At 62.4% G+C, this 110066-nt stretch carries 120 protein-coding genes, 3 tRNA genes and 1 pseudogene (2 of these 124 only partly in view); 88 read left to right on the top strand and 36 right to left on the bottom strand.

Going from position 1 to position 110066, the window contains the following annotated elements:
* A protein-coding gene (locus tag V1277_RS01905; RefSeq protein ID WP_334414793.1) for a ribonuclease Z crosses the window boundary here: on the top strand, positions 1–493 show its final stretch. 524 nt of this gene lie to the left of the window's left edge; only the last 493 of its 1017 coding nucleotides appear in the window; its start codon lies beyond the left edge, outside the window; its stop codon occupies positions 491–493.
* An 11-nt stretch (positions 494–504) separates the two neighbouring features.
* Complete coding sequence (locus V1277_RS01900) at positions 505–1653, top strand: CapA family protein (protein ID WP_334414792.1); 1149 nt, start codon at positions 505–507, stop codon at positions 1651–1653.
* A gap of 352 nt (positions 1654–2005) precedes the next feature.
* On the opposite strand, the gene V1277_RS01895 is transcribed toward V1277_RS01900, so the two are convergent.
* Positions 2006–3079 (bottom strand): class I SAM-dependent methyltransferase, encoded by a 1074-nt coding sequence (locus V1277_RS01895; RefSeq protein ID WP_334414791.1) that lies wholly within the window; start codon positions 3077–3079, stop codon positions 2006–2008.
* Between the two features lie 151 nt (positions 3080–3230).
* On the opposite strand from V1277_RS01895, the gene V1277_RS01890 reads away from it, so the two are divergent.
* From V1277_RS01890 to V1277_RS01875, 4 genes are all read left to right on the top strand, one after another.
* Complete coding sequence (locus tag V1277_RS01890) at positions 3231–4208, top strand: AraC family transcriptional regulator (protein ID WP_334414790.1); 978 nt, start codon at positions 3231–3233, stop codon at positions 4206–4208.
* Between the two features lie 341 nt (positions 4209–4549).
* Entirely contained in the window at positions 4550–5062 is a 513-nt protein-coding gene (locus V1277_RS01885; protein ID WP_334414789.1) for an Mpo1 family 2-hydroxy fatty acid dioxygenase, read from the top strand.
* Positions 5063–5095: 33 nt separating this feature from the next.
* Positions 5096–6148 carry an NAD-dependent epimerase/dehydratase family protein gene (locus V1277_RS01880; protein WP_334414788.1) on the top strand — a complete coding sequence of 351 codons (1053 nt, stop codon included), beginning with the start codon at positions 5096–5098 and terminating at the stop codon, positions 6146–6148.
* A 13-nt stretch (positions 6149–6161) separates the two neighbouring features.
* Positions 6162–6788: a methyltransferase family protein gene (locus V1277_RS01875; protein WP_334414787.1), complete on the top strand. Its 627-nt coding sequence runs from the start codon at positions 6162–6164 to the stop codon at positions 6786–6788.
* Positions 6789–6801: 13 nt separating this feature from the next.
* Here the strand turns inward: V1277_RS01875 and V1277_RS01870 are convergent, their stop codons facing one another.
* Both V1277_RS01870 and V1277_RS01865 read right to left on the bottom strand, forming a co-directional pair.
* Positions 6802–7734, bottom strand: a complete 933-nt coding sequence (locus V1277_RS01870; RefSeq protein ID WP_334414786.1) for an alpha/beta fold hydrolase — start codon at positions 7732–7734, stop codon at positions 6802–6804.
* A gap of 147 nt (positions 7735–7881) precedes the next feature.
* The gene (locus V1277_RS01865) at positions 7882–8631 is read right to left on the bottom strand and encodes a hypothetical protein (protein WP_334414785.1); all 750 of its coding nucleotides are present in this window, start codon (positions 8629–8631) and stop codon (positions 7882–7884) included.
* Between the two features lie 277 nt (positions 8632–8908).
* Here V1277_RS01865 and V1277_RS01860 point away from each other — a divergent pair, with 277 nt between their 5' ends.
* Entirely contained in the window at positions 8909–9133 is a 225-nt protein-coding gene (locus V1277_RS01860; protein ID WP_334414784.1) for a hypothetical protein, read from the top strand.
* Between the two features lie 62 nt (positions 9134–9195).
* Here V1277_RS01860 and V1277_RS01855 read toward each other — a convergent pair whose 3' ends face one another.
* Together V1277_RS01855 and V1277_RS01850 are read right to left on the bottom strand one after the other, a co-directional pair.
* Positions 9196–9471, bottom strand: a complete 276-nt coding sequence (locus tag V1277_RS01855) for a hypothetical protein (RefSeq protein ID WP_334414783.1) — start codon at positions 9469–9471, stop codon at positions 9196–9198.
* Between the two features lie 155 nt (positions 9472–9626).
* Positions 9627–11264 carry an alkaline phosphatase family protein gene (locus tag V1277_RS01850; protein WP_334414782.1) on the bottom strand — a complete coding sequence of 546 codons (1638 nt, stop codon included), beginning with the start codon at positions 11262–11264 and terminating at the stop codon, positions 9627–9629.
* Between the two features lie 258 nt (positions 11265–11522).
* On the opposite strand from V1277_RS01850, the gene V1277_RS01845 reads away from it, so the two are divergent.
* Positions 11523–11969: a hypothetical protein gene (locus V1277_RS01845; RefSeq protein WP_334414781.1), complete on the top strand. Its 447-nt coding sequence runs from the start codon at positions 11523–11525 to the stop codon at positions 11967–11969.
* A gap of 32 nt (positions 11970–12001) precedes the next feature.
* A complete protein-coding gene (locus V1277_RS01840) occupies positions 12002–12379 on the top strand; it encodes a hypothetical protein (RefSeq protein ID WP_334414780.1) in 378 nt (125 codons plus the stop codon).
* A 55-nt stretch (positions 12380–12434) separates the two neighbouring features.
* Here V1277_RS01840 and rlmB read toward each other — a convergent pair whose 3' ends face one another.
* Complete coding sequence (gene rlmB / locus V1277_RS01835) at positions 12435–13262, bottom strand: 23S rRNA (guanosine(2251)-2'-O)-methyltransferase RlmB (RefSeq protein ID WP_334414779.1); 828 nt, start codon at positions 13260–13262, stop codon at positions 12435–12437.
* Positions 13263–13468: 206 nt separating this feature from the next.
* Here rlmB and V1277_RS01830 point away from each other — a divergent pair.
* Positions 13469–13554, top strand: a tRNA-Tyr gene (locus V1277_RS01830).
* Between the two features lie 95 nt (positions 13555–13649).
* Positions 13650–13844 (top strand): GIY-YIG nuclease family protein, encoded by a 195-nt coding sequence (locus V1277_RS01825; RefSeq protein ID WP_442894437.1) that lies wholly within the window; start codon positions 13650–13652, stop codon positions 13842–13844.
* Positions 13845–13927: 83 nt separating this feature from the next.
* Here the strand turns inward: V1277_RS01825 and V1277_RS01820 are convergent, their stop codons facing one another.
* Entirely contained in the window at positions 13928–14662 is a 735-nt protein-coding gene (locus tag V1277_RS01820; protein ID WP_334414778.1) for a Crp/Fnr family transcriptional regulator, read from the bottom strand.
* 332 nt (positions 14663–14994) lie between these two features.
* The gene (locus V1277_RS01815) at positions 14995–15384 is read right to left on the bottom strand and encodes a YciI family protein (protein WP_334414777.1); all 390 of its coding nucleotides are present in this window, start codon (positions 15382–15384) and stop codon (positions 14995–14997) included.
* Positions 15385–15575: 191 nt separating this feature from the next.
* Here V1277_RS01815 and V1277_RS01810 point away from each other — a divergent pair, with 191 nt between their 5' ends.
* From V1277_RS01810 to V1277_RS01795, 4 genes are all read left to right on the top strand, one after another.
* Complete coding sequence (locus V1277_RS01810; RefSeq protein ID WP_334414776.1) at positions 15576–15773, top strand: hypothetical protein; 198 nt, start codon at positions 15576–15578, stop codon at positions 15771–15773.
* A 317-nt stretch (positions 15774–16090) separates the two neighbouring features.
* Positions 16091–16164, top strand: a tRNA-Gly gene (locus V1277_RS01805).
* Positions 16165–16313: 149 nt separating this feature from the next.
* Positions 16314–16688: a YbaN family protein gene (locus V1277_RS01800; protein WP_334414775.1), complete on the top strand. Its 375-nt coding sequence runs from the start codon at positions 16314–16316 to the stop codon at positions 16686–16688.
* Between the two features lie 298 nt (positions 16689–16986).
* Positions 16987–19359 (top strand): ABC transporter substrate-binding protein, encoded by a 2373-nt coding sequence (locus tag V1277_RS01795; protein ID WP_334374563.1) that lies wholly within the window; start codon positions 16987–16989, stop codon positions 19357–19359.
* Positions 19360–19470: 111 nt separating this feature from the next.
* On the opposite strand, the gene V1277_RS01790 is transcribed toward V1277_RS01795, so the two are convergent.
* On the bottom strand, positions 19471–19854 hold the full coding sequence (locus tag V1277_RS01790) for a type II toxin-antitoxin system VapC family toxin (protein WP_334414774.1): 384 nt from the start codon (positions 19852–19854) through the stop codon (positions 19471–19473).
* Entirely contained in the window at positions 19851–20108 is a 258-nt protein-coding gene (locus V1277_RS01785) for a type II toxin-antitoxin system Phd/YefM family antitoxin (protein ID WP_334374565.1), read from the bottom strand. Before V1277_RS01785 ends, V1277_RS01790 begins: the two co-directional genes overlap by 4 nt.
* A 234-nt stretch (positions 20109–20342) precedes the next feature.
* Here V1277_RS01785 and V1277_RS01780 point away from each other — a divergent pair, with 234 nt between their 5' ends.
* The gene (locus V1277_RS01780) at positions 20343–21569 is read left to right on the top strand and encodes a CaiB/BaiF CoA transferase family protein (RefSeq protein ID WP_334414773.1); all 1227 of its coding nucleotides are present in this window, start codon (positions 20343–20345) and stop codon (positions 21567–21569) included.
* A 141-nt stretch (positions 21570–21710) separates the two neighbouring features.
* On the opposite strand, the gene V1277_RS01775 is transcribed toward V1277_RS01780, so the two are convergent.
* Positions 21711–22037 carry a hypothetical protein gene (locus V1277_RS01775; RefSeq protein WP_334414772.1) on the bottom strand — a complete coding sequence of 109 codons (327 nt, stop codon included), beginning with the start codon at positions 22035–22037 and terminating at the stop codon, positions 21711–21713.
* A gap of 505 nt (positions 22038–22542) precedes the next feature.
* Between V1277_RS01775 and V1277_RS01770 the strand changes: the two genes are divergently transcribed.
* Positions 22543–23853, top strand: coding sequence for a CAP domain-containing protein (locus tag V1277_RS01770; RefSeq protein WP_334414771.1), 1311 nt, complete (start codon positions 22543–22545; stop codon positions 23851–23853).
* 1000 nt (positions 23854–24853) lie between these two features.
* Here the strand turns inward: V1277_RS01770 and V1277_RS01765 are convergent.
* Complete coding sequence (locus tag V1277_RS01765) at positions 24854–25546, bottom strand: TetR/AcrR family transcriptional regulator (RefSeq protein ID WP_334414770.1); 693 nt, start codon at positions 25544–25546, stop codon at positions 24854–24856.
* Positions 25547–25873: 327 nt separating this feature from the next.
* Here V1277_RS01765 and V1277_RS01760 point away from each other — a divergent pair, with 327 nt between their 5' ends.
* From V1277_RS01760 to V1277_RS01750, 3 genes are read left to right on the top strand one after another with little or no spacing between them, the layout of a single operon-like run.
* On the top strand, positions 25874–27106 hold the full coding sequence (locus tag V1277_RS01760) for an acyl-CoA dehydrogenase family protein (RefSeq protein WP_334414769.1): 1233 nt from the start codon (positions 25874–25876) through the stop codon (positions 27104–27106).
* Between the two features lie 57 nt (positions 27107–27163).
* A complete protein-coding gene (locus tag V1277_RS01755; RefSeq protein ID WP_334414768.1) occupies positions 27164–28222 on the top strand; it encodes a phosphotransferase family protein in 1059 nt (352 codons plus the stop codon).
* Positions 28223–28240: 18 nt separating this feature from the next.
* Positions 28241–29152, top strand: coding sequence for a DMT family transporter (locus V1277_RS01750; protein WP_334414767.1), 912 nt, complete (start codon positions 28241–28243; stop codon positions 29150–29152).
* 219 nt (positions 29153–29371) lie between these two features.
* Here the strand turns inward: V1277_RS01750 and V1277_RS01745 are convergent, their stop codons facing one another.
* The gene (locus V1277_RS01745; protein ID WP_334414766.1) at positions 29372–30157 is read right to left on the bottom strand and encodes an SDR family NAD(P)-dependent oxidoreductase; all 786 of its coding nucleotides are present in this window, start codon (positions 30155–30157) and stop codon (positions 29372–29374) included.
* Between the two features lie 138 nt (positions 30158–30295).
* Between V1277_RS01745 and V1277_RS01740 the strand changes: the two genes are divergently transcribed.
* Positions 30296–31006 (top strand): histidine phosphatase family protein, encoded by a 711-nt coding sequence (locus V1277_RS01740; protein WP_334414765.1) that lies wholly within the window; start codon positions 30296–30298, stop codon positions 31004–31006.
* Positions 31007–31095: 89 nt separating this feature from the next.
* On the top strand, positions 31096–31863 hold the full coding sequence (locus tag V1277_RS01735; RefSeq protein WP_028349077.1) for an SDR family NAD(P)-dependent oxidoreductase: 768 nt from the start codon (positions 31096–31098) through the stop codon (positions 31861–31863).
* A 65-nt stretch (positions 31864–31928) separates the two neighbouring features.
* On the opposite strand, the gene V1277_RS01730 is transcribed toward V1277_RS01735, so the two are convergent.
* Positions 31929–33152: a serine hydrolase domain-containing protein gene (locus tag V1277_RS01730; protein WP_334414764.1), complete on the bottom strand. Its 1224-nt coding sequence runs from the start codon at positions 33150–33152 to the stop codon at positions 31929–31931.
* 148 nt (positions 33153–33300) lie between these two features.
* Here V1277_RS01730 and V1277_RS01725 point away from each other — a divergent pair.
* A tRNA-Trp gene (locus tag V1277_RS01725) sits at positions 33301–33376 on the top strand.
* An 85-nt stretch (positions 33377–33461) separates the two neighbouring features.
* Here V1277_RS01725 and V1277_RS01720 read toward each other — a convergent pair.
* Entirely contained in the window at positions 33462–34676 is a 1215-nt protein-coding gene (locus V1277_RS01720) for an OpgC domain-containing protein (RefSeq protein ID WP_334414763.1), read from the bottom strand.
* A 286-nt stretch (positions 34677–34962) separates the two neighbouring features.
* Entirely contained in the window at positions 34963–35148 is a 186-nt protein-coding gene (locus tag V1277_RS01715; protein WP_334374580.1) for a hypothetical protein, read from the bottom strand.
* Between the two features lie 367 nt (positions 35149–35515).
* Here V1277_RS01715 and secE point away from each other — a divergent pair, with 367 nt between their 5' ends.
* The 5 genes from secE (at position 35516) to V1277_RS01690 (ending at position 38587) form a co-directional block, all read left to right on the top strand.
* A complete protein-coding gene (gene secE, locus V1277_RS01710) occupies positions 35516–35707 on the top strand; it encodes a preprotein translocase subunit SecE (protein ID WP_028349074.1) in 192 nt (63 codons plus the stop codon).
* 20 nt (positions 35708–35727) lie between these two features.
* Positions 35728–36258: a transcription termination/antitermination protein NusG gene (gene nusG, locus V1277_RS01705; protein ID WP_057849226.1), complete on the top strand. Its 531-nt coding sequence runs from the start codon at positions 35728–35730 to the stop codon at positions 36256–36258.
* 130 nt (positions 36259–36388) lie between these two features.
* Entirely contained in the window at positions 36389–36817 is a 429-nt protein-coding gene (gene rplK / locus V1277_RS01700; RefSeq protein ID WP_334374581.1) for a 50S ribosomal protein L11, read from the top strand.
* Between the two features lie 6 nt (positions 36818–36823).
* Complete coding sequence (gene rplA / locus V1277_RS01695) at positions 36824–37516, top strand: 50S ribosomal protein L1 (protein ID WP_057843562.1); 693 nt, start codon at positions 36824–36826, stop codon at positions 37514–37516.
* 117 nt (positions 37517–37633) lie between these two features.
* Positions 37634–38587 carry a 2-hydroxyacid dehydrogenase gene (locus V1277_RS01690; protein WP_334414762.1) on the top strand — a complete coding sequence of 318 codons (954 nt, stop codon included), beginning with the start codon at positions 37634–37636 and terminating at the stop codon, positions 38585–38587.
* Positions 38588–38592: 5 nt separating this feature from the next.
* Here the strand turns inward: V1277_RS01690 and V1277_RS01685 are convergent, their stop codons facing one another.
* The 4 genes from V1277_RS01685 to V1277_RS01670 are packed head-to-tail and all read right to left on the bottom strand — an operon-like array spanning position 38593 to position 40373.
* Positions 38593–39480, bottom strand: a complete 888-nt coding sequence (locus tag V1277_RS01685; protein ID WP_334414761.1) for a sigma-70 family RNA polymerase sigma factor — start codon at positions 39478–39480, stop codon at positions 38593–38595.
* Positions 39458–39592, bottom strand: coding sequence for a hypothetical protein (locus tag V1277_RS01680; RefSeq protein WP_334414760.1), 135 nt, complete (start codon positions 39590–39592; stop codon positions 39458–39460). Before V1277_RS01680 ends, V1277_RS01685 begins: the two co-directional genes overlap by 23 nt.
* A 6-nt stretch (positions 39593–39598) precedes the next feature.
* A complete protein-coding gene (locus V1277_RS01675; RefSeq protein WP_334414759.1) occupies positions 39599–40003 on the bottom strand; it encodes a hypothetical protein in 405 nt (134 codons plus the stop codon).
* A complete protein-coding gene (locus V1277_RS01670; protein WP_334414758.1) occupies positions 39996–40373 on the bottom strand; it encodes a hypothetical protein in 378 nt (125 codons plus the stop codon). The genes V1277_RS01675 and V1277_RS01670 overlap by 8 nt, the downstream gene beginning before the upstream one ends.
* Positions 40374–41005: 632 nt before the next feature.
* Here V1277_RS01670 and rplJ point away from each other — a divergent pair.
* The 8 genes from rplJ to V1277_RS01630 all read left to right on the top strand — a co-directional run bounded on the left by rplJ (position 41006) and on the right by V1277_RS01630 (position 57486).
* Positions 41006–41524 (top strand): 50S ribosomal protein L10, encoded by a 519-nt coding sequence (gene rplJ / locus V1277_RS01665; protein ID WP_334374586.1) that lies wholly within the window; start codon positions 41006–41008, stop codon positions 41522–41524.
* 54 nt (positions 41525–41578) lie between these two features.
* Positions 41579–41956 carry a 50S ribosomal protein L7/L12 gene (rplL, locus tag V1277_RS01660; protein ID WP_334374587.1) on the top strand — a complete coding sequence of 126 codons (378 nt, stop codon included), beginning with the start codon at positions 41579–41581 and terminating at the stop codon, positions 41954–41956.
* Positions 41957–42439: 483 nt separating this feature from the next.
* Positions 42440–46558 (top strand): DNA-directed RNA polymerase subunit beta, encoded by a 4119-nt coding sequence (gene rpoB, locus V1277_RS01655; RefSeq protein WP_334374588.1) that lies wholly within the window; start codon positions 42440–42442, stop codon positions 46556–46558.
* A 152-nt stretch (positions 46559–46710) separates the two neighbouring features.
* The gene (gene rpoC, locus V1277_RS01650) at positions 46711–50910 is read left to right on the top strand and encodes a DNA-directed RNA polymerase subunit beta' (protein WP_334374589.1); all 4200 of its coding nucleotides are present in this window, start codon (positions 46711–46713) and stop codon (positions 50908–50910) included.
* A gap of 159 nt (positions 50911–51069) precedes the next feature.
* Positions 51070–52164, top strand: a complete 1095-nt coding sequence (locus tag V1277_RS01645) for a helix-turn-helix transcriptional regulator (RefSeq protein WP_334414757.1) — start codon at positions 51070–51072, stop codon at positions 52162–52164.
* 248 nt (positions 52165–52412) lie between these two features.
* On the top strand, positions 52413–54467 hold the full coding sequence (locus V1277_RS01640; RefSeq protein ID WP_334414756.1) for an FAD-dependent oxidoreductase: 2055 nt from the start codon (positions 52413–52415) through the stop codon (positions 54465–54467).
* A 161-nt stretch (positions 54468–54628) separates the two neighbouring features.
* Entirely contained in the window at positions 54629–56653 is a 2025-nt protein-coding gene (locus tag V1277_RS01635) for an ABC transporter ATP-binding protein (protein ID WP_334414755.1), read from the top strand.
* Positions 56654–56694: 41 nt separating this feature from the next.
* Positions 56695–57486: an MOSC domain-containing protein gene (locus tag V1277_RS01630; protein WP_334414754.1), complete on the top strand. Its 792-nt coding sequence runs from the start codon at positions 56695–56697 to the stop codon at positions 57484–57486.
* 6 nt (positions 57487–57492) lie between these two features.
* On the opposite strand, the pseudogene V1277_RS01625 reads toward V1277_RS01630, so the two are convergent.
* A pseudogene (locus V1277_RS01625) lies at positions 57493–57789 on the bottom strand (FAD-dependent oxidoreductase); the annotation flags it as partial.
* Positions 57790–58471: 682 nt separating this feature from the next.
* On the opposite strand from V1277_RS01625, the gene rpsL reads away from it, so the two are divergent.
* The 34 genes from rpsL to V1277_RS01455 all read left to right on the top strand — a co-directional run bounded on the left by rpsL (position 58472) and on the right by V1277_RS01455 (position 78849).
* Entirely contained in the window at positions 58472–58843 is a 372-nt protein-coding gene (gene rpsL, locus V1277_RS01620; RefSeq protein ID WP_027536823.1) for a 30S ribosomal protein S12, read from the top strand.
* Positions 58844–58858: 15 nt separating this feature from the next.
* On the top strand, positions 58859–59329 hold the full coding sequence (rpsG, locus tag V1277_RS01615) for a 30S ribosomal protein S7 (RefSeq protein WP_028349061.1): 471 nt from the start codon (positions 58859–58861) through the stop codon (positions 59327–59329).
* Positions 59330–59358: 29 nt separating this feature from the next.
* The gene (fusA, locus tag V1277_RS01610; RefSeq protein ID WP_028349060.1) at positions 59359–61431 is read left to right on the top strand and encodes an elongation factor G; all 2073 of its coding nucleotides are present in this window, start codon (positions 59359–59361) and stop codon (positions 61429–61431) included.
* A 40-nt stretch (positions 61432–61471) separates the two neighbouring features.
* Positions 61472–62662 (top strand): elongation factor Tu, encoded by a 1191-nt coding sequence (gene tuf / locus V1277_RS01605; protein WP_065748163.1) that lies wholly within the window; start codon positions 61472–61474, stop codon positions 62660–62662.
* A 93-nt stretch (positions 62663–62755) separates the two neighbouring features.
* Positions 62756–63064, top strand: coding sequence for a 30S ribosomal protein S10 (gene rpsJ, locus V1277_RS01600; RefSeq protein ID WP_002712302.1), 309 nt, complete (start codon positions 62756–62758; stop codon positions 63062–63064).
* Positions 63065–63116: 52 nt separating this feature from the next.
* On the top strand, positions 63117–63839 hold the full coding sequence (gene rplC, locus V1277_RS01595) for a 50S ribosomal protein L3 (RefSeq protein ID WP_334414753.1): 723 nt from the start codon (positions 63117–63119) through the stop codon (positions 63837–63839).
* A gap of 1 nt (position 63840) precedes the next feature.
* Positions 63841–64461: a 50S ribosomal protein L4 gene (gene rplD, locus V1277_RS01590; RefSeq protein WP_213286279.1), complete on the top strand. Its 621-nt coding sequence runs from the start codon at positions 63841–63843 to the stop codon at positions 64459–64461.
* A complete protein-coding gene (locus V1277_RS01585; protein ID WP_028349056.1) occupies positions 64458–64757 on the top strand; it encodes a 50S ribosomal protein L23 in 300 nt (99 codons plus the stop codon). The genes rplD and V1277_RS01585 overlap by 4 nt, the downstream gene beginning before the upstream one ends.
* 12 nt (positions 64758–64769) lie before the next feature.
* Positions 64770–65603, top strand: a complete 834-nt coding sequence (rplB, locus tag V1277_RS01580; RefSeq protein WP_334374595.1) for a 50S ribosomal protein L2 — start codon at positions 64770–64772, stop codon at positions 65601–65603.
* 12 nt (positions 65604–65615) lie between these two features.
* Positions 65616–65894: a 30S ribosomal protein S19 gene (gene rpsS, locus V1277_RS01575; RefSeq protein WP_025588653.1), complete on the top strand. Its 279-nt coding sequence runs from the start codon at positions 65616–65618 to the stop codon at positions 65892–65894.
* A 10-nt stretch (positions 65895–65904) separates the two neighbouring features.
* A complete protein-coding gene (gene rplV, locus V1277_RS01570; RefSeq protein WP_028349054.1) occupies positions 65905–66291 on the top strand; it encodes a 50S ribosomal protein L22 in 387 nt (128 codons plus the stop codon).
* Between the two features lie 19 nt (positions 66292–66310).
* The gene (gene rpsC / locus V1277_RS01565) at positions 66311–67015 is read left to right on the top strand and encodes a 30S ribosomal protein S3 (protein ID WP_334414752.1); all 705 of its coding nucleotides are present in this window, start codon (positions 66311–66313) and stop codon (positions 67013–67015) included.
* Between the two features lie 30 nt (positions 67016–67045).
* A complete protein-coding gene (rplP, locus tag V1277_RS01560; protein WP_057843582.1) occupies positions 67046–67459 on the top strand; it encodes a 50S ribosomal protein L16 in 414 nt (137 codons plus the stop codon).
* Positions 67460–67464: 5 nt separating this feature from the next.
* The gene (gene rpmC, locus V1277_RS01555) at positions 67465–67671 is read left to right on the top strand and encodes a 50S ribosomal protein L29 (protein ID WP_028349051.1); all 207 of its coding nucleotides are present in this window, start codon (positions 67465–67467) and stop codon (positions 67669–67671) included.
* An 11-nt stretch (positions 67672–67682) separates the two neighbouring features.
* The gene (gene rpsQ, locus V1277_RS01550) at positions 67683–67931 is read left to right on the top strand and encodes a 30S ribosomal protein S17 (RefSeq protein WP_028349050.1); all 249 of its coding nucleotides are present in this window, start codon (positions 67683–67685) and stop codon (positions 67929–67931) included.
* An 84-nt stretch (positions 67932–68015) separates the two neighbouring features.
* Positions 68016–68384 carry a 50S ribosomal protein L14 gene (gene rplN / locus V1277_RS01545; protein WP_011473865.1) on the top strand — a complete coding sequence of 123 codons (369 nt, stop codon included), beginning with the start codon at positions 68016–68018 and terminating at the stop codon, positions 68382–68384.
* Entirely contained in the window at positions 68384–68698 is a 315-nt protein-coding gene (rplX, locus tag V1277_RS01540) for a 50S ribosomal protein L24 (RefSeq protein ID WP_334374597.1), read from the top strand. Before rplN ends, rplX begins: the two co-directional genes overlap by 1 nt.
* Positions 68691–69248, top strand: coding sequence for a 50S ribosomal protein L5 (gene rplE / locus V1277_RS01535; RefSeq protein ID WP_057843585.1), 558 nt, complete (start codon positions 68691–68693; stop codon positions 69246–69248). The genes rplX and rplE overlap by 8 nt, the downstream gene beginning before the upstream one ends.
* A gap of 43 nt (positions 69249–69291) precedes the next feature.
* Positions 69292–69597 carry a 30S ribosomal protein S14 gene (gene rpsN / locus V1277_RS01530; RefSeq protein WP_028349047.1) on the top strand — a complete coding sequence of 102 codons (306 nt, stop codon included), beginning with the start codon at positions 69292–69294 and terminating at the stop codon, positions 69595–69597.
* Between the two features lie 14 nt (positions 69598–69611).
* Entirely contained in the window at positions 69612–70010 is a 399-nt protein-coding gene (gene rpsH / locus V1277_RS01525; protein ID WP_028349046.1) for a 30S ribosomal protein S8, read from the top strand.
* A 16-nt stretch (positions 70011–70026) separates the two neighbouring features.
* Positions 70027–70560 (top strand): 50S ribosomal protein L6, encoded by a 534-nt coding sequence (gene rplF, locus V1277_RS01520; protein WP_028349045.1) that lies wholly within the window; start codon positions 70027–70029, stop codon positions 70558–70560.
* Positions 70561–70571: 11 nt separating this feature from the next.
* Positions 70572–70931, top strand: a complete 360-nt coding sequence (rplR, locus tag V1277_RS01515; protein ID WP_065728824.1) for a 50S ribosomal protein L18 — start codon at positions 70572–70574, stop codon at positions 70929–70931.
* A gap of 62 nt (positions 70932–70993) precedes the next feature.
* Positions 70994–71569 (top strand): 30S ribosomal protein S5, encoded by a 576-nt coding sequence (gene rpsE / locus V1277_RS01510; RefSeq protein ID WP_028349043.1) that lies wholly within the window; start codon positions 70994–70996, stop codon positions 71567–71569.
* A 37-nt stretch (positions 71570–71606) separates the two neighbouring features.
* Positions 71607–71801, top strand: a complete 195-nt coding sequence (rpmD, locus tag V1277_RS01505; RefSeq protein ID WP_028349042.1) for a 50S ribosomal protein L30 — start codon at positions 71607–71609, stop codon at positions 71799–71801.
* A 16-nt stretch (positions 71802–71817) separates the two neighbouring features.
* On the top strand, positions 71818–72303 hold the full coding sequence (gene rplO / locus V1277_RS01500) for a 50S ribosomal protein L15 (protein WP_057843590.1): 486 nt from the start codon (positions 71818–71820) through the stop codon (positions 72301–72303).
* A 135-nt stretch (positions 72304–72438) separates the two neighbouring features.
* Positions 72439–73770, top strand: a complete 1332-nt coding sequence (secY, locus tag V1277_RS01495; RefSeq protein WP_213286284.1) for a preprotein translocase subunit SecY — start codon at positions 72439–72441, stop codon at positions 73768–73770.
* Between the two features lie 71 nt (positions 73771–73841).
* Positions 73842–74702, top strand: coding sequence for an adenylate kinase (locus V1277_RS01490; protein ID WP_334414751.1), 861 nt, complete (start codon positions 73842–73844; stop codon positions 74700–74702).
* A gap of 183 nt (positions 74703–74885) precedes the next feature.
* Entirely contained in the window at positions 74886–75254 is a 369-nt protein-coding gene (gene rpsM, locus V1277_RS01485) for a 30S ribosomal protein S13 (protein WP_028349038.1), read from the top strand.
* Between the two features lie 131 nt (positions 75255–75385).
* A complete protein-coding gene (gene rpsK, locus V1277_RS01480; RefSeq protein WP_006021048.1) occupies positions 75386–75775 on the top strand; it encodes a 30S ribosomal protein S11 in 390 nt (129 codons plus the stop codon).
* Between the two features lie 110 nt (positions 75776–75885).
* Positions 75886–76926: a DNA-directed RNA polymerase subunit alpha gene (locus V1277_RS01475; RefSeq protein WP_176722005.1), complete on the top strand. Its 1041-nt coding sequence runs from the start codon at positions 75886–75888 to the stop codon at positions 76924–76926.
* A gap of 148 nt (positions 76927–77074) precedes the next feature.
* Entirely contained in the window at positions 77075–77491 is a 417-nt protein-coding gene (rplQ, locus tag V1277_RS01470; protein ID WP_028349036.1) for a 50S ribosomal protein L17, read from the top strand.
* Between the two features lie 124 nt (positions 77492–77615).
* The gene (gene greA / locus V1277_RS01465) at positions 77616–78074 is read left to right on the top strand and encodes a transcription elongation factor GreA (protein WP_334414750.1); all 459 of its coding nucleotides are present in this window, start codon (positions 77616–77618) and stop codon (positions 78072–78074) included.
* A gap of 28 nt (positions 78075–78102) precedes the next feature.
* Positions 78103–78402 (top strand): DUF1330 domain-containing protein, encoded by a 300-nt coding sequence (locus V1277_RS01460; protein ID WP_334374601.1) that lies wholly within the window; start codon positions 78103–78105, stop codon positions 78400–78402.
* 96 nt (positions 78403–78498) lie between these two features.
* Positions 78499–78849, top strand: coding sequence for a DUF1236 domain-containing protein (locus V1277_RS01455; protein WP_334414749.1), 351 nt, complete (start codon positions 78499–78501; stop codon positions 78847–78849).
* Positions 78850–78915: 66 nt separating this feature from the next.
* Here the strand turns inward: V1277_RS01455 and V1277_RS01450 are convergent, their stop codons facing one another.
* The 4 genes from V1277_RS01450 to V1277_RS01435 all read right to left on the bottom strand — a co-directional run bounded on the left by V1277_RS01450 (position 78916) and on the right by V1277_RS01435 (position 83102).
* Positions 78916–79290: a hypothetical protein gene (locus V1277_RS01450; protein WP_334414748.1), complete on the bottom strand. Its 375-nt coding sequence runs from the start codon at positions 79288–79290 to the stop codon at positions 78916–78918.
* Positions 79291–79481: 191 nt separating this feature from the next.
* Positions 79482–80975, bottom strand: coding sequence for an amidase (locus V1277_RS01445; RefSeq protein WP_334414747.1), 1494 nt, complete (start codon positions 80973–80975; stop codon positions 79482–79484).
* A 7-nt stretch (positions 80976–80982) separates the two neighbouring features.
* Complete coding sequence (locus V1277_RS01440) at positions 80983–81960, bottom strand: Bug family tripartite tricarboxylate transporter substrate binding protein (protein ID WP_334374605.1); 978 nt, start codon at positions 81958–81960, stop codon at positions 80983–80985.
* A 128-nt stretch (positions 81961–82088) separates the two neighbouring features.
* Positions 82089–83102 carry a zinc-binding alcohol dehydrogenase family protein gene (locus V1277_RS01435; RefSeq protein ID WP_334414746.1) on the bottom strand — a complete coding sequence of 338 codons (1014 nt, stop codon included), beginning with the start codon at positions 83100–83102 and terminating at the stop codon, positions 82089–82091.
* A gap of 129 nt (positions 83103–83231) precedes the next feature.
* Between V1277_RS01435 and V1277_RS01430 the strand changes: the two genes are divergently transcribed.
* The 4 genes from V1277_RS01430 (at position 83232) to V1277_RS01415 (ending at position 87133) form a co-directional block, all read left to right on the top strand.
* Positions 83232–83609 carry a winged helix-turn-helix transcriptional regulator gene (locus V1277_RS01430; RefSeq protein WP_334414745.1) on the top strand — a complete coding sequence of 126 codons (378 nt, stop codon included), beginning with the start codon at positions 83232–83234 and terminating at the stop codon, positions 83607–83609.
* Between the two features lie 82 nt (positions 83610–83691).
* Positions 83692–85089, top strand: a complete 1398-nt coding sequence (locus tag V1277_RS01425) for a DegQ family serine endoprotease (RefSeq protein ID WP_334414744.1) — start codon at positions 83692–83694, stop codon at positions 85087–85089.
* The gene (locus V1277_RS01420) at positions 85086–86423 is read left to right on the top strand and encodes a replication-associated recombination protein A (protein ID WP_334414743.1); all 1338 of its coding nucleotides are present in this window, start codon (positions 85086–85088) and stop codon (positions 86421–86423) included. The genes V1277_RS01425 and V1277_RS01420 overlap by 4 nt, the downstream gene beginning before the upstream one ends.
* A 95-nt stretch (positions 86424–86518) precedes the next feature.
* Positions 86519–87133, top strand: a complete 615-nt coding sequence (locus V1277_RS01415) for a tetratricopeptide repeat protein (protein ID WP_334414742.1) — start codon at positions 86519–86521, stop codon at positions 87131–87133.
* Positions 87134–87151: 18 nt separating this feature from the next.
* On the opposite strand, the gene V1277_RS01410 is transcribed toward V1277_RS01415, so the two are convergent.
* The 5 genes from V1277_RS01410 to V1277_RS01390 form a co-directional block, all read right to left on the bottom strand.
* On the bottom strand, positions 87152–87439 hold the full coding sequence (locus tag V1277_RS01410; RefSeq protein WP_334414741.1) for a hypothetical protein: 288 nt from the start codon (positions 87437–87439) through the stop codon (positions 87152–87154).
* Positions 87436–87831 (bottom strand): TfoX/Sxy family protein, encoded by a 396-nt coding sequence (locus V1277_RS01405; RefSeq protein WP_334414740.1) that lies wholly within the window; start codon positions 87829–87831, stop codon positions 87436–87438. The genes V1277_RS01410 and V1277_RS01405 overlap by 4 nt, the downstream gene beginning before the upstream one ends.
* A 12-nt stretch (positions 87832–87843) precedes the next feature.
* Positions 87844–88524 carry a winged helix-turn-helix transcriptional regulator gene (locus tag V1277_RS01400; protein ID WP_334414739.1) on the bottom strand — a complete coding sequence of 227 codons (681 nt, stop codon included), beginning with the start codon at positions 88522–88524 and terminating at the stop codon, positions 87844–87846.
* The gene (locus V1277_RS01395) at positions 88521–88982 is read right to left on the bottom strand and encodes a hypothetical protein (protein WP_334414738.1); all 462 of its coding nucleotides are present in this window, start codon (positions 88980–88982) and stop codon (positions 88521–88523) included. The genes V1277_RS01400 and V1277_RS01395 overlap by 4 nt, the downstream gene beginning before the upstream one ends.
* Positions 88983–89067: 85 nt before the next feature.
* Entirely contained in the window at positions 89068–90012 is a 945-nt protein-coding gene (locus tag V1277_RS01390; protein WP_334414737.1) for an alpha/beta hydrolase, read from the bottom strand.
* A 129-nt stretch (positions 90013–90141) separates the two neighbouring features.
* Here V1277_RS01390 and V1277_RS01385 point away from each other — a divergent pair, with 129 nt between their 5' ends.
* From V1277_RS01385 to V1277_RS01355, 7 genes are all read left to right on the top strand, one after another.
* A complete protein-coding gene (locus V1277_RS01385; protein ID WP_334414736.1) occupies positions 90142–91347 on the top strand; it encodes an RluA family pseudouridine synthase in 1206 nt (401 codons plus the stop codon).
* A gap of 116 nt (positions 91348–91463) precedes the next feature.
* Entirely contained in the window at positions 91464–92690 is a 1227-nt protein-coding gene (locus tag V1277_RS01380) for an amidohydrolase family protein (RefSeq protein WP_334414735.1), read from the top strand.
* Between the two features lie 309 nt (positions 92691–92999).
* On the top strand, positions 93000–93773 hold the full coding sequence (locus tag V1277_RS01375; protein WP_334414734.1) for an ATP12 family chaperone protein: 774 nt from the start codon (positions 93000–93002) through the stop codon (positions 93771–93773).
* A 72-nt stretch (positions 93774–93845) separates the two neighbouring features.
* On the top strand, positions 93846–95432 hold the full coding sequence (fliK, locus tag V1277_RS01370) for a flagellar hook-length control protein FliK (RefSeq protein ID WP_334414733.1): 1587 nt from the start codon (positions 93846–93848) through the stop codon (positions 95430–95432).
* Positions 95429–95695 carry an EscU/YscU/HrcU family type III secretion system export apparatus switch protein gene (locus V1277_RS01365; RefSeq protein ID WP_028349018.1) on the top strand — a complete coding sequence of 89 codons (267 nt, stop codon included), beginning with the start codon at positions 95429–95431 and terminating at the stop codon, positions 95693–95695. The genes fliK and V1277_RS01365 overlap by 4 nt, the downstream gene beginning before the upstream one ends.
* Before the next feature lie 78 nt (positions 95696–95773).
* Positions 95774–96592: a penicillin-binding transpeptidase domain-containing protein gene (locus tag V1277_RS01360; RefSeq protein WP_334414732.1), complete on the top strand. Its 819-nt coding sequence runs from the start codon at positions 95774–95776 to the stop codon at positions 96590–96592.
* 78 nt (positions 96593–96670) lie between these two features.
* Positions 96671–98044: a serine hydrolase gene (locus V1277_RS01355; protein WP_334414731.1), complete on the top strand. Its 1374-nt coding sequence runs from the start codon at positions 96671–96673 to the stop codon at positions 98042–98044.
* A gap of 26 nt (positions 98045–98070) precedes the next feature.
* On the opposite strand, the gene V1277_RS01350 is transcribed toward V1277_RS01355, so the two are convergent.
* Positions 98071–98535, bottom strand: coding sequence for a hypothetical protein (locus tag V1277_RS01350; protein ID WP_334377111.1), 465 nt, complete (start codon positions 98533–98535; stop codon positions 98071–98073).
* Positions 98536–98762: 227 nt separating this feature from the next.
* Between V1277_RS01350 and V1277_RS01345 the strand changes: the two genes are divergently transcribed.
* Positions 98763–100133: a serine hydrolase gene (locus tag V1277_RS01345; RefSeq protein ID WP_334414730.1), complete on the top strand. Its 1371-nt coding sequence runs from the start codon at positions 98763–98765 to the stop codon at positions 100131–100133.
* Between the two features lie 12 nt (positions 100134–100145).
* Here V1277_RS01345 and V1277_RS01340 read toward each other — a convergent pair whose 3' ends face one another.
* Positions 100146–100553 (bottom strand): DUF4260 domain-containing protein, encoded by a 408-nt coding sequence (locus V1277_RS01340; RefSeq protein WP_334414729.1) that lies wholly within the window; start codon positions 100551–100553, stop codon positions 100146–100148.
* Positions 100554–100685: 132 nt separating this feature from the next.
* On the opposite strand from V1277_RS01340, the gene V1277_RS01335 reads away from it, so the two are divergent.
* A complete protein-coding gene (locus V1277_RS01335) occupies positions 100686–102218 on the top strand; it encodes an acyl-CoA carboxylase subunit beta (RefSeq protein WP_334414728.1) in 1533 nt (510 codons plus the stop codon).
* 126 nt (positions 102219–102344) lie between these two features.
* Here V1277_RS01335 and V1277_RS01330 read toward each other — a convergent pair whose 3' ends face one another.
* The 3 genes from V1277_RS01330 to V1277_RS01320 all read right to left on the bottom strand — a co-directional run bounded on the left by V1277_RS01330 (position 102345) and on the right by V1277_RS01320 (position 103732).
* Positions 102345–102806 carry a VOC family protein gene (locus V1277_RS01330; protein WP_334414727.1) on the bottom strand — a complete coding sequence of 154 codons (462 nt, stop codon included), beginning with the start codon at positions 102804–102806 and terminating at the stop codon, positions 102345–102347.
* A 170-nt stretch (positions 102807–102976) separates the two neighbouring features.
* Entirely contained in the window at positions 102977–103327 is a 351-nt protein-coding gene (locus V1277_RS01325) for a cupin domain-containing protein (RefSeq protein WP_334374629.1), read from the bottom strand.
* A 195-nt stretch (positions 103328–103522) separates the two neighbouring features.
* The gene (locus V1277_RS01320; RefSeq protein ID WP_028349009.1) at positions 103523–103732 is read right to left on the bottom strand and encodes a hypothetical protein; all 210 of its coding nucleotides are present in this window, start codon (positions 103730–103732) and stop codon (positions 103523–103525) included.
* A gap of 242 nt (positions 103733–103974) precedes the next feature.
* On the opposite strand from V1277_RS01320, the gene V1277_RS01315 reads away from it, so the two are divergent.
* From V1277_RS01315 to V1277_RS01295, 5 genes are all read left to right on the top strand, one after another.
* Positions 103975–104481, top strand: coding sequence for a hypothetical protein (locus V1277_RS01315; protein WP_334374630.1), 507 nt, complete (start codon positions 103975–103977; stop codon positions 104479–104481).
* Between the two features lie 48 nt (positions 104482–104529).
* Positions 104530–105774 (top strand): cell division protein FtsZ, encoded by a 1245-nt coding sequence (ftsZ, locus tag V1277_RS01310; protein ID WP_334374631.1) that lies wholly within the window; start codon positions 104530–104532, stop codon positions 105772–105774.
* Between the two features lie 222 nt (positions 105775–105996).
* On the top strand, positions 105997–106815 hold the full coding sequence (locus V1277_RS01305) for a hypothetical protein (RefSeq protein ID WP_334414726.1): 819 nt from the start codon (positions 105997–105999) through the stop codon (positions 106813–106815).
* Positions 106816–106974: 159 nt separating this feature from the next.
* A complete protein-coding gene (locus V1277_RS01300) occupies positions 106975–107715 on the top strand; it encodes a protein-L-isoaspartate(D-aspartate) O-methyltransferase (RefSeq protein ID WP_334414725.1) in 741 nt (246 codons plus the stop codon).
* Positions 107716–107810: 95 nt separating this feature from the next.
* Positions 107811–109358 carry an FAD-binding oxidoreductase gene (locus V1277_RS01295; protein WP_334420258.1) on the top strand — a complete coding sequence of 516 codons (1548 nt, stop codon included), beginning with the start codon at positions 107811–107813 and terminating at the stop codon, positions 109356–109358.
* Between the two features lie 125 nt (positions 109359–109483).
* On the opposite strand, the gene V1277_RS01290 is transcribed toward V1277_RS01295, so the two are convergent.
* Positions 109484–110066 carry the final stretch of an amidase gene (locus V1277_RS01290; RefSeq protein WP_334420257.1) on the bottom strand. It continues 956 nt past the right edge of the window, so 583 of the gene's 1539 nt are visible here — the last part of the coding sequence; its start codon lies beyond the right edge, outside the window; it ends in the stop codon at positions 109484–109486.

The following is a 110066-nucleotide window of genomic DNA, read 5'->3' as shown; positions in this document are numbered from 1 at the left end:
GGCCCATGTCAACATTTGGAAGAATAGACTATCCGAGCGCGGGCTTCCGGTCGGTCCGTGGTTGCAGTGGCTCAAGCAGGCGGTTGTGGAAGGCCGGCCGGACGATCATTTGATACGGATCGATGGGGCGGCTTCGGACGGTCGCCTCGAGCCGCTCGGCAACCTGCGTGACCTCCTGACGGTCACTGCCGGCCAGAAAATCGCCTATGTTACCGACGTTGTCGATACGCCGGCCAATCGCGCCGCCATCGTGGCGCTCGTTCAGAATGCGGACATCCTCTTCATCGAGGCGGCGTTCGCAGGCACAGACGCCGCATTGGCGAGGGACCGGGGCCATCTCACAACGACGGCTGCCGGAGAAATTGCGCGGGAAGCCAATGTGCGCCGTGTCGAGCCGTTTCACTTCTCTCCGCGCTATGCGGGAGAGGAGGAGCAGATGCTGACCGAGGTGACGACGGCGTTCAGGGGGCCCACATCTGACGCAAGAACCTGAGCGGTATTTTCATGCTCGAGGAAAGACGTTTGCCGGCTGGACATCGGAAATTGGTGCGACTCTTTCTATGCGGAGATGTCATGTGCGGCCGCGGCATCGACCAGGTGTTGGCACACCCCTGCAGCCCCGAGATTTACGAACATTACGTGCGATCGGCGGAGGGGTACGTGCTGCTCGCCGAGCAGGCCAACGGGCCAATTCCGCGGCAAAACGGGCCGTCCTACGTTTGGGGCGCGGCACTGGGCCAGTTGGCGCGCATGCAGCCGGATGCGCGGATCATCAATCTCGAAACGGCAGTGACCCGCAGCAACGACCGCATGAACAAGGGCATCAACTACCGCATGAGCCCCGAGAATGCAGAATGCCTCGCGGCGGCCGAGATCAACTGCTGCGTATTGGCCAACAATCATGTGCTCGATTGGGGCCGCGCCGGCTTGCTGGAGACGCTGACTACTCTGCAAAAACTCAACGTCAAGGCAACGGGCGCGGGACGCAACGATCATGAAGCGCGCGCACCCGCGGTGCTGAACGTTGGCAAAGCGAGGCTCTTGATCTTTTCGTTTGGATCGACATCGAGCGGCATCCCGCTCGAATGGGCTGCGACGTCAGACGCTCCAGGCGTCAACTTGCTGCCTGACCTCTCCGAGGCGAGCGCGTCAGAGGTCGCCGATCAAGTCATGGCGCACAGGAGGTCGGGCGATCTCGTCGTCGTTTCAATCCATTGGGGATCCAATTGGGGATATCACATTCCCCACGAGCAGAGAATTCTGGCCCGGGCCCTCATCGACAAGGCAGGCGTGTCGATCGTTCACGGGCATTCCTCACATCATCCTCGAGCGATCGAAATTTATCGAGACCGCCTCATTCTCTATGGCTGCGGTGATTTCCTGAATGACTATGAAGGCATCAGTGGTTACGAGCGCTACCGTGACGATCTTGCCTTGATGTATTTCGCCGACCTGGATCCGACCAGCGGAAGCCTCCATGCGCTCAAACTGGTTCCCCTGCAGATCAAGAACTTTCGTCTCTCCATTCCATCGTGGCAGGACATCGAATGGATCCAGCAGACACTGGATGGGAGATGTCGGCAGTTCGGAACAAGGGTCATTCCTGATTCCGAACGGCAGCTTGTCGTTGTCGGGCCTCGGGCAGGGACCTAACCCTGGTCACAGCCGCTTTCGGCGCGCCGCGGACCATCTGCGAACGCTGACGTCTGCGTCCCTCCTTGAGACTTCATTCCGATCCTCTCGCTGATCGCGCCGAGCTGGATGCAGTAGATATCGCGGGCTGCGTCCTGGCCCGATGCTTCGTGCGTTGATGACGGATAGCGCGCTCTACCGCTGCGAGGAAAGCGGCGATCCAATGATCGAGGATCCAGCCGGCCTGGCCAAGTCCTCCCTGGCCAAGTCCTCGATTGCCTTGTTTTGCTTGTAACGTCTGCGTCATGATTAGGCACCTTTGCCACCGGAGAGCAGTGCTCCCGGTGGCGTAAGAAACGACACGCGGTCAGTCTTATCGCCGCGCTTCGAGGACGATGTTGAAGGGTGTCTCGGCTGCGATCCGGACACGGCTAAACCCGGCTTCGCGCAGAACCGCTTCCAACCGTTTTGGTCCTGCCTGCCCACCGAGGGCGAGCCCGACCTCCTGCGCCAGGGAAACCGGCGTGCAGATCATGGTGGAGCCGGCATAATAGAGGCGGCCGACCGGATTGATGTTGTCCTCCAGCCGGTCTCCTGCAAGCGGCTCCACGGCCATGAACGTGCCGTCAGGGGCGAGGGCCTGCAGAATGCGGCTCGCCGCGCCGACGGGATCACCAAGGTCGTGCAGCGCGTCGAAACAACAGATCAGGTCGAAATTGCCGCCAACAAAATTCTTGGCCGTGGCGACATCAAATTCCGTCCTGGCTGCTACGCCGTCGCGTTTCGCGGCGTCGCGGGCGCAGGCGATTGAATCTTCGTGGTTGTCGATCCCGAGAAATCTCGACTGTTCGAATGCTTTCGCCATCAGGATGGTTGAGATGCCATGGCCGCAGCCGATATCCGCGACCCGCGCACCGCGGCCGAGTTTTTCGACCACGCCGTCCAATGCGGGGAGCCATTCCTGCACCAGGTGGGCCTTGTAGCTCACGCCGAAGAAGCGCGACATTCCGCTGAACAGGCAATTGCACCGCTCGTGATAGCCGGCGGCGCCGCCGTTGCGGAAAGCCTTGCTCACCTTGGGCTGGTCAACCATCACCGCCTGGCAAACCTCGAACGAGCCCAGCATGTAGACCGGACTGTCAGGATTGCCGAACACCATGGCCTGTTCGGGATTCATGGAGAAGCGCTTGGTCGTAGCGTCATAGTCCAGATAGCCGGCGGCGGCGTGGGCGCTGAGCCATTCGCGCACAAGGCGCTCGACTGTTCTGGTCCGGCGCGCCAGTTCTTCCGGCGTCACCGGTCCCGACGCGGCGAGCGCGCTGTACAGTCCGAGTTCGTCACCAATGCGCACCAGCGGTGCAATCATGGCGGCGCCGAGATCGCCCAATATCCGCGTAACAAATACTTCCAGCTTCTGCTCGTTTAATTCTCTGACCAAAATGTTCATTGCTGCCTCCTTTGGCGCGATGGGACATAGGTCCTCGCGGGGGTGCGGCAAATGACCAGACTGCCGGATGGCTTGACTGAGCGTCTGAATCCTTCCTATTTTTGCCGTTCGTCCGAGACGCGTGGCCGAGCGTCCGATTGGAGCTGCGACTATGGGGGCGGATGCCCTGTCCGATGTGTTGCGCGCCGTACGACTTTGCAGTGCGATGTTCTTCCATCTTGACGTCCGCGCACCATGGGTGGCCGCGGCGCCGGCATCGTCCGCCTGCGCTTCAGCCGTGTTGCCGGGGGCGCAGCATGTCATCGAGTATCACGTCATTGTCGATGGTTGCTGCTGGGGCGGGCTGATCGATGAGCCATCCGTACGGCTCGACGCGGGCGATATCATCGCATTTCCGCAAGGTTCAGCGCATGTGCTTTCCAGTGCGCCGGGCATGCAGGCGGTCCCTGACCTGAGCTACTATCACCGGCCGACCGCCGACCAGCTTCCCCACAAGGTCCGCCTCGGCGACAACGGACCCGCCGATGCGCGCATCCTGTGCGGATTCCTCGGCTGCGACGCGCGGCCTTTCAATCCACTCTTGGAGTCGCTGCCTGCCGTCCTTCATCTGCGCGGAAGTTCATATCGGGAGAATTCGGGACTTGGTTACCTGATCAATGCCGCACGGGTTGAATCGGAGGGGCGCCGGACCGGCGGGGAGGGCGTGCTGGCCCGGCTGGGCGAACTGCTCTTTGTCGAGGCGATCAGATGCCATATCGAAGCGCTTGGCCCCGAACAGACCGGCTGGTTTGCCGGCTTGGCCGATCGGCACGTCGGTCAAGCGCTGAATCTCTTGCATGGCGAGCCAGCGGCGGATTGGACATTGGATGAGCTCGCGAAGGCCGTAGGGCTGTCGCGATCGACGTTCGCGCAGCGGTTCACCCACCTGATCGGGCAACCGCCGATGCAGTATCTGACGCGCTGGCGCATGCAACTCGCTGCCGGTCTGCTGGCATCTGGAAGCGATCCGATCGCCCGCGTAGCGGAGGCGGTTGGCTACGATTCCGAAGCCGCCTTCAATCGTGCTTTTCGCAGAACGGTAGGGACGCCACCGGCCGCCTGGCGGCAGACGCAGATGTCGCCGGAGTAGGCGCGCGATGGTGCTGGCGCTTAGCGTCGTGGGGTAAAGGGTTCACGAAACGATTGTGACAGGTTGGCTGGACGGCAACACCTGCGGGAAAATTATCGCAATTCGTGGCGGTTCCCGAGACCTGTACGATGCTAATCGTCTGAATTACGGCATGATTTGTCAACGTTGGCAGCGGGCTCGAGGGAGTGTCAAACGTCCCGCGTCCGCGTTTTGACTTGATGATGATTTCCTAGTTTAACTACCATTCTGTCTCTGATGGAAGTTGGGCATCGAAGCAGGTGGGCTGGGTTTTTGGTTGACCCGTCTGGCCGCGTCTGCCGATAGCAGGGGGATAAGACCGCATGAATTCGTATTTTCGGCGGCAACTCGCTGACTACGTCGAGTATCATCGTGACCCCTGGAACTGCGCAATGCATGTGTTCGGCATCGTGTTCTTGTTCCTGGCCGCTATCCTTCCGCTTAGCTTGTGGTCCATCACCGTGTTCGGGTTCCAAACCAGCGCGGCGACCATCGCTGTCATACCGGTGCTCGTCTATTGGTTCCTGCTCGATTTCGCGCTTGGCGCCGGAATCCTTGGAGCCGCGGTTGTGTTGCTCTCGGCTGCTGCCGTGATCGTTAGTCATGCGACGATTGCCGGCATGTGGTCACTTGCGGCCATCTTGATTGTCGTCGGCGTCGCCTCGCAGATTATTGGGCACCGCGTGTTCGAGCGGCGGCAGCCGGCGCTGGTCGACAATCCGACCCACCTGTTGCTGGGCCCAATGTTTGTCATGGCAAAGCTGTTTATTGTGCTGGGCTTTCGGCGCGATCTCGCCATCATCATCCAAGTGCATCCGCAGGGCGCTGCATCTTGATCTCAATTAGTTCACCTTGAGTGCACCCGTAGCATGACGCACATACTGGTCACGGGCGGCAGTGGATTCATCGGAAAGCACCTGGTCTCGGCGCTGATAGCGCGAGGTCGGCAGGTGAGGGTGCTCGATCTTCAGCCACCCCCTCGCGCGTTGCCTCAGGTTCAGTATGTCAGGGGATCGGTGCTTGATCGCGACCTGGTTGACCGCGCGATGGACGGGGTCGACGAGGTCTACCACCTGGCCGGCTTGCCGGGGATGTGGCTGCCGCGGAAGGCCGATTTTCACACCGTCAACTTCGGCGGCACCGAGATCGTCATTGAGACGGCCCGCAAGCGCGGCATAGAGCGCTTCCTGCACTGCTCGACCGAATCCATTCTGTTCCGTGCCTCACCATCGGCGGTTCCTGTCGCTGACGATGCGCTCCTGCCGGACGACATGCCGGGTCCATATACGCGCTCGAAAATGCTCGCCGACCAGTTCGCTATGCAGGCGGCCGCATCCGGATACCCGGTGGTTATCGGCTGTCCCACCATGCCCGTCGGGCCTTATGACCACAACGTTACCCCGCCGACGGCGATGCTTCGGTATTTCCTCAACCGACGTCTTCAATTGCATCTTGATTTTGTCGTGAACCTCGTCGATGTGCGCGACGCCGCCGAAGGGCTGATTTTTGCCATGGAGCGCGGACACGCTGGACATCGCTACGTTCTCGGTGGCGAGAGCATGCCGCTAAGACGGATTCTCGAACTCATGGCTGATATCAGCGGCCGTCGCATCCGCTGCATTCAAGTGAACGGCAAGGTCGCCGAAATGGTTACTGCAACGCTGGAGTTCATCGCTGATCACGTGACGCGCCGGCCTCCGTCCGGTACGGCCGAGGGCGTTCGTATCGCATTGCGGGCGGGGGCATTGTCGATCGAAAAAGCGCAACGAGAGCTGGGTTATGCGCCGGGTCCCGTCGAGCCCGTATTGCGTGAAACCATTGCGCATCTGCTTGATGCCGGCCCCAACCAACCTGAATGGGACTCAATGCCGAGCACTCGTTTCACGTCGAGCGGCGGCTCGGCGGTTGATACAATCGCTTGAGACGGACCGCGACATGCTGAACGATCCTGGTCAATGGTTGGCTTTCGCCTTAAGTGGCTGGACCACTACCTGGCCGACACAGTTGCTCGCCATCATCTGGATTTTGTGGGTCATGAGCTGGGTTTTGGCGTCGTTCTGGTCGGGTCAAACGAAGAAACACGTGATGACCTGGGAGTCGCTCAAATACCGCTTCCCCATTCTCGTAGGGGCCATTCTTTTCTTGCCATTGACCGGCAAGGTCCTGGGGGAAAAGCCGCTCTGGCAGTTTGGCAGCCTTGGCATCTACGTGCTGGCGTGCCTTGTCCTTGCGGGGATCTCATTCACATGGTGGGGGAGAATTCATCTCGGGCGATTCTGGTCGAACGCGATCACCCACAAGGAAGGCCATCAGGTCATCGACACCGGCCCCTACGGGATGGTGCGCCACCCGATCTATACCGGGCTTATCGCCGGGATGCTGGTGACGGGCATAGCGGTCGGAACAGTGACCGCAATGCTGGGGGCGGCGCTGATCTCGCTCGGGATGGGGTTGAAGGCCCGCATGGAGGAGGGCTTCCTCACGGCGGAACTCGGTGCGGATGCCTATGGATCGTATTGCCGTCGCGTTCCGATGCTGATTCCGTTCCTGCCGCGCACCTGACGTCGCTCTGCACCTACCGTTTCCGTCGCGACGCCGCTGATGGCGCGACAGGTGGAGCAAGACGGCGCGGAACCAGGACGCGTTGGCCAACTGACAGCGGTGCACTGTCGGAATGCTGATTGGCCTGGGTAAGTGACCACAGCGGTACATGGTTCAGTGCCGCTAGCTTCTGCAAGGTATCGCCCGAACGGGCGAGTTGCTGCGTGCCGCTGTCCCACAGCTCCAGCGGGGCATCAGGAGGAACGACGTAGCGCAGTGGTACCGCTTCTCCCTTGGCCGGCGTCGTCGCAAGTTGCGCAATTGCTGTCACCACTTGCTCGTGGAGGGAATCCATCTTGTCGATGTTGATGTGGGTGACTTCCCCGTGCTCCTTCAAATCGAAGCTCGCGTAGTGCCCCTGGTAACCCTGCTCCGCCACCACATCGCCGCCGCCCAATATGCTGTCGGACAGGAAAATGTTGATGTAACGCTCGACGTTCAGCGGCACCTTCGGGGTTGCCTGAGCCGGATCAATCGTGACCACCAGGCTTACCTGGATGTTTTCGGACTTCAGTATGCCGGCAAACGTCAAGGCGCACAGTCCGCCCATCGAGTGACCGATCAGGACGATCGGAGCAGGATCGTTCCGGAAATCGCGGATCGCCTGATCCGCAATCAGCCGGCAAATCGTGAATTCGTAGACGTCAGCCCGGATACCGGCTTCCTGGAGACGATTGGTCAGGCGGTCCATCCCGCGCGAAAAGATCGGGCCGAGCGCGCCGCGGAACAGGTAGACGCGGGCCTGCGGCTGGGTCGCGGCTGGCGGCGTGTCGGGAGCGACGGTTGCGATAGCATTGGTCGTGCGTGCGACCGGATCGGCGACCGCCAGATTGCAAACGGCCGACAAGATGCAGACGGAAAGGACTGCACGGATCACCACGGCTGCAACCAGCGTCGGACTTCTCATGTACATTCCGCTCGCGATTAAGGCGTAGAGGTGCCGGACCTTGAATGCCGGCGGGCCACGCCACCCGGCGCTTCTAGCGGGTGATCTATCGTCGAGGAATTGGCAGAATTTGCGGCGCTCGTCGCTTCGGCGACGGCGTTCGAACTACTAACGTACCGCCGCGGCGCTTGCCGTGCCGGGCCTCGCTGCGCTTGCCGCTTCAGGCTGCCGCGGCTTCCGCGCCCCCGAAGCTGGGACAGATCGGCCGAAGACGACAGCGTCGATCTCGCTTATCACCTTCTGCTGCATGATCAGGTTCTTTTCGATGGACATGTGCCCGACGCCAGGCACGTTCTGCACGTTCACATTCTCGAGCTTGCCCTGGAATTGTCCGGTTTTCTGAACCGGCGTGCCGGCGCCGTTGGCGATGTAGAAGTTTACATAGCGTCCCACGCGTCCCGAGAGGCTGGTGCGAAATACCGAATCCAGGCCGATGGCGAGCTTCACGGGGGCGCCAAGCTGATCCAGCTTGGCGACCATGTCGGGAAGCGCGGTCGCGCCCGAGGAATGCCCGACCAGAATGATCGTCTTGATCCTGCCACTCTTGTAGCCGGCGGCGGCTTCGTCGGCGAGCGACGACCAGGAGGCAAAGTTCGCGACAGTGACCGGGATGCCCTGCGCCCGCAGCTTTACCGCAATATCATCGAGACCCAGGGAGAAAATATTGAGCACGCCGCGGAGCAGGTAGACATGAGCAGTCGAGGCTGCCGAGGCGGAACTCCTTGCCTGTATGGGGCTTGCGCCGATCGCCAGCAGCAGCAATGCCGCGATAGCTATCACGTGCAGTCTACGCAACGATGCCAGGCAGAGAAAGGGTAACCAGCCGACAGTTCCGATATCACCGCGATACGGCTTCATTGCGCTCCTCGAAGGGCTGCGAAGTGCTTCGCCGGGCGACCGTAGCGCCCGCGCGCTCGGAACTGCAATAAACGTGGCGTGAGCGGCCGCAATTTACCAACACGACGTGTCTCCGCCGCAACACTGGTTTCCAACCCCTCAATGGTTTGCGCTAGCCGCCCGGTACCGAAGCGCAACAGACGACTATAATCAGAAGTCAAAAGCAGAAATTGAAATGAGGGAACCCACCAGACTCAGGTTTAGATTCCGTGCAGCTTGAATTTGGCAGGGGGCACTGATGCCATACTTCAACTTTGATCTCGTCATCGGCGCGGAGTTCAAGAACCAGGGCGGCATGTATCTCGAAAACACAGAAAACGCGATCGATAAGGCCGAATGCCTCGCGAGCGAGCTTTGCATCGTTCGCCCCGAGCTGCGTTCCACCGGATGTGCTGTGCGTGTCACCGATGGAGACTGTAACGAGCTCTACCGTACTCCGGTCGACCTTATCGGCCGTGGATGAAATCGTCCCGTGGCGCACGATGCGTCGTAGGCGCACGAGGTCGAATTGGTCTGAAGTGTAGACTACTGCAAGGGCAGTAGTTGAGTTGGTGGCGATTTCTTACCGAGGGGGCAGTTCGTTCGGTCTTTGGCGGACGGGTTCTGCGCTGTAGATTCGTTGGAATGGTTCGGATCAGATGCCGATGACTCGGTCGTGCTCGTAAACTCGGCCAGGTCGGCATTCGATGACGATTCCACGTAGCTGACAACGGCGAACGTAAGGGCGAACAGGGTGAAAAGCCCGACCACCGCTATGGTGCCCATTCCCTGCCAATCGATTTGGCTGTTAAATAATGGCATGGCTCGTCTCCCGAAGCCGGGTTTGCGACGGCCTTAGATCAACTCGCTGTTCTCGAATGTGAACTGCCTCACGCCTCACGCTCACTTGATGCCGAGACCGAACGCCGGACGTCTTTTGCTTGGGCTAATCCGTCGTGCAATGCGCATCACTGGTCTTATGGCTTGATCCCGATCTTCTCCCTGATCGCGCCAAGCTCGGCCTCGTCCCAGATGCCGATCAGCACGCCGTTCTTGACCTGCAATTGCTGGGCGGCATAGGCGGCGATCTTCGCGTTCGGCGTGGTGATGTGCATCTTCGGGTGCAGCGCCCAGTCGAACAGCTCCGCTTGCAGCCGCGCCACGATTTCGGCGCAGGCCGGGTCGGCGCCGCGATCGACAAACTCCTGCGGATCGGTTTCGAGGTCGTAGAGCATCGGGCGGAATCCGGACGCGTGAATGTATTTCCAGCGGCCGTCGAACACCATGAACAGCCGGCAGCGCTCGATCGGCTGGTTCAGCATCACGCGGACGTCCTGCATGGCGTAGTCGTATTCGGAGAACACCACCTTGCGCCAATCGGCAGGCGGCGCGCCGTGCAGCAGCGGCACCAGCGAGCGTCCTTCCAGGATATGATCCGGCGGCGTGGCGCCGAGATAGTCGATGAAGGTCGGCGCCAGGTCGATCGCTTCGACCAGCGCATCGCTGACCGTGCCGCGCGTGGCATCGGCGGCGGGCGAGGGATCGATCACGATCAGCGGGATTTTCGCCGATTGCTCGTGGAACAGGTCCTTCTCGCCCATCCAGTGATCGCCGAGATAGTCGCCGTGATCCGAGGTGAACACGATCATCGTGGTGTCGAGCAGACCGCGCGCTTCGAGGAATTGCATCAACACGCCCATCTGATCGTCGATCTGCTTGATCAGGCCCATATAGGTCGGGATGACCTTTTCGCGCGCCTCGTTGCGCGACATGTTGCGCGAATAGCGCATGTCCATATAGGCGGCGAACACCGGATGCGCGTTGGCGCGCTCTTCCTGCGAACGGATCACCGGCTGCACGTCCTGCGGCCCATACATGCTGGCGTAGGGCTCCGGCGCGATATAGGGCCAGTGCGGCTTGATGTAGGACAGATGCAGGCACCATGGCCTTTCGTCGTCCTCGGCTTCCGCGATGAACTCCATCGCGCGACGCGTCATGTAGGGCGTCTCGGAATGCTCGTCCGGCACCCGCGCGGCCTTGTCGGCGTGAACCAATAACCAGCCGTTCTGCAGGCTACCGTCCTCGGCTGCGCCGGAATTGGCCCAGTGCTCCCAGGGATTGGGCGCGTCATAGCCATGCTGGCGCAGATAATTGTCGTAGGCCGGGCGCGGCCGTCCCGTCGGATGCAGGCCATCGTCGCGCTCATAAGGCTCGAACCCGCATTCCGACACATGCACGCCGATGATCGAGTCGGCGGGGATGCAGAGGCTCTTCAGCCCTTCGAGGTCGGGCGCCATATGCGTCTTGCCGACCAGCACGTTGCGGACGCCGATCTTCTTCAGGTGATCGCCGAGCGTCGGTTCGCCCACCCGCAGCGGCCAGCCGTTCCAGTGCGAGCCGTGCGAGCGCATGTAGCGGCCGGTATAGAACGACATCCGCGACGGCCCGCAGATCGGCGACTGCACATAGGCGTTGGAGAACAACACGCCGCGCTTGGCCATCGCGTCGATGTTCGGCGTCTTCAGCACAGGGTGGCCGGTGCAGCCGAGATAATCGTAGCGAAGCTGGTCGCACATGATCCAGAGCACGTTCTTTGCAGGCGTTTTGGCTGTCATCTCAGGCATTTCGGCTGGCGTTGGGAGGGGGCCGGATGGTGCGATATGTCAGCGCAAATGACAATCGAGCGGGCGGCCAGACCACCGGGTCGGCCTTCCGATCCCGGAGGCGTTAACGTTTGGATAGCGCCATTTCTCGCAATTGAATGACGATCCATGGTTGCGCGTTAGCCTTACCGGCAGTTTGGCCGGCGGCCTTAACCCCTGAACCGGCATGTTGGATTAAATTGGGACGTTAGAAAAACCGGATCCCAAGCGATGCGCATTGGCGTCACACTGGCACTTTTCATCGCGACGAATTCGACCGCCTTTGCCGGCGGCGGCTTCGAGATCGTGATTCCGGGCCGTCCCGGCGTTCCCGTCATCATTAACGGCGTCGATGCATCCTATGCGGTGGTCGAGGGTGACTGGGGCCTCGGCAAAGGCACCCATGTCGAGCCGACCGTCTATGGCGGCCGCTATGTCGATCCGGTCCCGCGCGTCGGTCATTATTATCCGAGCGCCGGCCGCCTGCCCGGTTACGGGCGCCTGGAAATCGAGCCGCCGGCGAACCGCCGCTTGCCGCAACCGGCCGAGAGCTACCATCAGTCCTGGTCGGCGCAGTCGGCGCCGCTGCCGGCGCAGTCCAACGTGCCCATCGATCCGCCCGAAATCATCTACGCGCCGCGCGATGACAGGCGATGGCCGCATCACCTTCCACGTTAAGAAGACCAAGCAAATACGAACAGGAGAGAGTAATGCGTCAGATACTTAAAGGATTGATCGCGGCAGTGGCCGTCATGGCTGCAGCCCCCGCGATGGCCTGCGGTTACGCCCCGTGCGCAGCGCCGGTCTATGTCGCACCGGCCGTGACCTACGGCTATGCCGGCTGCACCCCCTGCGGCGGCTGGGTCCGCGAGCGTCTGCCCGATCCGGAGCAGCAGTATTATTATATCAACCAGGGCCCGACCTATACCGGTCCAGGCAACTGGGCACCGCGTCCGGTCTATCGCGAAGGCTCGATCTCCGGCTACGGCTATGGCTACAACCGCCCATATCGCGCGTACCGGCACTATCGCCATAGCTACGCGCCGCGCTATTACAACGGTCAGCGCGTGCTGCGCCGGTACTACTGATCCGGCAGCATCTGAAAGCCTCAGCGCCCGTTCGCTTCCCGCGAGCGGGCGTTCTTCATTTCATCAGGCCCAATCGGCTCGCGCCGATGTAGAGCGCCAGCACCGCGGCATTCGAAACGTTCAGGCTTTTGATCTCGCCGGGCATGTCGAGCCGGGCCACGGCGCGGCAGGTTTCGCGGGTCAGTTGCCGCAGGCCCTTGCCCTCGGCGCCCAGCACCAGCGCCAGCGGTTGCTGCAAGGGTACGGCGGCGAGGTCCTCGGTCCCCTCGCTGTCGAGCCCGACCGTCAAGAAGCCGCGGTCGTTCAGTTCGGTGAGCGCGCGGGCGAGATTTTGCACCGTGACCAGCGGCACCAGCTCCAGCGCGCCGGAGGCGGATTTCGCCAGCACGCCGGTTGCTTCCGGGCTGTGGCGGGCGGTGGTGACGATCGCTTTCACCGCAAAGGCCGCCGCCGAGCGCATGATGGCGCCGACATTGTGCGGATCGGTGATCTGGTCGAGCACCAGCACGATGCCATCCTGCGGCAGCGTATCGATGTCGGGCGAGGGCAGGGGATCGGCCTCCGCCAACAGCCCTTGGTGCACGGCGTCCGGACCGAGCCGCTGGTCGATCGCGTTCGGCCGCACGATTTCCGGGGCAACGCGGGTATCGATATTCTCGTCCGCCAGCCGCCGGGCGGCGTTTTCGGTCAGCAACAGCTTTCGGATCCGCCGTTCCGGGTTGGCTAGCGCAGCCGAGACCGTGTGCCAGCCATAAAGAATCGCCGGCCCGTCGGTGCTTGTTTCCCGGTCGCGCCGGCCCGGCGGACGGGCGAATTTCCGCCCTTTTTCGAAGGGTTTGCCGCCGCCGCGGCGGAACGGCGGTTTTCGGTCGCGATCGCTCATGGGGAGCTTGTGTCACGGGGGCCCGAATATGGCAATTTGGCCCGATCGAACCTATTTTTGGTGGTCCGCATTGGTTGACTTTGCCACCCCCATTCGCCCATAAACGCGCCGGTCGCAGCCGGTTCGATCCGCGCTTTCGGCCTCAGCGTCATCCTTGGGTCCGGTCCTCCGCCACTCGGGCGGTCGGTTCGGTGACGCTGTTGGACGGGGAAGTGTCCCGAGTGGCAAAGGGAGCTGACTGTAAATCAGCCGCCGTATGGCTTCGAAGGTTCGAGTCCTTCCTTCCCCACCATCCTGCTTCGCGCCAAGGCGCTTCGCAGGATTGCAGCCTGGCTGACCGCGAAGCAGGATGCCCTCCGAAGCCTTGGCGAAGGGAGGGCCGCCCAGATGCACTATGTTTACCTGTTACAAAGCGAGAGCTTTTCCGACCAACGTTACGTCGGAATGGCGTCTGACGTTCAGAGGCGACTGTCGGACCATAATGCTGGCAAGTCTCCGCATACCTCCACGTTTCTCCCGTGGAAGCTGGTTACATACATTGCGTGTTCTCGAACGAACAGCGCACATTCGAGCGCTATCTGAAATCCGGCTCTGGGCACGCCTTTGCCAGAAAACGGTTCTGGTAGACTGCCAACTCAGCCAGCCAGCATGCCAAGACTCGAAATTCAAGGACAGGCGCTGTGTCGGGCCGGAAGCGCTGCGCGTTCGATATCATCGAACTCCGTAGCATACAGCTCCCGAACAGTTCGGTGGCACTCGCACGCGCGGCGCTGCAGGAGCTCCATATTCAGGATGCTTAGCTTGCCTCTGCTGTACGAGATCAGCCCCTCTTTTTGCAGTTGGCTGGCAACGCCGGTGACGCTGGTTCGCCTCACCCCCATCATCTGCGCCAAAAATTCCTGCGTCACCGGCAGTTCGGTGCCCACGAGATCGCACATCCTGACCAGCCACTTGCACGTACGCTGTTCGACGCTGTGAATCGCGTTGCAGGCAGTCGTCTGCTGCACCTGGCCGAGGAGGAATTGTTCGTACTTGATGAGCAGCGCGAGCAGGTCAGGAGAAGACAGGGCAACCGCTTTGAGGTGCTCCGCATCCACGACGCTCGCAAGGCCGGATACCTGGACCACCACTTTATGCAGCGACGCCTTGCTATCGATCGCTTGTGCAGCCCCGAAAGCACCATCGTTTCCGATCATGCCGCTTTCGATCGCCCAACCATCTTCCAGCTCAACAACGCACGAAAGTATGCCGCTGTGCGGGAAGTACACCTGATTGACGCGCGCGCGGCTCTCCGCAACGACCTTGCCGCGTTGCATTTCGACAATGCGAAGATGCGGCCGGAGGTCTTCGAGATCGACAGGGCTTGCTCGGGACAGAATACGATTGGCTGAATGAGGCATCGTATCTCCTTTCCTTTGCAGGCGGGAGCACAACACTCTCAGTCACCGACGCCTACGAGCACTGGTTGTGTCGGTGATGCATTCAATGTGGGGGTCAGTGGCCCCGATAGCGAGTCAACAATGCTTGTTCTTGAGGTCCGCCGCGGTGTGGTATGCCAGTGCCTCTGCGCATCCGCGGCCTGATCGCCAACGTGAAGCGTTAGCCCTTAGAGCCTTTTCGGTTCTGATTGAATCAGGATCGGGCTCTAGGGCTTTGTTTTGACGCGTTTTCTTGACGCGAACCGGTGTCCACCCCGGATCAAGTCCGGGGCAGGCTTTCGCTGGAAAACGCTCTAACCGGGCTCGCTCGAGGTTTCCGGCAGGGATTCGCCGGGAAGATAGAGCCTGATCGGGCGGATTTCGTAGACGGCGGATGGATTGGCGCGCCGCAGGTCGCGGGCAATCGCGATCGCTTCCTCCTCGTTGGCGCAATTCAACACGTACAGACCCAGCAACTGCTCCTTGGTCTCGGCAAATGGTCCGTCGATGACCATTCCCGCGCCCGGTCCACGCAAGGTGCGGGCTTCCGTCGTGCCGCCCAGCCGCGCCGCCGGCCCGAGCACCTTCCTGGCGTTAAGCCGCTCATGCACGGCCAGCAGTTCGCTCATCAGGGCCGCGTCCTCCTCCGGGCTCCAGGATGTGACCTCGGCTTCGACGTGATAGGCCAGCATGGCGTAGAGCATCGCTTTCTCCTTTATGGCGGGCCGGACTGGCTGCCTTTCGAGGACGTTTCGCGGCAGCCGATCCCGACAAACGGTGGGTCCACGAAACAGTCCGGAAACACGATATATCCGTTGCCCCTTGAACGTGCCGTGGAAAGCCCACGACTGATGAGCAGAACGCGAGCCAACGCGCACCCTTCACGGAGACGGTCATGCGAAGCAAGCCAGCCACGATCATTTGCGATGCCGCCAGGTGCTGCGGGTCGCCATCATCGTCGCAGGCCGGCGACTGGCACGACGTCACCGGCCATCACCGCTATTACGGCAGTTCGGCCATCAACGGCGGCGAGCGCATCGTCGAAAGTCGCCGCGGCCGACGGCCGCGCTTCGTCAATCTCTGCGGTTTTTGATCGGCAATTAAGCAATTAAAAAGGCGCGGCGGGAGAACTCCCGTCGCGCCCCAACTGTTGTGCTCGCTGGTCCAGGGCTGAGAGCGCCCCGATGCCAGGCCAAGAGACAAGCCTAGCGGGCGATCCCAGCGAGGTGACAGCGCTTGGTATAAGACACTGGATCACCTCCTTTCGTTGTTGATGGAAATCCGAATATAAGCGGCGAATCGGCCCCTGTTAAGGGGTGCGGACCTCGTCGAAAGGTCCGCACAGGACATGCGGACCGGGTCGGCGGGGCGGTTGAGGCCGCCTGCGCGTCGTGTTAGGTCAACGCCAGCGCGGGTGTAGCTCAATGGTAGAGCAGCAGCCTTCCAAGCTGAATACGAGGGTTCGATTCCCTTCACCCGCTCCAGCCTTCGCTCGCAAAGCGAGGGAAGGCTGCCGCGCCGAAGCCCAGCGGGCGAAGGCGGGCTCGTGGCCGCGAGCTACGGCTAGGCAAGCCGTGGCATGAACGGGAAGCGAGCGGTCTTTGTTTGACGGGAAGGACAGGCGGCAGGTCTGATGCGCATCATCTACTTCAGCCTCGGTTGGGTGATGGTTGTGCTCGGCGTGATCGGCCTGGTGATGCCGCTGATGCCGGGGACGATTTTCCTGATCGTTGCAGTGGCGTGTTTTGCGCGCTCGTCGCCGCGGTTCGAGGCATGGCTGCTGGATCATCCGACATTTGGCAAACCGCTGCGGGATTGGCGCGCCGCCGGAGCCATCCCGCGGTCGGCCAAGGCCATGGCTTGCGTGGGAATGACGATCGGGTTTGTCGTGTTCTGGTACAGCGTCGAGCCGTCATTGCCGCTTGCCGTAGGTGTGGCGGTCATGTTCCTGGCCTGTGCCGTCTATGTCGTTTCGCGGCCGGCGATGGCCGATGGGAACGGCATCTAGCTGTGGTCGGTCAAAATTTAATCAAAATTGTCCCTGACAGCGTGTCCGCAAGGTGATGCGCCGCAGGCATCTGTGGCTCACACGGACACGCGCTGATTGCGCGTGGGGCGAGTTAACGGCAATTCCGTGCATTTCTTGGGCGAAAATACGCGCTCGGTAACCATGCCTTACGGAACGCCTGGACTCGCCACAAAATCAATCCGATTGAGACACAATGTCGGCGAGTAGGGTTGAAACGGTGCCCGCTCGCATCACGCGATTATTATTTTGCAGAGTATGGGCTCACAGGGGGACTGTAATGGGAGCTACGATCGGCATCACTCGCTGGCGAATGGAACAATTGTCCTGGGCTTCGGCCTGCGACGCCATGCGCCGGCTCAACATCATCCCTCGGCGCAATGCGGCAGCGGCGCTGGTGCTGGCCGCGATGGCCGGCTCGATGATGAGCGATCAGGCGTACGCGGCGCCTCCGGGCAGCAATGAAATCCGGATCGGCAACACCGCTCCCTATACCGGTCCGGCTTCCGCCTACGGCGTCATCGCCAAGGTCATCTCGGCCTATCTGGACAAGGTCAACGCCGAGGGTGGCATCAATGGCCGCAAGGTCAATATGATCACCTATGACGACGCCTACGACCCCAACAAAACCATGGAAATGACCCGCAAGCTCGTCGAGGACGACCAGGTTCTCCTCACCTTGGGGACCATCGGTACGAACACGAACGCGGCGATCCAGCCCTATCTGAACTCGAAAAAAGTCCCGCAGCTTTTTGCCTTGTCGGGCGCGGCGGCCTGGGACCAGCCGCGCGAGTTTCCCTGGACCATCGGCTTCCTGCCGACCTACACGGCTGAAGCGCAAATCTTTGCGCAGTATATCCTGGAGAACCATCCCCGCAGCCGGATCGCCGTCCTCTATCAGGAGGATGGTATGGGCAAGGAATACCTGAAAGGCCTGAAGGACGGCCTGGGCGGCAAGGTCGCGATCGTGGCCGAGGCTCCCTACAAGGTCACCGACACCAATATCGATGCGCAGATGGCGAAGCTGAAGGCGTCCAACGCCGACGTCTTCATTGAGTTCACCACGCCGAAATTCGCCATCATGGCGATCCGGCGAAGCGTCGAACTCGGCTGGAGGCCGAACCATTTCGTGGCATCGATCGCCAATTCGTACTCGGCCGTGATTCAGCCGGCGGGCCCGCAAAATGCGGAAGGCATATTGTCGGCGGCATACAGGTTGGAGGGCGAAGACGCGGCGGCGGCCGGTGACGCGGCGTTCCGCGAATGGAGCGCCTTCATGCAGCGCTATGTCCCGAGCGTGAGCAAGGCCAACGGCCAGGCCGTGCTCGGCTACCTCGTCAGCAAGTTGACGGTCGAGGTGCTGAAGAACTGCGGCGACGATCTCTCGCGCGAAAACATCATGAAGCAGGCCCGCGCGATCAAGGGTATCCAGCTTCCCATGATGGTGCAGGGCATCCAGATCAATACCAGCCCGTCCGACCATGCGCCGATCGAGCAGATGCGGATGATGCGCTTTACCAATGGCAATTGGCAGCACTTCGGTCCGGTGCGAAGCGGCATCGATCCGGGCGCGGTCTCTGATTCGTTCAAGACGATCTTCAAGTACGGTACCGCCACCAAGCGCGATCTGGCCAACCAGCTCAACGCCAATACCGTGAGCCTGATGACGGGCTCGTTCGGCTCCACCTATGCGCAGGTGGGCGCCGATCTCGCCTCCGTGCTCGACAACGGCACGGCGCTGCGGATTCTGCCGGTCATGGGCCGCGGATCGGTGCAGGCGGTGGCGGACATTCTGCTGCTGCGGGGCGTCGACGCCGGCATCGTGCGCAAGGACACGCTCGCCTATCTCGACCGCAAGGACTTCGCCAAGGACATCCGCAACCAGTTCGTCTACGTGGCCAAGATGTTCAACGAGGAAATGCACGTCCTCGCGCCGAGGACGATCACCAACATGCGGGAACTCGACGGCAAGACCGTGGTGGTCGATTTGCCTGACAGTTCGACCTTCGTGACCGCGATCAACGTGTTCGAGCGGCTCGGGATCAGGCCGCATCTGATCTACCAGGAGCCGCGACTGGCGGTGGACATGCTGCGCAAGGGTGAGGTCGACGCGATCGTGGCGATCGAAGGCAAGCCGTTGCAATGGCTGAACCAGGTCAACGATCGCAACCTGCATCTGGTCCCGGTCGATTACGCCAAGACGCTGCAGGAGGAATATCTGCCTTCCAAGCTTTCTTCGGCGGACTACCCGGGCCTTGTGCCGGATGGCGGCTACGTCGAGACGGTTGCGGCAGAGGCGGTGCTGGCGTCGTATAACTGGGCGCCGAACAGCGATCGCTACCGCCGCCTGTCGCTGCTGGTGGATACGATGTTCGACAAGGTCGCGCAGTTGCAGCGTCCGCCGTTCCATCCGAAGTGGAAGGAAATGGCGCCGCGGGCGACGGTGTCCGGCTGGACCCGCTTCAAGGCGGCGCAGGAATGGCTCGATCGCAACATGCCTCCGGGCGCGGCCGTATCGGCAGCATCGGGTGCCGTGCCGGCGCCGGTTGCCGCGCCAGCCGCCGCCGCATTTTCCCCGCAGGAGCGCGACCCCCTGTACCGCGAATTCCTGGAGTGGCGTGCCAGCCGCGCCAAGGCCGGCGCGAACAGGTAATCAGCGATCGGCAAATAACGATTCGACAATCGCAGCGGGCGGCTCCTTCCATAGGGCCGCCCGTTTCGCTGTTAGGCTAGCGGTGAGGTTGGGCGACCGGGATCGTCCGGTTCACAGAACACCCTTGATGTCCGTTTTCGCGAAATCGCTCCCGACAAAGAGCAGGGGGCAGCGATGCTGTTTCGCGACCTCATAGGCGAAGCAGTCGCCGAGGTTGAGGCCGGCGGCGTGAACGCCTTTTCCCCATCGTGCATAGGCCTGCGCGGCCCTTCGTGCCGAGGCCAGCGAAACGGCAATGGTGTTGAGGCCAAGCCCGTCAATCAGGCTTCCCATCTCGTCGCCGACGTTTCGGCGGTCTGCGACAATCAATGCTTCGGCGATGGTTACCGCCGAGATCAATATCTCGTCTTCTGTTTCCAGCGCGGCGATGCAGGCGTCGGCCTCGGCTTCACCGAGCACGACCGCCATCAGAGCGGACGTATCGACGGCGATCATCCGGGCAGGCCGTCATCGCCGTATAGGAAATCTTGACTCCTGGCAGCGCCGGGTCCGGCCGCCGCCTTTGTCGCGCCGCTGGCGCGCACGGCTTCAAGCAAGGCGCGACGCGCCTTCCGGTCCGGCGCTGCCGCGATCGGAACCAGACGCACGGCCGGCAGGCCATGACGGGTCAGGATGACTTCGTCGCCGGCTTCGGCGCGTCGCACCAGTTCGGTCAATTGTCCTTTGGCTTCGGAGACGGGGATGCGCATGAGGTGCCTTGTTCGATTATCGGTGGCTTGAGAAGAATAGACCAACTAATGGTCCAATTCAATTGTTGCGTGCGAGAAGGAGCGCAATCGATCGGAGCGCTCGTCGGTGCTCCCAGCGATGGATACCTACATGCCGACAATGCAGGGCTCAGCCGCACAAAATAGTGTATCGGCAAGCATCAAAGCGCCGGACCCGTTCCCGCGCCACCACGCCAAAAATTTCGGAGGAAGTTCATGTCGGCTCTGCCACTATCGGGCATCAAAATTCTCGACCTGACGCGGGTGCTCGCTGGTCCCCTGTCGGCGCAGATGCTGGCCGATCTCGGCGCCGAGGTGATCAAGATCGAACGTCCCGGCGGCGGCGACGACGCGCGCGCCTTCGGCCCGCCCTACCTCAGGGATCCCGAGGGCAAGCAGAACAACAACAACTCGTTCTACCTCTGCGCCAACCGCAACAAGAAATCCCTCACCGTCAATATCGCGGCCCCGGAGGGCCAGGAGATCATTCGCGAGCTCGCCAAGAGCTGCGACGTGATGATGGAGAATTACAAGGTCGGCGATCTCAAGCGCTACAGGCTCGATTACGAATCGATCAAGGCGATCAATCCCGGCATCATCTATTGCTCGGTGACCGGCTTCGGCCAGACCGGCCCTTACGCGCCGCGTGCCGGTTACGACGCGATCCTGCAGGCAATGGGCGGCTTGATGAGCGTCACCGGCCACATCGACGGCGAGCCCGGCGCCGGTCCGATGAAGGTCGGCCCCTCGATTGTCGACTACATGACCGGCATGAACTCATCGATCGGCATTCTGGCCGCGCTCTATCACCGCAAGGTCAATGGCGGGGAGGGGCAGCATGTCGACGTCTGCCTGTTCGACACCGTGATCGCCGCGCTGTCGCATTACGCGCAGATCTTTCTCGTCAACGGCCAGACCCCGCCGCGGCGCGGCACCTGGGGCAATGGCGGCATGCCGGCCGGCGTGTTCCGCTGCACCGACGGCGAATTGATGCTGGTGGTCGGCAATGACGGCCAGTTCCAGCGCACCTGCGCCGTGCTCGGCGCGCCCGAACTCGCCACCGATCCGCGCTTCGTCAAGAACAACGACCGCGTCGTCCACGGCAAGAAGATCATGGCGATCTTCGCCGGGATGTTTTTGAAGAAGCCCGTTGCCTACTGGCTGGAAGAGCTGGAGAAGGCCGGCGTCCCCTCGGGTCCCATCAACGATTTCTCGCAGGTGTTTTCCGATCCGCATGTCCGCTCGCGCGGCATGCAGGTCAAGGTCAACCATCCGCTGCAGTCCGACCTGTCGCTGATCCGCAACGCGATCACATTCTCCGGCACCCCGGTGAAGGACTATCGCGCCCCGCCGCTGCTCGGCGCGGATACCAAGGACGTGCTGGCGACGATCGGCTACGACGAAGCGAAGGTGGAAGCGCTGAAGGAGAAGAAGATCGTCTGATCTCTCTTCGTCATTCCGGGGCGCGCCTCTTGGCGCGAACCCGGAATCCATCCGGCCGCACATTTGGGGGCGAAATAGATTCCGGGCTCGTGCTTCGCACGCCCCGGAATGACGATTGGGAGAGGCTTACTTGCGTCGGATTCAGCGCAGGCCCTGTCGATTGATCAGGATCCGATGGATCTGGATGAATTCCGGCAGCTCGATCAGAAACTCGGGATCGCGGTCGAGATGGTGAACCTTGGTCGGTTCGCCCTTGGTGAAGGCGGTCATCGACTCGAAGTCGGGCCAATAGGAGATGGTCGTGAACCAGCTCTCATGCTCGCGATCTTCGCGAAATAGCTGGACCCCAAGCGCGGTCTTCTCCAGCGGTGGGATTCCTTCGGCTTTGATATAGGCTTCGTAGCTGTCCGCAATTTCGGGCCGCGTGCGGCCGCGCCAGATGCGGGCGATGGTCGGCTGGGTTGGCATCGGCGTTCCTCTCGGTGATCTTCGCCAGTAGTGAGGCGTCCACTTGCCTCGACACTACAACTGCCGAGCGAGCCCCAGCGTTCCGAGCCATTCGAGGTGCGCTAGCTTCACCTCGCGCGCGCAGGTGCGTCGCGAGAATGTCGCCTCATATTCAGTTGTCGTCACCCGCGAAGGCGGGTGACCCAGTATCCCAGAGACGTCAATGATTGAACCGAGAAGCCGCGGCGTACTGGATCCCCGCCGGAGCCTGTCATCGGGCGCGCATTCGCGCGACCCGTTGGCGGGGATGACAGTCGAGTGTGCGTCGCTATCCCCCGCATCTGCGCAACCTCAACTGATCAAGATGATTGGAACCCGAAGGTTGCTCAATCGCGCACGACCATTCCCATAAATGGTCACGATTGGGTCAACGACTGATCACAGTCGGCCAATAGCAGCGATCTGATCGATCGCGAATGGTCCTTCAGCACATCGTCATCAGTCATCACCCTGCGAGGACATCGTCATGGCGCAGCCGAGTACCTATGAGCAGTATTTGCTTGAACTGATTAATGCCGAGCGAGCCAAGGTGGGCGCTCAGCCGCTTGCCTTCGATGGCGATCTCAACGAGGCCAGTGAAGGCCACAGCCAATGGATGATCGGAACAGACACGTTCTCGCATACAGGCTCAGGCGGATCGACCGCGGGTCAGCGCATGACAGCCGCGGGCTATGCGTTCACCGGTTCCTGGAGCTGGGGCGAGAACATCGCATGGGCAACCACCCGATCGCCCACCGGCCTGCAGGACGAAGTGCTCCTGCTGCACACAAATCTGATGAATTCGTCCGGCCATCGGGCCAACATCCTCAATGCCAATTATCGCGAAGTCGGGCTTGGCTTCGAGACAGGTGATTACGGTGGCCGCGATAGCGCGTTCGTCACCGAAGATTTCGCGAAGTCCGGTTCGAGCGTGTATCTCACCGGCGTAGCGTTCGACGACAAGGATGGCGACCGCTTCTACGATGTGGGCGAGCAGCTCGGAGGTCTGACGTTGACCGCCGTGAGCAGCACCGGCGCAACCTACACCACGACCACATACGGTTCCGGCGGCTATGATCTCGCGCTGCCGCCCGCAACCTACACGGTCACGTTCTCAGGTGCGGGCATTCAAACCACCAGCATGCAGACGACGATCGGCAGCCAGAACGTCAAGCTCGACCTGATCGATCCGGCCACAAGCGGCGGCTCTCAGCCGCCGCCTTCCGAACCACCTCCACCCGCGTCGAACGTGATCGCCGGCACGGCGTCAAGCGAGACTCTCAATGGTACGGCCGGCGCCGACACGATCCAGGGCCTCGGTGGTGACGACCGGCTCTATGGGCAGAGCGGCAATGACCGGCTCGAGGGCGGCACCGGGAGAGACTACCTGTACGGCAGCACGGGAGACGACACGCTGCTCGGCGGCGACGGAAACGATCGTCTCTATGGCGGAGCCGGCCGCGATGTCCTGACTGGCGGCGCGAACCAGGACAGCTTCGTCTTCGATACGAGTCTCGGCGCTTCCAACATCGACAAGATCACGGACTTCTCGACCGTGGACGATACGATCCGGCTGGACAATGCGGTATTCACGGCGTTCGGATGGAACGGCACGATGTCCTCTTCGGCATTCTATGCCGGCGCAGCCGCCCATGATTCGACCGACCGGATTATCTACAACAGTGACACCGGCGCGCTCAGCTACGATCCGGACGGAACAGGCTCGGCGGCCGCAGTCCAGTTCGCGGAGCTTCAGACCAAGCTGGCGCTTACCTCTCAGGATTTCCTGATCGTCTGATCCGGAACGGCCGGCTTGCGTGCAACAGCGCGTTAGTCGTGTAGGGTGGGCAAAGGAGCGTTAGCGACGTGCCCACCACACCCTATCATCGAGCGCGCTGCTTGACGGTGGGCACGCTTTTGCTTTGCCCACCCTACGGGCTGCGAACTGATTTGCCTCGCGTGCAAGTATGATTTCATGCAGCAGCGTGCGACAAACTGGCACGACGGGCAAATCGATTCTGATTTTCCGAAATCGCGTCAAGCCCCGGAATCAAAAATATTCCGCTTAACTTCTCACGCAAATCACCGGCATAACTCCGCCCGTCTCACGGCAGATGAGGGGCGTTGGCCATCGTCACGAACGTGCGGTGAGATGCGATGGACGCGGATGGCGCGCTGGACGTACGCGCCGGAAGCGTACGGCGAAGTCGTGTGGTTCGGGCGCCGCGGTGCTGGCGTTAAGTTTCACGGGTTATCTCGTGGAGCGACGGAGGCAAAAGAGCCGTTCTCCGGGAAGAGCACGAAGTAAGCCGTAAAGCCATTGCGCAGGGAAGGCCGGGATGCTCCCGCTGTACCTGTATGCTCGTGTGCGCTTTTGCTATGCGCAACTGCACACGAGACCGCGGGTGCGGCGCGCACCCGGTCTTCCCTGCGCCCTCTGAATGGAGAGGGCGGAAGATTCTTAGGCAAACCTCGGGCAGTTCATGTCGCGAGATCGCAATCGCATACTCAACTGTCGTCACCCGCGAAGGCGGGTGATCCAGTATTCCAGAGACGCCAGTGATTAAACCGATAGGCCGCGGCGTACTGGATCCCCGCCTACGCGGGGGATGACGATCGAGTGTTGCGTCGCTATTTCCGCGTCATTGCGAGCGCAGCGAAGCAATCCATTGTCACCTCATGCGCGGAAGGATGGATTGCTTCGCTGCGCTCGCAATGACGGGCTTGAAGCGATTAATTCCGGCGGCAGCGTGCAATTGGCGCAACGTTTAGCGATCGACTGCATCAGGACGATCAGCTCACAAATCCTGCCGCGTCAGCCTTCCTTGCGGCATCGCCGATCGAACGGGTGGCTTCTTCGCCGGCGTCTCGCCGCCGGTCAGCGCCATCACGGAGACCGAAACCACGCGGTCGACGATGGCATCGACGTCGTTGAGGTCGCATTGTCCTTCCGACAATCTGGACAGCCGCTCTTTTTCCCGGATGGTGTGATGCGACATCGCCAGCGCGAAATGCAATCCCCAATAGAGCTCGGCGTCGTCGCGGCCGGGCAGCGAGCGGCGCATTGCGGCGATGAATTTCCGCAGATGATCGACCTCGCGGTTCTTGATGCGGCGGATCGGCGGGACCGATTCAATGGATGCGCGGATCATGAAGCGCGCTGCGGTCGAACCTTCGCGGTCCGGGCCGAGGCAGCCGCGCAGGGTGGGGCCTACCAGCGCGTGCAAAATGGCGTCGATCGGCGCGCGGCCGCCGCCTCTTTCCTCCGCAAGCTTCAACTCGTTGAGCCGCTCGCGGTTGGTCGCGAGGCTGCGGGTGACGAACAGTTCCGCAATCAATTCATCCTTGGAACCGAAATGATAATTCACCGCGGCAAGATTGACGTTCGCTTCCGCGACGATGTCGCGCAACGTCACGTCGCCGAAGCCGCGGTCGGCGTACAGCCGCTCAGCGGCGGCGAGAATGGCAGACCGGGTCCGATCGCTCGACATGGCTACAGCCTCTTTCCGTCATTCCGGGGCGCGCGCAGCGCGAACCCGGAATCTCGCGCCACAATCTCCAGATTCCCAGGTGCGCAACTGCGCACCATAGTTCGACGCTGGCGCGTCGCCCCGGAATGACGGCCAGCGAGGGAGTTGCAATTCAAACAGTTGTATGAAACTATCGTTTGAAGGGCTGGAAATGTCAACACCGTTTGCGAACGTGTCGCATCTCCAGCCGACCGGACTGTCAGGTTCGCAAAACGGCTTGCCGGCCGTGAGTGGTGGGCAGACAGTGCGGCCAAGCGATTTCAGAAGCCGAGAGCCGAGGAGCGTCCCATGAATTTCGATATGTCAGACAGGCAAAAGGAATGGCTGAACCGCGTTCGCGCGTTCATGAACACGCATGTCCGTCCCGCGGTGCCGATCTACAAGCAGCAGGACGCGCAAGGTGAACGCTGGAAGGTGATTCCGATCCTGGAAGATCTGAAGAAGAAGGCGCGCGCCGAAGGTCTCTGGAACATGTTCATGCCGCCGTCCTCGCATGAGGATGATGAATTCCGTGGCGCGGGATTGACCAATCTGGAATACGCGCCGCTCTCCGAGGAGATGGGCCGCATCAGTTGGGCCTCCGAAGTGTTCAATTGCTCCGCGCCCGATACCGGCAACATGGAAGTGTTCATGCGCTATGCCACCAAGGAGCAGAAGCGCAAATGGCTGCGTCCCCTGATGGACGGCGAAATCCGCTCCGCCTTCCTGATGACCGAGCCGGCGGTTGCATCGTCGGATGCCACCAACATCGAAACCCGCATCGAAAAGGACGGCGATCATTACGTCATCAACGGCCGCAAATGGTGGTCGTCCGGCGTCGGCGATCCCCGTTGCAAGGTCGCGATCCTGATGGGCAAGACCGATCTGAACGCGGCGCGTCACCAGCAGCAGTCGCAGATCATCGTTCCGCTCGACACGCCCGGCATCAAGGTGGAAAAAATGTTGCCGGTGTTCGGCTTCGACGATGCGCCGCACGGCCACGCCCAGGTGCTGCTCGAAAACGTCCGCGTTCCCAGGGAGAACATCCTGCTCGGCGAGGGCAGGGGCTTTGAGATCGCGCAGGGCCGTCTCGGTCCGGGCCGCATCCATCACTGCATGCGCACCATCGGTAAGGCCGAGGAGGCGCTGGAGAAGATGGTGCGCCGGCTGTCGTCGCGCACCGCGTTCGGCAAGAAGATCATCGAGCATTCGGTCTGGGAGCAGCGCATCGCGGAAGCCCGCATCGACATCGAGATGAACCGCTTGCTGTGCCTCAAGGCCGCCGACATGATGGACAAGGTTGGCAACAAGACCGCGCAACTCGAGATCGCCATGATCAAGGTGGCGGCGCCGAACATGGCGTTGAAGATCATCGACAACGCGATCCAGGCGTTCGGCGGCGGCGGCGTCTCCGATGACGCCGGACTGGCGGTGGACTACGCGCACGTGCGCACGCTGCGGCTGGCGGACGGTCCGGACGAGGTGCATAACCGCGCCATTGCCAGACTTGAACTTCGGAAGTATGCAAACGCTACGCACTAACGGGAGGCCATCGATGGCGCTCCCCAAAGTCTAAGAAGAATCCAAGGGAGCGTCATCGTGGCGGACGGCGTCAGGAAAGACGAAGAGTTCTCGGGCACCAAGGAAGTCGAGGAGCGCCATCGCATCGATGAGGCGAGCCTCGACGGCTGGATGCGCGAGCATGTCGAGGGCTACCAGGGGCCGCTAAAGGTCCTGCAGTTCAAGGGCGGCCAGTCCAACCCGACCTACAAGCTCGAAACACCGGCCCGATCCTACGTGATGCGCCGAAAGCCGTTCGGCAAATTGCTGCCGTCGGCGCATGCGGTCGACCGCGAGTTCCGCGTCATTGCAGCACTCGGCAAGCAGGGCTTTCCGGTGGCAAAAGCCTACGCGCTGTGCACCGACGACGCCGTGATCGGGGCCGCCTTCTACATCATGTCGATGGAAGATGGCCGGGTGTTTTGGGACCCGACGCTGCCGAGCCAGACGCCGGACAACAGGCGCAAAATCTTCACCAGCAAGATCGAGACGCTAGCGAAACTCCACGTCTTCAATCCGGAGCAGATCGGGCTTGGCGATTTCGGCAAGCCGGGCAATTATTTCGCGCGCCAGATCGACCGCTGGACCAAGCAATACCGCGCCTCGGAAACCCAGCACATTCCGGAATTTGAAAAGGTGGCCGAATGGCTGCCGCGCACGGTGCCTGAGCAGAAGCGCGTCTCGATCGTCCACGGCGACTACCGCCTCGACAACATGATTTTCCATGCAACGGAACCGCGGGTGCAGGCGGTGCTGGACTGGGAGCTGTCGACGCTCGGCGATCCCATGGCCGACTTCACCTATCTGTTGATGCAATGGACCATGCCGGGCTTGGAAAAAGCCGATCTCAAGGCGCTGAACATTCCGAGCCTGGAAGAGGCCGCGCAGATCTACTGCGACGTCACCGGCATGGAAGTGCCCGACCTCAACTGGTACTTCGCCTACAACATGTTCCGCCTCGCTGGCATCACGCAGGGTATCGCCGGACGGATCCGCGACGGCACCGCGGCAAACGCCAAGGCGCTGGAGTCGGCGGCGCGCACCGTGCCGCTGTCGAAGTCTTCCTGGGAATACGCTCAGAAGGCCGGCGCGACTTAATCAGCGCGACTAACCGACTTGGCACTCTCACCGAATATTCGCGGCAGCCTGCTCATGGCGGTGTCCATGGCGGCGTTCACCATGAACGACTCCATCACCAAGGTGGTGTCGTCAGAGATGAACTTCGCCCAGGTGATGCTGGTGCGCGGGCTGTTCGCGATTCTGCTGGTCGCGGCGTTCGCGTACTATCAGGGCGCGCTGCGTCCGCTGCGCACGCTGATGCTCAAACCGGTGGCGCTCAGGGTATTCGGCGAGATCGGCGGCACGATCTCGTTCATGGCGGCGCTCGTGCATCTGCCGCTCGCCAACACCTCGGCGATCTTCCAGGCGCTGCCGCTGGCGATCACGCTCGGCGCCGCTGTGATCTTCGGTGAGCCTGTCGGCTGGCGGCGCTGGTCGGCAATTGTCGCAGGCTTCGTCGGCGTACTCATCATCGTGCGGCCGGGGTTGGCGGGCTTCAGCGAGTACTCGCTGTTCGCGCTGGTATCGGTGTCGTTCTGCGCGCTGCGCGATCTCGCAACGCGGAAAATCCCGGCGAAGATTCCCTCGCTGTTCATCACCTTGCTGACGACCGTCACGGTGACGGCGGCCGGCGGCGCTATCCTCGTTCCGCTCGGCGGCTGGACGCCGCCATCGGCGAGCGCCCTTGGCCTGCAGGCGCTGGCCGCAGTGCTGCTGCTGATCGGCTATCAATGCATCATCTCGGCGCTGCGCTCCGGCGATATCTCGGCGGTGGCGCCGTTCCGCTACTCCGCGCTGCTATGGGCGATGCTGCTCGGCTACCTCGTGTTCGGCGACGTGCCCGACGCGATGATGGTACTGGGCGCCTCGATCATCGTGTTGTCAGGCCTCTACGCCTTCTACCGCGAGCGCATCCGCCACCGCGCTCTGGCGGCGGAGTCATCGGGCCTGCCGCCCGATGGGTTGTGAGGGGATTTGAAAGGAACCTCGTTGCGCGATCACCGTAGAAGATCAGCCTCGTGTCCCGGACGCGGCGCAGCGTGTAACGCTGCTCCGCAGAGCCGGGACCCAGATTCCCCTCCCGTGCAAGCGATAAGCCCCGGCTCAGCAGCGCACCGCCATAGCGCGTCGAAGACGCGCGTGAACGCGCTTGTGGCGATGCGCTGCGTCCGGGGCACGGGAGTGTCGCTAAATCGGCTTGCCGGTATACGGCATCGACGCGGTGAGGCCGCCGTCGACCGGGATTGCCTGACCGTTGACGTAGGAGGCGTCGTCGCTGGCGAGGAACAGGCCCATCGCGGCGAGTTCGTGCGGCTGGCCGGCGCGCTTCAGCGGATTGAGCTGGCCGATCTTGTCGGAGGTGCCGCGCTCCTTGGCACGGTCGAACACCGGCTTGGTCATGCCGGTCTCGATCAGACCGGGGCAGACCGCGTTGATGCGCACGCCGGTGCCGGACAGCGAATAGGCGGTGGTCTGCACCAGGCTGATGACGCCGGCCTTGCTCGCGCCATAGGGATGACCGCTGGCGCCGGCCTTAAGCCCTGCAACGGAAGCGGTGCAGACGATCGAGCCGGACTGCTGCCGGATCATGTGCGGCATCGAATGCTTGATCGCGAGGAACGGGCCGATCAGATTGATGCGCAAAACTTCCTGCCAGTGTTCGACGGTCTGCTCGGCCAGCGGCACCAGCCCGCCGCTGACGCCGGCATTGGCCCAGATCGCATCGAGCCGGCCGTATTTCGAAACCGCCTTGTCGATGAACGCCTTCACATCGGCTTCCGAACCGGCATCCGCCATCACAGCCTCGACGGTGCCGCCGCCACCGCTGACGAGCTTGGCGGTTTCCTTCACGCCCTCGGTGCGGTCGACGATGACGAGCTTCGCGCCTTCCCTGGAGAACAGCAGCGACGCGGCGCGCCCGATGCCGCTGCCAGCACCTGTGATTACGACGGATTTGCCTTCGAGGCGGCCCATGAGCTTCTCCCTTGTGATGTTATGCGGTCGGCGCCTGCCGCCTTGCGGAATTCAAACAGAATTTCAAACGTGAAGTCACTTGAGACGACGAGTGCTCTGACGTACAGCGACAACGAACGATATTGAAGGGCTTTCGCGATGTCCAATGCAGGCAAACCGACGACGGTGACGACGCGATGGTGGTGGGTGCGGCATGCACCGGTTCGAGAGGACGGCGGCTGCATCTACGGGCAGGCGGATCTGGGCTGCGATTGCAGCGATCGCATCGTGTTCGAGGCGGTGGGAAAAATCCTGCCGCGCAACGCAGTCTGGTATGCAAGCAATCTGAAGCGCACGCACCAGACCGCGTATGCGATCTGGGCCGCCGGCTTTCCGAAGCCTTCGGAAATGCCGCACGTAAACGCATTCGCCGAGCAGCATCTCGGTGAGTGGCAGGGCCTGAATCGCGTGGCGTTCCTCGCCAGCCGTCCGCTCGGCAGTCACTGGTTTGCGGAAATCGACGAGGTCCCGCCTGGCGGTGAGAGTTTTATGGACCTCTACAACCGCGTCAGCGGTGCTATCGAACGCATCAATGCCGAACAGGCGGGCAGGGACGTGATCGTCGTCGCCCATGGCGGCACGATCAGAGCCGCCATCGGTCATGCACTCGGCGGCCATCCCGATAAGGGCATGGCCTTCGATATCGACAATTGCTCGGTGACGCGGCTCGATCACCTCTCCAGCGCCAGTCACAGCCGTTGGCGGCTGCCGATGGTCAACCAGCAGCCATGGATCGCGGATGCCTCGCACAACGCGATGCATCAGCCGGCCGGGCCGGAAGTCGAGCCGCCGTCGACGAAACTCGCGTGACGCTTGAAGTTGTCGAGGATCGCAAAGGCTGCTTAGTTCGAATTCAAGACGAAACCGGCATCGCGCTGGATCAACATCGGGAGAGAGACATGAGCTTGTTCGATATGACCGGGAAAGTCGCCGTCATCACCGGCTCGACGCGCGGCATCGGCCGCGCCATCGCCGAGCGGATGGCCGAGCACGGCGCGAAGGTCGTGATCTCCTCGCGCAAGCAGGATGTTTGCGACCAGGTCACCAAGGAAATCAACGACAAGTTCGGCAAGGGGACCGCGGTCGCGATCGCTGCGAACATCTCCAGCAAGGAAAACCTGCAAAACCTCGTCGACGAGTCCAACCGCGCCTTCGGCAAGATCGACGTGCTGGTTTGCAACGCCGCGTCCAATCCCTATTACGGCCCGCTCGGCGGCATCTCCGATGAACAGTTCCGCAAGATCCTGGACAACAACATCGTCGCCAACAATTGGCTGATCAACATGGTGGTGCCGCAGATGATCGAGCGCAAGGACGGCTCGATCATCATCGTCTCCTCGATCGGCGGGTTGAAGGGCTCGACCGTGCTCGGCGCCTACGCGATCTCGAAGGCGGCCGACATGCAACTCGCGCGCAATCTGGCCTGCGAATACGGCAAGCACAATATCCGCGTGAACTGCATCGCGCCCGGCCTGATCAAGACCGATTTCGCCAAGGCGCTGTGGGACAATCCGGAGACGCTCAAGGCCTCCACCGCGCGCTCGCCGCTGCTCCGCATCGGCGTGCCGGACGAAATCGCGGGCGCTGCGGTGCTGATGGGATCGAAGGCCGGCGACTTCATGACCGGGCAGACCATCGTCATCGACGGCGGCGCGACGATCAGTTGATCTCGCCGTGTCCCGGACGCGGTGCAGCGTGAAACGCTGCTCCGCAGAGCCGGGGCCACGAGAAATCACTCCACCGCCGCGTAGACCAAATCCCGCAGCATGTTGCGGATGTATTCGCGCTGGCCGGGGCCCTGCATCATGAAGACCGTGAACAGGCCTTCCGCGGGGTCGATGAAGAAGAACGTGCCGGCCATGCCGCTCCAGAAGAACTGGCCGAGCGATCCTGGGAACGGCGCGATGCCTCTGTGGGTGCGGACCGCGAAGCCGAGGCCAAAACCATGACCGGGCGGCATCAGCGGCGAGTCCACCTTCACGCCTGGGGCGAGATGATCCGATGCCATCAATTCCAGCGTCTTGCGGCCGATGATCCTGTTGCCGTCGAGCGCGCCGCCGTTAAGCAGCATCTGGCAGAACCGCGCATAGTCCATGGTGGTCGAGACCAGCCCGCCGCCGCCGGATTCCATCGCGGGCTTCTCCAGCATGTTGAAGAGCTGCACCTTGTCGCCGTTCCACGGATCATTCGCGAACGGTTCGGCGAGGCGGCCGGCGTTGGCTTCTGAGGTATGGAAAGCAGTCTCGGTCATCTGCAGCGGCGCCAGGATGCGTTCGGTCAGGAACGCGCCGAGCGACTTACCGGAGACGACTTCGATGATGCGGCCGAGCACGTCGGTCGAACGGCTGTAGTTCCATTCCGCGCCGGGCTGGCAGATCAGCGGCATGCCGGCGATCATGGTGGCGTGCTCGGCGTTGGTGATCTTGCGGCTGCGCAGCCGCGATTGCTGATAGAGCTGCTGGACGAGGCCGTTACCGGTGTGATCGTAGGTCAGGCCGGACGTATGCCGCAGCAGGTCCTGAACCGTCATCTGCCGCTTCGCCGGCACCAGCCCGAGCTTGCCGTTGTTCTCGACACCGACCTTCTGGTCGGCAAATTCCGGAATGAATTTGGCGACGGGATCGCCAAGGATGAAGTGGCCGTCCTCGACCAGCATCATGATGCCGACCGAGACGATCGGCTTGGTCATCGAGAAGATACGGAAGATGCTGTCATGCGCCATCGGCGCGCTGGCTGCCGGGCTCTGGCGGCCGATCGCATCGAACCAGCCGATCTGGCCGCGCCGCGCCACCATCACGGTGGCGCCGGGCAGGGTTCCCTTGTCGACCTCGCGCTTGAAAGCGTCCGACATCCGCTGCAGGCGGACGCTCGAGAGGCCTATGGTTTCCGGCTTGGCCTGCGGGAGCGAAAGGGTCTGGGGGGCGGACGTTTGCCGGGCGGCGGTCTGCGCGTTCATGGTCTCTCCCGTTGCGCTTGTTGTTGTGGTGACCAAGTCTGGCGCAGAAGGCTTGCTTTGGGTAGGGCGGTAAGCCGCTTCGCCCTTGCAATCGGGGCATGCCCTATGCTTGAAACGGCACGAACCGACGCATGCGGCGGTTCCCTGCAGGAGTGTAGCTCAATTGGTAGAGCACCGGTCTCCAAAACCGGGGGTCGCAGGTTCGAGCCCTGCCACTCCTGCCAGCTAAATCAAATACTTACGCTGATTTTCGACAGGCCGGCGATCCTTCGCGGATCGATCCGCGCACCGCCTTTGCGCAGCGTGAGATTATACAACGCCCACGGCTGATCGTTCAGCCGGCCGAGCCAACTCGCCGCCGATTGGTTGGGATTTGCCCGTGATCGGCGGAATAGCATGGGTGTGGGCTGATTTTTCGACGCGCTTCGACCATGATCGGTAGTAGGCGACAGCCGTCATGATGGAGATACCTGCGGTTCCAACCAGCAGTTGCGGGATCATTCCGTCCGAAGTCATCGTCAGGACAAAATATCCGATGAACGCAAGGTAGATGCCGACCGCAAACACTTCGAGGGATTGCTGGCCGCATTTGACCAGAGGCTTCCAGATCGTGGCCTGCAGCCCAGCCGCATCGATCGGTATGAATCGCGCGCCCAGGATGATCACGACGGCCAGATGCAGGAAGCGATACGGCGCCAGATTGGTCTTGTCGTTCGGGTTGAAGGCTTCGAACAGAACGCGCGGAAAAACCTTCTGAAGCTCCGGTATCAGCCCTGCCAGCGTCATGACGGCGGCGAAGAGCAAATAAGCCATCCCGAACACGAGGACCGCTCTGGAGCGCACCAGGAAATGCAGCGTATTGGCCCCGCCCAGCGCCAGCCATGCGCCGAGCACGAAGAGAAGCTGCCACGTGAATGGGTTGAAGTACCAAACTCCCGAAGGATAGGAGGGCAGGTTCCAGCCGAATTGCCGGGCGGTGATGTAGAGCAATACGGAGTCCAGCACGACCCAGTTGCGATGCCTGGGCATCAGCCAGAGCACCGGCGGAAAAGCGGCCATCAGGACGACATAGAGTGGCAGCTCGTCGAGGTTCAGCGGCTTGTATCGGAGCAACAGCCCTTGCGTGATGGTTTCGACCGGCGCGTTCAACAGGGGAGCGACATTGAATCGATCGACGAGGTCAGGCGCGCTGAAGCTGTTTGTGAGGAAATGGACGGAAGCCAGATAGAACACGAACAGCAAAATGTGGGCGACGTAGATTTGCCAGACGCGCCGGAACAGTCTGGTCGTTCCGAAAACGAAGCCGCCCTCGAGCATTCGCCTGCCGAATACGAGCGCCGAAGTGTAGCCGGAAATGAACACGAACAGATCGGCGCCGTCGCTGAAGCCGTAGTTTCGGAACGAAAACCAGGCCAGCACGCTGGTGGAGACGTGACCAAGAAACATCAGCCAGTTGGCGAGGCCGCGAAACAGGTCGAGCCGCAAATCCCGCTTCGACGGTGAAAGTGCAAGTTCGACCCTCATTTTGTTCCAGCTCACCTCTGACAGGAGTCGAGATTTCGGCCGCACCCAGTGCGCCTCGGAGGCGAGGCTCTCAGGGCGCGCGCATGGCCTAAAATGATAGGGAGCGGTGCGGCGGGGCTTGTTGAGCCATGTCAAATGCCGGAATCGACTTCGGAATCCCGCAGCCACGGTGCAGAAACGGATCGATCCTCACGCCGGGGGTTCGTAGGCCGGATCTCGCCGGTACACGACTAAAATGAGCAGTTCAGTCAATGGCTTGGTGGAAATTCCTGGCGCTGCCCGGCAACTAGCCGAAGAACGCGGAGAGGACCGCCATGTCCGAGATGGCCGGCGTGTCGCCGCGCAGATCGGCATCGATCACCCGCCGGCAGGCATCGACAGTAACGGTGTCGCCGAGGTCGTGTGCCGCGTCGAGTATGGTCCAGGCGGTCTCGCCCGAAGGTCTTTCGTGGTCTTGGCCCAACAGTGCCATGGTCGTCTCACTTCCCAGTGGAGCAAACAGGATATCCAGGAGCTTTTAAAATCAGGATGGCGGCCTCGTGTGCATTTGAGCCGACCCGGTACCGGCGGGTTAACCAATGGCTCCGCCCCGTTCAGCCGGGCCGCCAGCCAGCCGACAGGGCGCGGCACCCCGTACCTTGACCTTTTGCCCGGGCGGCAGTAGATACCCGCCACCTGCTGCCGGCCCGTTGAGATGCGGATATCCGGCGCGGCTTTGAATTCCCCCGAACAATCGAGCTCGCTTGGCGGCTCATCCTTCGAGAGAGGGCTGGGCACTAGAGGGCTGTTCGAATTCGCTTTAAATCGCAATCGTCTCACAAAGGACGCGGTAACCAACGATGGCTTTCAGCCCGTTCAAATTCTTGCAGGAAGTGCGCTCGGAGACCGCCAAGGTCACCTGGCCGACGCGCCGCGAGACGACGATCACCACGATCATGGTCTTCGTCATGGTTGCATTGGCTTCGATCTTTTTCTTCCTGTCGGATTTGATCATCCGCTACGTCGTCACCTTTCTGCTGGGCGTCCAATGATGAGCACCGGAACCCTTACGATGGACAAGCGCTGGTATATCGTTCACGCCTACTCGAATTTCGAGAAGAAGGTGGCGGAATCGATCCGCGAGCAGGCGAAGCAGCGCGGCCTCGAGGAACTGTTCGACCAGGTGCTGGTGCCGACCGAGAAGGTCACCGAGGTACGCCGCGGTCGCAAGATCGACGCCGAGCGCAAGTTCTTCCCGGGCTACGTGCTGGTGAAGATGAAACTGACCGACGAGGCGTTCCATCTCATCAAGAACACGCCGAAGGTGACGGGCTTCCTCGGCGCCGAAAACAAGCCGATGCCGATCTCCGAGTCCGAGGCGATGCGGATCCTGCACCAGGTGCAGGAAGGCGTCGAACGTCCGAAGGCGTCGGTGTCGTTCGAAATTGGTGAGAACGTCCGCGTGGCGGATGGTCCGTTCGCATCGTTCTCCGGCGTGGTTGAGGAAATTGACGAGGCGCGTTCGCGCGTGAAGGTCGCGGTGTCGATCTTCGGCCGCGCCACGCCCGTCGAACTGGAATTCGGTCAGGTCGAGAAGGTCTGATCGGAGCGGCGCGAAGCTTGTCTTCGCGTCAACTAAGGCCGTGGGAGGGAGAGGGCGGTCGCCAACCGCGCTTCAACCGAACCACGGACCCTGAAACCGCCGGCCCCGGCCGGCACAACAGGAGTGATACATGGCAAAGAAAGTGACCGGATACCTGAAGCTTCAGGTCCCGGCCGGTGCGGCCAATCCGTCGCCCCCGATCGGTCCCGCGCTTGGTCAGCGCGGCCTCAACATCATGGAATTCTGCAAGGCGTTCAACGCGCAGACGCAGAAGGAAGAAAAGAACACCCCGATCCCGGTGGTCATCACCATCTATGCGGACCGCTCCTTCACCTTCGAGATGAAGACGCCGCCGATGTCCTACTTCCTCAAGCAGGCTGCCAAGATCCAGTCCGGCTCGAAAGCCCCGGGCCGCGACAAGGCGGGCCAGGTGACCAAAGCGCAGGTGCGCGAGATCGCCGAGAAGAAGATGAAGGATCTCAATTGCGACTCAGTCGAATCGGCCATGAAGATGGTCGAGGGCTCCGCCCGTTCGATGGGTCTGGAAGTTGCGGGGTAACGGACCATGGCAATCGGAAAACGTTTGAAGAAGGTCCGTGAGGGCATCGACCGCGAGAAGCTCTATCCGCTCGCGGATGCCATCAAGATGGTCAAGGAACGCGCCACGTCGAAGTTCGACGAGACGATCGAGATCGCGATCAATCTCGGCGTCGACCCGCGCCACGCCGACCAGATGGTTCGCGGCGTCGTCAACCTGCCGAACGGCACCGGCCGCACGCTGCGCGTCGGCGTGTTCGCCCGTGGCGCCAAAGCGGACGAAGCCAAGGCTGCCGGCGCTGACGTCGTCGGCGCCGAAGACCTGGTCGAGAAGGTTCAGGGCGGCACGATCGACTTCGACCGTTGTATCGCAACCCCCGACATGATGCCGCTGGTTGGCCGCCTCGGTAAGGTGCTCGGCCCGCGCGGCATGATGCCGAACCCGAAGATCGGCACCGTGACGATGGATGTCACGTCAGCCGTGAAGGGCGCCAAGGGCGGCTCGGTCGAATTCCGCGTCGAGAAGGCCGGCATCGTGCAGGCCGGTGTCGGCAAGGCGTCGTTCTCCGAGGAAAAGCTGGTGCAGAACGTCAAGGCACTGGCGGATGCGGTGGCGAAGGCAAAGCCGGCCGGCGCCAAGGGCACCTACATCCAGCGCGTGGCGGTCTCCTCCACCATGGGCCCGGGCGTCAAGGTCGAGCCGGGCACGCTGCTCGGCTAGTTCGTGGCGGTTTAAGTGAATTGCAGGGGCGGAATCGGGCGACCGATTCCGCCCTTTGCGTTTGATGTCGCTTTTGCGTAATCGTCGCCCCGTCGGACTTGGCAAGAAGGAAGAACAATGCCCGAGAAAGTCCTGATCTATTCGCGTTTCCCGAAAGCCCAGATGGAGCGCTTTGGCGAACGCTTCGAGTTGTTGAACGCCGCGGGCAAGGCGCCCAACGAGGTGTTCTCGGCCGATCAGCTCGCCGACATTCGCGCACTGATCACGGCTGGCGGCACGCCGCTTCGTGGCGACGCGATGGACATGATGCCGAAACTCAGCGCGATCATCTGCTACGGCACCGGCTATGACGGCGTCGATCTGGCGGCGGCGGCGAAGCGCAATATCGCCGTCGGTCATAGCCCGGGCGCCAATGCGGCGTCAGTCGCCGATATCGCGGTCACGCTGATGCTGGCGGCCACGCGGCGGCTGCTCGCGGCCGACGACTATGTGCGGGGCGGGAGTTGGGCGGCCGCAAAACCGTCGCCGATGATGCGCCCGCAGGCGGGCATGCTCGGCCGCAAGATCGGCGTCTACGGCATGGGGGAGATCGGCCGCAAGATCGCCGCGCGGGTTGCCGCGTTCGAGACCGAGGTCGGCTATTTCAGTCGCCGGCAGCACGATGTGCCGTATCGGTATTTTCCGAGCCTGGATGCGCTGGCCGAATGGTGCAGTGTCCTGATGATCGCGGTGCGGGCGGGCGCCGATACCCATCACGTCGTCGATGCCAAAATTCTGCACAAGCTCGGCAAGGATGGTTACGTCGTCAATATTTCGCGCGGCTCGGTGATCGACCAGCCTGCGCTGATTGCGGCGCTGTCCGATCAGACCATCGCCGGCGCAGGCCTCGACGTCTACGCGAAGGAGCCACATGCGCCGGACGCCCTGACGACCCTTCCCAACGTCGTGCTCTCTCCGCACATCGGCGGCCATACGCTGGAGTCGCATGTGGCGATGCAGAACTGCGTACTTGCCAATCTCGACGCGTTCTTCGCCGGCAAGCCGCTGCCATACAAGGTGGCGCTCGGCTGACGGGCTCAGTGTGTCCCGGCAGGCGGGATGTGGCGCAGCTTGTCGGGATTGCGGACGACATAGATCGCGGCGATTCTTTCGCCATCGATCGCCATGCTCAAAGTGAGGTCGAGTTCGCCATCGAGATAGAGTAGCGCGCCAATGGCGCCGTTGATGACAGCCGGCTCGATACGGACGTCCTGGCCGGCGGTTTTGCCGGCGATGCCGACGAAGAAGCGGGCGACCTTGTCTTTCCCAACAATCGGATTGCGCGCCGCGAATTTGCGGCCGCCGCCATCGGTGATCGCAACCGCATCCTCGCGCAGCAATTCGGCCAGCCGACGGACATCGCCGCTGGCGACCGCTTCGCTGAAAGCGCGCAGGAGACGCGCGTGATTGTCCGGCGCGGCCGCGGGTAGCGGGCGGTTGTCGCGCACCGCTCGGCGGGCGCGCGAGGCAAGTTGACGGCAGGCGGCCTCGCTATGGTCGAGCATCGCGGCGATTTCGGAAAACGGCGTGTCGAACACGTCGTGCAGCAGGAAGGCCGCGCGCTCCATCGGGGAAAGCCGGTCCAACGCCAGCAACAAGGCGAACGATAGATCGTCGGCCAGTTCGGTGGCGGCTTCGGCCGACAGGCTTTCCGCGTCGAACACGGGCTCCGGAAGCCAGGGCCCGATATAGATCTCCCGCTGCGCCTTCGCGCTCTTCAGGCGATCGAGACAAAGCCGGGTCACGACGGTGACGAGAAAGGCTTCCGGATTGCGGACATCCCGGGCGCCGGCAAAGCGGAGATAGGCGTCCTGCACGATGTCTTCGGCGTCGCTGCGGCTGCCGAGCATGCGATAGGCGAGCCCGAGCAGGCGCCCGCGATGGGGCGCCAGCGGGTCGCCGTCATGCAGCCTGTTTGACGACATCGACATTGTGCCCATTCACCGAGACGCGGCGGCACTCCTTGGCATAGCCGAGCCCGGCTTTCACCATCGGGAACATGCGGCCGAGCTGCAGCGCCATCGTCAGGTCTATCACGCCTTTCTAGCCCCATTGGGCGCGGACCGCGTCGCGAAACTCGTCGTCATTGGCAGAGCGGCGCACCACGGCGTCGGCAAACCGGAACCCGAGCATGGTCGCATCATTCATCGCGCGCGGATCGCGGCGGAGAACTGCCTCGATCTGGTCCTTGGCCATGCCCGCTTCCAGCGCCATGTCGACGACCAGTTGCGTGCAGGGGCCGCAATCCTCCGCCAGCGCGCCGACGATTTTGGCAGCGAAGCTGGCATCGGTCGGGACCGCCTCGCGGTGCGCGGCCGCCTTCATGATGGGTGCGAACTTGAAAAAGGCGGCAGGCGATTCGTTCAGCATCATTTCGAGATAGCTGACGTCGTAACCATAGCGTTTGGCGAATGCGCGCAAACTGCGGCGGGCGATCCAATTACGCATATTGTTCTCCTTGGTTGGGAAAGGCGGAATAGAGGGCGAGTGCGGAGGGCAGGACCACGGCAAGAAGATCGAACACGGCGTGATGGGCGTGCCCGCTAACGATCAGCACCAGGTGGATCAGACCGTGCGCGGCGAGGAAGCCGGCGCCTGCCACCGCGGCCGGCCAATAACGCGGGCGCCATGCCCGCGCGGCCAGCGCCAGACCGGCCACGAGGAACGCGGCACCGATGTCCTGAACAAAATGTGGGTTGAACGGGCCGGTGTCCGGCACCCCGGGCACGGTTTCGTACCAGAGCGGTCCGGCCGCGAGCATGGCCAACCCGTTCAGAACCGTGGGTATCGCAAGAATGGCTGCCAACTGACGCCGCATGAGAACCTCCTGCGGCCAAGACGAGGCGGGCGTCGCCGGTGTGACGGAACCGTCAAAGAAAATTTCGAGATCCGGAACGAAAATTGTTGTCCGGCCGGTCCGTGAACTGGTGTGAATTTTGCTCTTGGCAAGCCGGGCAAGACTCGTTAAACAACGGCTTCCAGGCGTGCTGGCCGTAGCTGCTGGCACGTCTGTGCGCGCATTCCGAAAACCCGTTACGGTAGGAGATCATTCCTTTCAGGACATCCGCATGGATTGCTCGAAAGGAACGAAAACTCATCGTTTCGTGGAATGCGGCAGGGGTCCTTCGGCTTGCCGAATGGCCCCGATCCTGTCCGAGACTGCAGGCGCCCGCGAAGAAACGCAAGTTCCTCAACGGCTTAATCTTACAGCCTGCATAGACGGGTGAAGACCGGATTTCGCTTTAGCGTCGCCTTGCGCGGCGCCATGGCTGATTTGGTTCGAACCTCGACACCCCGCGCCATCTGGTTCGGGAGGGCAGGCTTTTCAAATGTCGTCTGCCCGGCGTGTCCTTGAGACTGGTGTCTAGAGGTCAGGTTTTGGGCGAGACGATGGGTGCAACCCGGCGGTCTCGCTCGTAAGCGAAGGCCGCCAACCGGAGAGAGCTTGCTGTGGAAAGAGCGGCAAAAAAGGACGCGGTTGAGGCGCTGAACGAGGTCTTCAAGACCACGAGCGTTGCAGTCGTCGCCCATTATTCCGGCCTCACCGTGGCCCAGATGCAGAAGCTGCGTACGCAGATGAAGCAGGCGGGCGCGTCGGTGAAGGTCTCGAAAAACCGTCTCGCCAAAATTGCTCTTGAAGGCACAGACGTCGTTGCCATCGGTTCCCTGCTGAAGGGGCCGACTGTGATCGCGACTTCAAACGATCCGGTAGCGGCGCCGAAGGTTGCCATGGAGTTCGCCAAGACGAACGAGCGGTTCGTCATTCTCGGCGGCTCGATGGGTAAAACCGTCCTGGATGTGAACGGCGTGAAGGCACTTGCCTCACTGCCGTCGCTGGACGAACTGCGCGGCAAGCTTGTCGGCCTCCTGGTGGCGCCGGCAACCAAGATCGCCCAGCTCTCCACCGCGCCCGCGGCCAAGCTCGCGCGCGTCGTCCAGGCCTATGCCTCAAAGGGCGAAGCGGCCTGACCCTTCGCTAATCTCAAAACTGGTTCGAAACCAAACGTTTAAGGAAATAGATCAATGGCTGACTTGCAGAAAATCGTCGACGACCTCTCGAGCCTCACCGTGCTCGAAGCCGCCGAACTCGCCAAGCTCCTCGAAGAAAAGTGGGGCGTTTCCGCCGCTGCCGCCGTTGCGGTTGCCGGTCCGGCCGCTGGTGGCGCCGCCGCCGCTCCGGCTGAAGAAAAGACCGACTTCACCGTCGTTCTCGCTTCCGCCGGCGAAAAGAAGATCGAAGTCATCAAGGAAGTCCGCGCCATCACTGGCCTCGGCCTCAAGGAAGCCAAGGACCTCGTCGAAGGCGCGCCCAAGCCGGTCAAGGAAGGCGTGAACAAGGAAGAAGCCGACAAGATCAAGGCCCAGCTCGAAAAGGCTGGCGCCAAGGTTGAGCTGAAGTAACGCGAGTTACTTCGGCGAAATCCCGGGCGCGCGTCAGCGCGACCCGGGATCTCTTGCCAGCGGCGTGGATGGCTGGAGCTTGCAAAGTTTGTGCTGTGGGGTAGCCCGGAGCACGGCGTACACAAAAAAGTGTGGGGATTCGCGGGGTTACCCCTCGAATCTCCACGATTGCCGCCCCATATCGGGTCGGCAGCAGGAAAGCGCGGTAAGGCGGCGGGGACGGCAGGGTCCCCGGCGTAACCCGTTGGGAGACAGTCAGATTTCGGGCTTTTTCAGTCCGTGAAACCACCAGTTATGACGGGCGGGTGCAGTCATGCGCCCGCGCGTCGTTTTGCGTTTTGAAGGTCTAAAGTGCGAATTCAGGATTTAATTCCTGAAAGTGGGCTTTGTTCCTTTTGAGCGATTCGACAATTCAACCCGGGGGCGATGGCAGTCGCGCTTCGGAAGGTTCGCCTACTAAGGCGACGAAAATGAGAGGCCACGATGGCGCAGCAGACATTCACCGGTCGCAAACGGGTCCGCAAGTTCTTCGGACACATCAAGGAAGTCGCCGAGATGCCGAACCTGATCGAGGTTCAGAAGGCGTCTTACGACCAGTTCCTGATGGTCGATGAACCTCCGGGCGGCCGGCTGGACGAGGGCCTGCAGGCGGTGTTCCGCTCGGTGTTCCCGATCTCGGATTTCTCCGGCACCTCGATGCTGGAATTCGTCCGCTACGAATTCGAGCCGCCGAAATACGACGTCGACGAGTGCCGCCAGCGCGGCATGACCTATGCTGCGCCGCTGAAGGTGACGCTGCGCCTGATCGTGTTCGATATCGACGAGGAAACCGGCGCCAAGTCGGTCAAGGACATCAAGGAGCAGGACGTCTACATGGGCGATATCCCGCTCATGACCATGAACGGCACCTTTGTCGTCAACGGCACCGAGCGCGTCATCGTCTCGCAGATGCACCGTTCGCCCGGCGTTTTCTTCGACCACGACAAGGGCAAGACCCATTCGTCCGGCAAGCTGTTGTTTGCCGCGCGCGTGATTCCGTATCGCGGTTCCTGGCTCGACATCGAGTTCGACGCCAAGGACATCGTGTTCGCGCGCATCGACCGCCGCCGCAAGATCCCCGTGACCTCGCTGATGTACGCGCTCGGTCTCGACGGCGAGACGATCCTGTCCACCTTCTACAAGAAGATCAATTTCAAGCGCGCCAAGGAAGGCTGGCGCGTGCCGTTCGACGCTGCCCGTTTCCGCGGCTACTCGACCATTAACGACCTGATCGACGCCGACACCGGCAAGGTGGTGCTCGAGGCCGGCAAGAAGCTGACCGTGCGCGCGGCGCGCCAGTTGCAGGAAAAGGGCCTGAAAGCCCTGCGCCTGTCGGATGAAGAGCTGATCGGCAACTATCTCGCCGAGGATCTCGTCAATCCGAAGACCGGTGAAATCTACGCCGAGGCCGGCGAGGAGCTCACCGAGAAGTCGCTGAAGGCGTTGAACGAGCAGGGCTACAAGGAGCTGCCGCTGCTCGACATCGACCACGTCAATGTCGGTGCCTACATCCGCAACACGCTGCATGCCGACAAGAACATGACGCGTGAAGACGCGCTGTTCGACATCTACCGCGTGATGCGTCCGGGCGAGCCGCCGACGATCGATTCGGCCCAGACCATGTTCCAGTCGCTGTTCTTCGACGCCGAGCGTTACGACCTCTCCGCGGTCGGCCGCGTCAAGATGAACATGCGCCTCGAACTCGATGCGCCCGACACCCACCGCACGCTGCGCAAGGAAGACATCCTGGCGGTCATCAAGACGCTGGTCGACCTGCGCGACGGCAAGGGCGAGATCGACGACATCGACCATCTCGGCAACCGCCGTGTGCGTTCGGTCGGCGAATTGATGGAGAACCAGTACCGCATCGGCCTCCTTCGCATGGAGCGCGCGATCAAGGAGCGCATGTCGAGCGTCGACATCGACACCGTGATGCCGCAGGACCTGATCAACGCCAAGCCGGCGGCTGCCGCGGTGCGCGAGTTCTTCGGCTCGTCGCAGCTCTCGCAGTTCATGGACCAGACCAATCCGCTGTCGGAGATCACCCACAAGCGCCGTCTGTCGGCGCTTGGACCGGGCGGTCTGACCCGCGAGCGCGCCGGCTTCGAGGTGCGCGACGTGCATCCGACGCATTACGGCCGCATCTGCCCGATCGAGACGCCGGAAGGTCCGAACATCGGTCTGATCAACTCGCTGGCGACGTTCGCGCGCGTCAACAAGTACGGCTTCGTCGAAACGCCCTACCGCAAGGTGAAGGACGGCCGCGTCACCGACGAGGTCGTGTATCTCTCGGCGATGGAGGAGGGCCGTTATCGCGTGGCGCAGGCCAACGTGCCGCTCGACGCCAAGGGCCGCTTCACCGAAGACCTGATCGTCTGCCGTCACGCCGGCGAAGTGCTGCCGATCACGCCGGACAAGGTCGACTATATGGACGTGTCGCCGAAGCAGCTCGTCTCTGTTGCCGCGGCGCTGATCCCGTTCCTCGAGAACGACGACGCCAACCGCGCGCTGATGGGCTCGAACATGCAGCGCCAGGCGGTTCCGCTGGTTCGCGCCGAGGCGCCGTTCGTCGGTACCGGCATGGAAGGCGTGGTGGCCCGTGACTCCGGTGCCGCGATCGCCGCCCGCCGTTCCGGCGTGATCGACCAGATCGACGCCACCCGCGTCGTGATCCGCGCCACCGAAGATCTCGACCCGACCAAGTCGGGCGTCGATATCTACCGGCTGATGAAGTACCAGCGCTCCAACCAGTCGACCTGCATCAACCAGCGTCCGCTGGTGAAGGTCGGCGACATCGTCAAGAAGGGCGACATCATCGCCGACGGTCCCTCGACCGATCTCGGCGAGCTCGCGCTCGGCCGTAACGTGCTGGTCGCGTTCATGCCGTGGAATGGCTACAACTTCGAAGACTCGATCCTGCTCTCCGAGCGGATCGTGAAGGACGACGTCTTCACCTCGATCCACATCGAGGAGTTCGAGGTGATGGCCCGCGACACCAAGCTCGGACCTGAGGAAATCACCCGCGACATTCCGAACGTTTCGGAAGAAGCGCTGAAGAACCTCGACGAAGCCGGCATCGTCTATATCGGCGCCGAAGTCCGCGCCGGCGACATCCTGGTCGGCAAGATCACGCCGAAGGGCGAAAGCCCGATGACGCCGGAAGAAAAGCTTTTGCGCGCCATCTTCGGCGAAAAGGCTTCCGACGTCCGCGACACCTCGCTGCGCGTGCCTCCGGGCGTGCAGGGCACGATCGTGGAAGTGCGTGTGTTCAACCGCCACGGCGTCGACAAGGACGAGCGTGCGCTGGCGATCGAGCGGGAAGAGATCGAGCGTCTGGCCAAGGACCGTGACGACGAGCAGGCGATCCTTGACCGTAACGTCTACGGCCGCCTCGCCGAGCTGCTGGAAAACCGCCAGGGCATCGCGGGTCCGAAGGGCTTCAAGAAGGACACCAAGATCACGCGCGCCGTGCTCGAGGAGTATCCGAAGTCGCAGTGGTGGATGTTTGCGTCGCCGAACGACAAGCTGATGGCCGAAATCGAGGCGATGCGGAAGCAGTACGACGAATCGAAGAAGGGCCTTGAACAGCGCTTCCTCGACAAGGTCGAAAAGCTGCAGCGTGGCGACGAGTTGCCGCCCGGCGTGATGAAGATGGTCAAGGTCTTCGTCGCGGTAAAGCGCAAGATCCAGCCCGGCGACAAGATGGCCGGCCGCCACGGCAACAAGGGCGTGGTATCCAAGATCGTTCCGATCGAGGACATGCCGTTCCTCGAGGACGGTACGCACGCGGATATCGTGCTCAATCCGCTCGGCGTGCCCTCGCGCATGAACGTCGGCCAGATTCTGGAGACGCATCTCGGTTGGGCCTGCGCCGGCCTCGGCAAGCGCATCGGCCAGACCATCGACGGCTATTATCAGAAGCAGGATCTCAAGCCGCTGCGCGAGACCCTGAAGAAGATCTATGGCGACGATGAAACCATCAAGACGCTGAACGACAACGAACTGATGGAGTTGGGCCGCAATCTGAGCCACGGCGTGCCGATCGCGACGCCGGTGTTCGACGGCGCCAAGGAAGCCGACATCGAGGAGATGCTGAAGCTCGCGGGCTTCGACGCCTCCGGCCAGTCGACCGTCTATGACGGCCGCACCGGCGATGCCTTCGATCGCAAGGTGACGGTGGGCTACATCTACATGCTCAAGCTGCACCATCTGGTCGACGACAAGATCCACGCGCGTTCGATCGGTCCGTACTCGCTCGTCACCCAGCAGCCGCTGGGCGGCAAGGCGCAGTTCGGCGGCCAGCGTTTCGGCGAAATGGAGGTGTGGGCGCTGGAAGCCTACGGCGCGGCCTACACGCTGCAGGAAATGCTGACCGTGAAGTCGGACGACGTTGCCGGCCGTACCAAGGTGTACGAGGCGATCGTGCGCGGCGACGACACGTTCGAGGCGGGTATTCCGGAATCGTTCAACGTGCTGGTCAAGGAAATGCGCTCGCTCGGCCTCAACGTCGACCTGCACAATTCCAAGATGGGACCGGCGCCGACGTCCGAGGCGGCTGAGTAACGCTTGAGATTCCATGTCCGGCCCAAAGCGCGAAGCAAGCTTCGCGCAAAAGGGCCGGGCATTCGCGCTTCGCTCGGACGTTGAGTGGGGCGCGCACCAAATAAGAGTTTCGAATTTGCTGCCGGTGACGACCGGCACGCGAGGAGAAGACGATGAACCAAGAAATTATGAATCTCTTCAATCCGACGACCCCGGCCCAGGTCTTCGACCAGATCCGGATCTCGATTGCGTCCCCGGAGAAGATTCTGTCCTGGTCCTACGGCGAGATCAAAAAGCCGGAGACCATCAACTACCGGACCTTCAAGCCGGAGCGCGACGGCCTGTTCTGCGCCCGCATCTTCGGGCCGATCAAGGATTACGAGTGCTTGTGCGGCAAGTACAAGCGGATGAAGTACAAGGGCATCATCTGCGAAAAGTGCTCGGTCGAAGTGACGCTGTCGCGCGTCCGGCGCGAGCGCATGGGCCATATCGAACTGGCGGCACCTGTTGCCCACATCTGGTTCCTGAAGTCGCTGCCGTCGCGCATCGGCCTTCTGCTCGACATGACGCTGAAGGATCTCGAGCGGATCCTGTACTTCGAATACTACGTCGTGCTGGAGCCGGGCCTGACCGCGCTCAAGGACCGTCAGCTGCTGTCGGAAGACGAGTACCTGAAGGCGCAGGACGAATACGGCCAGGATTCGTTCACCGCCATGATCGGCGCGGAAGCGATTCGCGAGCTGTTGAAGGGTCTTGAGCTCGAAAAGCTCGAGCAGTCCCTGCGCGCGGAGATGCAGGAGACTGAATCCGACATCAAGCACAAGAAGCTCGCCAAGCGGCTGAAGATCGTCGAAGCGTTCCGCTATTCCGGCAACAAGCCGGAGTGGATGATCCTGACCGTGGTGCCGGTAATCCCGCCGGACCTGCGTCCGCTGGTGCCGCTCGACGGCGGTCGCTTCGCGACCTCGGACCTCAACGACCTCTACCGCCGCGTCATCAACCGCAACAACCGCTTGAAGCGGCTGATGGAGCTGCGCGCGCCCGACATCATCATCCGCAACGAAAAGCGCATGCTGCAGGAGGCTGTCGACGCGCTGTTCGACAACGGCCGCCGCGGCCGCGTCATCACCGGCGCCAACAAGCGCCCGCTGAAGTCGCTGGCCGACATGCTCAAGGGCAAGCAGGGCCGTTTCCGGCAGAACCTGCTCGGCAAGCGCGTCGACTATTCGGGCCGTTCTGTGATCGTGGTCGGTCCCGAGCTGCGGCTGCATCAGTGCGGCCTGCCGAAGAAGATGGCGCTCGAACTGTTCAAGCCGTTCATCTATTCGCGGCTCGACGCCAAGGGCCTGTCCACCACGGTGAAGCAGGCGAAGAAGCTGGTCGAAAAGGAGCGTCCCGAGGTCTGGGATATCCTCGACGAGGTGATCCGCGAGCATCCGGTGCTGCTGAACCGCGCGCCGACGCTGCACCGCCTCGGCATCCAGGCGTTCGAGCCGGTGTTGATCGAAGGCAAGGCGATCCAGCTCCATCCGCTGGTTTGCGCGGCGTTCAACGCCGACTTCGACGGCGACCAGATGGCCGTGCACGTTCCGCTGTCGCTGGAAGCGCAGTTGGAAGCGCGCGTCCTGATGATGTCGACCAACAACATCCTGCATCCGGCGAACGGTCAGCCGATCATCGTGCCGTCGCAGGACATCGTGCTCGGCCTCTATTATCTCTCGATCATGCGTGAAGGCCTGCCCGGCGAGGGCAAGATCTTCGGCGACATGGCCGAGCTCGAGCACGCCCTGCATTCGAAGGTCATCCACCTCCACACCAAGATCAAGTACCGGTGGGAGGGCACCGACGAGAACGGCAAGGCGACCAAGCGCTGGATCGAAACCACCGCGGGCCGCGTCATGCTCGGCAACGTGCTGCCGAAGAACCCGCGGATTTCGTACGACATCATCAACAAGCTGATGACTAAGCGCGAAATCTCCGGCGTGATCGACCAAGTCTACCGCCACTGCGGTCAGAAGGAGACCGTGATTTTCTGCGACCGCATCATGGCGCTCGGCTTCTACAATGCGTTCAAGGCCGGCATCTCCTTCGGCAAGGACGACATGGTCGTGCCGCACAGCAAGTGGAAGATCGTCGACACCACGCGTACGCTGGCGAAGGATTTCGAGCAGCAGTACAACGACGGCCTGATCACCCATGGCGAGAAGTACAACAAGGTGGTCGACGCCTGGTCGAAGGCGACCGAAGAAATCGCCAAGGAGATGATGAAGGAAATCTCCTCGACCAAGAAGACGCCGAAGGGCGCCGACGCCGACATCAACTCGATCTACATGATGGCGCATTCGGGCGCGCGCGGTTCGCCGGCCCAGATGCGTCAGCTCGCCGGTATGCGCGGCCTGATGGCGAAGCCGTCGGGTGAGATCATCGAGACGCCGATCATTTCCAACTTCAAGGAAGGTCTGTCGGTGCTCGAATACTTCAACTCGACCCACGGCGCCCGCAAGGGTCTCGCGGACACCGCGTTGAAGACCGCGAACTCCGGTTACCTGACCCGCCGCCTGGTCGACGTGGCGCAGGACTGCATCATCACGCAGGACGATTGCGGCACCAAGCTCGGCATCAAGATGCGCGCCATCGTCGATGCCGGCACGGTGGTCGCTTCGCTGGCCTCGCGTATTCTCGGCCGCACTGCGGGCGAGGATCTGCGCGATCCCGCGACCAACAAGGTCGTGGTCAAGCGCGGCACGCTGATGGAGGAGACGCATGTCGACGCCATCCAGCAGGCCGGCATCCAGGAAGTGAAGATTCGCTCGGCGCTGACCTGCGAACTCGTCAACGGCATCTGCGGCAAGTGCTACGGCCGCGATCTGGCCCGCGGCACGCCGGTCAACCACGGCGAGGCGGTCGGCGTCATCGCCGCCCAGTCGATCGGTGAACCCGGCACGCAGCTCACGATGCGCACGTTCCACATCGGCGGCGCGGCGCAGATCAACGAGCAGTCGTTCGTCGAATCGAACTTCGAGGGCAAGGTCACCATCAAGAACAAGTCCATCGCCCGAAACAGCGAGGGTCACTTGATCGCGATGGTTCGCAACATGGTCGTTGCGATCGTCGATGCCGACGGAACCGAGCGTGCGACCCACCGCATTCAGTACGGCGCGCGCATGCACGTCGACGAGGGCGACATGGTCAAGCGCGGCCAGCGCATCGCGGAGTGGGATCCGTACACCCGTCCGGTTCTCACCGAAGTCGAGGGCACCATCGGGTTCGAGGACCTCGTCGAGGGGCAGTCGATCTCGGAAACGCTCGACGAATCCACCGGTATCGCCAAGCGCGTCGTCATCGACTGGCGTGCGTCGCGCGGTGGTGCCGACCTGCGTCCGGCCATCGTGGTCAAGGGCAAGGACGGCAAGGTGCTCAAGCTCGCGCGTGGCGGCGATGCCCGCTACATGCTGTCGGTCGACGCCATCCTGTCGGTGGATACCGGCGCGAAGGTCAAGGCCGGTGACATCCTGGCGCGTATCTCGACCGAAAGCGCCAAGACCCGCGACATCACCGGCGGTCTGCCGCGGGTGGCCGAACTGTTCGAGGCCCGCAAGCCGAAGGACGCGGCGATCATCGCGGAAATCGCCGGCACGATTCGTTTCGGCCGCGACTACAAGAACAAGCGCCGCATCTCGATCGAGCCGATGGACAAGACCGAGGAGCCGCGCGAGTACCTGATCCCGAAGGGCAAGCACATCCATCTGCAGGACGGCGACATCGTTGAAAAGGGCGATTTCATCGTCGAAGGCAATCCGGCGCCGCACGACATCCTGGCGATCAAGGGCATCGAGGAACTCGCTGCCTATCTGGTCAACGAAATCCAGGAGGTCTACCGGCTGCAGGGCGTGCTCATCAACGACAAGCACATCGAGGTGATTGTCCGTCAGATGCTGCAGAAGGTCGAGATCACCGACCAGGGCGACACCGACATGATCTCGGGCGAGCAGGTCGACAAGATCGAGTTCGACGCGCTCAACCTGAAGGCAAAGGAAGAGGGCAAGAAGCCCGCCACGGGAACGCCGGTTCTGCTCGGCATCACCAAGGCGAGCCTGCAGACCCGCTCGTTCTTCTCGGCGGCCTCGTTCCAGGAGACCACCCGCGTGCTCACCGAAGCCGCCGTCAACGGCAAGGTGGATCCGCTGGAAGGCCTCAAGGAAAACGTCATTGTCGGCCGGCTGATCCCGGCGGGCACCGGCGCCTCGATGGCCAAGATCCGCGAAGTCGCGGTCAAGCGCGACAAGCTGATCCTGGACGAACGCGAGAAGCAGGCGGCCATCGTGCCGACCGCTCCGGAAGCCGAACCGCTGGCGCTGCCGCCGGCGGAGTAAGGGTTCCACGCCAATCAACAGGAAAGCCGGCTGCGAAGCCGGCTTTTTCTTTTACGAATTCTTTTTACGAACGAGGATATTGCTTCACCCGGATGGGTGACCGCTGCTATCAAGTCAGGAAATGGCCTCCTGCCATAACGGTAATGTTTGCAATTCCCCATGAGCGGCTCGGCTCATTTTGAACCCCTGATCGACCGCATCTACGAGGCGGGGCTCATTCCGTCGCTTTGGCCGGCTGTGCTCGGCGAACTCAGCGCAGCGATCGGCGGCAACGGCGGCTTTCTGTTCGGCGTGCGCGACGGCTACACGAGCGCGGTCAATTCTGTCGAATATGACCAGCTCATGCCCGTGTTCTTGGGAGAATGGAGCGAACGCGATCCAAATCTGCCGCGCGCCATTGCCCTCAATCATGCAGGCTTCGTCACTGACTATGATCTCCTCTCGGAGGAGGAGATTGCGACCAACGACGTCTATTGCAACTTTTACCGCAAACACGGCCTTGGTTACCGCGCCGGGACGATCATTCCGATGCCGAGCGGCGATTCAATCGCGATTGTGATGCCGCGGCATCAGGATCATGGCCCGGTGCCGCGCGAAGTCGTCGCCTTGCTGGATGGATTGCGTCCCCATCTGGCCCGGGCTTCGCTTGCGGCAAACCGCATCGGCTTCGAGCGCGCCCGTGCGCAGGCTGATGCGTTGCAGGTGCTTGGCCTGCCGGGCGCGGTGTTGCGCGGGCGCGGCCGGGTGTTCGCCGCGAACGGTCTGTTCGAAGCGCTGGTCCCTTCGCTGTTTCAGGATCGTATCGAGCGCGTCACGATGACGGATGTCACGGCGGACGCGCTGCTTGCGGAAGCGCTCGGTCCGCGGTCTCTTGCCGGCGGCCGCACCGTCAGGTCGATACCGGTCGCTGCGACGGCAGACCGCGTGCCGATGGTATTGCATGTCATCCCCGTGCGCGGCGATGCGCGCGATATCTTCACCCAGGCCACCGCACTGCTGGTGGTGACGCCGGTCGATCGCGCCGTGGTGCCGACGGCGGAAGTCCTGCAAGGCTTGTTCGACCTGACGCCGGCGGAGGCGCGCGTGGCGCGGAGCATCGGCCAGGCTGTCACCATCGATGCGCTCGCGGACGCGACCGGCGTAAATCGGGAGACGGTGCGCAGCCAGCTCAAGGCCGTGCTATCGAAGACCGGCCTGTCACGCCAGCAGGAGCTTGTCAGCCTGCTCGCCGGCAAGGCGTTCCGTGGGAGTTAGACAACCGCGCCGTGCAGCTCCGGAGGCGAAACGGCTGGCTCTCCCGCCGGCAGAATGAGACCCCGCAAGAATACGGTGTGAAGACAAAAGGCCGGCGCAAGGTGGCCTTTTTGCTGCTTTCTTTCTTTGTTGCGGTGCGAGGACCTGCTTTGTTCATCTTCCCTTCAGGGTGAAAAGGGCTTTTGGTAATTTAAGTTTAGACCGGCGCCTCCTTGGGGAGGGGGCGGCGGAGGGGCGACGGAACTTACATGTTGGATCTTGCAATCGTTGGGGGCGGCCCAGGCGGCTTGATGAGCGCCTGGTACTTGAAGAAAAAGCTTGGCGATCTCTGCCGCGTCACGATTTACGAGGCGTCCGACCGGGTCGGGGGCAAGATCGTCTCGCGCAAATTCGATTCCGCGCCGGCGATGTATGAGGCCGGCGTCGCCGAAATCTACGATTATTCGATGACCGGCCCGGATCCCTTACGGGAGCTGATCCAGCATTTCGGATTGCAGACCATACCGATGGATGCCGAGCAGGTGCACCTCGACGGCGTGCTGCTCAACGACGTGCCGGGCATGCGCCGCAAGTATGGCGAGAAGACCGCGGCTGCGATCGAGGCGTTCCGCAAGCGCTGCGCCGACTTGGTGTCGCCGGTCGAATATTACGAGGGCGTCGGCGCCCACGACAACGAGCATCCCTGGGCCTACATGACCTGCGAGGAAGTGCTCGACAAGGAAGTCGACGATCCCACGGCGAAACGCTTCTTCAAGGTGATGGCGCGCTCGGATATCGCAACCGAGGCCCACAACACCAACGGCCTGAATGCGCTGAAGAACTTCGTGATGGATATCGACGGCTACATCGGCCTGTACTCGATCCAGAACGGCAATGAGCAGTTGATCGAATGCCTGCGCTCGGAAGTCGACGCTGATATCCAGCTCAATCACCGCGTGCTGAAAGTCGGAAAAACTGCTTCCGGCCGCTATCAGCTCAACATGATGAACGGGAAGGGGCCCGAGAAACGCGATTTCGATCTGGTCTTGATGTGTTTGCCGCATTCCTGGCTCGCCACCATGGGCTGGGAGGGCGAGGAATTGCGCAAGTCGATGGTCAAGCACATCGCCTATTTCGACCGTCCGGCGCATTACTTGCGGGTCTCGATCCTGTTCGACGAACCGTTCTGGGGCGAGAAGATCCCCGGCGCCTGGTTCATGTCGGAAGCGTTCGGCGGCTGCTGCGTCTACAACGAGGGCGCCCGCCACGACGTCGGCAGGCACGGCGTGCTCAACTGGCTGATCGCGGGCTCGGACGCGCTGGCATTTGCCAATCTCAGCGACCAGGAACTGATCGATGCCGCCATCAAGTCACTGCCGGCTTCGTTCGGCAACGCCCGCGATTATTTCCTGGAAGGCAAGATTCACCGCTGGCTATCGTCGGTGAACGCGCTGCCCGGCGGCCTGCCGGTGCGCGACGTCATGACCAACCATCGCCCGGAGCCGAAGCAGCATCCGGGAATCGTGGTGGTCGGCGACTATCTTTTCGATTCGACGCTGAACGGGCTGCTCGATTCCTCCGACGCCGCCACCGACATCATTCTGACAGAGATGATGCGGTTGCGCCGCGCGCGTGCGCAACAGGGCGAGGTATTGCCCGACAAGATCGACCGCAGCTATTTCGAGAATTACCGTGGGCTGGGCTCCTACAGCGAAGTCTGGAGCCAGTTTACCGATCCGGCCTATCTGACGGAACTGATCAAGATCGTCTGGAGCAGGGCCAAGGGTTACAAGCTGCTGGTCGCCGGCTCCGCCAGCGGGGAGTTGGTCGGCGCGCTGCGCGAGCGCGGCATCGATGCCTGGGGTATCGAGAACAATCGGGCGATCCACGCCAAGACGCCGAAAGCGCTGAAGAAGTTCAACAAGCTCGGCTCGATCGTCGACATGCCGTTCAAGGACGACGAGTTCGATTTCGTGTTCGAGACTAGCCTGTGTCATGTCGCCGAGAAGCAGGTTCCGCGAGCGGTGCGCGAACTGAACCGCGTCGTGAAGACCGGCCTGGTGTTCGGGTCGGTGACGTCGGACATGGCCCCTGCACTGATCGACCGTTACGATCTGTTGCGCGGTGTGAAGAAGCTCGGCACCTGGTGGGAATGGTCTGAATTATTCTTCGGCAACGGATTCGACCTCTCGATGCACCGGCGCGACTGCACCGATGCGGTATGGGCAGCGACGCTGGCTGCCAACAAGGGGCCGGGGCAGTGGTATGCCGACGCCGACAGCCTGCGCTATTCTTTTTTTGACAAGGTCGAATCGGACGAGTGAGCACCGACTGGTTGTATTGAGCGTGACCGCTGTGCTGAAGCAGAGCCGGTCACGCCAATGTTTGCCGAATTGATCCCGATCGCATAGAATCCTTGCGGTAGCGCCCGCCGCTGCCGCGTTCGATTTGCGGTCATGCCGGCCGTGCAGCATCGGTTGGTTTCATGGCGCCCAAGCCTCCGTCCTCGGATGATCAGAATCCCGCGCCGGCGGACGATTCCGAGCTTGCGAAGAAGCTCGCGGCCGGGGCTGCCGCTGCGCCCGTTGCCGGTGGTAAGGCGGCCGGCATCCCCCCCGACGCTGACAAGGACGACGAAGAGGACGAGATCGAGCTCGACGACGATGATGATGACGAGGACCTCGTCGTTTTCACCGCCAAGGAAGCCGCCGGCGCGATGGCGACCATCTACGGCTTCGTCAAGCCGTATCTGGGCAATTACAGGAAGCTGCTCGTCTTCGTGACCTTCGGCGTTCTCGTCGAGACACTGTTCAACGTCATCATGCCGTTGAGCCTGAAATTCCTGATCGACGATGCGCTGGGCGAAGAGGATTTTCAGGCGCTCTACAAGATCCTCGGCGTGCTCGCGGTCGCCGGTATCATCACCTCGATCATCGCGGTCTGGTACGAGCGCTGGGATGCGCGGCTGGCAGCATGCGTTATTGCCGATGTGCGGACGCGGCTGTTCGAGCACGTCCAGAACCTGCCGGCGTCGTATTTTGCCCGTACCAAGCGCGGCGAAATCCTCTCGCGCTTCTCGATCGATCTCGCGGCCTTTGAGGGCTCGGTCAAGACGTTCGCCAACAGCGCCGCTTTGCCGTTCCTGGAACTGATCGCCGGCATCATCCTGATGCTGTTTTTGAACTGGCAACTCGCAGCGGTCGCCCTCCTGGTATTCCCGATCACGCTGATCGGGCCGCGGATCCTGACGCCGAAGGCGGTGCAGGCGAATTACGAGCAGAAGCTCAATGAAGCGGCACTGCTCGGCACGGTGCAGGAAAACGTGGCTGCGCAGGCCGTGATCAAGGCATTCAGCCTGCAGCGCCGCACGCTCGGCTGGTTCACCATGCGCAACCAGAATGTACGCATCAAGACGGCGTCCGCCGTGTTCCTGTCGACCATGGTGGAGCGCACCGTCACCATTTCGGTGCTGCTGCTGCATCTCGTGGTGCTGGCGATCGGCGCCTATCTGGCCACCAAGGGCCAGATCACCATCGGCACCTTCGTCACCTTCGAGAGCGCGTTCTGGGAGGTGTCCTACAACATCGCCCATTTGATGCATTTCATCCCGGTGTCGATCCAGTCGGCGGCGGCCGTGCGGCACATGCAGGAACTGCTGGATGAGCCGACAAGGGGCGCCGATCGGCCGGGGGCACCGGATTTGCCGCCGATCACCAACGACATCACCTTCGACCGCGTCACCTTTGCCTACGAAGGCAGCGAGACGCCGGTGCTCGACAATTTCAGCCTCAAGCTCGATGTCGGCAAGCGCATCGCGATCGTGGGGCCGAGCGGCTCGGGCAAGAGCACGCTGCTCAACCTGATCCTGCGTCTTTACACGCCGGACGAGGGGCGGGTGGCGATCGACGGCGTCGATATCCGCCGCGTGACCCGGGAGTCGCTGCGCGGAGGCATGGCCGTCGTGTTCCAGGACAACATGCTGTTCAACATGTCGATCCGCGAGAACATTCGGCTTGGCAAGGAAGGCGCCACCGACAAGGAGGTCGAGGAAGCCGCGCGCAAGGCCGAGATTCACCGCTACATCATGAGCCTGCCGCAGAAATACGACACGCCGGTCGGCGAACGCGGCGACACGCTATCCGGCGGCCAGCGCCAGCGCATCGCGATCGCGCGCGCCATCATCCGCAATCCCTCGCTGCTGCTGCTCGATGAGGCGACCTCGGCGCTCGACCAAACCACGGAAGCCGCGATCAACCGCACGCTGATGAAGGTGGCGGAAGGGCGCACCATGGTCTGGTCGACCCACCGCCTGACGTCGGTGGTCGAGATGGACGAGATCATCGTGATTTCAGGCGGCAAGGCGATCGAGCGCGGCTCGCATGCGCAGTTGCTCGCGGCCAACGGCGTCTATCGCAAGCTCTGGGACGACCAGGGCCACACGCCGTATAACGCCGCCGCTCAGGCCGACGCCGACAACGAAGACGACGACGATGATGAGGACGATGAGTAGTCCAGACTGCCGCGATCAAGAAATGTCAGACGAGAATTGTAATGAAGGTTGTTGGGCGACTTGAAAGCGTTTGGCGTTACCCGGTAAAGAGCATGCCGGGAGAATCCCTACCCGAGGCCTATGTCAGCTTTGCTGGCGTGCTCGGCGACCGCCTCTACGCTGTCCATCATGCGGGCGCGCCCAAGGCCTTTCCATTCCTCACCGCACGAAGCAGGAAGGAAATGCTACGATTTCGCCCGAGGTTTCGCCGTCCCGAGCTGACGCTTGTACCGGGCAACCTGACCGATGCAGAAACCCGCGGTCCTGGCCTGACACCGCTGTTTCCGTCTAGCGAAGATCTGGCGCTTGAGATCGAAGCGCCGAACGGAAAAACTCTGTCGGCGTCCGATCCGGCGCTGTTGGGTCTGATCGGAGGTGATCAGCTCAACGCTTCCGACCTGACCATCATACGCTCGGACCGCGCCCTAAGGGACTGTCGCCCGCTTTCGTTGCTTGCAACCCAGACGATCGACGGAATTGGCCGCGCCGTGGGCTTGACGCTCGACAAGCGTCGCTTTCGCGAAAACCTCTATGTCGATCTCAATTCCGGTGAAAGCTTTGCCGAAGACGCATTCGTCGGCCGGCGACTGCGGATCGGTCCGAAACTGACGGTCCACATTCTGGAACGCGATATCCGTTGTCGCATGATCAGCATTGATCCAGAGTCGCTCGACGAGAATCCCGAGATTTTGCGGTATGTAGCAAAGAATCACGACGGGAGAGCCGGCGTTTACGCCGCTGTGCTGGTGGCGGGTCTGGTTCGCCCGGATGACGATATCGTTCTTCAGGATTAGCCCGCCTTCGGCGCGGACCGCGCCGAGTAGCGCGTCACACATCATACCGTATTGGCGGCTCGGTGGCCGAATCGCGTGATCCAGTCTCGCCGTGGTGGCCGAGCGCAGCACCGAATCGGCGATTCCGGTCTGGTAGAAGCGGCCGAGCTGCTCGGCGCCGCTGATTTTTCCGACGCGGAAGTCGAATGGATAGACCTGATGCGGGTCGATCAGATCGGTCGAGATTCCTGAGCGCCCGAGCATGGCGGCCGCGGTCGAACCGGCGAAGCCGCCGCCGATGATCGCAATATCGGTGTGTTTCACGAAGAATTCCGGCCTTGTTGCGCAAGTTTTGCACCCGGAAAGGCAAATAAGGGCTTGGCCGGGAAAACTGGAACCAGAGAACTATGTTTCTGGTTATATTTATCCGGGTAAAATATGCGACTCGAATCCACTCCAAAGAGGGCAGGGCATCGTCATTTCGGCTTTTCCGATTTCGCGGCAAACGCCAAATCCACACGCCCCATAGGCGTTTCCAGCGTTCTCGTTTTGCTTGACTTAGCTACCCACCGCTTATAGAAGACGCCCACTTAACGACAGGCGGTGAGCTACGCCAGCGTCGGAACGGACCACCCTTTCAAATCCTTATGGGCAATTCCTAAAGGTACTGGACGGGCACCAACCTCGACGAATGCCGCTCAAACGCTGTCGATCATATAGCTAGGCAATGCCAGGACGATTTTAGTTCTCTTGAGCACGTCCTCTTGAGAGTGAACTCGGGTGCATGATCTCGGTAGCGGGCCGGACAGCGAACGCTGATCGGCCTTAATTCGCGATCCTCTGTGGCGTCGAAGCGCTTTCCGCTCAGCGATGGGTGGTTGGCGCGATTTCGTTTTGCGCGAATGTTTTTTTTCGCGTGAGGCGGGCCGAACGGAACGGCTAGTTCCGAGAAGAATTTACGAAAGCCATTCCAGGTTTTCGCGTGAACTAAAGGGTGAAGGCTGACATGCCGACGATCAACCAGCTGATCGCAAATCCGCGTACGGTGCAGAAGTCGCGCAAGAAGGTGCCGGCGCTGCAGCAATCGCCGCAGAAGCGCGGCGTCTGTACGCGCGTCTACACCACGACCCCGAAGAAGCCGAACTCGGCGCTTCGTAAGGTCGCCAAGGTGCGCCTGACCAACGGCTTCGAAGTGATCGGTTACATCCCGGGTGAAGGCCATAACCTTCAGGAGCACTCGGTGGTCATGATCCGCGGCGGCCGCGTCAAGGACTTGCCCGGCGTGCGCTACCACATCCTCCGCGGCGTCCTCGATACCCAGGGCGTCAAGAACCGTAAGCAGCGTCGTTCGAAGTACGGCGCGAAGCGTCCGAAATAAGCGGGAACAGACACGATGTCTCGTCGCCATTCTGCCGAAAAGCGTGAAGTCAACCCGGATCCGAAGTTCGGGAACATCATCATTACGAAGTTCATGAACTCGATCATGTACGACGGCAAGAAGTCCGCCGCCGAAAACATCGTCTATGGCGCGCTCGCCATGATCGAGGCCAAGACCAAGCAGGGGCCGCTCACGGTGTTCGAGCAGGCGCTGGAAAACGTCATGCCGACCATCGAAGTGCGGTCGCGCCGCGTCGGCGGCGCCACCTACCAGGTGCCGGTCGAAGTGCGTTCGGTTCGCCGCCAGGCGCTGGGCATTCGCTGGCTGATCACGGCCGCGCGCGAGCGCAACGAAAAGACGATGACGGAGCGGCTCTCGGCCGAGTTGCTCGACGCGTCGAACAACCGGGGAAACGCCGTCAAGAAGCGTGAAGACGTGCACCGCATGGCGGAAGCCAACCGCGCCTTCTCGCATTATCGCTGGTAACGGCGAAGAACGGATTTAAGGAACAGCCCATGCCCCGCCAACATGCCATCGAGGACTACCGTAACTTCGGTATCATGGCGCATATCGACGCCGGCAAGACCACGACCACCGAGCGCATCCTCTATTACACCGGCAAGAGCCACAAGATCGGCGAAGTGCACGAAGGTGCCGCGACGATGGATTGGATGGAGCAGGAGCAGGAGCGTGGCATCACGATCACCTCGGCTGCGACCACCGCGTTCTGGAACGGCAAGCGCCTGAACATCATCGACACCCCCGGCCACGTCGACTTCACCATTGAGGTCGAGCGTTCGCTGCGCGTGCTCGACGGTGCGGTGTGCGTGCTCGATTCCAACCAGGGCGTCGAACCGCAGACCGAAACCGTCTGGCGCCAGGGCGACAAGTACAAGGTTCCGCGCATCGTCTTCGCCAACAAGATGGACAAGACCGGCGCCGACTTCTTCAAGTGTCTGGCCGACATCGTCGACCGTCTCGGCGCCAAGCCGATCGCGATCCAGCTTCCGATCGGTGCCGAGAACAACTTCAAGGGCCTCGTCGATCTCGTGAAGATGCAGGGCATCATCTGGAACGATGAATCGCTCGGCGCCAAGTTCGACTATGTCGACATCCCGGCCGACCTCGTCGACCAGGCCAAGGAATACCGCGAGAAGATGGTGGAAGCCGCCGTCGAGCTCGACGACGACGCCATGGCCGCTTACCTCGACGGCAAGGAGCCGGACGAGGCGACGCTGAAGCGCCTGATCCGTAAGGCCGTGCTGACCGGCGCGTTCTATCCGGTGCTGTGCGGCTCCGCCTTCAAGAACAAGGGCGTGCAGCCGCTGCTCGACGCCGTCGTCGACTACCTGCCGTCGCCGATCGACGTGCCCGCGATCAAGGGTACCGACGATGACGGCAACGAAGTGGTGCGCAAGGCCGACGACAAGGAGCCGCTGGCTCTGCTCGCGTTCAAGATCATGGACGACCCGTTCGTCGGCACCATCACCTTCTGCCGCATCTATTCGGGTATCCTGCAGTCGGGCACCGGGGTCATCAATTCGACCCGCGAGAAGAAAGAGCGTATCGGCCGCATGCTGTTGATGCATGCGAACAACCGCGAAGACATCAAGGAAGCCTATGCCGGCGACATCGTCGCACTAGCGGGCCTGAAGGAAGCGCGCACCGGTGATACGCTGTGCGATTCCGACAAGCCGGTGATTCTGGAAAAGATGGAATTCCCGGAGCCGGTGATCGAAATCGCGATCGAGCCGAAGTCGAAGGCCGACCAGGAAAAGCTCGGCGTCGCGTTGGCGAAGCTCGCTGCCGAAGATCCGTCGTTCCGCGTGTCGACCGACCAGGAGTCCGGCCAGACCATCTTGAAGGGCATGGGCGAACTCCATCTCGACATCAAGGTCGACATCCTCAAGCGGACCTACAAGGTCGACGCCAACATCGGCGCGCCGCAGGTGGCGTTCCGTGAGCGGGTCACCAAGCGCGCTGAAGTCAAGTACACGCACAAGAAGCAGACCGGCGGTACCGGTCAGTTCGCCGAAGTGTCGATCATCGTGGAGCCGAACGAGCCCGGCAAGGGTTACGAGTTCGAGTCCAAGATCGTCGGTGGCGCGGTGCCGAAGGAATACATCCCCGGCGTCGAAAAGGGCCTCAACAGCGTGATGGGCTCGGGCGTGGTCGCCGGCTTCCCGGTGGTCGACGTCAAGGTCCAGCTCGTCGACGGCAAGTATCACGACGTCGACTCGTCGGCGCTGGCCTTCGAAATCGCATCGCGCGCGGCATTCCGCGAAGCGCTGCAGAAGGGCAAGTCTGTTCTGCTCGAGCCGATCATGAAGGTCGAAGTGGTGACCCCGGAAGACTATACCGGTTCGGTCATCGGCGACCTGAATTCTCGGCGCGGCCAGATCCAGGGCCAGGACATGCGGGGCAACGCCAACGTCATCAACGCGATGGTGCCGCTCATGAACATGTTCGGGTACGTGAATAACCTGCGCTCGATGAGCCAGGGACGCGCGACCTTCACGATGCAATTCGATCACTACGCTGAAGCGCCGGCGAACGTGTCGGCAGAAGTCCAGAAGAAGTTTGCCTGATTGTCGTTGGTTGCAAGCTAACGACTGAACGGAGAGTCAAATGGCCAAAGCAAAGTTTGAACGTACTAAACCGCACTGCAACATCGGAACCATCGGTCACGTCGACCATGGTAAGACATCGCTGACCGCAGCGATCACCAAGGTGCTGGCTGAAACCGGCGGTGCGACGTTCACGGCGTACGACCAGATCGACAAGGCGCCGGAAGAGAAGGCGCGCGGCATCACCATCTCGACCGCTCACGTCGAATATGAGACGACGAACCGCCACTATGCCCACGTCGACTGCCCCGGCCACGCCGACTATGTGAAGAACATGATCACCGGCGCCGCCCAGATGGACGGTGCGATCCTGGTCGTGTCGGCCGCCGACGGCCCGATGCCGCAGACCCGCGAGCACATCCTGCTCGCCCGTCAGGTCGGCGTCCCCGCGCTCGTCGTGTTCCTGAACAAGTGCGACATGGTCGACGATCCGGAGCTGCTCGAGCTCGTCGAGCTCGAAGTTCGCGAACTGCTCTCGAAGTATGAATTCCCGGGCGACAAGATCCCGATCATCAAGGGCTCGGCGCTCGCCGCCCTCGAAGACAAGGACAAGAAGCTCGGCCACGACGCCATCCTCGAGCTGATGCGCAATGTCGACGAATACATTCCGCAGCCGGAGCGTCCGGTCGACCAGCCGTTCCTGATGCCGGTGGAAGACGTGTTCTCGATCTCGGGCCGCGGCACCGTCGTCACCGGCCGTGTCGAGCGCGGTATCATCAAGGTCGGCGAGGAAATCGAAATCGTAGGCCTCCGCGACACCCAGAAGACCATCGTCACGGGCGTCGAAATGTTCCGCAAGCTGCTCGATCAGGGCCAGGCCGGCGACAACATCGGCGCGCTGCTCCGCGGCACCAAGCGCGAGGAAGTCGAGCGCGGCCAGGTGCTGGCGAAGCCGGGTTCGGTCAAGCCGCACACCAAGTTCAAGGCTGAGGCCTATATCCTGACCAAGGAAGAGGGCGGTCGTCACACCCCGTTCTTCACCAACTACCGGCCCCAGTTCTACTTCCGCACCACCGACGTGACCGGCGTCGTGCACCTGCCCGAAGGCACCGAGATGGTGATGCCGGGCGACAACATTGCGATGGAAGTGCACCTGATCGTGCCGATCGCGATGGAAGAAAAGCTGCGCTTCGCGATCCGCGAAGGCGGCCGCACCGTCGGCGCCGGCGTCGTCGCCGCCATCATCGAATAAGCGAATAGGGAATGGCGAGTAGCGAGTGGACTGGTTCCATTCGCTATTCGCTGCTCACCACTCGCCCTACGCGACAAAGAAAGACAAACGGCAATGAACGGCCAAAATATTCGCATCCGTCTCAAGGCGTTCGACCATCGAATCCTCGATACGTCGACCCGCGAGATCGTGAACACGGCGAAACGTACCGGTGCCCAGGTTCGCGGACCCATTCCGCTGCCCACCCGCATCGAGAAGTTCACCGTCAACCGTTCGCCACACGTCGACAAGAAGAGCCGCGAGCAATTCGAGATGCGCACCCACAAGCGCCTTCTCGACATTGTCGACCCGACCCCGCAGACCGTCGACGCTTTGATGAAGCTCGATCTGGCCGCCGGTGTCGACGTCGAGATCAAGCTCTAAGATTTTTTAGCTCGTCCGAATTTAGCGGACAGAAAGAACAGGAAGCACGCCGATGCGCTCCGGAGTGATCGCACAAAAGGTCGGGATGACGCGGGTCTTTACGGAGGCCGGCGAACATATCCCTGTGACCGTGCTGAAGCTGGGCAATTGCCAGGTGCTGGGCCACCGCACGACCGAAAAGAACGGTTACGTCGCGCTGCAGCTCGGTGCGGGTACCCGCAAGACCGTGTATCTGCCCAAGGCGGATCGCGGCCAGTTTGCCGCGGCCAAGGTCGAGCCCAAGCGGAAAGTCGCCGAATTTCGCGTGTCGGAAGATGCGCTGATTCCGGTTGGCGCCGAGATCCAGGCGGACCATTTCGTGGTCGGCCAGTTCGTCGACGTCACCGGCACCTCGGTTGGTAAGGGGTTTGCCGGCGGCATGAAGCGCTGGAATTTCGGCGGCCTGCGCGCCACCCACGGTGTGTCAGTTTCGCATCGTTCGATCGGTTCGACCGGCGGACGCCAGGATCCCGGCAAGACCTTCAAGAACAAGAAGATGCCCGGTCACATGGGTGTCGATCGCATCACCACGCTCAATTTGCGTGTGGTGCAGACCGACGTCGAGCGCGGTCTGATCCTGGTCGAGGGTGCCGTTCCCGGCTCCAAGGGCGGCTGGATCTCGGTGCGCGACGCCGTGAAGAAGCCGTTGCCGAAGGAAGCTCCGAAGCCCGGCAAGTTTAGGGTTGCTGGCGGTGAGCAGGCTGCTGCTGCGCCGGCCGAGCAGGAGGGCGCGTGAGATGGAACTGAAAGTCACGACGCTTGAAGGTAAGGAAGCCGGATCGGTCCAGCTCTCGGACGCGATCTTCGGTCTCGAGCCGCGCGCCGATATCATCCAGCGTTGCGTGCAATGGCAGCTCAACAAGCGCCAGGCCGGCACGCACAAGGCGAAGGGGCGCGCCGAAATCTGGCGCACCGGCAAGAAGATGTACAAGCAGAAGGGCACCGGCGGCGCCCGCCACGGTTCGGCCCGCGTGCCGCAGTTCCGCGGCGGTGGCCGTGCGTTCGGGCCGGTGGTTCGCTCGCACGCGACCGACCTGCCGAAGAAGGTGCGGGCACTGGCGCTCAAGCATGCCTTGTCGGCGAAGGCCAAGGATGGCGGCCTGATCGTGATCGATAGCGCGCAAGTCAAGGAAGCCAAGACCAAGGCGCTGGTCGGCCATTTCAACGGCCTTGGGCTCACCAACGCGCTGATCATCGACGGCGCCGAGCTCAACAACGGTTTCGCGACCGCGGCCCGCAACATTCCGAACATCGACGTGCTGCCGATCCAGGGCATCAACGTCTACGACATTCTGCGCCGTCAGAAGCTCGTGCTGACGAAGGCGGCAGTCGATGCGCTGGAGGCGCGCTTCAAATGAAGAATATCGATCCGCGCCATTACGACGTGATCGTAGCCCCCGTCGTCACCGAAAAGGCGACGGTAGCATCCGAGCACAACAAGGTCGTGTTCAAGGTCGCTAGCAAGGCGACCAAGCCGCAAATCAAGGAAGCCGTCGAGAAGCTGTTCGACGTCAAGGTGAAGAGCGTGAACACGCTGGTCCGCAAGGGCAAGACCAAGGTGTTCCGCGGCAATTTCGGTTCGCAGTCGGACGTCAAGCGGGCTGTCGTGACCCTCGAAGAGGGCCACCGCATCGACGTCACCACCGGACTATAAGGCGACACAGCGATGGCATTGAAAACATACAATCCGACGACGCCGGGCCAGCGCCAGCTGGTGATGGTCGACCGTTCGGCGCTCTACAAGGGCAAGCCGGTGAAGGCGCTGACCGAGGGCAAGCTCGGCAATGGCGGCCGCAACAACACCGGCCGCATCACCGTGCGCTTCCGCGGCGGCGGCCACAAGAAGTCCTACCGCCTGGTGGATTTCAAGCGAAACAAGGTTGACGTTCCCGCCGTCGTCGAGCGGCTGGAATACGATCCGAACCGCACCGCGTTCATCGCGCTGATCAAGTATCAGGACGGCGAGCAGGCCTACATCCTGGCGCCGCAGCGGCTGGCCGTCGGCGACACGGTGGTTGCCGGCAATTATGTCGACGTGAAGCCCGGCAACGTCATGCCGCTCGGCAACATGCCGGTCGGCACCATCGTCCACAACATCGAGATGAAGATCGGGAAGGGCGGCCAGATCGCCCGTTCCGCCGGCACCTACGCCCAGATCGTCGGCCGCGACCAGGAATACGTCATTCTGCGCCTGAACTCGGGCGAACAGCGCCTGGTGCACGGCCGTTGCCGCGGCACCATCGGTGCGGTGTCGAACCCCGATCATATGAACATTTCGATCGGCAAGGCCGGCCGCACCCGCTGGCTGGGCTGGCGTCCGCATAACCGCGGCGTCGTCATGAACCCGATCGACCATCCGCACGGCGGCGGCGAAGGCCGCACCTCGGGCGGCCGCCACCCGGTCACGCCGTGGGGTAAGCCGACCAAGGGCAAGAAGACCCGTTCGAATAAGTCGACCAATCGATTCATCCTCCTAAGCCGCCACAAGCGGAAGAAGTAAGGAACGCCGGACATGGTTCGTTCAGTCTGGAAAGGCCCGTTCGTCGAAGCCTCTCTGCTCAAGAAGGCAGATGCTGCGCGCGCGTCCGGCCGTCACGACGTCATCAAGATCTGGAGCCGCCGCTCGACCATCCTGCCGCAGTTCGTCGGCCTGGTGTTCGGCGTCTACAACGGCCAGAAGCACGTGCCGGTCTCGGTCAACGAGGAAATGGTGGGTCACAAGTTTGGCGAGTTCTCGCCGACCCGTACCTTCCATGGCCACTCTGGCGACAAGAAAGCCAAGAAGGCTTGAGGAATAGACGATGAGCAAACCAAAGCGCGAACGTAGCCTCGCGGACAACGAGGCCAAGGCAGTCGCCCGGATGCTGCGCGTCAGCCCGCAGAAGCTCAATCTTGTCGCGCAGTTGATCCGCGGCCGGAAGGCGTCTGCTGCGCTCGCCGACCTGCAGTTCTCGCGCAAGCGGATCGCGGTCGACGTCAAGAAGTGCCTGGAATCGGCGATCGCGAACGCCGAGAACAACCATGACCTCGAGGTCGACGATCTCGTCGTCGCCGAGGCCCATGTCGGCAACGGCATCGTCATGAAGCGTTTTTCGCCCCGCGGCCGTGGCCGTTCGGGCCGTATCTATAAACCGTTCTCGCACCTGACCATCGTGGTTCGTCAGGTCGAGGCCGAGGCAAGCGCTTAAAGCGGCGCGGGAGAAAACGATGGGTCAAAAGATCAATCCAATCGGACTGCGTCTCGGCATCAACCGCACGTGGGATTCGCGTTGGTTCGCCGGCAAGAGCGAATACGGCAAGCTGTTGCATGAAGACGTCAAGATCCGCGAGATCCTGCACAAGGAGCTCAAGCAGGCGGCTGTCGCCCGCATCGTGATCGAGCGTCCGCACAAGAAGTGCCGCGTGACGATCCACTCGGCGCGTCCGGGCGTCGTGATCGGCAAGAAGGGCGCCGACATCGACAAGCTGCGCAAGCGGGTTGCCGACATCACGGCTTCCGACGTCGTCATCAACATCGTCGAAATCCGCAAGCCCGAACTCGATGCCACGCTGGTTGCCGAATCGATTGCGCAGCAGCTCGAGCGCCGCGTCGCTTTCCGCCGCGCCATGAAGCGGGCGGTGCAATCGGCGATGCGTCTTGGTGCCGAAGGCATCCGCATCAACTGCTCGGGTCGTCTCGGCGGCGCCGAAATCGCGCGCATGGAGTGGTATCGCGAGGGCCGCGTGCCGCTGCACACGCTGCGCGCCGACGTCGATTACGGCGTGGCGACGGCGTTCACCACATTCGGCACCTGCGGCGTCAAGGTCTGGATCTTCAAGGGCGAGATCCTCGAGCACGATCCGATGGCCCAGGACAAGAAGATGGCCGAAAGCGATACCGCGCGTCCGCGCCGCGACACCGCCGCAGCGTGAGACATTAGGAAGGTTTGAGGGCTCAAAGCCATGATGCAACCAAAGAAAACGAAGTTCCGGAAGGCGCATAAGGGCCGTATCCACGGCGTTGCGACTTCGGGTGCGACGTTGTCGTTCGGCCAGTTCGGCCTGAAGGCGATGGCGCCCGAGCGCGTCACTGCCCGCCAGATCGAAGCCGCGCGCCGCGCGCTGACCCGCCACATGAAGCGCGCCGGCCGCGTCTGGATCCGCGTGTTCCCGGACGTACCGGTGTCGAAGAAGCCCGCCGAAGTCCGCATGGGCTCCGGCAAGGGCACGCCGGAATTGTGGGTGGCGCGGGTCAAGCCCGGCCGGGTGATTTTCGAGATCGACGGCGTCAACGTGCAGACCGCGAAGGAAGCGCTCACGCTCGCCGCCGCCAAGCTGCCGATCAAGACGCGCTTCGTCGCGCGCATTGCGGAGTAACACTCATGGCCCCGATGAAAGTTGAAGACATCCGCGCGATGAGCGACGACCAGAGGGAGGATGCCGTCCTCAATCTGAAGAAGGAACGCTTCAACCTGCGTTTCCAGCGCGCCACCGGGCAGTTGGAAAACACCTCGCGGCTGCGCGAAGCCCGCCGCGATATCGCCCGCATCAAGACCATCGCCGCGCAGGTTCGCGCGAAGAAGAAGTAAGAGGCCGTATTATGCCGAAACGTACCCTTCAGGGCGTGGTCGTGAGCGACAAGCAAGCCAAGACGGTGGTGGTGCGCGTCGATCGCCGCTTCACCCATCCGATCTACAAGAAGACGATCCGCCGCTCCAAGAACTACCACGCGCACGACGAGAACGGCGAGTTCAAGCCGGGCGACATGGTGTGGATCGAGGAAAGCAAGCCGATCTCGAAGTTGAAGCGCTGGACCGTGGTCCGGGGCGAACAGAAGAAAACCGCCTGAGATTCGTTCGGCCTGGCCGGATGAGTAATCGGGAAAATTTTAGGCGCTAATTCGAGCGCATCAGAAAGAGGACGAGGTGCATCAATGATTCAGATGCAGACCAACCTCGACGTGGCCGACAATTCAGGCGCACGCCGTGTCATGTGCATCAAGGTGCTGGGGGGCTCCAAGCGCCGCTATGCCACCGTGGGCGACGTTATCGTCGTGTCGATCAAGGAAGCGATTCCGCGCGGCAAGGTGAAGAAGGGCGACGTGATGAAGGCCGTCGTGGTGCGGGTCCGCAAGGACATCCGCCGCGCCGACGGCTCGGTCATCCGCTTCGACCGCAACGCCGCCGTCTTGATCAACAACCAGTCGGAGCCGGTCGGCACCCGTATCTTCGGGCCGGTGCCGCGCGAGCTTCGCGCCAAGAACCACATGAAAATCATTTCGCTTGCGCCGGAGGTGCTGTGATGGCTGCCAAGATCCGGAAAGGTGACAAGGTCATGGTGATGACCGGTCGCGACAAGGGTCGCACCGGCGAAGTATTCGAGGTCCGCCCCGCCGAGAACAAGGCGTTGGTGCGCGGCGTCAACATGGTGAAGCGTCACCAGAAGCAGACCCAGAACCAGGAAGGCGGCATCATCTCCAAGGAGTCGCCGATCCACCTGTCCAACCTCGCCTATGTCGGCAAGGACGGAAAGCCGACCCGCATAGGGTTCAAGATTCAGGCCGATGGCAAGAAGGTACGCGTTGCCAAGAGCTCGGGAGCAGAGATCGATGGCTGATACCGCTTACGTGCCGCGCCTGCGCGCGGAGTATGACAAGAGCATTCGCGGCAAGCTGACCGAACAGTTCGGCTATGCCAACGTCATGCAGGTGCCGCGGCTGGACAAGGTCGTGCTCAACATGGGCGTCGGCGATGCCGTCAACGACCGCAAAAAGGCCGAGACCGCGGCTGGCGAACTGACGCAGATCGCCGGCCAGAAGGCGATCGTGACCTATTCGCGGATCGCGATCGCGACCTTCAAGCTGCGCGAGAACCAGCCGATCGGCTGCAAGGTCACGCTGCGTAAGGCCAGGATGTACGAGTTCATCGATCGCCTGGTGAACGTGGCGTTGCCGCGCGTGCGCGACTTCCGTGGCCTCAATCCGAAGAGCTTCGACGGCCGCGGCAACTACTCGCTCGGCCTCAAGGAGCACATCATTTTCCCCGAAATCGATTTCGACAAGGTTTCGGAAGCCCGCGGCATGGACATCACGGTCTGCACCACGGCGAAGACCGACGACGAGGCGCGCGCCTTGTTGACCGCATTCAATTTCCCGTTCCGGCAGTGAGACGCAGCTAAGCCTCTCAAACGCGGAAACCCAGGAGCCAAGCATGGCAAAGAAGAGTTCGATCGAGAAGAACAACCGGCGCAAGCGGATGGCCAAGAACGCCGCCCCGCAGCGTGCGAAGCTGAAGGCGATCATCGCCGACAAGACCAAGCCGATGGAAGAGCGGTTTGCGGCGACGCTGAAGCTCGCCCAGATGCCGCGCAACTCGTCGACCACGCGGATTCGCAACCGCTGCGAACTGACCGGCCGCCCGCGCTCGAACTACCGCAAGAACAAGCTTTCCCGCATCGCGCTGCGTGAACTCGGCTCCAAGGGCCTGGTTCCCGGGCTCGTGAAGTCGAGCTGGTAAGGAGGGTCGTCACGATGTCAACGCACGATCCGATCTCCGATCTCATCACCCGCATCCGCAACGCGCAGATGCGTTCGAAGTCCAAGGTCTCGACCCCGGGCTCGAAAATGCGCGCCAGCGTGCTCGAAGTGCTGAAGGCCGAGGGCTACATCCGCGGCTATGCCAGCGTGGAGCATGCCTCGGGCCGCAGCGAACTCGAGATCGAGTTGAAGTATTTCGACGGCGAGCCCGTCATTCGCGAGATCGAGCGGGTCTCGAAGCCGGGCCGCCGGGTTTACGCCTCGGTGAAGAACCTGCCGCGCGTGAACAACGGTCTCGGCATTTCGGTGTTGTCGACGCCGAAGGGAATCATGGCCGACCACGCCGCGCGCGACGCGAATGTGGGCGGTGAAGTTCTCTTCACGGTGTTCTGAGGAAGGATTTTTAGCCATGTCACGTGTTGGCAAACGGCCTGTGGCGATCCCGTCCGGTGTGACGGCGACCGTCGAGGGACAGACCGTCAAGGTGAAGGGGCCGAAGGGCCAGCTTCAGTTCGTCGTGCATGACGACGTCGAGGTGAAGTTCGAGAAGGGCGAGGTCAAGGTCGCGCCGAAGTTCAAGACCAACCGTGCGCAGGCCATGTATGGCACCGCGCGCGCGCAGGTGGCGAACCTGGTCGAGGGCGTCACCAAGGGTTTTGAGAAGAAGCTCGAGATCACCGGCGTCGGTTACCGCGCCGCGATGCAGGGCAAGAACCTGCAGCTCGCGCTCGGCTACAGCCACGACGTGGTCTATGCGATCCCGGAAGGCATCACCATCGCGGTGCCGAAGCCGACCGAGATCACGATTTCGGGCACCGATTCCCAGCGCGTCGGTCAGGTCGCCGCCGAGATCCGCGCCTACCGTCCGCCGGAGCCCTACAAGGGCAAGGGCGTGAAGTACGCCAACGAATTCATCTTCCGCAAGGAAGGCAAGAAGAAGTAACGGAGCCGGTCATGTCACTCAAGGTCACGAATGCCCGGCGCAAGCAGCGAGTGCGCAACTCGCTGCGCCGGTCCGCCAATGGACGCCCGCGTCTGTCGGTGTTCCGTTCGTCGAAGCACATCTACGCCCAGGTCATCGACGACCTGAAGGGCGAGACGCTGGCTTCCGCCTCGTCGCTGGAAAAGACCATGCGCGAGGCCGGCAACACCGGCGCCAACATCGATGCGGCCAAGGCCGTCGGCAAGCTGCTGGCGGAACGCGCCGTGAAGAACGGCGTCAAGGAAGTGGTGTTCGATCGCGGCAGCTATCTCTACCACGGGCGCGTCAAGGCGCTCGCGGACGCCGCCCGCGAAAGCGGACTGAGCTTCTAACGAAACGGTTTTGGATAATTACGAGGACAGGGGCTTTCTTCCCCTAAAGATTGGAAAACACCATGGCAGGTGAACGCGAACGCGGCGGACGCGAACGGAGCAGGGATCGCGAGGAGCGCGACAGCGAGTTCGTCGACAAGCTCGTCCACATCAATCGCGTGGCGAAGGTCGTCAAGGGCGGCAAGCGCTTCGGCTTCGCGGCGCTGGTCGTAATCGGCGACCAGAAGGGCCGGGTCGGTTTCGGCCACGGCAAGGCGCGCGAAGTGCCCGAGGCGATCCGCAAGGCGACCGAGTCGGCCAAGCGCAATCTGACCCGCGTGGCGCTGCGCGAAGGCCGCACGCTGCATCACGACATCGCTGGCCGTCACGGCGCCGGCCGCGTCTACCTGCGCGCCGCTCCGGCCGGTACCGGCATCATCGCCGGCGGCCCGATGCGCGCGGTGTTCGAGACGCTCGGCATCCAGGACGTGGTGGCGAAGTCGATCGGCTCGTCGAATCCCTACAACATGGTTCGCGCGACCTTCGACGCGCTGAAGCATCAGGATTCGCCGCGTTCGGTTGCGGCACGCCGCAACATCAAGGTGTCCACGCTGCAATCGCGCCGCGTCGGCGGCGACGCCGAAGTGGTGGCTGAATAACCGGCGCGAATTTCAAGCGCTCTTTGGAGTTAAGACGATGGCCAAGGCCGCAAAGACGATCAAGGTCGAGCAGACCGGCAGCGCGATCCGCCGCCACCACTCGCAGCGTTCGACGCTGATCGGCCTCAAGCTCAACAAGATCGGCCGGGTTGCCGAGCTGCAGGACACCCCTGAAGTTCGCGGCATGATCAGCAAGGTTCAACATCTCGTCCGCATCGTCGGCGAGAAGTAAGCAAGGAGACAGGGCGATGAAGCTCAGCGATATCGCCGACAACGCCGGCTCGCGCAAAAAGCGCATGCGCGTCGGCCGTGGCATCGGTTCCGGCAAGGGCAAGACTTCGGGCCGCGGCGGCAAGGGCCAGACCGCGCGTTCGGGCGTGCGCATCAAGGGCTTCGAGGGCGGCCAGATGCCGCTGCATCGCCGCCTGCCGAAGCGCGGCTTCAACAACATCTTCCGGCTCGACTTTGCCGAGATCAATCTCGACCGGCTGCAGGAGGCGATCGACGCCAAGCTGGTCGACACCAAGGAAACCGTGACGGTCGAATCGTTGGTCAAGGCTGGCGTGATCCGCCGTGCCAAGGACGGCCTGCGGCTACTCGGCCGCGGCGAACTCAAGTCCAAGCTCGCGATCGAGGTGCACGGCGCCTCGAAGTCGGCGGTTGCGGCGGTCGAGAAGGCCGGCGGCACGGTGAAGATCCTGGCCCCGGCCAAGAAGGAAGGCGAGGCGGCGTAACATCTGCGTCATGCCCGTCCGATCGCGGGCATAGACCAGTGGACTTATCGAAGCCGCGCACCAAATAATGTCCGGCGTCTGCCGATTGCCCGCGAAGGGGCGTCGGCCTGGGAGGCGGCGGGAGAAAGCCTGAACATGGTCTCAGCAGCAGAACAACTTGCGGCAAACCTCAATTTCGGCGCTTTGGCCAAAGCCGACGAACTGAAGAAGCGCATCTGGTTTACGCTGGGTGCGCTGCTTGTTTATCGGCTCGGTACCTATATCCCGCTGCCCGGCATCGATCCCGCGGCCTGGGAGCAGGTGTTCAAGTCGCAGGCCGGCGGCATTCTCGGCATGTTCAACATGTTCGCCGGCGGCGGCATCAACCGCATGGCGATCTTCGCGCTGAACATCATGCCGTACATCTCGGCATCGATCATCATCCAGCTCCTGACGACGGTCTCGCCCAAGCTCGAAGCCTTGAAGAAGGAAGGCGAGGCGGGCCGCAAGACGCTGAACCAGTATACCCGCTACCTCACGGTGATTCTGGCCACGTTCCAGGCCTACGGCATCGCCGTCGGCCTCCAGGGCGCCGGCAACGTCGTCAGCGAACCCGGGATGTTCTTCCTGATTTCCACCACGGTCACGCTTACCGGCGGCACCATGTTCCTGATGTGGCTCGGCGAGCAGATCACCTCGCGCGGCATCGGCAACGGTATTTCGCTGATCATCCTGGCCGGCATCGTTGCCGAGCTGCCGTCTGCTCTCGCCAACATGCTGGAACTGGGGCGCCAGGGCGCGCTGTCGACTGGCCTGATTCTGCTCGTGATCGTGATGGCGGTCGTCGTGATCGCCTTCATCGTGTTCATGGAGCGCGCGCAGCGCAGGCTTTTGATCCAGTATCCGAAGCGGCAGGTCGGCAACAAGATGTTCGAGGGCCAGTCCTCGCATCTGCCGCTCAAGCTCAACACCTCGGGCGTGATCCCGCCGATCTTCGCCTCGTCGCTGTTGCTGCTGCCGGCGACGGTTGCAAACTTCAACGCGGGCCAGGGCCCGGAATGGTTCCAATGGCTCAACACCCAGCTCAGCCACGGCCGTCCGCTGTTCCTGATCCTCTATCTGGGCCTGATCGTGTTCTTCGCGTTCTTCTACACCGCGATCGTGTTCAACCCGACCGAGACCGCAGACAATCTGAAGAAGCACGGCGGCTTCATACCCGGCATTCGTCCGGGCGAACGCACCGCCGAATACATCGACTACGTGCTGTCGCGCGTGACCGTGCTGGGCGCGATCTATCTGGCGATCGTGTGTCTGATTCCCGAAATCCTGATTTCCTACGCCTCGGTGCCGTTCTATTTCGGCGGAACCTCGCTTCTCATCGTCGTCAGCGTGACCATGGATACGGTGGCGCAGGTGCAGGGTTATCTGTTGGCCCATCAGTATGAGGGGCTGATCCGGAAATCCAAGCTGAGGGGCCGCCGTCGCTGATCAGCGGAGCGCTCTGAAATTCAATACAAGGTGTGCGGTGTTTCGCTCACCAAGCCGGGGGGCGAGTAGTCATGAGATTGATCCTTTTGGGACCGCCGGGGTCGGGGAAGGGTACCCAGGCACAGCGGTTGGTGCAGCGCTATGGGATCGTGCAGCTCTCGACCGGCGAGATGCTGCGCGCGGCTGTGGCCGCCGAGACGCCGGTCGGGTTGAAGGCCAAGGACCTCATGGCAAACGGCCAGCTTGTGCCTGATGACGTCGTAGTCGGAATCATTTCTGACAGGATCGATCAACCGGACGCGGCCAAAGGCTTCGTCCTCGATGGGTTCCCGCGCACGGTGCCGCAGGCTGAGGCGCTGGATGAGCTCTTGAAGAAAAAGCATCTCAGGCTCGACGCGGTGGTCGAACTGCGCGTCAATGAGAGCGCGCTGCTACAGCGCGTCGAAACCCGCGTCGCCGAGATGCTGGCGCGCGGCGAGGAGGTGCGTGTTGACGACACGCCGGAAGTGCTGACCAAACGGCTCGCTGCCTATCGGTCGCAGACCGAGCCGCTGATTCACTACTACTCCGAGCGGCGGAAGCTCGCGACCGTCGACGGGATGATGAGCATCGAGCAGGTAACCCGGGAGGTTAACCGGATCCTCTCCGCTGTCGGCGCGCTGGAACCCAAGGTGGCGCCGGCCCGGAAGGCCAAGGCAGCCGCACGGAAGACCGCCAGGCCAGCAGCCAAAAAGGCTGCCAAAACCGCCAAGAAGGCCGTCAAAACGGCGCGTAAGGCCGCCAAATCGGCCTCCAGGGGAACCAAAACGGCTGGCAACAAGAAGGCTGCTCGGAAGGCCGTTTCGGCGGCCAGAGGGCGAGGGGGCGCAAGCGCCCAAAAGACCGTCCGCAAGGCTGCCAAAAAGGTCACGAAAAAGCGAGCTAAGCGATAGAGGCGGTTGACGAAACCGAGTTGAATCCTTTAATAAGCCCCGCATCCAAGTCGGATAGTTTTTGACGATGCCGGGCCCCAAAAGAGATGAGGGGAGGGCGTCGTGTTCGCGTTTGCGGACACCTGCCCGAGTTAGCAAGAACATAGCCCGATCCATGAGGGATCGGCGACAGGAGAGAAGTCCGTGGCCCGTATTGCCGGCGTGAATATCCCGACCAACAAGCGCGTTCTGATCGCGCTCCAGTACATCCATGGCATCGGCCAGAAGAACGCGTCCGAGATCATGGAGAAGGTCAAGATCCCGGCTGATCGTCGCGTCAGCCAGTTGAGCGACCAGGAAGTCCTGCAGATCCGCGAAGTCATCGACCGTGACTATCTCGTCGAAGGCGACCTTCGCCGCGAGACCGGCATCAACATCAAGCGTCTGATGGACCTCGGCTGCTATCGCGGCCTGCGTCATCGCCGCGGCCTTCCGGTGCGCGGTCAACGCACCCACACCAATGCGCGCACGCGCAAGGGCCCGGCCAAGTCGATCGCCGGCAAGAAAAAGTAATTGGCGAGTAGCGAATGGCGAATGGCGAGTAGGGTAGATCCTATTCGCTATTCGCCACTCACCATTCGCCCTTAACGGTGTAGCCGCTGGCAGTACGGCGGCGTTTGAGATCACAGGAAGGTTTTAAGGTAATGGGCAAGGAAGCCACCCGCGTCCGCCGTCGCGAACGCAAGAACATCGCCTCCGGCATCGCGCACGTGAATTCGTCCTTTAACAACACGACCATCACCATCACCGACGCGCAGGGCAACACCATTGCCTGGTCCTCGGCCGGCACGATGGGCTTCAAGGGCTCGCGCAAGTCGACCCCCTATGCCGCGCAGGTCGCGGCCGAAGACGTTTCCAAGAAGGCGCAGGAACACGGCATGCGCACGCTGGAAGTGGAAGTTGCCGGCCCCGGTTCGGGCCGCGAATCGGCGCTTCGCGCGCTGCAGGCCGCGGGCTTCACCGTCACGTCGATCCGCGACGTGACCACGATCCCGCACAATGGTTGCCGTCCGCGCAAGCGCCGGCGTGTTTGATATCTGGTCGCGGGCGGTTGTGCCGCTCGCGATTGCTTTTGGAATTTTCCGCGGACTGATCCGCGATCTCCAACGCCAGTGATCTGAAGGCAGATCGACTGGCCGGTCTATTGACCCGAAGGGGTGACAAAGTGACGATCCAGAAAAATTGGCAAGAACTTATTCGACCGAACAAGCTGCAGGTAACGCCGGGCGGCGATGCGACCCGGTTTGCGACCGTCGTCGCCGAGCCGCTCGAGCGCGGTTTCGGCCAGACGCTCGGTAACGCGCTGCGCCGCATCCTGTTGTCGTCGCTGCAGGGCGCTGCCGTGCAGTCGGTGCACATCGACGGCGTGCTGCACGAGTTCTCCTCGATCGCGGGCGTTCGCGAGGACGTCACCGACATCGTGCTGAACATCAAGGACATCTCGATCAAGATGCAGGGCGAAGGCCCCAAGCGCATGGTCGTGAAGAAGTCGGGTCCGGGCGTCGTCACCGCCGGTGACATCCAGACCGTCGGCGACATCGTGGTGCTCAATCCCGAACTGCAGATCTGCACGTTGGACGAGGGCGCTGAAATCCGCATGGAGTTCACGGTCGCCGCCGGCAAGGGCTACGTCGCCGCCGAGCGCAACCGGCCCGAGGATGCGCCGATCGGCCTGATCCCGGTCGACAGCCTGTTCTCTCCCGTGCGCAAGGTCTCCTACAAGGTCGAGAACACCCGCGAGGGCCAGATCCTCGACTACGACAAGCTGACCATGACGATCGAGACCAACGGCGCGATCTCGCCGGAGGACGCGGTGGCCTATGCCGCGCGCATCCTGCAGGATCAGCTCAACGTGTTCGTGAACTTCGAAGAGCCGCGCAAGGAAGTCGCGCAGGAGATCATCCCCGATCTCGCCTTCAACCCGGCGTTCCTCAAGAAGGTCGACGAGCTCGAGCTGTCGGTGCGTTCGGCAAACTGCCTGAAGAACGACAACATCGTCTATATCGGCGACCTCGTGCAGAAGTCGGAAGCGGAAATGCTCCGCACCCCGAACTTCGGCCGCAAGTCGCTGAACGAGATCAAGGAAGTGCTGGCCCAGATGGGTCTGCATCTCGGCATGGAAGTGCCGGGCTGGCCGCCGGAGAACATCGACGAGCTCGCCAAGCGCTTCGAGGATCACTACTGAGCGAATAGGGAGTGGCGAATAGCGAATAGGGGAGAAACTATTCGCTACTTGCCATTCGCTACTCGCCACACTGGGGCGAACGCAGGCAGCCCACCTGAGCACAAGTCCGACGAACCGTCGCGACGAAGACAAATCAAGGAATACATCAATGCGTCACGGCAAGGTTCATCGTAAGCTCAACCGCACCGCCGAGCATCGCCGCGCGATGTTCGCCAACATGTGCGCCGCGCTGATCAAGCACGAGCAGATCGTCACCACGCTGCCGAAGGCCAAGGAACTGCGCCCGATCGTCGAGAAGCTCGTTACGCTCGGCAAGAAGGGTGGGCTGGCCATGCGCCGCCAGGCGATCTCCGAAATGCGCGACGTCGATCAGGTCAAGAAGCTGTTCGACACGCTGGCGCCTCGCTACAAGGACCGCCAGGGCGGCTATACCCGCATCATCAAGGCCGGTTTCCGCTACGGCGACAACGCCCCGATGGCCGTGATCGAATTCGTCGACCGCGACGTCGACGCCAAGGGCCAGGATTCTGGTCCGGTGGAGGAGAAGTCCGCCGAAGCGGCGTAATTCTTCCAAATCGCAGTTTTCAAAAGCGGCGCCAAAAGCGCCGCTTTTTTTATTGGCGCGCCCGCGATCGCGGCCGGCGCGTGACTTCACAGGAACGTCTCGGGCCGCCAAACGTTTGACATGCATGAGTAGGGCGTTCGTCAAGGATACCGAAGACGTCGAAGGTCTGCCTGACCGGCCAATCTCCGATCTTCCGAATGACGTGACGGCTGAAGGTCTCAGCCGGATCGAGGAAGCATTGGTCGCAGCCGAGGCGGCCCAGGCTGCGGCGCAATCCGCTGGCGATCGCGCGGCGCTGGCCAGCGCTCGCCGTGACTTCCGCTATTGGAATGCTCGCCGCGCCACGGCAAGGGTGGCCCCCGAGCCATCAGATAATTCTGTCGTGCGCTTCGGTCACACCGTCACCATCGTGCGCGAGGACGACCGGCGACAGACGTTCCGGATCGTCGGCGAAGACGAGGCCGAGCCCGCACACGGCACGATCTCGCACGGCTCGCCGCTGGCGCGCGTGCTGTTCGGCAAGGGTGTCGGCGATGTCGTCGCGATCGCCGGAGGCGAAGCGGAGATCGTCGAAATCCGGTGATGCGCAAACACCGTGCGCGAGGTGAAGGATGTCAGCCTACGCTATTTCCGAAGTCGATGGCGTGCGCGATCCGGCGGGGTTCGAGGTCTATCGAACGATCGCCGCGAAAGCGATCGCGCATTATGGCGGCCGCTATTTGATCCGCGGCGGCTCTGCAGGCTTGATCGAAGGTGGCCCACCGCCGAAAACCATCATCGTCGTTGAATTTCCGACGATGGAGCGTTTGCGCGAATGGTACGCCTCGCCGGAATATGCCGAGGCGTTGAGAGTGCGGCAGACCGCGCTGGATCGCCGTCTGGTTTTCGTCGAGGGCGTCGCGCCGGTGTAGGCCAGCAACGACGTGGAAGCGGTCGTTCAGGCGGAACAAGGGCGCTCAGAAACCGTTTTTCCTGATGCCGCGCTGATGCGGCTTGAGGAGGACCCGATGAAGAAGCTGCTTATTTTGGCGGCGGCAGCGTCGCTGGTTGCGACCATGGCCAATGCTCAAACCACGGTCATCACTCCCGACACGACGACCGGAACTGCGGGTGCGACGATTCGGATCGAGCCGGAATATCGCACGAAGATCAAGAGCTACGTGACCGAGCACAAGATCCGTCCGGTGGAAACACGGGAAAGGATCGTGGTGGGCGCCAAGGTGCCGACCGAGGTCGAACTCGAGGTAGTGCCTTCGGATTGGGGCCCGTCAGTGACGAAGTATCGCTACGTCTATTCGAACAACCGCGTGATGCTGGTCGATCCCGCTACCCGCACCGTGGTGCATGAAGTCGACTGAACAATCGACTGATGCATTGTCATCAAAAAGGGCCGCCACGTTGGCGGCCCTTTCGACTCTTATGCATTACCAATGATGCCAGTGGCGGCGATGGTAAAACCGCGGACCATAGAATCGCGGACCGCCATAGTAGGCGAATGCCGGGCGAACCACGCGGCGATAGCGAACGACGGGATAATAAGGCTCGTCGTAATATCCGCCATAGTAAGCCGGCGCATAACCGCCGTAATAGCGCGGGTAGCCGCCATAATATCCGTAGCCCGGACCATAGGCGTAGGCGTTCGAGGCCAGTCCGCCAATCACCGCGCCCGCGATCAGTCCGCCAGCCACGGCCGGGAAAAATCCTCCTCCGCGCCAGTGGGCCTCCGCCGGCGACGGTGCCGTTACCGCACCCAAGCCCAGGGTTGCCGCAACGGCCAATACCAAAGGTGCTTTCCTCATGGACCACTCCTTTCCGTAATTCAGACGCCCAATACTTTACATTCGAGCGAAGTTCGCTCTTTCGCAAAACAGACACTCGCTAAACACATTCGAGTGAAGTTCGTTGCCCAAGTGCCGGCTTTCAGACCGCTCTGGCGTCAGATTTAACTTTGATGAACGAATGTTCAGGCGACGGCTTCGAATGGAGCGGATCAATCGAAATCCAGAAAACCGGGCCGGGAGGACATCGGAGGCTGTCGGCGCAGCCAGACGAGGTCGGGGACGGGACGGGCCGTCTCCGGATTGGCCTCAAGCAGCGCTTCGATCTCGCGGGCCACTGAAAGCGTCGCGACGTCGCCGCCTCGCGGGCCGATGATCTGGATGCCGAACGGCAATCCAGCGCCGTCGCGGCCGGCCGGTATCGCCACCGCCGGGTGTCCGGCATTGGTCACGGCATAGGCCAGCGCCAGCCAGTGGAAATAGCTTTTCGTCGGTGTGCCGTCGATGGCGGCCGGGTAAAGCTCGGACCAGGGCCGTGGGCTGATCGTGACTGTCGGCGCGATGATAAAATCGTGCTCGCCGAAAAATGTCTGCCAGCTCCGATAAAGCGCGGTCTGCAGCGAAAGCGCGCGTGCCACATCGAGGGCAGAATAGCCGAGCCCCTCGGCCACGTTGTCGCGAATATTGGGACCCACTTTGTCCGGATATTTCTCCGCAAGCTCTCGGTGCCGGCCGAGAAATGCGACGGCGCGCAAGATCCGGAACACCTCGTCGGCATGGCTGCAATCCGGATGGGTCCATGCGACGCGGCGGAATGCCGATCCGAATGTCGCGAGCTTCGTTTTGAACGTCTCGGCGATGACGCGTTCCGTCGGCGCAAACCCGAAATCGCAGGTTGCCGCGATGCGCAAGCTGGCGAGATCGGTCCGTGGCGGATCGCGATAGGCCTCGCGCACGGGCGTTCCGCCGGCGTGAAGGATGGCCGACAACGGATCGCGCGCGTCGCGATCCAGCATGCAGGAAAGCATCAGGCACGCGTCCGATACGTTTCTCGCCATCGGCCCGAGTTGCGAGATCTGCAGCCAGGCCATATTGCGGCTGTTGCTGGCGATCAGCCCGGGGGAGGGGCGGAAGCCGACGACACCGCAAAAGGCGGCGGGGTTCCTGACCGACCCGCCGGTGTCCGAACCGGTCGCCAGCGGCACCATGCCGGTTGCAAGCGCTACCGCCGATCCGCCGGACGAGCCGGCGGCGGAGCGCTCGGGATCGAAGGGATTGCCGGTGGCGCCATGAAGCGCATTGCGGGTGTTGCCGCCCGCGCCCCATTCGGGGACGTTGGTCTTGCCGATGACGATGGCGCCGGCGCGCTTGAGCATTGCGACGATCGCCTCATCCTCGGCCGCGATATTGTCCGCGAACAGCACGCTGCCAAAACTCGTCGCCAGCCCCTTGGCGTCGATCAGATCCTTGACGCCGAGCGGAAGCCCATGCAGCGGCCCGAGCGCATCGCGGCGCATTACGGCAGCCTCGCTTTCCCGCGCCGCCGGGCGCGCCGCCTCGAACGAGCGAGCGATGATCGCATTGACCGCTGGATCGATTTCCTCGATGCGGCGGATGCAACTGTCCATGAGTTCGACCGGCGAAAGCTTGCGCTCGCCGATCAGCGCCCGGGCCGTTACCGCGGGCAGATCGCACGGCTCGGTCATATCAGGGTTACTCTTCCTTGATCCCGCCCTTGCGGGCCAGTTCCTTCATCTCGGCGGTTTCCTTGGCGATGAATCCCGGCCAGTCCGGATAGCGCTTGAAGCCGGGTTCGTACCCGACCTTCTTAAAGCGCTCGATCACCGAAGGACTTGCTATTGCCTCTTCCAGCACCGAGGCCAGCCGGTCGCGTATGGCCGGAGGGATTCCCTTGGGCGCGACCACGGTACCCCAGGAGACGAGGTCGATGTTGGGATAACCGAGTTCGGCGAGAGTCGGAACGTCGGGAAGGAACTGCGAGCGCTTGGCGGAAAACACTGCCAGCGGGCGAACCGTGCCGGCTTCGAGCTGCGGCCTGATCGCGATCACGGTGTCCACGTGGTACTCTATGTGCTTGCCTATCAGGTCGTTCATCGCCGGCGCGCTGCCCTTGTAGGGCAGGTGCAGCATCTTGATGCCGGCGCTCGACTTGAACAGTTCGCCGGCGAAATGCGAAATGGTGGCTACGCCGAAGGACGCCAGCGACAGCTTGTCCGGATTGGCCTTCGCTGCCGCGACAAGCGCGGCAACGTCCTTGATCGGGCTGTCGCGATGCGTGACCAGCACCATGGTCAGCGTACCGGTCTGGGCGATCGGCTCGAAATCCCTGCCGCTATCGTACGGCACGTTCTCCTTCACGGCGTGCTGCAGGGTGAAGGTCGAATTCGAACTGGTGAGTAGGGTGTAACCGTCGGGTGCCGCGTTGGCGACCTCTTTGGCGGCGATCGTCGTGCCGCCGCCGGGGCGATTGAGCACGATCACGGGCTTGCCCAGACGCGTCTCGAGCTCGCCGGCAATGATGCGCCCGACGACGTCGCCAGCTCCGCCCGCCGGATAGGGCACAATCAACTGCAGCGATTTTTCGGGGTAACTGCCTTGCGCCGTTGCGATCGACGCGCAACCCACCACGCAGGACGACGCCAGCGCGGCCGCCAGAAACATTCGTATCATGTCGAACAGGTCTCCTGTCTTCCGTGTTCCCCGGCAATTCGCGCCGGGGTTTTTCGGCGACAGCCATCCCGGATCGATGGAACAGGCTCCCTTGAATCGACCTCCAGATCAACCCCGTTGTTGGGCCGCTACCACCCCTCCAGCACGATCTTGCCGCGCGACTTGCCGCTCTCCAGGAGCGCGTGCGCGCGCTTCAGATTGGCCGCATTGATGGTGCCAAAGGTCTGGTCGAGCGTGGTGCGCAGCACGCCCTTGTCGAGGAGGTCGGACACATCGTTCAGGAGGTGATGCTGGGCGATCATGTCAGCCGTCTGGAATGACGAGCGCGTGAACATCGATTCCCAATGGATCGAGACCGCCTTGCCCTTGAAGGCAGAGACGGTGAATTCCGGGGGATCGTCGATCAGGCCGAACTTACCTTGTGGCGCCATGAAATCGGCGATCGCCTTGTAGTGCTGGTCGGTGAAGGTGAGGCTCGCGACCAGCGCGACCGGCGGCGCCTTCAACTTTTCGATCTGCTCCTTCATCGGCTTGGAATGATCGATCACGGCATGCGCGCCGAGATCGCGGCACCATTTCTGCGACTCCGGACGCGTGGCGGTAGCGACCACCGTCAATCCGGTGAGGCGGCGCGCAAGCTGGATCAGGATCGAGCCGACGCCGCCGGCGCCGCCGATGATCAGCAACGTGCGCGGATCGAGGCTCTTGCCCGGTACGGCGCCGAGCCGGTCGAACAGCAATTCCCAGGCGGTGATCGAAGTCAGCGGCAGCGCCGCGGCCTGCGCGAACGACAGCGATTTCGGCTTCTTGCCGACGATCCGCTCGTCGACCAGGTGAAATTCCGCATTCGTGCCCTGGCGCAGGATCGAGCCGGCGTAAAACACTTCGTCACCTGCCTTGAACAGGGTGACGTCCGGGCCGACGGCATCGACAATGCCGGCAGCGTCGTAGCCTAGGATTTTTGTCTCGCCCTCGGGCGGGGCGGCGCGCTTGCGGACCTTGTAATCGACCGGATTGGCCGAGATCGCCTTGACGGCGACGCGGATGTCGCGGCCCGTCGGTTCCGGCTTGGCGGCCTCAAAATCAATCAGCGCATTTGCATCTTCGATGGGGAGCGATTTTTTGTATCCGACGGCCTTCATGTCCGTGCCTCCTCCGCGTTTGACAGATTGATTGCCTAACTGTCGCTCTGGCATCCGCTTGGCAAGTACTGTAAATTTGGGGAACTAGTCCCTGTTTGGATACTATTGGGGAAACTCCAGGAAAAGCTCATGAAACGGCGGAATTTTGCCCGTCGGCCGGGCTGCGCGGTTGAAGCGACGCTCGATCTAATCGACGGCAAGTGGAAAGGCGTGATCCTGTTTCACCTGCAGGCCGGCACCCAGCGTTTTGGGGAGTTGCGGCGGCGGATGCCGGGGATTACCCAGCGCATGCTGACCAAGCAGCTTCGCGCGCTCGAGGACGACCAGCTCGTGATCCGCAAGGTCTACGCCGAGGTGCCGCCGCGGGTCGAATACACGCTGTCGGAGATCGGCGAGAGCCTGCGGCCGGTGATCGAGACGCTCAGGGCATGGGGCGAGGGCCATCAGGAAAGGCTATCCTGTGCGCCGGCCTCCGACACCGCGAAAGTGCCCGATCGCGCGGCCTGACCGGCAGTATTGTGTACCGCCTTATCTTCTCTCGCTACTGCCTCGCATCTATATCTGAGGCCATCAATTTTGGGATTCTTGCATGACGTTGACGATCCGCTCTTTCGCCTTGCTGCTGGTTTCCGCAGTCGTTGCAACGCCGGCGCCGGCGCAGGACCGCCGCGTGCCAACCTCGGGCGCCGAACTGCGGCTGTCGTACGCGCCGATCGTGCAGCGCGCGCAGCCGGCGGTGGTGAACGTCTATGCCGCCAAGACGGTGCAGAATCGTAATCCGCTGCTGGATGACCCGATCTTCCGCCGCTTCTTCGGCGTGCCTGGAATGCAGCCCGAACAGATGCAGCGCTCGCTGGGATCGGGCGTGATGGTCGATGCTTCGGGGCTCGTGGTCACCAACAACCACGTCATCGAGGGCGCCGATCAGGTCAAGATTTCGCTCGCCGACAAGCGCGAGTTCGAGGCCGAGATCGTGCTGAAGGACAGTCGCACGGATCTGGCCGTGCTGCGCGTGAAGGACGGACGAGAGAAATTTGCGACGCTGGACTTTGCCAATTCCGATGAATTGCTGGTCGGCGACGTCGTGCTCGCGATAGGCAATCCCTTTGGCGTCGGTCAGACCGTGACCCATGGCATCGTCTCGGCGCTGGCCCGCACCAAGGTCGGCGTCACCGATTACCAGTTCTTCATCCAGACCGATGCCGCGATCAATCCCGGCAATTCCGGCGGCGCGCTGGTCGATATGACCGGCAAGCTGGTCGGCATCAACACTGCGATCTTCTCGCGCTCCGGCGGCTCGCAGGGCATCGGCTTTGCGATCCCCACAAACATGGTGCGTGTGGTCGTGGCCTCCGCCAAGAGCGGCGGCAAGGCCGTCAAGCGGCCGTGGCTGGGTGCGAAACTGCAGGCGGTGACACCTGAAATCGCCGAGACGCTGGGGCTGAAACTGCCGAACGGCGCTCTGGTCGCCAATGTCGCACCAAACAGTCCGGCCGCGCGCGCCGGTCTGAAGCCGTCCGATCTGATCGTCGCCATCGAAGGGCAGCCAATCGACGAACCCAACGCGTTCGACTACCGCTTCGCCACAAGGCAACTCGGCGGCGCCGCACAGATCGACGTGCAGCGTGGCGGAAAGACCGTCAAGGTCACGGTGCCGCTGGAGACCGCCCCCGACACCAACCGCGATGAAATCGTGCTCACCGCGCGCTCGCCGTTCCAGGGCGCCAAGGTCGCCAACATTTCGCCGGCGGTTGCCGACGAGCTGCATCTGGATTCCCAGGCCGAGGGCGTCGTGGTGATCGATCTCGCCGACGGCGGTACTGCGGCAAGCGTCGGATTCCAGAAAGGCGACATCATCCTTGCGGTCAACAATCAGAAGATCGGCAAGACCAGCGACCTCGACAAAGCTTCGAAAACTTCATCCAGGCTCTGGCGCATCGTCGTGGTGCGCGGCGGCCAGCAGATCAACGTGACGCTCGGCGGATGAGCCCGAAGAAACCCCGCGAGGCGACCAATCTCTTTGCCGCGGCAGGGATGGAGGAGGATGCGCCGCGTCCGCTTCCCGACCGGCTGCGCCCGCGCTCGCTGGCCGATGTCGTCGGCCAGGATCACATTCTCGGCCCCGATGGCGCGCTGACGCGGATGCTGGAGACGCGCACGCTGGGCTCGCTGGTGTTCTGGGGGCCGCCCGGCACCGGCAAGACCACGGTGGCGCGGCTGTTGGCGGATGCCACCGAACTGCATTTCGAGCAGATTTCGGCGGTGTTTTCCGGCGTCGCCGACTTGAAAAAGGTTTTCGACGCCGCGCGCGCCCGGCGCGAGATGGGCAAGGGCACGTTGTTGTTCGTCGACGAGGTGCACCGTTTCAACCGCGCCCAGCAGGATTCGTTTCTGCCTGTCATGGAAGACGGCACCGTGGTGCTGGTTGGCGCCACCACGGAAAACCCGTCATTCGAGCTCAACGCGGCGCTGCTGTCGCGTGCGCGCGTGCTGGTGTTTCATTCGCTCGATGCTGCCGCGATCGAAAAGCTCTTTGCGCATGCCGAGAGGGTCGAGGGACGAAAATTGCCGCTCGATGCCGAGGCGCGCGCCGTGCTGGTGCGGATGGCCGACGGCGACGGCCGTGCCGCGCTGACATTGGTCGAAGAGGTCTGGCGCGCCGCGCGCAGGGACGAAATTTTCAATGCTGCGCAGTTGCAGGAGATCCTGCAGCGCCGCGCGCCGATCTACGACAAGTCGGCCGATGGCCATTACAACCTGATCTCGGCCCTGCATAAGTCGGTGCGTGGCTCCGATCCCGACGCCGCGCTGTATTACCTCGCGCGCATGCTGGACGCCGGCGAGGACCCGCTGTTCCTGGCGCGGCGCGTCGTGCGCATGGCGGTGGAGGATATCGGCCTTGCCGATCCGCAGGCGCTGGTGATCTGCAATGCTGCCAAGGACGCGTTCGATTTTCTTGGGTCTCCCGAGGGCGAACTCGCGATCGCGCAGGCCGTGATCTACCTCGCCACCGCGCCGAAATCGAACGCCGCCTACAAGGCCTTCGGCGCGGCGACGCGCACGGCGAAGGAAGGCGGCTCGCTGCTGCCGCCAAAACACATTCTCAATTCGCCGACAAAACTGATGAAGTCGGAAGGCTATGGCTCCGGCTACGAATACGATCACGACGCGCCGGACGCCTTCTCCGGACAGGACTACTTTCCGGAAGCGCTGGGGCGGCAGACCTTCTACGATCCGCCCGATCGCGGCTTCGAGCGCGAGATTCGCAAGCGGCTGGATTACTGGGCCAAGCTGCGTAAGGAACGGGACAAGCGCGAATGAACAGTTTCGAGAATTATCTGAGGCAGGCTATTCGGGCCGTCGCATGTATGGTGATGCTGGCGTCGCCGGTTGCCGCCGCGGCTGACAGCGTCGAGGTGGCGCCGGGCGTGCAGGTGACGAAGCGAAGCTATACAGCGCCGACCAACGAGCAGCCGTTTTTCGGATTTGCAGTCAAGAATTCGGAGGATAAGACCGCGGATGAGAAATTTGTAAGCGCCATCATCGGGGCGACAGGCTCTCGCGAAAAAGCCTTTGATGAAATAACCCTGCGTGGTTGGAGGGCCGTAAATACCGGCAAGATACGTGAGGCCGCGTTGCGGTTTAACCAGGCGTTTCTCATTTCACCGGAGCAGAGCGCCGTCTATCACGGCCTCGCGGTGGTCGCGCAATTTCGCTTCAATGATCTCGATGCCGCCGATGAGCTGTTCAGGATCGCGCTCAAACAACCCAATCCGGTGAAGGCGCTCAGGGCCGACTATGGCCGCATGTTGCTGATCGCGAAGCGCCCGCGCGACGCGCAGCCCGTGCTGGAGCAGGCGGTCAAGGATGCGCCGGATTTCGGCGACGCCTGGACCAATCTCGCCATCGCGCGCTTCCAGAACGGTGACGCGGCCGCCTGCGCAGCGGTGGAGGAAGCCGCCAAGAAGCGTCCGTCCAACAATTCCGGGGCCGACCTGACCGCCGTGAGAAACGCCGCGCAGTGTAAATAGCGCCGGTGATCTTCCGCGTCAGCCCGACCTTACTTCGTAGACTCGAATGCTCGAAATGAAGGGGTTGCCTTGCGCGATCTTCTCGGCGTCGTCGAGCGTTGCCCCGTTGACGATTGTGAAGCCGGTGATGGAGTCGGGTCCGAGCGGAAGGTCCTTCGTTCCGCCTTTCGAGATTTCGCGACCACTGCCGAAACCGCCCATGTCCACGGTATGCGGCTTGGTTGCCTCGAACCATTTGCCCCAGGCAGCCATGATTTCCGGAGTGGGCTTTTCAAATCCGTAATGCAACAGAACGAACTTCTTCATGCTCGACTCCTTTTCACAGATCGGGGCAATTGCTTTTTCTTTGGAGATGTTGCCTTCGGCGCGATTGCCTCGGCATACTGCAGCGAAAGATCGATCCATAATGCGCGCTTGTCCGCGTCGGCCAGTAACTCCTCGGGCAATCGCACATATTCGCGCATCGGCCGACCCTTCATGGGCTCGAAAATCCGGTCGCCAAATTCGGCGCTGAAACGGGCGCGATCTTTCTCCGAGAGCCGCATGACGAAATCGTTCTGGTGTAGCCCGATAAACAGATTTCCGTTGGCAAAGGCCGCCGGGTAGCCGAACATCTTGCGGCGGGAGATATTTGCGCCTGGCGGAACCGACTGGTCGAACAGGTCGATCAGCGACTGCGGTGATTTCGTCCAGGCCACCGGCCCCTCCCGTCAGTTTGCAGCGGGCGTTATGCGCCGGCGTTCCGCAAGGTCGAACAGAAGGGGAAGCTTGCGGACGAGCGCCATCGAGCCGCTCACGCTGGCGCGCTTCGCATCGATCGCGTCCTGAAGGGACACGCTCGTCCCGACAATCTGGAGCACCGCGTCGAACGGAGCTTCCAGCGTTCCCCTGCAGTCGGTGATGCCCCTCTCAATAGCCGTCCCGAAGCCGCCGCCCGCGACCGTGAAGCCCGCCGATTTCTTGCCATGGGTGACCGTAAGGCCGATCCTGATCTCCGGCACGGGTGAACGCTTTGCAATGGCGTCGAGGCCAAGCAGCACCCAATCCGGCTCGAACGTGTCGCCGGGCACCGGTGGGAACAGGAAGCGGCCGCCCCAGCGGATCAATTCCCGGATCGCGGGCTGAACTTCCCGGCCGATCTCGGTCAATTCATATACCTGCGCATTGGCCGGCGGCGGCAAGGCGGTCCGCCGTACGACGTTGCACTCGATCAGGGCGGTGAGGCGCGTTGTCAGCAAGGTGGGGCTCATGCCGTCAAGATGATCCAGGAGATCGCCAAATCGCTTCGGCCCAAGAAGAAGCTCGCGGATGATCAGGAGAGTCCAGCGCTCGCCGATGATCTCCGCCGCGCGGGCGAGTGCGCAGAATTGCGGATAGTGAAGCTTGCTCATGCCGTCGAGGTTGTTTCCTCCGCATCATGTCGGTAGGCGAGGGCGATCAACGGCCCCACGACTGCGAATTGCAGGATCGTGAACGCGGTTTCGAGCAGCACGTAATCCGGCACGGAAACCATCACATGCTTGGCTGCCACCGCCAGCGTGGTGAACGACCACGACAGCAGGCCAGCGCCAAGTCCGTACAAGAGCCCGTCCTTCAGAAACGAGCCGCTGCGTTGTGCAAATACGCGCGGGAACAACCACGAGAAGATCGCGCCCTGGATGATCATCGAACCCAGTCCGAACGCGATCACCGGCTCGTCTCGATAGATCTGGAGCGCGTGGTACTTCTGCTCGAACAGGACGAGGTGCCAGACATAGGCGATCGGAAACGATGGAAGCAGGTAGGCGGCAAAGCCAAGCCAAAAGCCGCGGGCGCCGGTTGGACGGGCAACATAAGATGCTGCTGGCATCGGAAACCCAATTTACTACATTTTTTATAGTATGCAGTCCAAAATATGGAGTCAAGCATTTCCGAGGATCGACTAGCACCGCGGGCTATTTCCCTGTCGTGACAAAGTCCAGGATCTGATCGGTCAGGCGCGTGTCGGCAGTGTTGATCGAATACACCTCCGACATGTGACTGTGCTGCGGCAACAGGATAGCGCGTGCGCATCCGCCGGCGCGTTTGCAACTCGCCTGCTTCGCCAGATCGAATTGCAGCACGAAGCCTGCCGGGTCCAGTTCGGCGGCTGCGAGCATCAGCGGGATCTCCGTTGTCGCCAAACCCTTCAACGAGGATTGTTCGGCGTAGCGTGCGGGATCGGTGCCGAAATAGGCCCGCTGCGTCTCGGCGAGCGGCGTCGCGGTCAGGTCGTAGATGCCCGAGATCATGATCGCCCCCGCGAGGCCGCCGCCTTTGATCTTGTGAAGTTCGGGATGCGAGACATAGGTCGCAACGTGAACCGCGCCTGCGGAGTGCCCCATCAGATAGATGCGCGTGGGATTGCCGCCGCGCTCGCCAATCGTGTCAGTGACCCAATTGAGCGCGGTGGCGAGATCCTCGGCGCCCGCCGGCCAGGGTGACAGTGGCGCGAGGCGATAGGTGACGTTGACGCCGATAAAGCCGTTCTTTGCCGCCCACAGCATGACGTTGTCGTAGAAGGGGCTGGTCGGTGTTCTCCGCTTGTTGCCGCCGACGAAGGCGCCGCCATGGACAAAGATCAATACCGGCCGGGCTGACGCCGCTGTTTCCGGCACAAAGATATCGAGCAGATTGCGATCGGCCGGACCGTATTTGACGTCCCGCTCGACCTTGACGCCTTGATACGGCTCTTTTTCCTGCAGCGGCGCGTAGAGTTCTGCGGTCTTCGGCGGATCGATGACGCGGCCGAGTTCCAACAGTGTCCGCGCGATATGCTCCGGCATCGGGCTCCGCTGCGCTTCGGCCGCGTTCGCCAACATTGCGGCCACAACGACCAAAGCCATTCTTGATAGGGCCATCCGGGCTTCCCACGCATCGTCGAAATTGGCCTAGTTTGGCCGATCCGGCGCTGGATTGGCACCGAATTCACCGTGACGATTCGCTGCATTTGCGCTAGGCAACGATCTACCCCTTGGAGCCGAAACCAGATGAGCCGCCGCGACCGAAAACCGCTAGCCAAGTCGCGCACGCCAGGCGACCGTCCCAAGGGAGCCACGCCCTTCCGCAGCAAGAAGCCTGGCGACCGGCCGCAGGGCAACCGTCCCGGCGGCAAGCCTGCGCGGCTTGCCGAGCCGCGCCGGGAGAAGCCGGCGCCGTTCGTGGCGGAGCCCGCGAAGGTTGTCGCCGAGCCGCCGCCGCTACCGACCAAGGTTCAGACCGTCGTCGTCACCGCGGACGAAAATAACATGCGCGTCGACCGCTTCCTCGAGGCGCGCTTTCCCGGCCTGTCGTTCTCCCACATCCAGCGCATCGTCCGGAAGGGCGAATTGCGCGTCAACGGCAAGCGCGCCGACAGCAAAGACCGGCTGGAAGAAGGCCAGAGCGTTCGCATTCCGCCGCTGCGGCTCGATGCGCCGAAGGGCGCAGGTCCGCTCTCCGAAGCCGCGACCAAGACGCTGCAGGCGCTGAAGGAGATGACGCTGTTCGAGGACGCCGACGTCCTCGTGTTGAACAAGCCGGCGGGGCTGGCGGTGCAGGGCGGCTCCGGCATCACGCGCAATGTCGACCAGATGCTGGAAGTGATGCGCGACGCCAAGGGGCAGAAGCCGCGGCTGGTGCATCGGCTCGACAGGGAAACGTCGGGCTGTCTGCTGGTCGCCAAGACGCGCTTCGCCGCCACCGCCCTGACGGGGTCATTCCGCCACCGCTCCGCGCGCAAGATTTACTGGGCGCTGGTGGCGGGCGTGCCGAAGCCGAAGCAGGGCCGCATCTCGACCTATCTCGCCAAGGAGGAGAGCGAGGAGGACAGCATCATGCGGGTCGCAAAACATGGCGACGAGGGCGCCAGCCACGCGGTGACGTATTACGCCGTGGTCGAGACCTCGGCGCAGAAACTCGCCTGGGTGTCGCTGAAGCCGGTCACCGGGCGAACCCACCAGTTGCGCGCCCACATGGCGCATATCGATCACGCCATCGTCGGCGATCCCAAATATTTCAACAAGGAGAACTGGGACCTGCCGGGCGGCCTGCAGAACCGCCTGCATCTGCTGGCGCGACGGCTCGTGATCCCACATCCGCGCGGCGGCGTGATCGATGTCAGCGCGCCACTGCCGCCGCACATGCTGCAATCCTGGAATCTGCTCGGACTCGAGCATGATCGGTTCGATCCGATCGAGAACGCGCCGGAGGAGTAGCAGCCACGCAACGCACTGGCTGGCGCAATAACTGTCAAACGCAAAAACACGCTGATTTGATATTGTGCGATGCGGACGGTCCTAACATCAGGCCGTCAGGTGCAGGGGGATCGTGCATGAACGGAAATCTGGTTCGGCTCGCGTTTTGCTTTTTCGCTGTGATGGGAGCGTCCGGCGCACCTGGTTCTGCCCGTGCGCAGATGCTCGCTCTCGTCGGCGGCAGTGTCTACGCTTCGCCCGACGCTGCGCCGCTTGCCGATGCCGTGGTTCTCACCGCCATTGGCGCCATCGCCGCAGTCGGAAACCGCAGCGAGGTGCAAGTTCCCTCCGATGCGCGCGTCATCGATTGCAACGGCAAGACCGTGGTCGCCGGTTTCTGGAACAGCCACGTCCATTTCACGCAAGCCGTATGGAGGAATGCGGACTCCGTTCCGGCCGCGCCGTTGCAAGAGCATATGCGCGAGATGCTGACGCGCTGGGGCTTTACGACCGTCTGGGATATCGGTTCAGACGGAAGAGATACGCTCGCGCTGCGCCGCCGGGTCAACTCCGGCGAGGTGCCGGGCCCGGATATTTATACGACTGGCAGCATCTTCCCCAGGGACGGCCATCCCGCCTATCTCCCGGCCGAGATGAAACTACCCATGGCTTCGACGCCCGAGGAGGCTGCGCAATGGGCACGTACCTTTATGGGCTTCGGTCTCGACGGCGTGAAACTGTTCACCGGCTCCTTCAAGGGCACCGGCAAGCCGGTCGTGAACATGGACCCCGGCATCGCCAAGGCGGCAGTCGATGTGGCGCATGCTGCGGGCAAGCCGGTGTTTGCCCATCCGCAAAACATGACGGGCGTCGACGCCGTCATTGCGGCTGGCGTCGACATCATGGCGCACACGGTGGCCGGCGGGCCGGTCTATTCGCCCGAGCAGCTCGCGCGATTCAAGCAGCAGCGCATTGCCCTGGTTCCGACGCTGTCGCTGTTCGCAAAACTTCCCGTTGCGCCCGATATCGCTGCGCGCCTCATCGCGACGACTGTCGCTCAAGTCAAGGCGTTCTCCGACAATGGCGGCCCGGTCCTGTTCGGCACCGATGTCGGCTTCACCACCTATTACGACACCACGCTCGAGTATGAGCTGATGCATCGCGCGCTGTCGGAACGCCAGATCCTGGCGTCGCTGACGACCAATCCCGCGCAATATTTCAAGGCGGCGAAGAAGGGGCGGGTCGAGAAAGAATTCGACGCCGATCTCGTGGTGCTTGACGGCGATCCACTCGCCGACGTCACCAATCTCGCCAAGGTCGCCTACACGATTCGGGCGGGAAAGGTGATCTATCAGAAGCCGTGAGCTGACAACCAGCCTCTCTCCGTCATTCCGGGGCGCGCGCAGCGCGAGCCCGGAATCCATCTATCCATGTGCGCGCGGCCAAATGGATTCCGGGCTCGCGACTTCGTCGCGCCCCGGAATGACGCCGATGGAGACTGATGTGGCGAACGGGCGATTCCGGCGAACGGAACCGGGCATAAGGGGGGCTCAGCGACCCGGCTAGCGGAACCGGCATCGCAGCTTGCCGCCGCAACCTCCTCATCGCCTTTATTTGCATCCACCGGCATCGTATTGTCGGGACTGGATTATCACCGACCTGCTGGAAGCCGCATGCGCGAACTATTCGATGAAGTTGCCGGGCAGTCTCCGCTCGATCCGACGGAAGCAGTGCGCCGCGCCACGCGCGCGCCCCAGCGCAAGCGCATCTACAACGAAGCTGGCATAGCACCGGCCGATGGCGGGTTTGCCGTGACGCTGGATGGCAAGCCGATCCGCACGCCTTCCGGCCGCCAGGTCATAGCGCCGGCGAGCGCCATCGCCGACCACATCGCCGCCGAATGGAATGCGCAAGGCGAGACCATCGATCCCCTGACCATGCCGCTGACGCGCTTCGCCAATTCTGTCGCCGAGGTCGCCGATCGCGTCGATGCCGTGGCCGACGATGTTGCAAAATACCTCGGCTCCGACTTGCTGTTCTACCGCGCCGGCCATCCCGAGGCGCTGGTCGCGCGGGAAGCCGCGCATTGGGACCCGGTGCTGTCATGGGCCGCGAACGAGCTCGGGGCCCATTTCATCCTGTCGGAGGGGATCGTGCATGTCACCCAGCCGGAGCAGGCGATCAAGGCCGCCCGTAACGTGTTTCCGGCCGACCCTTGGGCCGTGGCGGCGCTGCATGTGGTGACGACGTTGACAGGCTCCGCGCTACTGGCGTTGGCGTTGCTGCGCGGGGCCCTCGATTCCGACCAGGTTTGGGCGGCCGCCCATGTCGATGATGACTGGAACGCCGAGAAATGGGGCGTGGACGAGGAGGTGGCGGCTCGCCGGGCCGCCCGGCTGGTCGATTTCCAGGCCGCGGTGACCATTCTGGACGCCCTGAAGGCCTGAGCGCCCGCTGCCGGTTAAGGAGAGGTTTACGGCGGCGGGGTAGCCTTCCCACCCTGGCCGAGACCTCAAGACATGGCGAATTCGATCAATCCCGTTCTGCCGGTGCTTGCCGCCCAAGAAGCTGGCGGCATTGCGCCTGAACTCGTGCTGCGGCCGGGTAGCGTGGTCAACGCCCAGGTCCTGAAAGTGCTATCGGCCGATCTGGTGCGCATTGCGATCGCCAGCCTCTCGATCGACGTGGCCACGGAAATTCCGCTGCAGCAAGGCCAGAACCTGCAGCTTGCGGTATCGCAGACCAAGGACGGCATCCGCCTGGCCGTGGTCGGGCAGGGCAGTGATGCCGCCGGGGCATCCGCCGACGCCGTCACCTTGTCGCCCGATGCGCTGGCCGATGCCGCCGTCAATCGACCGGCCATCGTGTCGGCGAAGAACGTGCTGACGCCGCTGGAGCGCGCGGCCGTCTCCGCCGCCGCCCAAGCGGCGGTTACCGAGCAGGATAGCCTGGCGCCGTTGTTTGCCAATCTGCGCGCGGCGGCTTCCTCCAGCAATCTGCCGCCGAAATTGCAAGCGGCGATCGCGCAGGTGCTGGCGCAACAGACCAGTCTCGATCAGAACCTCGACGGCGCCGACATCAAGACGGCGTTCCAGAAGTCCGGAATATTCCTCGAAGCCTCGCTAGCGTCGGGCTCAGTTCCTCCAAGCGGCGTACCCGATCTCAAGGCCGCGCTGATCGTGCTGCGTCAGACGCTGCAGTCGGCGCTCGGCGTCAATTCGACGGCCGCGCCGGCGGCGACACCGGCTGGGGCCCAACAAGCTGCGCCACCACAGGCCGCCGCGAGCCTTGCGCCGTCCTTGTCGCCCAACGTCGATCTGCCGGAAAACCTGCTGCCGCAGGCGCGATTGCTTGCAGCCGAAAATCTCGCGCTGCCGCTCCATGCCGCCCGAGGCCCGCTGGCCGCCCCGCCTGATGCCGGTGCTACGCTGAACCTGCTGCAGGAAGCGCTGCAGGAACTCGGCGTTCCAGTTCGGGGTGCCACAGCCACGCCGAAAGACGTTCGGGGCAGCGACGTCACCTTCCATACCAACACCCCGCCGCCGCCCATCCGCGGCGGGCTGCCGGCCGCACAGCCGATCGCTTCGCCCACCATCGCGCCGCATGCGCCGCTCGAGGCGACCGCGCACCATCTGCTCGATGATACCGATGCCGCCATCGCGCGGCAGACGCTGCTGCAGGTCGCGTCCTTGCCGGATCGCATCGAGACGGGGCCAAAAGCCGACGTCACGGCGCCACGCTGGAGTTTCGAAATTCCCTTCGTGACGCCGCAGGGCACCGCGATGGCGCAGTTCGAGATTTCCCGCGATGGCGGCAGCGAGGCCGTCGAGGCGGTGAAGCGGGTGTGGCGCGCGCGATTTTCCCTCGATGTCGAGCCGGCCGGTCCGGTTCACGCGCTGATATCGCTGACCGGCGACAAAACCTCGGTGCGGATCTGGGCGGAACGGCCCGCGACCGCAGAGCAACTGCGCGCCGGGACGTCGCAACTGAGTGAGGCGCTCAGCCGAGCCGAATTGCAGCCCGGCGATATCGTGATCCGCGACGGCGCGCCGCCGCAGGCCGCGCCCGCCGCCCGTGCCGGTCATTTTCTGGACCGCGCGCTATGAGCGTCGAAACCAGAAGCAAGCTTGCGGTCGCGCTGCATTATGACAAGACCGGCGCGCCGCGGGTCGTGGCGAAGGGCAAGGGCGTCATCGGTGCCAAGATCATCGAGCTCGCCCGGGAACACGATATCCCGATCGAGGAGAACGAGGTGCTGGCGGGCGCGTTGTCCCATGTCGAGATCGGCGATGAAATTCCGCCGGAGCTCTACAAGGCGGTCGCCGAAGTGCTGATCTTCGTGCTGCGGCTGTCGGGACGGATCCGCTGATCAGTCCCTGCTAATGTCATAGTTTTTCCACGATGCCATCCGCATCGTCGGCATTCCTCAACCAGTTCGGATATCCTCGTGATCAATCGTCGTCATGCGCTCAGCCTGCTTGCCGCGACCACGCTGTTGCCCGCGCGCGCCCTTGCCAATGTCTCCTATCAGCGCAGCGAGTTTCGTGACGATCTGTCCAAGCGCTTTTTCGATCTCGGCACGACCGGCACCTTCGTTGGCTACAAAGTGGATGATTACCTCATCATCGCCAGCGACAAGGTGCGCTCGGGCGAGGGCAGGCTGCCGGCCTCGACGTTCAAGATTGCGAATTCGATCATCGCAATGGAGACCGGTGTGGTCGAGGACCCCGACAAGGACGTCTTCAAGTGGGACGGCGTGACGCGCAGCATCGAGCCCTGGAACAAGGATCACACGCTGCGTTCGGCGATCGCGGCTTCAGCGGTGCCGGTGTATCAGGAGATCGCGCGCCGCATCGGGCTGGAGCGCATGCAGAAATATGTCGACCTGTTCGACTATGGCAATCGCGACATCGGCGGCGGCATCGATCAGTTCTGGCTGACCGGCAATCTGCGCATCGACCCGGTGCAGCAGATCGATTTCGTCGATCGGCTGCGGCGCGGCGTGCTGCCGGTCTCCAAGCGCAGCCAGGAATTGACGCGCGACATCCTCCCCGTGACGAAGGTCGGCGACACCACCATCCGCGCCAAGAGCGGCTTGCTGGGCGCGGAAGCGGGCAAGCCGTCCTTGGGCTGGATGGTCGGTTGGGCCGAGAAGGGCAGCCAGCAGACGGTGTTCGCCATGAACATGGACTGCAAGGAGCAAAGCCACATCGCCGCCCGCATGACGGTCGTGCAGCAATGCCTCGCTGATATCGTTGCGATTTGATGGGCTGATCTGCGCCGGCCTTGCTGGTGCGCGGGGGCGAGTTGAACTAGCATGCCCTGACTACCAGAGGGGGTGTGCATGCCGGATCGTCGCTCGGTGTTGCTGGGAGGCCTGGCGCTTTCGCTTCGACCAGCCTGGGGCTGGGCGCAGACGCCAGCGGAGCAGGATATTGCCGCCATCCTCAAGGAGAGGGTGGATGTCGGGCGTGACACGCTGGGTCTTGTTGCCGCCTTCCTCGACGGTGACAGGCGCAGCGTCACAGTGTACGGGCAATCCGATTCGGCAAACAATCGCCCGCTCGACGCTGACACGGTTTTCGAGATCGGCTCGATCACCAAGGTGTTCACCGCGCTGTTGTTTGCCGACATGGTCTTGCGCGGGGAGGTCGCACCGGATGACCCCGCGGCCAAATATCTACCTGATAGCGTCAAGGTGCCGGATTTCGAGGGTGCGCCGATCACTCTCCTTGACCTTGCGACCTACACATCGGGCCTGCCGCGGATGCCCTCCAATTTTGCGCCGAAAGATCCGAACAACCCATACATCGATTACACGACCGAGCGGCTCTACGACTATCTCTCGAACCACAAGCTCGGCTTCAAGCCGGGCAAGCACTACGAATACGCCAATCTCGGCTTCGGCCTGCTGGGCCACATTCTGGAGCGGCGCGCGGGCAAAAGCTACGAGGAGCTTGTCGTCTCGCGCATCTGCGCGCCGCTCGGCATGGACGACACGCGCATCACGCTCTCGAGCTCGATGCAGCAACGTCTGGCGCGTGGTCACAGCGCCGGTTTGACGCCCGTTGCGAACTGGGATTTTTCGGCGTTCGCCGGCACCGGCGCGCTTCGCTCGACGGCGAACGACCTGATGAAGTTTCTTGCCATGTGCATGGATCCCACCGACACGCCGATTGCCGCCGCGCTGAAGATGACGCTTTCCGAGCGTCGTCCAAGGGCGAAGGAGCGTGACGTGGCGCTGGGCTGGTTCGTCGCGTCACGGTTCGGCGATGAGCTGGTCTGGAAGGATGGCGGCACCGGTGGCTATGCAACCTTCATCGGCTATTCGACCAAAACCCGGCGAAACTGCATTCTGCTTTCCAATGCGGCCGCCTACGGCGCCAATACCGCGCTAGCCACGCATCTCATCAACGCAGCATACCCGCTCCCAAAACTTCGCCGCGAAGTGGCGGTCGATCCGCAAATTCTCGCAACCTATGTCGGGCGTTACGAATTGACGCCGGATTTTGTGCTGACCGTCCGCGCCGACGGCGGCCGGCTGTTTATCCAGGCCACGAGGCAGTTGGAATACGAGGTGTTCGCCGAGAGCGAGCGGAATTTCTTCTATCGCGTGGTCGACGCCCAGATCACCTTTGATCCTGCCGAAGACGGCCAGGCGCGTTCGCTGACATTGCATCAGAACGGACGCGATCGGCCGGGACGTCGCGTGCCGTAGTGTCTTCGTTGCAATCCAGCTCGCGTCTAACGCCGGTTGAGCGCCAGCGAGACTGACGTGACGTTCGTGCCCTGGGGCTGGATCGACACCGTCTGCTTGCCGCCACGTGTCGTCAGCGACAGATGGGCCGAAAAGTTGTCGCCTCGGGCGGCAGCCTCGACATGATCGCCGGCGGCGCGGCCGGTAAGCGTTCCGGAAGCGTTGCGGCTCGCTTCGCTCCATGAGCCCGAAATCGCGCCGCCCCGGTATTCGACCTCGCTTGCGAGATCGAAATTGTAACTCTGGCTCGCGCACCTCAGATTGAGTTGAAGCTGGTCGCCCCTTCCGGTGACGTCGTACGACGCGCGGCAGCGCAATTGCTCGCGTTGTCCGTCACTCGTGCTGAGTACGCCGCCGCCTGACCATGTGCCCGCCATGGCGGTGAAGGGCGAGACGGGTGCGGCCAGCGCCGCGCTGCCGGTCAGACATAACGATGTGGCCACTAAGGCCATTCGTGCGAAATTATATCCAGACATCTTGATGGCTCCTTCGGTTTGGCAATCAACGCCATCAATGGGTTCGCGGTTCCTGAACCGGCACAATGTGTGGCGAGGTTCCGTTGCGAGATCGCAGCAATGCCTCTCCGATGTCCGGGCGATTGGATTGGCGGTCGCACCCGATCGACTGGTGCGCGGGAGCAAGTTGTACTAGCTTGCCATGGCTACCAGGGGGATAGTGCATGCCGCATCGTCGCTCGGTGCTATCAGGAGGCTTGGCGTTTTCGCTTTGGCCGGATTGGGGTTGGGCCCAGATGCCACCGGGGCTGGATGTTGCCGCCATCCTCAAGGAGAGGGCGGATGTCGGGCGTGAAACGATGGGCCTCGTTGCCGCTTTCCTCGACGGCGACCGGCATAGCATCACGGCGTATGGTCAATCCGGCTCCCCCGACAATCGCCCGCTCGATGGCGACACGGTGTTCGAGGTCGGCTCGATCACGAAGGTGTTCACGGCGCTCCTGTTTGCCGACATGGTGCTGCGCGGCGAACTTGCACCGGATGATCCTGCGGCGAAATATCTGCCCCCCAGCGTCAGGATGCCCGATTTCGAGGGCGCGCCGATCACGCTGATGGACCTTGCGACCTTCACGTCGGGCCTGCCGCGGCCGTCGAATTTCGCGCCGAAGGATTGGAGCAATCCTTACATCGACTACACCTCCGAGCGCCTCTACGACTTTCTCTCGAACCACAAGCTCGCCCACAAGCCGGGCAAGCACTACGAATACGCCAATCTCGGTTTCGGCCTGCTCGGCCGCATCCTCGAACGGCGTGCCGGCAAGAGCTACGAGGAGCTGGTGGTTTCGCGGATTTGCGCGCCGCTCGGCATGGAGGATACGCGCATCACGCTTTCGAATTCGATGCGGCAACGTCTGGCGCGTGGCCACAGCGCCGTGCTGGCACCGGTCGCGAACTGGGATTATTCGGCGTTTGCCGGCGCCGGCGCGTTCCGTTCGACGGCGAATGATCTGATGAAATTCTTGCGGATGTGCATGAATCCTGTTGAAGGGCCGGTCGCTTCCGCGCTGAAGATGACGCTTTCCGAACGTCGTCCAATGATGGAAGAGCGTGACGTGGCGCTGGGTTGGTTCATTTCGTCGCGGTTCGGCGATGAACTGATTTGGAAGAGTGGCGGCACCGGCGGTTATGCAACCTTCATCGGCTACTCGACCATGACCCGGCGAAACTGCATCGTGCTCTCCAATGCAGCCGATTATAACCCGAATATCGCGCTTGGCATGCATCTCATCAATGCGGCATACCCGCTCGCAAAAATTCGCCGCGAGGTGCCGGTTGATCCGGCGGTGCTTGCGGCCTATGCCGGACGTTACGAGGTGTCACCGAACTTCATCCTGACGGTGCGTGCAGAAGGCGCGCGGCTGTTCGTGCAGGGGACAGGTCAGGAAGAACTCGAGGCCTTCGCCGAGAGCGAGACCGAGTTTTTCAGTCGCGTGCCCGGTGCCCAGATCACCTTCGCGCGGCCAGAGGGTGGCGTGGTGTCGTCGCTGACGCTGCATCAGAATGGCAAGCATCTGCCGGGCAAGCGGCTGCCTTAGCCTGATCCAACGTCAATTCGGAGACTTCCCGATCCGCCCCAGATGCGTGAAGCCAAAACCGGTGGTGTATTTCAGCCCGTAGCCCAGCGCGCGATCTAAGCCGATATGGGCCAGCCAGATCATGGCAATCGAGAGCGTGAGCGGTGCGGCGGTGGCAAATCCGGTCGTCATGATCGCCATCGGCGCGAGGTAGCTGTGCGCGGCGTTGTAGACGAAGGCCCCGGTTCGCGGTCCTCCCAGATAGGCGGCAAAACTGAGGTCCGGCACGAAGAACAGCAGGGCGTAGACCCACCACGATCCGTCCCAGATATAATAAAGCAGCGTCATACCGATAAAGAGCGCTAATCCCTCCAGCCGCAGCACCGTTCGCACACCCCCTGTAACGGCGCCCGAGGCGTCGGCGCTTGCGGTATCGGTCATTCCGGTCCCCATGGTCAGGATGCGCATATAGGCGCCGTGGGGCGGCGGTACCAGAGGCAGGGATGTTTCCGCTTCTGAAAGGCCGTGCTAGAAGGCCTTCAAATCGTTACTCAAAAGGCGGGCGGAAGCAGCATGAAGGACATCCTGGACACCCTCGAAGAACGGCGCGCCGGCGCCAAGCTCGGCGGCGGCGAGAAGCGCATCGAGGCGCAGCACGCTCGCGGAAAGTTGACCGCCCGCGAGCGCATCGAGCTTCTGCTCGACAAGGGCTCGTTCGAGGAATTCGACATGTTCGTCGAGCACCGCTCGACCGAATTCGGCATGGAGAAGACGAAAGTGCCGGGCGACGGCGTCGTCACCGGCTGGGGCACCGTCAACGGCCGCAAGACCTTTGTGTTCGCCAAGGATTTTACCGTGTTCGGCGGCTCGCTGTCGGAAACCCACGCGCTGAAAATTACAAAGCTGCAGGACATGGCGATGAAGGCGAGGGCGCCGATCATCGGCCTCTATGACGCCGGCGGCGCGCGCATCCAGGAAGGCGTGGCGGCCCTCGCAGGCTATTCCTACGTGTTCCGCCGCAACGTCATCGCCTCGGGCGTGATCCCGCAGATCTCGGTCATTATGGGCCCCTGCGCCGGCGGCGACGTCTATTCGCCGGCGATGACCGATTTCATCTTCATGGTGAAGAACACCAGCTACATGTTCGTCACCGGCCCCGATGTGGTGAAGACCGTCACCAACGAGGTGGTGACGGCAGAAGAACTCGGTGGCGCCTCGGTGCACGCGACGCGCTCCTCGATCGCCGACGGCGCGTTCGAGAACGACGTCGAGACGCTGTTGCAGATGCGCCGGCTGATCGACTTCCTGCCGTCCAACAACACCGACGGCGTGCCGGAATGGCCGAGTTTTGACGACATCGGCCGCGTGGACATGTCGCTGGATACGCTGATCCCTGACAATCCCAACAAGCCCTACGACATGAAGGAGCTGATCCTCAAAGTGGTGGACGAGGGCGACTTTTTCGAAATCTCGGAAGCGTTCGCGAAAAACATCGTCACCGGCTTCGGCCGCATCGCCGGCCGCACCGTCGGCTTCGTCGCCAATCAGCCGATGGTGCTGGCCGGCGTGCTCGATAGCGATGCATCGCGGAAGGCCGCGCGCTTCGTCCGCTTCTGCGACGCCTTCAACATCCCGATCGTGACGTTTGTCGACGTGCCGGGCTTCCTGCCGGGCACCGCGCAGGAGTATGGCGGCCTGATCAAGCACGGCGCAAAACTGTTGTTTGCGTACTCGCAATGCACGGTGCCGCTCGTCACCGTCATCACCCGCAAAGCCTATGGCGGTGCCTTCGACGTGATGGCGTCCAAGGAAATCGGTGCCGACATGAACTACGCCTGGCCCACCGCGCAGATCGCCGTGATGGGCGCCAAGGGCGCCGTCGAAATCATCTTCCGCGCCGACATGAGCGACCCCGAAGCGATCGCCAAGCGCACCAAGGAATACGAGGATCGCTTCCTGTCCCCCTTCATCGCCGCCGAACGCGGCTACATCGACGACGTCATCATGCCGCATTCGACGCGGAAGCGGATCGCCCGGGCGCTGGCGATGCTGAGGGACAAGAAGGTCGAGATGCCCGCGAAGAAGCACGACAATTTGCCGTTGTAACAGGTGCTGTAGAGTGGGTTAGCGAAGCCGTAACCCACCGGCCGCACCAACCGCGCATCGAGACTTCGGTGGGTTACGCTGTGCTAACCCACCCTTCGAAGCTTGCTGCGAAGCTCACAAGTTCGCCTACGCCGCCTTGTGCTGCTGCTTCATGAACTCCGTCGCGCGCTTCTTGAGTTCTGCCGGCGATACGTCCTCGATATGGGTGCCGATGTGCCAGCTATTGCCGGCCGGGTCCTTCACGCCGCCACTGCGGTCGCCATAAAATTGATCCGCGGGCTCCATCAACGATGTCGCGCCGGCCTTGAGCGCCTTCTGATAAACGGCATCGACGTTGGGTACGTAGAGATACAGCATGGTGGATGTTGCCTGTGCACGCTCCGAGGAGTCGGAAATCATCACGATGGAATCTCCGATTTTGAACTCCGCATGCATGACCTTGCCGTCGGGCCGCGTCATCGGCTCGAATACCGGTTCGGCTCCGAAGGCATCTTTCATGAAGCGAATGACCTTCTCCGCCCCATCGACGACGAGATAAGGCGTCACGGTGTGAAATCCCTTGGGAACCGGCTTTACCTGTGTTGCCATGGCTATCTCCTCTGGTTTGATGGACTTGATCCATGCAGAACGGCCCAGCCCGCTTGTTGTTTTGCCGGCGATTGTCGATCCGGTCTTTGAGCAAAGTGTGGCGGCTGCGTTCCGCGCACTGGTGGTCGCGTCAACGTGTGTCCGCTGCCAGGTTCCCCTAGCCGACGAAGCTAACCCGGCACCAGCGGAACAAAATCGTATTCGCCGACCCCTTGCAGAACCAGGAAGGTGAGCGACTTCGTACTCCCGTTGGTCACCAGATGCGGTCGCGTGGGCCTGACGACATAGACTTCGCCGGGGCTCAAATTCACTTCCTCTTTGGGATCCTGCAGGAACAGCCTCATCCGGCCTTCCAGAACGTAAAAAGTATCGGAGACATTGGTGTGGGTGTGCCACGGCACTTTCTGGGTTGCAGAGAGCTGTAACTCCATGATGCGAAAGCCGGGGCGCGCGGCGTGCTCCGCACGACGCTCGACTTCGTAAAGGTGGCTGGCGTCCTTGACGGGCTGCGGCTGGTTCACGACGGCCTCCTTCGGATCATGCGCCCCCATCGCCCAGTGATGCCGCGCAAATGATAGCCTTGCTCTGCCGTTCGCGAAACCGTCAGGGGAGGTCGCCGCGAGCGTAGGATGGGTGGAGCGCAGCGATACCCATCATGATGCATCGACGGCAGGATTTGATGGGTATCGCTTCGCTCCACCCATCCTACACTGCGGTCACTCCTTGTCGTCCCTTATGCGCTGCTCACCCTCACGCAGCCGTTGCGCGATCGCCGTTCGTCTTGGGATCAGCGCGGCTTCGTCGGCGAGCCGTTGCGCAAGGTCGGAGTGATATTGTTGCACGACGTCGAGCACCGCTTCCTTGGCGAGTCTTCGGTGGTAGTCGGCCAGGAATCGGTGCAGGTCAGCAAGCTGTTCGTCATCCATCTCTATCGCGCCTCAGCCGCGATGGGCGGAATATACCGCAACCCGTTGATCTCGCACAGCTTGCATCACCCCAACCCCGGTGGGATTCACCACCCCGGCCGAGCAAAGTGGCGGCCGCGGCACGCTCAAGTCGGCACCTGGCCGTCCCTTAACCGTTTGTTAACCATAGAGCCTCTAACTTAAGGGGACTATCCGGTCATCATCAGACGATTCCAGTGCGGTTCGTTCGAGGAGAACAGCCGATGTCCGTTGAGATTCTGACCTATGCAGCCCTGGGCGCCCGCCTGAACATCTCGGCAGTGGCCGCCCGTTCGCTTGCCAGGCGGCTCCGATTGCCGCGCTCGCTTTCCGAGGATGGGAAGGCGCTGGTGAGCGTCGATCTCGCTGAAGTCAGGCATACGCCACAGCCACCGGGTGGTCACCGGGCGGGCGAGGCCGCTCAGTTGAGGGCACTCATCGTAACGCTGCAGGCCGAGGTCGCGCAGTTGGAGGCCAGGGCAGCCGATCACCGCGCAGATTTCGAGCACGAACGCCAGCGCGCCGATCACCTGATCGCTGAGCTGCTGCAGGCGACTGCTGAAACCACCGCCGCCAGGGAGGCGACGGCGCGGCTCGAGGGGGAGGTGGCAGCTCTTCGGACCGCTCTCCGAACTAGCAGTTCTGACGAGAATCACGGACATTCTGCGCGCCGGGTGGGGCATCTGGCTGCGAGCTTGGTGGAAGCAGACCGCAAGGCTGCTCGTGGGTAACAAATCTCTTCCTATTCCGCGGTTTGGCGGAGCAACCGTGGGGCAAAAATGGGTGGCACCGATATTCGCGAGTTGAGGGCGCGCATTATCGTGTTCGGGGTGGGAGGTGCCGGCGGCAATGCCGTCAACAACATGATCGACGCGGGGCTTGAAGGCGTCGAATTCATCGTCGCCAATACCGACGCCCAGGCGCTCACCAGTTCGAAGGCCAGGCGCGTCATCCAGATGGGCACGCAGGTAACCGGAGGCCTTGGCGCCGGTGCCCAGCCCGATATCGGCCGTGCCGCGGCGGAAGAGGCCATCGACGAGATCCGTGATCATCTGACCGGCGCGCACATGGTGTTCATCACCGCCGGCATGGGCGGCGGAACCGGCACCGGAGCCGCGCCCGTCATCGCCAGGACCGCGCGTGAACTCGGCATTCTCACCATCGGCGTCGTCACCAAGCCGTTCCAGTTCGAGGGCCAACGCCGCATGCGCTATGCCGAAGCCGGCATAGCGGAACTCTTGAAGGCGGTGGACACCCTCCTGATCATCCCGAACCAGAACCTGTTCCGGGTGGCCAACGAGAAGACCTCCTTTGCCGATGCCTTCGCGATGGCCGACCAGGTGCTTTATTCGGGCGTGGCCTGCATCAGCGACCTCATCGTCAAGGAAGGCCTGATCAATCTCGATTTCGCCGACGTCCTCTCGGTCATGCGCGAGAAGGGCAAGGCCATGATGGGCAGGGGCGAAGCCTCCGGCGACAAGCGCGTGCTCAACGCTGCGGTAGCTGCGATTTCCAACCCGTTGATCGAGAATCCCTCGATCAAGCGTGCCAGCGGCCTGATCGTTTCCATTACCGGCGGCAGGGATCTGACGCTGTTCGAGGTGGACGAAGCCGCCACCCGCATTCGCGACGAGGCCGATCAGGACGCCAACATCATCGTCGGCGCGACCTTCGATGCCACCCTCGAAGGCATCGTCCGCGTTTCGGTCGTGGCCACTGGCATCGACAATCTCGACGCGACAGGCCAGACGCAAGCCGCGGAAGGCCTGCTCACGGACCTCGCCGGCAGGCTGAGCAACGACCGGCGTCGCATCGCCGAGCGTAACGTGCCGCCGCAATTCGCCAACCCGCCCTCGCTCATCCCGCCGCCGCGCCACCTCGAAGCGCGGCCGCCGATCGCCCAACAGGCGCGGCATGCGGCACCGCAGCGCCTCGATCCCCACGGTCGCGCTTCTCCCGCGCGCGCTCCGATCGAGGAAAAGGTTCTGGATATCCCGGCTTTCCTGGGCAGCAAGGCCAACTGACCCGCCATAAAGACCAGCTCGCGTCAAGGTAGTAGATGGCTGCGACGCAACTTCAACAGGTCCATCGTTGATGGCATCCGGGCGGTGCCTGAAGGTCTCATGCCCAAAATCGGTCCTATACTTTCCATTCTCCAGCCTTGCTTTGGTCAAAACGGCGGTAGGGAGTGTCTAAAATCCGACGACCGTCCATTCAGGTGATCGCAAACCGGGCAGGAGGCGCTCATGGATACCGCGGTAAATACCAGGCAAACCGATCCACGCGATGTTAATCCGGGACTGTCCACGCAAGACATCGAGCTGGTCGCGCGCGCCGATGAACGGCTCGCGCATGCTTATGAAAAGATCGCCCGCGCGGATGAAGCGCTCGCGCTTGTCAATGAACAGATTTCCAGGCTGGAGAAAAAGCCCGTTGACAAGCTTCGTCAGCCATCGCGCGGCAGGCCGGCGCTGCGCGGCTTTGTCGGTCTACTGTTGACAGCGGGCATCTGTATCGCTGCTTTCGCTTCGCAATCTTATGGCGAGGCGGCGAGGCTGATGATCGCCCCGTGGGTACCGCAGCTTGCTCCGGCTTCGTCGTTGCCATCGGAAACACCGAAGCTCGCCGCCCAGCAGAGCGAGCCTACCGTTCAGGTCGCTGCGGCGGATGCTTTGGTTTCGCCATTGCCACCTCCGGCCCAGGCCGCACCGCAAGACGCAGCAGCCGCCCCGGTCTCTCCCGAGGTGACACAGTTGCTTCAAACGATGGCGCGTGATCTCGCCAACGTGCAGCAGGAGATCGAACAGCTCAAGGCTGGCCAGGAAGAATTGGTCCGCGAAAATGCCAGCACCGCCCAGCAACTCAAGGCAAACCAGGAGCAATTGGCGCACGTGATCGCGAACGCCTCCGCGCAACAGCCGCGGCCCAAAGCAGCAGCGACGACATCAGCCAATCCGCCACCGCCGATTGCCGGCTCTTCGCGTAAGCCCGTGTCGACGCCTCCGCCGACACAAGCCAGAGTGCAAGCGCGAGCGCCGATGCAGTTGCAGTCCGGACAACAATAGTTTTCGCCGGCGCTGGCCGAAGGCTTGTCCTGCTGCCGGCAGAAGGGACAGGGACGAACTCGGGCAGAGTATGTTCACTCTGCCCAGGGACTAGACAACTTGTTCCACCGGGGCTTCGATCCTAGATAGCGGACGGTGCCTTCGATTTTGGATGGCCGCATGATCATGAAGATCTTGCTGCTGCTCGTTCTGTCCCTGGTTGTCGTCGCGCGGGAGGCGACGGCACAGGAAGTGGAATGCGACCGCGAACGCGCGGCCATGGTCGAATCCGTCCGGGCCTACGCCCGTCGTTCCCATGCCAGTGTTTTGGGACAACAGGGCCTCTCCGAGAGAGTTCTTGAGGCCATGGCGCGAACGAAGCGCCATCTGTTCATCCCTGAGCGTTCCTGCTCCATTGCATATGCAGACAGGCCGGCTTCGATCGGCCACGGCCAGACCATATCGCAGCCGTTCATCGTGGCCTTGATGACGGAGTTGGCCGGGGTCGCGCCCGATCATGTCGTGCTCGAAGTCGGTACGGGGTCGGGCTATCAGGCCGCCATCCTTGCGCATCTGGCGCGCAAGGTCTGCACCATCGAGATCGTCCCGTCATTGGCCGAGGCCGCCGCGAAAACACTCAAAGAGCGCGCATATGACAATGTGAGCGTAAGGGCGGGCGATGGCTATGCTGGCTGGCCCGAATGCGGTCCATTTGACGGCATCGTCGTCACCGCGGCACTTGGCGAGGTGCCGCTGCCGCTGATCGAGCAGCTTAAAGTGGGTGGCCGTCTCGTCATGCCGGTGGGATCCGCCTACACCAGTCAGCAACTCACGGTCGTCGAGAAAGTCGCCCCCGACAAGACGACGACGCGCGCCGTTGCCCTCGTGCGCTTTGTGCCCTTTACGCGTTCAAAAGATTAAGAGCCGGTACAGCGGCTCAGATAGAAAAAAGCAGGGAGGAGGCCGTGAGCGGTGCAAGGCTGAAACATTACGGCTGGGGACGCGAAGACGAAGGCATGACTGCCGAGGAGCAGGCCTTTGTGCTCGGCCGCTACAGCGAAAAATTTGCGCGCGATGCATTTGAGACAAAAGTCGTCCCGCGTCTGGAGGACCTGACATTGCGCGCGCCGCGCGTGGTAGCACCGGCCTCACTTGCCGCTTATTGCACGAGCGACCGATACGACCGCGTCGCGCACGCCTACGGCAAATCCTATCCAGACTACGTGCGAGCCATGCTCGGCGATTACGATAGCGCGCCCGACGTGGTCGCCTATCCCAGCAACGAAGCAGAGATTGCCGCTGTCATGGACTGGGCCGGTGGTGTCAGGGCGTCGCTTACGCCGTTCGGGGGCGGCTCGAGCGTTTGCGGTGGTGTCGAGCCGCGCGTTGACGGTATCAGCTACAAGGCGGCCGTCACACTGGACTTACGCAATCTCGGCAAGGTCGTTGAGGTGGATCAGATATCGCGCGCCGCACTGATCGAAGGAGGTGCCTTTGGTCCATCGCTGGAGAACCAGCTTAAGCCGTATGGCGTCACGTTGCGTCATTTTCCGCAGAGTTTCGCGTATTCAACCCTTGGCGGCTGGATCGCGACGCGGTCGGGCGGTCATTTCGCCAGTCTCTACACGCACATCGACGATTTCGTTGAAAGCCTGCGTGTCGTGACGCCGCGCGGCATAATGGAAACGCGTCGCCTGCCGGGATCGGGTGCCGGACCGAGCCCCGACCGCATGTTCATAGGCTCCGAAGGAACGCTCGGCGTGATTTCGCGCGCCTGGATGCGATTGCAGCCGCGCCCGAAATTCCGTGCTGGCGCATCGGTTCGTTTCGACTCGTTCTTCGGTGCCGCCCGCGCGCTGCGCGCGATCGCACAGGCCGGCCTCTATCCATCGAACTGCCGCATCCTTGACGCGCAAGAGGCATTCAACACCGGGGCTGCCGACGGCACCGTCGCGATTATGGTGCTCGGCTTTGAATCGGGCGATCATTCGCCGGATGCCTGGATGGCACGCGCGCTCGAATGCTGCGCCGACTATGGTGGGATACCGGAGGCGTCAAAGGCCGGCGATGCTCATCTCGAAGGTGCGGCAGGAATCTGGCGCAACGCATTTATTCGTATGCCCTATGCGCGCGAGTTTCTGACGCCGGCCGGCATCATCAACGACACCTTTGAGACCGCCATCACCTGGGAGCGGTTCGAAAGTTTCCACGACAAGGTGAAGGCGGCGACGGAGGATGCGATCCTTGAGGCGACTGGCGTAAAGGGCGAGGTCACATGCCGCTTCACTCATGTCTATCCGGACGGCCCCGCGCCGTATTTCTCTTTCCATGCGCTCGGCCGCCACGGTGCTCTGCTGGAACAGTGGCAGGCAATCAAGAATGCGGCCAGCGATGCGCTGATTGAGGCGGGCGGTACGATCACGCATCATCACGCTGTTGGCCGTGATCATCGTCCCTGGTACGATCGTCAGCGCCCGGAGCTTTTCGCGGCCGCGCTTCGGGCCGCAAAAAGAGAGCTCGATCCGCAAGGCATGCTCAACCCTGGAGTGCTCATCGATCCCTAGGGCTGATCGACGCGCCAACAAAAACATGGAGAAACGGCAGAGGCTCGCGTCAGACTTCTCGCGGGCCTCCTTTTTCCGAAGCCAGGACGCTGGTGTCGCCTTAGCCGGCAATTCGTTACTGGCGGCTATCCGACGACCTGGAAGGCGTCAGCGGCACGCAGCACGGTGCCGTCCTCCCAATGGCGTCCGATCAGCATCATGCCGACAGGGAGCCCAGCAGACATGCCAGCCGGAACCGTGGCGGCCGGATGGCCGGTGACGTCGAACGGGCAAGTGTTGGAAATCATTTCGAGTGCCCGCGCAACGTAGTCCTCGCGGCTCGCGTCCGGGGCTGGGAGCAGCGTAGCTTTCAAGGGTAATGTCGGCATGAGCAGGAGATCGACGCCGCTGAGCGCCTCATCATAGGCGGCGCGGAGCACGCGCGCGAGGTTTTGGGCCTTGGCGTAGTAGCGGCCCTGGTAATTGTCCTGCATGTACTGGCCCAGCAGGATGACAAGCTTGACGGTCTCCGAAAGGTCGTTGGCGCGCACCCGCCGGCTCCGGCCGTAGAAGTCCAGAAGGGAAGTTGTGTAGTGCCCTTTCCAGTTGGTTCCCATGCTGTTGCCCGCGACCATCAGCATCGTGGCGCCCTCAACGGCAATGGCGTTCCAGATATGGATGCCGTCGCGGTGGAGAGGGATCGATAGCTCGGTCACGGTTGCCCCCGCT

Source organism: Bradyrhizobium sp. AZCC 1588 (assembly GCF_036924735.1).
In the GTDB taxonomy this organism is placed as follows: domain Bacteria; phylum Pseudomonadota; class Alphaproteobacteria; order Rhizobiales; family Xanthobacteraceae; genus Bradyrhizobium.
The sequence above is the reverse complement of the archived record's forward strand: the minus strand, read 5'-3'. Positions and strand labels throughout refer to the sequence as shown.

Coding starts and splice junctions, on each gene's coding strand:
- V1277_RS01900 (WP_334414792.1), top strand. CDS start 505: ATGCTCGAGGAAAGACGTTTGCCGGCTGGACATCGGAAATTGGTGCGA.
- V1277_RS01895 (WP_334414791.1), bottom strand. CDS start 3,079: ATGAACATTTTGGTCAGAGAATTAAACGAGCAGAAGCTGGAAGTATTT.
- V1277_RS01890 (WP_334414790.1), top strand. CDS start 3,231: ATGGGGGCGGATGCCCTGTCCGATGTGTTGCGCGCCGTACGACTTTGC.
- V1277_RS01885 (WP_334414789.1), top strand. CDS start 4,550: ATGAATTCGTATTTTCGGCGGCAACTCGCTGACTACGTCGAGTATCAT.
- V1277_RS01880 (WP_334414788.1), top strand. CDS start 5,096: ATGACGCACATACTGGTCACGGGCGGCAGTGGATTCATCGGAAAGCAC.
- V1277_RS01875 (WP_334414787.1), top strand. CDS start 6,162: ATGCTGAACGATCCTGGTCAATGGTTGGCTTTCGCCTTAAGTGGCTGG.
- V1277_RS01870 (WP_334414786.1), bottom strand. CDS start 7,734: ATGAGAAGTCCGACGCTGGTTGCAGCCGTGGTGATCCGTGCAGTCCTT.
- V1277_RS01865 (WP_334414785.1), bottom strand. CDS start 8,631: ATGAAGCCGTATCGCGGTGATATCGGAACTGTCGGCTGGTTACCCTTT.
- V1277_RS01860 (WP_334414784.1), top strand. CDS start 8,909: ATGCCATACTTCAACTTTGATCTCGTCATCGGCGCGGAGTTCAAGAAC.
- V1277_RS01855 (WP_334414783.1), bottom strand. CDS start 9,471: ATGCCATTATTTAACAGCCAAATCGATTGGCAGGGAATGGGCACCATA.
- V1277_RS01850 (WP_334414782.1), bottom strand. CDS start 11,264: ATGACAGCCAAAACGCCTGCAAAGAACGTGCTCTGGATCATGTGCGAC.
- V1277_RS01845 (WP_334414781.1), top strand. CDS start 11,523: ATGCGCATTGGCGTCACACTGGCACTTTTCATCGCGACGAATTCGACC.
- V1277_RS01840 (WP_334414780.1), top strand. CDS start 12,002: ATGCGTCAGATACTTAAAGGATTGATCGCGGCAGTGGCCGTCATGGCT.
- rlmB (WP_334414779.1), bottom strand. CDS start 13,262: ATGAGCGATCGCGACCGAAAACCGCCGTTCCGCCGCGGCGGCGGCAAA.
- V1277_RS01825 (WP_442894437.1), top strand. CDS start 13,650: ATGCACTATGTTTACCTGTTACAAAGCGAGAGCTTTTCCGACCAACGT.
- V1277_RS01820 (WP_334414778.1), bottom strand. CDS start 14,662: ATGCCTCATTCAGCCAATCGTATTCTGTCCCGAGCAAGCCCTGTCGAT.
- V1277_RS01815 (WP_334414777.1), bottom strand. CDS start 15,384: ATGCTCTACGCCATGCTGGCCTATCACGTCGAAGCCGAGGTCACATCC.
- V1277_RS01810 (WP_334414776.1), top strand. CDS start 15,576: ATGCGAAGCAAGCCAGCCACGATCATTTGCGATGCCGCCAGGTGCTGC.
- V1277_RS01800 (WP_334414775.1), top strand. CDS start 16,314: ATGCGCATCATCTACTTCAGCCTCGGTTGGGTGATGGTTGTGCTCGGC.
- V1277_RS01795 (WP_334374563.1), top strand. CDS start 16,987: ATGGGAGCTACGATCGGCATCACTCGCTGGCGAATGGAACAATTGTCC.
- V1277_RS01790 (WP_334414774.1), bottom strand. CDS start 19,854: ATGATCGCCGTCGATACGTCCGCTCTGATGGCGGTCGTGCTCGGTGAA.
- V1277_RS01785 (WP_334374565.1), bottom strand. CDS start 20,108: ATGCGCATCCCCGTCTCCGAAGCCAAAGGACAATTGACCGAACTGGTG.
- V1277_RS01780 (WP_334414773.1), top strand. CDS start 20,343: ATGTCGGCTCTGCCACTATCGGGCATCAAAATTCTCGACCTGACGCGG.
- V1277_RS01775 (WP_334414772.1), bottom strand. CDS start 22,037: ATGCCAACCCAGCCGACCATCGCCCGCATCTGGCGCGGCCGCACGCGG.
- V1277_RS01770 (WP_334414771.1), top strand. CDS start 22,543: ATGGCGCAGCCGAGTACCTATGAGCAGTATTTGCTTGAACTGATTAAT.
- V1277_RS01765 (WP_334414770.1), bottom strand. CDS start 25,546: ATGTCGAGCGATCGGACCCGGTCTGCCATTCTCGCCGCCGCTGAGCGG.
- V1277_RS01760 (WP_334414769.1), top strand. CDS start 25,874: ATGAATTTCGATATGTCAGACAGGCAAAAGGAATGGCTGAACCGCGTT.
- V1277_RS01745 (WP_334414766.1), bottom strand. CDS start 30,157: ATGGGCCGCCTCGAAGGCAAATCCGTCGTAATCACAGGTGCTGGCAGC.
- V1277_RS01740 (WP_334414765.1), top strand. CDS start 30,296: ATGTCCAATGCAGGCAAACCGACGACGGTGACGACGCGATGGTGGTGG.
- V1277_RS01735 (WP_028349077.1), top strand. CDS start 31,096: ATGAGCTTGTTCGATATGACCGGGAAAGTCGCCGTCATCACCGGCTCG.
- V1277_RS01730 (WP_334414764.1), bottom strand. CDS start 33,152: ATGAACGCGCAGACCGCCGCCCGGCAAACGTCCGCCCCCCAGACCCTT.
- V1277_RS01720 (WP_334414763.1), bottom strand. CDS start 34,676: ATGAGGGTCGAACTTGCACTTTCACCGTCGAAGCGGGATTTGCGGCTC.
- V1277_RS01715 (WP_334374580.1), bottom strand. CDS start 35,148: ATGGCACTGTTGGGCCAAGACCACGAAAGACCTTCGGGCGAGACCGCC.
- secE (WP_028349074.1), top strand. CDS start 35,516: ATGGCTTTCAGCCCGTTCAAATTCTTGCAGGAAGTGCGCTCGGAGACC.
- nusG (WP_057849226.1), top strand. CDS start 35,728: ATGGACAAGCGCTGGTATATCGTTCACGCCTACTCGAATTTCGAGAAG.
- rplK (WP_334374581.1), top strand. CDS start 36,389: ATGGCAAAGAAAGTGACCGGATACCTGAAGCTTCAGGTCCCGGCCGGT.
- rplA (WP_057843562.1), top strand. CDS start 36,824: ATGGCAATCGGAAAACGTTTGAAGAAGGTCCGTGAGGGCATCGACCGC.
- V1277_RS01690 (WP_334414762.1), top strand. CDS start 37,634: ATGCCCGAGAAAGTCCTGATCTATTCGCGTTTCCCGAAAGCCCAGATG.
- V1277_RS01685 (WP_334414761.1), bottom strand. CDS start 39,480: ATGTCGTCAAACAGGCTGCATGACGGCGACCCGCTGGCGCCCCATCGC.
- V1277_RS01675 (WP_334414759.1), bottom strand. CDS start 40,003: ATGCGTAATTGGATCGCCCGCCGCAGTTTGCGCGCATTCGCCAAACGC.
- V1277_RS01670 (WP_334414758.1), bottom strand. CDS start 40,373: ATGCGGCGTCAGTTGGCAGCCATTCTTGCGATACCCACGGTTCTGAAC.
- rplL (WP_334374587.1), top strand. CDS start 41,579: ATGGCTGACTTGCAGAAAATCGTCGACGACCTCTCGAGCCTCACCGTG.
- rpoB (WP_334374588.1), top strand. CDS start 42,440: ATGGCGCAGCAGACATTCACCGGTCGCAAACGGGTCCGCAAGTTCTTC.
- rpoC (WP_334374589.1), top strand. CDS start 46,711: ATGAACCAAGAAATTATGAATCTCTTCAATCCGACGACCCCGGCCCAG.
- V1277_RS01645 (WP_334414757.1), top strand. CDS start 51,070: ATGAGCGGCTCGGCTCATTTTGAACCCCTGATCGACCGCATCTACGAG.
- V1277_RS01640 (WP_334414756.1), top strand. CDS start 52,413: ATGTTGGATCTTGCAATCGTTGGGGGCGGCCCAGGCGGCTTGATGAGC.
- V1277_RS01635 (WP_334414755.1), top strand. CDS start 54,629: ATGGCGCCCAAGCCTCCGTCCTCGGATGATCAGAATCCCGCGCCGGCG.
- V1277_RS01630 (WP_334414754.1), top strand. CDS start 56,695: ATGAAGGTTGTTGGGCGACTTGAAAGCGTTTGGCGTTACCCGGTAAAG.
- rpsL (WP_027536823.1), top strand. CDS start 58,472: ATGCCGACGATCAACCAGCTGATCGCAAATCCGCGTACGGTGCAGAAG.
- rpsG (WP_028349061.1), top strand. CDS start 58,859: ATGTCTCGTCGCCATTCTGCCGAAAAGCGTGAAGTCAACCCGGATCCG.
- fusA (WP_028349060.1), top strand. CDS start 59,359: ATGCCCCGCCAACATGCCATCGAGGACTACCGTAACTTCGGTATCATG.
- tuf (WP_065748163.1), top strand. CDS start 61,472: ATGGCCAAAGCAAAGTTTGAACGTACTAAACCGCACTGCAACATCGGA.
- rpsJ (WP_002712302.1), top strand. CDS start 62,756: ATGAACGGCCAAAATATTCGCATCCGTCTCAAGGCGTTCGACCATCGA.
- rplC (WP_334414753.1), top strand. CDS start 63,117: ATGCGCTCCGGAGTGATCGCACAAAAGGTCGGGATGACGCGGGTCTTT.
- rplD (WP_213286279.1), top strand. CDS start 63,841: ATGGAACTGAAAGTCACGACGCTTGAAGGTAAGGAAGCCGGATCGGTC.
- V1277_RS01585 (WP_028349056.1), top strand. CDS start 64,458: ATGAAGAATATCGATCCGCGCCATTACGACGTGATCGTAGCCCCCGTC.
- rplB (WP_334374595.1), top strand. CDS start 64,770: ATGGCATTGAAAACATACAATCCGACGACGCCGGGCCAGCGCCAGCTG.
- rpsS (WP_025588653.1), top strand. CDS start 65,616: ATGGTTCGTTCAGTCTGGAAAGGCCCGTTCGTCGAAGCCTCTCTGCTC.
- rplV (WP_028349054.1), top strand. CDS start 65,905: ATGAGCAAACCAAAGCGCGAACGTAGCCTCGCGGACAACGAGGCCAAG.
- rpsC (WP_334414752.1), top strand. CDS start 66,311: ATGGGTCAAAAGATCAATCCAATCGGACTGCGTCTCGGCATCAACCGC.
- rplP (WP_057843582.1), top strand. CDS start 67,046: ATGATGCAACCAAAGAAAACGAAGTTCCGGAAGGCGCATAAGGGCCGT.
- rpmC (WP_028349051.1), top strand. CDS start 67,465: ATGGCCCCGATGAAAGTTGAAGACATCCGCGCGATGAGCGACGACCAG.
- rpsQ (WP_028349050.1), top strand. CDS start 67,683: ATGCCGAAACGTACCCTTCAGGGCGTGGTCGTGAGCGACAAGCAAGCC.
- rplN (WP_011473865.1), top strand. CDS start 68,016: ATGATTCAGATGCAGACCAACCTCGACGTGGCCGACAATTCAGGCGCA.
- rplX (WP_334374597.1), top strand. CDS start 68,384: ATGGCTGCCAAGATCCGGAAAGGTGACAAGGTCATGGTGATGACCGGT.
- rplE (WP_057843585.1), top strand. CDS start 68,691: ATGGCTGATACCGCTTACGTGCCGCGCCTGCGCGCGGAGTATGACAAG.
- rpsN (WP_028349047.1), top strand. CDS start 69,292: ATGGCAAAGAAGAGTTCGATCGAGAAGAACAACCGGCGCAAGCGGATG.
- rpsH (WP_028349046.1), top strand. CDS start 69,612: ATGTCAACGCACGATCCGATCTCCGATCTCATCACCCGCATCCGCAAC.
- rplF (WP_028349045.1), top strand. CDS start 70,027: ATGTCACGTGTTGGCAAACGGCCTGTGGCGATCCCGTCCGGTGTGACG.
- rplR (WP_065728824.1), top strand. CDS start 70,572: ATGTCACTCAAGGTCACGAATGCCCGGCGCAAGCAGCGAGTGCGCAAC.
- rpsE (WP_028349043.1), top strand. CDS start 70,994: ATGGCAGGTGAACGCGAACGCGGCGGACGCGAACGGAGCAGGGATCGC.
- rpmD (WP_028349042.1), top strand. CDS start 71,607: ATGGCCAAGGCCGCAAAGACGATCAAGGTCGAGCAGACCGGCAGCGCG.
- rplO (WP_057843590.1), top strand. CDS start 71,818: ATGAAGCTCAGCGATATCGCCGACAACGCCGGCTCGCGCAAAAAGCGC.
- secY (WP_213286284.1), top strand. CDS start 72,439: ATGGTCTCAGCAGCAGAACAACTTGCGGCAAACCTCAATTTCGGCGCT.
- V1277_RS01490 (WP_334414751.1), top strand. CDS start 73,842: ATGAGATTGATCCTTTTGGGACCGCCGGGGTCGGGGAAGGGTACCCAG.
- rpsK (WP_006021048.1), top strand. CDS start 75,386: ATGGGCAAGGAAGCCACCCGCGTCCGCCGTCGCGAACGCAAGAACATC.
- rplQ (WP_028349036.1), top strand. CDS start 77,075: ATGCGTCACGGCAAGGTTCATCGTAAGCTCAACCGCACCGCCGAGCAT.
- greA (WP_334414750.1), top strand. CDS start 77,616: ATGAGTAGGGCGTTCGTCAAGGATACCGAAGACGTCGAAGGTCTGCCT.
- V1277_RS01460 (WP_334374601.1), top strand. CDS start 78,103: ATGTCAGCCTACGCTATTTCCGAAGTCGATGGCGTGCGCGATCCGGCG.
- V1277_RS01455 (WP_334414749.1), top strand. CDS start 78,499: ATGAAGAAGCTGCTTATTTTGGCGGCGGCAGCGTCGCTGGTTGCGACC.
- V1277_RS01450 (WP_334414748.1), bottom strand. CDS start 79,290: ATGAGGAAAGCACCTTTGGTATTGGCCGTTGCGGCAACCCTGGGCTTG.
- V1277_RS01445 (WP_334414747.1), bottom strand. CDS start 80,975: ATGACCGAGCCGTGCGATCTGCCCGCGGTAACGGCCCGGGCGCTGATC.
- V1277_RS01440 (WP_334374605.1), bottom strand. CDS start 81,960: ATGATACGAATGTTTCTGGCGGCCGCGCTGGCGTCGTCCTGCGTGGTG.
- V1277_RS01435 (WP_334414746.1), bottom strand. CDS start 83,102: ATGAAGGCCGTCGGATACAAAAAATCGCTCCCCATCGAAGATGCAAAT.
- V1277_RS01430 (WP_334414745.1), top strand. CDS start 83,232: ATGAAACGGCGGAATTTTGCCCGTCGGCCGGGCTGCGCGGTTGAAGCG.
- V1277_RS01425 (WP_334414744.1), top strand. CDS start 83,692: ATGACGTTGACGATCCGCTCTTTCGCCTTGCTGCTGGTTTCCGCAGTC.
- V1277_RS01420 (WP_334414743.1), top strand. CDS start 85,086: ATGAGCCCGAAGAAACCCCGCGAGGCGACCAATCTCTTTGCCGCGGCA.
- V1277_RS01410 (WP_334414741.1), bottom strand. CDS start 87,439: ATGAAGAAGTTCGTTCTGTTGCATTACGGATTTGAAAAGCCCACTCCG.
- V1277_RS01400 (WP_334414739.1), bottom strand. CDS start 88,524: ATGAGCAAGCTTCACTATCCGCAATTCTGCGCACTCGCCCGCGCGGCG.
- V1277_RS01395 (WP_334414738.1), bottom strand. CDS start 88,982: ATGCCAGCAGCATCTTATGTTGCCCGTCCAACCGGCGCCCGCGGCTTT.
- V1277_RS01390 (WP_334414737.1), bottom strand. CDS start 90,012: ATGGCCCTATCAAGAATGGCTTTGGTCGTTGTGGCCGCAATGTTGGCG.
- V1277_RS01385 (WP_334414736.1), top strand. CDS start 90,142: ATGAGCCGCCGCGACCGAAAACCGCTAGCCAAGTCGCGCACGCCAGGC.
- V1277_RS01380 (WP_334414735.1), top strand. CDS start 91,464: ATGAACGGAAATCTGGTTCGGCTCGCGTTTTGCTTTTTCGCTGTGATG.
- V1277_RS01375 (WP_334414734.1), top strand. CDS start 93,000: ATGCGCGAACTATTCGATGAAGTTGCCGGGCAGTCTCCGCTCGATCCG.
- fliK (WP_334414733.1), top strand. CDS start 93,846: ATGGCGAATTCGATCAATCCCGTTCTGCCGGTGCTTGCCGCCCAAGAA.
- V1277_RS01365 (WP_028349018.1), top strand. CDS start 95,429: ATGAGCGTCGAAACCAGAAGCAAGCTTGCGGTCGCGCTGCATTATGAC.
- V1277_RS01355 (WP_334414731.1), top strand. CDS start 96,671: ATGCCGGATCGTCGCTCGGTGTTGCTGGGAGGCCTGGCGCTTTCGCTT.
- V1277_RS01350 (WP_334377111.1), bottom strand. CDS start 98,535: ATGGCCTTAGTGGCCACATCGTTATGTCTGACCGGCAGCGCGGCGCTG.
- V1277_RS01345 (WP_334414730.1), top strand. CDS start 98,763: ATGCCGCATCGTCGCTCGGTGCTATCAGGAGGCTTGGCGTTTTCGCTT.
- V1277_RS01340 (WP_334414729.1), bottom strand. CDS start 100,553: ATGACCGATACCGCAAGCGCCGACGCCTCGGGCGCCGTTACAGGGGGT.
- V1277_RS01335 (WP_334414728.1), top strand. CDS start 100,686: ATGAAGGACATCCTGGACACCCTCGAAGAACGGCGCGCCGGCGCCAAG.
- V1277_RS01330 (WP_334414727.1), bottom strand. CDS start 102,806: ATGGCAACACAGGTAAAGCCGGTTCCCAAGGGATTTCACACCGTGACG.
- V1277_RS01320 (WP_028349009.1), bottom strand. CDS start 103,732: ATGGATGACGAACAGCTTGCTGACCTGCACCGATTCCTGGCCGACTAC.
- V1277_RS01315 (WP_334374630.1), top strand. CDS start 103,975: ATGTCCGTTGAGATTCTGACCTATGCAGCCCTGGGCGCCCGCCTGAAC.
- ftsZ (WP_334374631.1), top strand. CDS start 104,530: ATGGGTGGCACCGATATTCGCGAGTTGAGGGCGCGCATTATCGTGTTC.
- V1277_RS01305 (WP_334414726.1), top strand. CDS start 105,997: ATGGATACCGCGGTAAATACCAGGCAAACCGATCCACGCGATGTTAAT.
- V1277_RS01300 (WP_334414725.1), top strand. CDS start 106,975: ATGATCATGAAGATCTTGCTGCTGCTCGTTCTGTCCCTGGTTGTCGTC.
- V1277_RS01295 (WP_334420258.1), top strand. CDS start 107,811: ATGACTGCCGAGGAGCAGGCCTTTGTGCTCGGCCGCTACAGCGAAAAA.